Genomic DNA, 115,343 nt, shown 5'->3' with positions numbered 1-115,343 from the left:
ACAAAGCATTGATATATCCAGGGTCAATCGCCAACGCCTTTTTGTATGCTGCCCTTGCATCCTCCAAGTTACCCTGTTCCATGTTAATTACACCAATGTTATACAACAAATCAGCATTGTCTGGAGCCATATCAGAAGCTTGGGCCATCAAAGTCTTGAATTTCTCTTTGTCCCCCATTGCGTAATATAGATTAGCCTCGCCCAAAACTAGGTTCACATCATCCGGATCTACAGACCTTGCGTCAGTGTAGGCTGCCAAAGCCTTATCATTATCCCCTAATTGCTGATAAATCAAAGCAATGTTCTTAACAATTTCCGGCAACTTTGATGGTGTTCTTTCTTCTTTTGGATCCTTGTGTGTAGTTGCCTTAACATAAAGATCCCTAGTGGTTTTGTCCATAGTCTCAACTTCACCCGTTTCAACATTGACTGCGGTATAGGTTACTTGACCACCATCGTATCCAAGATCCTTAAGTTCATTATAGTGTTTTAGAGCCTTTTCATAATTTTGACCGTTAACCGCGCTACTTGCAGCATAGTACAAATAAATTGTATCATTTGGGCTCAATTTGTAGCTCATGTACAATTTATCAGCAGCTTTATCAAACTCCTTATTGTTGTTGTCCTCAACTGCAGAATTAACCAAATCTGCAGTCATTTGTGTTAGGCTCTGCTTAGCAACAGTGGTGTATTTTACTTTTCCACTTGCTTCTTCTACAGAAACAACTTTATTATAAGCATCAATCGCTGTTTGAAATGCACTTTCATCTCCTTTTTTGGCTAAATCATAGTATACATTTCCTTTTACTGCATAATATTGTGCCTGCAGTCTGGCATCGGCTCCATCAATTAGTGAAGCAGCACTTTCAAGTGAGGTTTTTGCGCTTGCGGCATCCCCACTTTTAAAGGCTTTTTCTGCAGCTTTGATTTCATTTTTTTGCGAAAACCCCATTGTTGAAATCCCAAATGCAAGTAGTATTAAAACTTTTGTTTTCATTTTAAATGTAAATTATATTAGTGTTTATTGATTATTCTTTGTTATCGTTATTTTCGGTTTTATCCCCACTGTCTTTATCAAGAGCTGTGCCATCTTCTCCATTAACCTCAATATCAAGGATATCGGCTTCATCTACATCGGCATCATCTTTCATCACTTTGGCTACCGCTGCTATGGAATCAGTATCCTTAAGATTGATGAGTCGTACTCCTTGTGTGGCCCTACCCATAACTCTCAAATCCTCAACACTCATACGAATTGCAATTCCAGATTTATTGATGATCATTAAATCATCTGTATCCGAAACATTTTTGATAGCTACAAGACCACCAGTTTTATCGGTAATGGAAATGGTCTTCACACCTTTTCCTCCTCTATTGGTAACCCTATAGTCATCAATGTTTGAGCGTTTACCATATCCATTTTCCGAAACGACCAAGATATCATCTTCAAAATTATGAACGGAAACCATACCAATTACCTCATCTTGGTCGCTAGCTAGAGTAATACCTCTAACACCAGCGGCATTTCTTCCCATCGGTCTTGTCTTACCTTCTTCAAACCGAATGGCCTTCCCAGATTTCAAACCTAGGAAAATTTGGCTAGTCCCTGTGGTAAGCTTTGCTTCAAGCAATTCATCACCATCTTTTATGGTAATGGCATTGATCCCATTTTGACGGGGTCTGGAATATTGCTCCAACGAAGTCTTCTTGACCGTTCCCTTTTTAGTGGCCATGATAACACAGTGACTGTTCACATAATCTTCATCTTTGAGATCTTGTGTACAGATAAATGCTTTCACCTTATCATCCTTCTCAATATTGATCAGGTTCTGAATGGCTCTACCCTTGGATGTTTTACTTCCTTCAGGAATTTCGTAAACACGCATCCAGAAACATTTTCCTTTTTGGGTAAAGAACAACATGTATTGATGGTTGGTTCCAACAAACAAGTGTTCCAAGAAATCTTCACTACGTGTTGAAGATGCCTTTTGTCCTACTCCTCCTCTATTTTGGGTTTTATATTCTGTTAGAGGTGTTCTCTTGATATAGCCCGCATGGGAAATGGTAATGACAACTTGTTCATTTGGAATCATATCTTCAATGCTCAAGTCACCACCTGCAAAGTTGATTTCGGACCTACGTTCATCCCCATATTTTTCCTTGACCTCCATCAATTCGTCTTTGATGATTTGCATTCTTCGCTCTTTTTTGTCAAGAATGTCTTTAAGGTCTTCAATGGTCTTCAACAACTCGTCATATTCTTCACGCAACTTATCCTGCTCAAGACCTGTAAGTTGACGCAAGCGCATTTCCACTATGGCCTTAGCTTGAATCTCTGTAAGCTTAAAGCGCTCCATCAAATTGTTTCTGGCCTCCTCAACATTAGAAGACCCTCTTATGATGGCGATAACCTCATCGATATTGTCGGAAGCTATAATGAGTCCCTCAAGAATATGGGCTCTATCTTCTGCTTTTTTCAGCTCAAACTTCGTCCTACGGACCACAACATCATGCCTGTGGTCCACAAAGTGATGGATAATCTCTTTGAGGTTCAATAATTTTGGTCTTCCGTTGACCAGTGCAATATTATTGACACTAAAAGAGGATTGAAGTGCTGTATACTTGTACAGCATATTCAATACGATATTAGGAATGGCATCACGCTTAAGGATATATACAATGCGCATCCCTTTACGGTCAGATTCATCCCTTATGGTGGAAATACCTTCAATTTTTTTATCATTGACCAGGTCCGCGGTCTTTTTGATCATATCTGCCTTATTGACCTGGTATGGAATTTCAGTAACAATAATACATTCCCTTCCCTGTACTTCCTCAAAAGTTGCCTTGGCTCGCATTACCACACGCCCTCGGCCCGTATGGAAGGCATCCTTGACTCCATCATACCCATAAATGATACCTCCCGTTGGAAAATCGGGGGCTTTGATATGGGTAATCAATTCATCAATTTCTATTTCATTGTTGTCGATATAGGCAATGGTGCCGTCTACAACTTCGGATAAATTGTGTGGGGGCATATTGGTGGCCATACCCACGGCAATACCAGAGGCACCGTTTACCAATAAATTGGGAATACGGGTTGGAAGCACTGTGGGCTCTTGCAACGAATCATCAAAATTTAATTGATGATCTACAGTATCCTTATCTATATCCGCCAACATTTCATCGGCAATTTTTCGCATGCGCGCTTCTGTGTAACGCATTGCTGCCGGACTGTCACCATCAACAGACCCAAAGTTTCCCTGTCCATCTATGAGCATGTAGCGCAAACTCCATTCTTGGGCCATACGCACCATGGTATCATAAACCGATGTATCTCCATGTGGATGGTACTTTCCCAGAACCTCCCCCACAATACGTGCGGATTTTTTATGTGAACTGGTAGATCTAACACCCAACTCGTGCATTCCAAAAAGCACTCTTCTGTGAACAGGTTTAAGACCGTCACGAACATCTGGCAGGGCACGTGACACAATGACCGACATTGAATAATCAATGTAGGCAGATTTCATCTCATCCTCAATGTTGATAGGAATTAACTTTTCTCCTTCCGCCATACTAAAATCTTATTGTTTTTAGTGGTTAAAATATCATGGCAATATACAGAAAATAGTACCTTTTAAAACGATTGACGGCTACTTTATTAAAAAAATTATCAACAGTAAATGGATGACTCAGATAAGGATATAAAATACATGCCAAACACCGATAAAAGTGCTCTTTATTTCGACATTTACCACTAGTTTATCGAATATGGGTACGGTATTTGACTACTGTAACAATAGTTTTATTAATTTTAATTGCTGAAAAAGGTACGTATGGACGATAATTTTTCCCCCAGAGTAAAAGACGTAATAGCATATAGCAAAGAGGAAGCCCTTAGATTAGGGCATGATTTTATTGGAACTGAACACTTGATGCTGGGTCTTTTAAGGGACGGTAATGGAAAAGCCATCAACATTTTAGATGCACTGGATGTGGATTTAGATCACCTAAGAAGAAAGGTGGAAATCCTTAGTCCGGCCAACCCAAATACTGGAACTATTCAGAAGGACAAAAAGAACCTTCATCTGACCCGACAAGCAGAACGAGCACTAAAGACCACTTTTTTGGAAGCAAAGCTTTTTCAAAGTTCTTCCATAAACACTGCTCATTTGTTGCTATGCATTCTAAGAAATGAAAATGACCCCACGACCAAATTGCTGCACAAGCTAAAGGTAGATTATGATAATGTAAAGGAACAATTCAAATCTATGATCACCAGTGACGATGATTATATTGATTCTCCACAAGCCGAATCTTTCCCAAGTGACCCAGATGAAACTGGAGATTCAAAAGAAAGTTCATTCGGCTCCGGTTCCTCACAAAAAGGAAATAAGAAATCAAAAACCCCTGTTCTAGATAATTTTGGCCGCGATTTGACAAGATTAGCGGAAGAAAATAAATTAGATCCAGTTGTTGGAAGAGAAAAGGAAATAGAAAGAGTATCGCAAATACTCAGTCGTAGAAAAAAGAACAATCCACTGCTTATTGGTGAACCTGGTGTTGGTAAAAGTGCCATTGCAGAAGGGCTGGCATTACGAATCATCAACAAAAAAGTTTCAAGAATACTCTACAATAAAAGAGTTGTGACCTTGGATTTGGCTTCTTTAGTGGCTGGCACCAAATATCGCGGACAGTTTGAAGAGCGCATGAAAGCTGTGATGAACGAATTGGAAAAAAACGATGACATCATCCTCTTCATAGATGAGATTCACACTATCGTAGGAGCAGGTGGTGCCACAGGTAGTCTTGATGCATCAAATATGTTCAAACCAGCTTTGGCAAGAGGAGAAATTCAATGTATTGGTGCCACTACCTTGGACGAATACAGACAATATATCGAAAAAGATGGTGCTCTAGAGCGTCGTTTCCAAAAAGTTATGGTTGAACCTACAACTGTTGAGGAAACCATTGAAATCCTTATGAACATTAAAGGTAAGTATGAAGATCATCATAATGTAAACTATACTGATGATGCTATTTTAGCGTGCGTGAAGCTTACCAATAGATACATGACCGATAGATTTTTGCCAGACAAAGCTATTGATGCTTTGGACGAAGCTGGTTCTCGTGTACACATCGTCAACATGGATGTTCCACAACAAATCCTAGAACTGGAAGGACAGTTGGAAGATGTACGAGAGCTTAAGAACAGCGTGGTCAAAAAACAAAAATATGAGGAGGCTGCCAAACTTCGGGATGATGAAAAACGTCTTGAAAAAGAATTGGCTTCGGCGCAAGAGCGCTGGGAAGAAGAAAGCAAACTGCACAGAGAAACGGTGGATGAGGAAAATGTTGCAGACGTAGTTTCCATGATGAGCGGTATTCCTGTAAATAGAATTGCCCAGACCGAAAGTAACAAACTAGCAGAATTACCAGAACTAATTAAAGGTTTTGTTATTGGACAAGATGATGCTGTTGCCAAAGTTGCCAAGGCAATCCAAAGGAATCGTGCTGGCTTAAAAGACCCTAACAAACCCATTGGTTCGTTTATATTCTTGGGGCAGACTGGTGTTGGAAAAACCCAATTGGCCAAAATATTGGCCAAGGAACTTTTTGATTCTGAAGACGCCTTGATAAGAATTGACATGAGCGAATACATGGAAAAATTCGCCATTTCAAGATTGGTGGGAGCACCTCCAGGATATGTAGGCTATGAAGAAGGTGGGCAATTAACCGAAAAAGTTCGTCGCAAGCCTTATTCCGTTATTTTATTGGACGAGGTAGAAAAAGCCCATCCAGATGTGTTCAACATGTTGTTACAGGTATTGGATGATGGTTATCTAACAGATAGCTTAGGCAGGAAAATCGACTTTAGGAACACCATTATCATTATGACCTCCAATATTGGAGCACGTCAATTAAAAGATTTTGGTCAAGGAGTTGGTTTTGGTACTGCTGCCAAAAAGGCACAAGCAGACAGCCATCAAAAAAGTGTTATAGAAAATGCTTTGAAAAAGGCCTTTGCGCCTGAATTCTTGAACAGAATTGATGATGTAATTGTATTCAATGCTCTCGAACGTGAGGACATCCATAAAATTATAGACATTGAACTTGACAAATTGTTCAAGCGAATCAAGGACATAGGTTATGATTTAAGCCTTTCGGAAAAAGCAAAGGATTACATTGCTGAAAAAGGCTTCGATAAGCAATATGGTGCAAGACCTCTAAAAAGAGCCATTCAAAAATATATAGAAGACACCCTCGCGGAGGAAATCGTAAATTCCAAGTTGGAAGAAGGGGACAGTATCTTTATGGATTTGGATGAGAAAACAGAGGAGCTTACCATTAAAATTGAAAAAAAGGAAAAGTCTCCAAAAGCAGATTAATCAATTAATTTATTATAAAAAAAGCCGGTACAAGCGCCGGCTTTTTTTATGCCCGTAATTTACCATACAAACGATATTTGCGCTGTTAATCTATTATTTTTCCACTCCCCTAGCTTTCCCTATACTTTCGTCTACGAGACACTATAATTATTTGGGGAATGAGAATTGCTTCTACAAAGAAGGCTATTGTTGTTCGTGAATACCGATTGGACATTGGAACTGTCCAAGTTTTTGACAACTACATGGTATCCACGTTTGATGAAGGTGCCACGGTAACGCTGGAACGCGCATACCAACTTATCGGAATTTCAGAAATACATTTTAGAGATAAAAACTTTGGTTATATCAGCCTTCGCAAAAACTCGTATGCTGTTGATCCCACTATCTATAATTACGTAAGAGGATTGGAAAACCTCAAAGCCTTTGCCATCGTCTCCAAAAAGGAGATAGACATGCACAATTTCAAAATTGAAAAACTTTTCTACAAGAAGAACATGCAGTTTTTCATTGAGTTTGATAATGCCTTGGCCTGGGTAAAAAAAAGATTGAAAACCCGTAAAGGAAAAAGCAAAGTTTAAGACTTTTCAGAATTTTCCTGTGACGGCGGATTAAGCAACTCTATATAGGCTTTTCCAATATTTTTCACAATTTCTGACGCTGACAATGCCTCATATCCTTGTTGATGAACACCAATGTCACCAGTCAATCCATGAAGGAAAACTGCAAAAAGAGCAGCATGTAATGATGGATATCCTTGAGCCAACATCCCTGTGACCATTCCTGTTAGTACATCTCCACTACCAGCAGTGGCCATTCCAGGATTTCCTGTTGAATTCACATAACCTTTCTCTTTGTAAATGGTAATTGTATGTGCACCCTTTACAACAAGTATGCAGTCGTTTTGTGTAGAGAACATTTTTGCCTTTTTCAACTTTTCAAAATCGTTGTCCCACGATCCAATTAAACGTTCCAACTCTTTTGGATGTGGAGTTAGAATAGATAGCGGAGGAACATTCTTTAATAATTCTGGATGCTTGGCCAATATATTGAGTCCATCTGCATCAATGACCAAAGGACTTTTCACTTGTTTTAAAAATGCGTCAAAAGCTTTGACCGATTCATCTTTTGTTCCCATTCCCATCCCAATTCCGATGGCACTAGGAACAAATGGAATGTCAATTTCAGATAAATAAGCTTCTTCTTTATCAGTGATTACCATGGTTTCTGGAAGAGCGGTCTGTAAGGAATTATACCCACATTCAGGTACAAATGCAGTCACCAATCCACTACCTGTAGACAGACAGGCTTTACTCGCCAATTGTACAGCACCAATCTTTCCATAGCTTCCTCCTACGATAAGAGCATGTCCATAGGTTCCCTTATGGGAAAATTTTTGTCGAGGTCGATACAAAGGCAAAATCTCTGGTCTCCCAATCAAATCAAACTCAGTTTCAACCTGATACAAAAACTCAGCATCAAGACCTATATCCAAGATTTCCCATTGGTTGCTGTATATGCCGGTGGTTGGAAGAAAAAACACCAATTTAGGTGCCTGAAAACTCAACACATAATTGGCATGAATAACCTGAGAGCTCGGTGGCGCATCAACAGGTAAACCCGATGGGATGTCCACAGACAATACAAATGCAGACGATTTATTGATATGTGCCATCAAATTGGCTACCCATACATCAGGCGGTCTGTTCAACCCTATGCCAAAAATGGCATCAACAACAATGTCTTCAGGGGATATATTAGGAAAATTCGAACCATAATTAATAAAATCTGGCCAAATTTTTCTGTCCTTAAGTCGTTCCAAGTTCAGTAAAAAATCTTTGGACCGTTTTTCACTATAATTGACCACATGAACCTGAATATTATAACCATGTTCTTGAAGGTGCCTTGCCAATACAAGACCATCCCCCCCATTGTTACCTATTCCGCAAAACAATTGAATATTCACTTGAGCACCTTGTAAACGAGCATGAATCCATTCAAAAATTTTAATGGCTGCTCTTTCCATAAGAACATCGCTTGTTATGCCCTCTTTTTCTATTGTGGATTTATCAGCTTTATAGATCTGATCAGCAGAAAATATTTTCATTCAACACAAAAAATTGATTATTTGTACGGATTTCATAAAAAATTTAAGAATCATTTGAAGAAGTACCCAAAAGTACTACTTTTATCCCCGTATTAAGAACGCACAATTTAAACAATTGGACAGCAATCAATTTATGATGAAAAACAATTCATCTTTCTTCACTTTGACTACCACCACCCCTTTGGGGTAGTCTGCTATTTATTTCCGTCCGTTTCCGTATTGTTCATTATTCAAAATTTCACTTTATTATTTCATCATGAAAGTCTTAAAATTTGGTGGCACTTCTGTTGCCAATCCTGAAAACATAAATCGAGTTAAAGCCATTGTCCAAAATTTAGGACAAGAAAAAGCAGCAGTAGTAGTTTCTGCCTTAGGCGGAATTACCGATGTGCTACTCAACGCATCACAACTGGCATCACAACAAAATTCTTCCTATAAAGATTCTTTAAAAGAGATTGAAGAACGTCATATCAAAACTGTAAAAGAACTCATTCCTGTTCAGAATCAAAGTAGCATTCTAAGCAAAGTAAAAAGCGATTTGAACGTTTTGGAAACTTTACTGGAAGGGGCTTACCTCATCGGTGAACTCACTCCAAAACTGTCAGACAAAATTGTAAGCTACGGCGAGCTGCTATCTTCCTTCATCATCAGTGAGTTTTTTAAAGCCGAAAGGCTTGATGCCACTTTTAAAGATAGTAGAGAACTCATTATTACGGATAATAACTTTGGCAAAGCCAATGTTGATTTTCAACAAACCATTAAGAATTGTAACTCTTTTTTCAAGGAAAACCTACATCAAATTACAGTTTTGCCCGGTTTTGTATCTTCCAGCATAGCTGGTGAATCCACAACTTTAGGAAGAGGTGGTTCCGACTATACTGCAGCAATTATCGCAGGAGCCCAAAATGTAGCACTTCTTGAAATCTGGACTGATGTAAATGGCATGTACACAGCAAATCCAAAATTGGTGAAGCAAGCCAAAAATGTATCCCATATTAGCTATGAGGAAGCTATGGAGCTTTCACACTTTGGCGCCAAAGTATTGTACCCACCAACTATTCAACCGGTTTTGGGCAAACAAATTCCAATTGCCATTAAAAATACCTTTGAACCTGAAAACCCTGGAACTCTTATTGCAAAAAATGACAACGGAAATGGTAAAACAGTCCGTGGTATAAGTCATGTTGGAAATATCAGTCTACTCTCATTGGAAGGGCCAGGCATGATAGGCATCCCAGGTATTTCCAAACGGTTTTTTGAAACGCTTTCATTAAAGGATATCAGCATTGTGCTTATTACTCAAGCTTCTTCTGAACATTCCATTTGCGTTGCAATTGCAGACAAAGATGTGGATTTGGCAGCAGAATCCCTGAATGAAACCTTCGCCTATGAAATTGCCAGTACCAAAGTAAAACCAGCAATTGTGGAAAGGGACCTTACCATTATAGCTTTGGTCGGGGACAATATGAAAAGTCACCAAGGCTTAAGCGGTAAAATGTTCAGCACTTTAGGAAAAAACAATGTCAACATCAGAGCTATTGCACAAGGTGCCTCAGAGCGGAATATTTCAGCAGTAATCAAAAAGGAAGATGTAAAAAAAGCACTCAATTCCCTTCATGAAGCCTTCTTTGAAGAAAATATCAAACAGCTCAACCTATATGTTATGGGCGTGGGTAATGTTGGTGCTAAATTCCTAAAGCAAATCAATCAACAAAGAGCATATCTTAAAAACGAGCTTAAACTCAATATTCGTGTCATTGGTATAGGAAATTCAAGAACCATGGCCTTTGATGAAAATGGGATTGACCTTGATCATTGGGAAGCTATTTTGGCCCAAGGACAACAAGCTGATAAAGAAGCTTTCTTTGACCAAATAAAAAAATTCAATTTAAGGAACAGCATTTTCGTCGACAATACTGCCAGTGAAGAAGTAGCCCAAAGCTACCCTGATTATCTACGTAACAGCGTTTCAGTGGTTACTTGTAATAAAATTGCCTGTTCTTCCGATTTTGCATACTACAAAGAACTCAAACAATTGGCCAAGCAATTCAATTCACCCTTTTTGTTCGAAACCAATGTTGGAGCAGGACTGCCCATAATCGATACCTTAAAACATTTGATTGCCTCTGGTGACAAGGTGCAAAAAATTCAAGCTGTACTTTCTGGAAGTTTGAATTTTGTTTTCAACACTTTTGACGATTCCACAACTTTTCACGATGTGGTAAAGCAAGCTCAAGAACAGGGCTACACAGAACCAGACCCTACCATTGACCTTAGTGGAATTGATGTAATGCGAAAAATATTGATTCTTGCCCGGGAAAGTGGATATCAATTGGATATTGAAAACATTGAAAATGAAGCTTTCTTACCCAAGGAAAGTCTAGAAACCAATTCCAACGAAGCTTTCTTCGAATCCTTGAAAAAATATGAAGCTGATTTTCAAAAGCTGTACAAAGAAGCTACAGATGCAAACAGCAAACTCAAGTATGTGGCCCAATTTGAAGATGGAAAGGCCAAAGTAGGGCTACAAAAAATACCTAAAGGTCATGATTTCTATAACCTTGAGGGGAGTGACAACATCGTTTTGTTTTTTACTGAAAGATATTCAAACCAGCCTTTGATCATTAAAGGTGCCGGTGCCGGTGCGGATGTGACTGCTTCAGGTATCTTTGCAGATATCATTAGAATTGGAAACTTTTAATTATGGAAGAAGTAAAAGTTTTTTGTCCGGCCACCATTGCCAATGTTTCCTGCGGATTTGATGTCCTTGGATTGGCATTGGATTCTGTAGGAGATGAAATGATTGTTCGCAAGACCTCAGAAAAAGGAATAAGAATCACCAAGATTACCGGACAGGACCTTCCATTGGAAACCGAAAAGAATGTTGCCGGCGTGGCAGGACTTGCGTTATTGGAACAAAGCGGTTTTGATGGAGGTTTCGAAATTGAGATTGACAAGCGTATAAAACCAGGAAGTGGCATTGGAAGCAGTGCGGCAAGTTCCGCTGGTGCTGTTTGGGCCATGAACGAACTCTTGGGCAATAGATTCAGCAAATTGGAACTTGTACAATTTGCCATGCAAGGTGAAAAATTGGCCAGTGATGTGGCGCATGCCGATAATGTGGCTCCAGTCATATACGGCGGTTTCACACTGGTAAGAAGTTATGTCCCTTTGGATATCATATCCATACCAACTCCAGAACAACTTTGGGCAACCGTCATACATCCACAAATTGAGATTAAAACTTCGGATTCCAGAAAGATTTTAAAAACCAATATTTCTTTGGCAACTGGGATTAAACAATGGGGCAACATAGGTGGACTTATTGCTGGACTGTTCCAAAATGATTACGACCTCATTGGCCGTTCGTTACAAGATTATATTGTGGAGCCCATTAGATCCATTTTGATTCCAGGTTTCGATACCATCAAATCCAATGCCATGCATGCAGGCGCACTCGGTAGTGGCATATCTGGTTCTGGGCCTTCAATTTTTGCATTGAGCAAAGGTGAGAACATCGCTAAAAAAGTTGCCAACTCCATGCAGGAAACCTACGGTAACATTGGCATTCCATTTGACATCCATATATCAAAAATCAACATACAAGGAGTAAAAATACTATCCTAAATCTATGAAATTTTATAGTTTGAACAACCCTAATTTGGAAGCTACCTTCAAAGAAGCTGTAATTGCAGGTATTGCACCAGACAAAGGACTTTATTTTCCTGAAAGCATTACTCCCCTGCCCCAAAGTTTTTTTGAGGTCATTGAAACTTTGTCCAATCATGAAATTGCATTTAAGGCCATTCGCCAATTTGTTAGTGAAGATATCCCAGATGAAGAGCTGAAACGAATTATTGCCAACACTTTGGATTTTGATTTTCCAGTAGTTGCCATTGAGGATAATGTAGCAACCTTGGAGCTTTTTCATGGGCCAACCATGGCATTTAAAGATGTTGGTGCACGATTTATGGCCAATTGCTTAGGCTATTTTTCAACAGATGGGCAAGAAGTAACCGTTCTCGTAGCCACCTCAGGAGATACCGGTGGCGCTGTTGCCAATGGTTTTTTGGGAGTTGAGGGTGTTCAAGTTGTTATTCTGTACCCTAGCGGTAAAGTGAGTGAAATCCAAGAAAAGCAATTAACGACCTTGGGACAAAATATTGTAGCCATGGAAGTGGAGGGTACATTTGATGACTGCCAACGCATGGTAAAAACTGCTTTTCTGGATACTGAAATCACTGACCATAAAAAATTGACTTCGGCCAATAGCATTAACGTTGCCCGATGGTTGCCGCAATTGTTCTATTTCCTTTTTGCATACAAACAAGCCAAATCCAAAGGCAAAGAAATTGTTTTTTCCGTGCCTTCTGGGAACTTCGGTAATATCTGTGCCGGAATGGTAGCCCAAAAATTGGGGATGCCCGTACAGCATTTTGTGGCTTCTACCAATGTCAATGACGTAGTTCCAAATTTTATGAAGAATGGAGTCTACGAACCCATGGCCTCCATTGCAACTATTTCCAATGCAATGGACGTAGGTGACCCAAGTAATTTTATCAGAATTAGGCACCTGTACCAAGATAATTTTGCTGCGCTTCAAGCGAATCTTTCTTCTTATTCGTTTACTGATGAAGCCACTCAGGAAGCTATGGAAAACATTCATTCAAAAACTGGTTATGTTATGGATCCTCATGGCGCGGTAGGCTATTTAGGTTTAAAAGCATTTCAAGAATCCAATCCAAATACCTATGGTATTTTCTTGGAAACCGCACATCCAGTAAAATTTTTGGACGTGGTTGAAGAAACATTGGACGTTAGTCCAGAAATACCACCTCAAATTCAAAAAGTGATGTGGAAAGAAAAAAAATCGAACAAAATTTCTTCTTATGAAGAGCTAAAATCCTATTTATTGGGCAGTTAGCCAACCAGCTTTTTCAATTAACAGCAGTTTGTTCAAAACATTGCCAAAAATGGTATTCCATCTTGGGTGAAATCGATAAATTTACCTTATAAACCTAGTGGAATGAAAACTACCGCTTTACATGAAACCCATGTAGCTTTGGGCGCCAAAATGGTTCCCTTTGCAGGCTTTGATATGCCAGTATCCTATGAAGGTGTAAAGATTGAACATGAAACCGTGAGGAGTGCCGTAGGTGTTTTTGATGTGTCTCACATGGGCGAATTTTTGATTGAAGGCCCAAATGCCTTGGAACTGATCCAAAAAGTAACCTCCAACGATGCTTCAAAATTAACGATTGGCAAAGCACAATATAGTTGTTTGCCCAATGAAACCGGTGGTATTGTAGATGACCTCATCGTATATCAAATCAAAGAGGAAACTTATTTGTTAGTGGTCAATGCTTCCAATATTGAAAAGGATTGGGAACATATTTCTAAATACAACGAGGCCATTGGCGCGGCAATGCGAAACATTTCTGACGACTATTCACTTTTGGCCATTCAAGGACCAAAAGCGGTTGAAGCTATGCAATCACTTTCTTCCATAGATCTTTCTTCCATTAAGTTCTACAATTTTATAGTAGGTGATTTTGCCGGAATTGAACATGTTATCATTTCTGCTACGGGATATACTGGATCAGGAGGTTTTGAAATCTATTGTAAAAATTCTGAAGTCCAGCAGATTTGGGACAAAGTACTGGAGGCTGGCGCAGATTTTGGCATTAAACCCATAGGGTTGGCTGCAAGGGACACCCTTCGCCTGGAAATGGGCTATTGTCTCTACGGCAATGATATTGATGATACCACATCTCCTCTTGAAGCTGGTTTGGGGTGGATTACTAAATTTTCCAAAGACTTTGTGAATAGCGAAGCTCTTGCAAAAGAAAAAGAAGAAGGTCCCAAAAGAAAATTGGTGGCTTTTCAAATTGAAGAAAGGGGCATCCCAAGAAAGGATTACCCTATTTTAGATGAGGATGGCAATGAAATTGGCATAGTTACCTCCGGAACCATGTCTCCTTCCCTTTCCAAAGGTATCGGATTGGGATACGTACCGGTTGAACACTCCAAAATCGATAGCACAATTTACATACAAATACGTATCAATAAGGTTGCTGCAACCATTATAAAGCTACCGTTCTATAAAACATCGAAATAGCGATTGGATAAGAAGAGGATACTAATTTTAGGGGCGAGCGGATTTATTGGAAATGCCATATATAAGGAACTCTGCTCTTATTTTGACACCTACGGCACCTACTGTTCAAATGCCACTTTTTCCAACAACAAGCAGTTTTATAAGTATGACCTTGAAGAGGATGATATTTTTCGTGTCCTTGAAAAAGTAAAGCCACAGGTCATCATTTCTTCGTTACGAGGAAATTTTGGAGCGCAGATTCAAGCCCATCAACATTTGATGGAATATTTGGCAAAACATGATTGTACCCTATACTTTATTTCCTCTGCCAATGTGTTTGATGCCTACAGTAAGTTCCCTTCTTATGAATCTGATAAAACCCTCTCTGAAAGTGTTTATGGGAGGTTGAAAATCAAGATTGAAAACATGATGATGCGTTTGCCAGAGAAGAAATATGGTATTCTAAGAGTTCCTATGGTCTTTGGAAATACTTCTCCCAGAGTTAAAGAGATAAAAACCAATCTGGACAGCAACGAATCCATTGAGGTCTTTCCCAACCTCATCATCAATGTGACCAATGATGACAGGCTAACGCAACAAATCCACTATCTCATCAACAGAAATAAAACCGGTATTTTTCACTTAGGAAGCATTGACCTTATTCAACATGAAGAATTCATCAAGGAAATCATCAAAAAAATGGGTAACTACCACCCCATTCTCAAAAGGGTTTTCACGACCAACGAAGATAGATATTTGGCAGCCTTGCCCAAAGACAACAAACTCCCCAAGAATCTAAGAATTAAATCACAGGAAATTATTGATCATCATATTCCTGTTTAAATTACCCGATAAAATACATATTAACCTTTCTCAGAACAAATACCCCAGAGCTTGACAAGGCCTCTTTTTTTGCTAAATTTGCCCCTATTCACAAGCATAAAATTATATGGGAAGAGCGTTTGAATTTAGGAAAGCACGAAAAATGAAGCGTTGGGCAGCCATGTCCAAAGCATTTACCAGAATTGGAAAAGATATTGTCATAGCCGTTAAAGAAGGTGGGGCCGACCCAGATTCCAATTCCAAACTTCGTGCTGTAATTCAAAACGCGAAGTCTGTTAATATGCCCAAGGAAAATATTGAACGGGCCATCAAGAGAGCTTCAGACAAAAGTCAAGGGGATTATAAAGAAGTTTTATTTGAAGGTTATGCGCCCCATGGCATCGCTATTTTGATTGAAACCGCTACCGATAACAACACACGTACAGTAGCCAATATTAGAAGTTATTTTAACAAGTGTAATGGAAGTTTAGGGACTTCAGGATCGGTAGAGTTTATGTTTGACCATACCTGTAACTTTACCATTAAACCTGAAGGGCTAGATCCTGAAGAACTGGAATTGGAAATGATAGACTTTGGTGCAGAGGAGGTTTTTGTGGACGAGGACGGAATCCATATTTATGCTTCTTTTGAAAGTTTTGGAGCTATTCAAAAAGAATTGGAATCCAAGGAAATAGAAATTTTGTCATCAGGTTTTGAACGTATTCCACAAGTGACCAAAGAGCTTAATGAAGAGCAAGTTGCCGATGTAGAAAAACTTCTGGAAAAGATTGAGGAAGATGATGACGTTCAGAACGTGTACCATACCATGAAGGAATAAAACTGCTATTGATACAGCTTTCAAATGCTCCTTGATGAAACAGTTTCACCTAGATCTCATGTAAAGTGCCCTTTGATTTGGCGACTAAGATTTAAACTTCGTCACCAATGCGCCATTTTATACTCTTTATAGCAGTTTTTTTAATAAGAGCTTTGTCCTATTGTCAGGAAATGAATCCTACAAAGCTTTATGAGATAATCGAACAAGAGGCCGATACCGTCCAAACCAATGGTAATTCCTATCAATTTTTGTTCAATGATGTAATGCTCATTTGTGTTTTTGATGAAAATGCGAATAGAATGCGAATTATTACGCCTATTGTAGAACGCGAAAAATTGGGAGAAGAAGAATTATTGAATGCATTAGTAGCCAATTTTCATTCTGTTCTGGATGTAAAATATGCTTTGAGTGATGAAATCGTATGGTCGGTTTACACTCACCCCTTAAAGGAACTTTCAGAAGCCCAGGTAATTGATGCTATCCAACAAGTCTATGCGGCAGCCATTACTTTTGGAGGTTCTTATTCAAGTACAGACATGGTTTTTCCGGGCAACACAAGAAAAGTTGAGATGCCCAAACCTAAAATCCTGAAGAAAATCTAAAAACTATAGGCCGAAACTTTTCCCTCCACTCCTTTATAGAAATCATGAATATTTCTAAAATCATTTTCCATATTTTTTGAAGGATGAAAAGGTTCTGAGATTTTCACCTCTTTTTTACCAAAGTCAAAGGCGACCATAACAATGGGAACATGGGCCATCTTAGCGATGTGATAAAAACCTGTTTTTAGTTTATCTACTTTTTTTCTAGTTCCTTCGGGTGCCAAAGCAAATCGGAATACTTCCCTTTCTTCAAAAATTTTGGCTATACTCTCTACAGTATTGGCACTTTTTGAACGATCCACAGGAGCTCCACCTGTCCAACGAAAAAACCATCCAAAGGGTGGTTTAAACAAACTCTTCTTACCAATGTAATTGATTTCTTGGTTGACCACTTTTCTAACCAAAAGACCTAGAAAAAAATCCAACCAGTGGGTATGGGGCACCACAATGACCACACATTTGTTTACCTGCGGAAACTTTCCGTTTAATTTCCATCCCAAAATTTTGAAATAAATAAACTTGGAAAGCCTATACATAGCCTAATAATTGATACCCTATTTTGTGGTATTATATTTTCTCATATAACGATTGAAGTCTATCTGCTGTCATTATGGTTTTCCAATCTTTGCCTAATGCATTTTCCCATAAAGCTTCCATTCCAAGTGACACATAGAGAAGTGTATCAAAATCATTTTGGGTCAAATCTGCACATATGCCTTTGGGTAATGTAATCTGATGCTTTTCCATCATTTGATGAAAAAGACCAACACCTTCAGGATAAAACTCTTCTAAATGTTGGAACACCAAACAGTTCCCAATACCGTGCTTGATGCCCAATAAATAGGAAAGTCCGTAGCTCATGGCATGTGCCACCCCGACTTGGGAATATGCTATGCTCATTCCTCCATGCCAAGAGGCCATCATCAACTTTTCCCTTGATTCAGATATGGGAATATCTCCCAAAAAAACCTCTTTACAGAGCTCATAGGCCTTTTCGCCATAGCTCTGGCTAAAAGCGTTCAAATAGGTGCCATTCAGGGATTCCACACAATGGATAAAGCAATCCATTCCCGTATAGAACCATTGCTCCGTGGGTACGGTTTTGGTCAAATCTGGGTCCAAGACTACTTGATCATAAGTGGTAAAGTCTGAATTTATGCCCAGTTTTTTCTCAGGTCCCAACAAAACAGTGGTCCGGGATACTTCTGCACCTGTCCCACTTATGGTAGGGATTCCTACATGATACAGTGCCGGTCTACTTACCAAATCCCATCCTTGATAGTCCTTGGCCATTCCGCTGTTGTTTAACAATATGGACACCGCTTTGGCCAAATCCAAAAGTGTTCCGCCGCCTATACCAATAATTCCCGATGGTTTTTCCCCATATTTTTCCTTGATCCTGACAACGAGGGTATCCACCTGCTCTGTTTTGGGCTCTTCGTCCGCCGAGACAAAGATTACCTCATCATTGAACATCAATGGTATTCGGGAAACAAAATCCCTGTTTTCAAAAAAATCATCTACCAAAAAAATAAAGGGGGCATCTGAGCTTTTTCGTTTGGGCAACAAAATATCTCCTAATTGCGAAAAACTTCCCGAGCCAAAAACCACCCTCGGCACCATAGGAAAATTGCGGTATGCGGTCTTCCCGCATGATGTCATTTCTTTCTTTTTCAAATTATTCTCCGTCTTCATCAGTTATCCAAATACTTCAAAATATCCTTGAGGCCGTTCAACTTCAAATGGTTGTTGACCATTTCGTCCTCTGCAACCATTTCATGTACCCATGTGGTATGAAAGGGTACATGTACGGCCTTGGCCCCAATATTTAAAATGGGCAATACATCGGACTTTAGGGAATTCCCTATCATTAGAAATTCATCGACATTGATATTTAGATGCTCCAATAGATTACTATAATTATCTTCTTTCTTATCGCTCAAGACCTCCACGTGGTGAAAATATTTTGAGAGCCCTGATTTTTCAAGCTTTCGTTCCTGATCTAGCAGATCACCTTTGGTGAGCACGATCAACCTGTATTTATCCACCAATTTTTCTAGCACTTCCTCAACGCCATCCAACAATTCCACAGGGTGGGAAATCATTTGTTTGCCAAGTTCCAAGATCTTGGAAATAGTTTCTTGGGAAATCTTGTTGTTGGACAAATCCAAAGCGGATTCTATCATGGAGAGCATGAATCCCTTTATTCCATAGCCGTATATTTCCAAATTTCTCATCTCTGTTTTGAAGAGTTCTTGGTCCACTTTGTTCTTGGTCTCATAAGCTTCCAACAAATCTGCAAAATGCTCCTCTGTTTCCCTAAAGTAAGTTTCGTTCACCCAAAGGGTGTCATCGGCATCAAAACCTATGACCTTGATATTGCTAAAATCTACTTCCATGTTTTTCTTGCTCGTTCCAAATCTTCGGGCGTGTCAATCTCGATACCGGAAACATGGGTCTCCACCATCTTGATTTTCTTGCCATATTCCAGAAACCGAATTGCCTCTATCTTTTCCTTCGCTTCCAATGGCAACATGGGCAACTTTTCAAAATCCAGGAGGGCTTTCTTCCTGAATGCATAAACTCCCTTATGCTTGTAGTAGGTTGCGTCTACTTTTTCATCTCTAGGGTAAGGTATTGGCGAGCGTGAAAAATAGAGTGCAAAGTCTTGATTGTCCACAATGACCTTGACCGTATTGGGGTTGGAAATTTCTTCCCAATCAGTGATCGGGGTCATCAAAGAGGCCAAATCTATTTCTTTTTTTTCATCTTTTTTGAAGATCTCAATGATCTTGCCCAAACTTTCCCTGTCAATAAGGGGTTCGTCCCCCTGCACATTAATGACAATATCCGCTTCCATATCCGCCACTGCTTCCGCTATTCTATCGCTACCACTTTCATGAGTCTTTTTGCTCCTGATAACGCTTCCTCCAACTTTAGAAACGGTTTTTGAGATAACATCACTATCGGTAACGACATATACTTCGTCGAACAAACCGGTACGTACCGCTGCTTCATAGGTTCTGACAATAACAGGTTTTCCGTTTAAATCCTGCATAAGCTTTGCGGGAAAACGGGATGCTTGGTACCTGGCTGGAATCATTGAAATTATTCTCACTTGTAGAGTCTCTTCTATTTGATGGGGTTATTTTTTGGGACGCAACTTACGATATATCATAAAAATGAAAATCAAAATTATGATCACCAATATTGCCGCTATGGGCGGAACCAAAATTGAAGCCGTTGAAACTGCCACTGCGGTCCCGGTCTCTACTGTGGACACCAGTGGATTGGCCACTCCGCCTGTAGTTGCAGATGATGTTAGCCTACCTGCAGCATTGGCCCCCTTGATCGCTGTTGCCGTTCCCCCTCCGGCGATTATTGCCAAGGACCACGTAATAACTGGATCTAAATCTGTTACGGTAGATACCATAACGGCTGTACCGGCAATGGCCGCCAAAGGTACGGCCAAGGCATCCAAAGCGTTATCAACCCAGGGAATGAAATAGGCAAAAATCTCAACGATGGTCGCCACTCCCAAAGTAATGACGGCTGCGAGGCTACCTATCCACTGCCAACTTTCGTTAAGTTCCCATATACCTAAATATGCCGCAAGACTCAATGCAAAAAGGGGCAAGAATACCCTAAATCCGACAGAGGCTGCAAGACCAACGCCCAAAAATATACTTATTATGGTATCTGGTGACATGTTCATGGTAGCGACTAAAATAGGGTATTCCTAGTCAAGAAAAAAATCGTCTTTAAAACCAATGAGGTATAATTGCCGCTTAGCCCTTGTTACCGCAGTGTACAACCATCTCAAATAATCCCTGTCCACACCATTGGGCAAATAGGGCTGTTCCACAAATACGGTATCCCACTGTCCCCCTTGGGATTTATGACAGGTAACGGCATAGGAGAACTTTACTTGCAATGCATTGAAAAACCTATTGTTCTTTACCCCTAAAAATTTTTTATATTTTGATTTTTCATGGGCATAATCCTTCAAGACTTCTTGGTACAACCTATTGCCCTCCTCATAAGACAATGATGGCGTCTCTGCATTTATGGTATCCATTAAAAGTACTGTCTCAAAAGGTTTTTGATTGGGGTAATCCACCATTTTTATCTTAACCTCTGCAAAAGTGAATCCATATAGCTCCTTAACAGAAAAAATTTCCAAGATTTCAATGATATCCCCATTGGCAATAAATCCAGCTTCTGAATTGGGGCGTAGCCAGAAATAGTTATTCTTCACTACCATCATATAATCGCCTACGGCCAAATCATTGTCCAAAAACAGAATGCGGTCACGAATATTTTGATTGTAGAGATTCGCTCGTTTATTGGAGCGTACAATTATGGCAGTCTCTTCTTTTCCATTCTGATTGTAGGATGAATCAATGGCTTCCTGAATCTCACCACCATCAATCAACCTTACAATATCCTTGAATGTGCCAATTTCAAACTGAAAAACATCAAAAAAACTGGATTGCAATTGTTCTCTAAGGCTCGTAGCATTGTGAAGGATTCCAGAGTTTTCCCGTTGTCGCATCACTTCATCCAATTCCAAACAAATTACCTCTTTGTCGTAATTCAAAGCAAGTCGTTGCTCTTCCAAGGCGGGACTTAACTCTAACTTAACAGGAGGTAATTGAGCAGTATCCCCTATCAAAATCAATTTACAATTATGACCGGAATGCACATAATATATAAGGTCGTCCAAAAGGGAGCCATTTTCAAAAAGTTTTGAATCGGCGGGAGTATCAGGAATCATAGAAGCCTCATCAACTATAAATATGGTATTCCTATGTTTATTTGGGGCCAATACAAACTGAATACCACCTCCCGACTGTTTTTTGGGGAAATATATTTTCTTATGGATGGTAAACGCCTTATCCCCAGAGTAAACGGACATCACTTTTGCAGCCCTTCCCGTGGGAGCCATGAGCACAGCACTTTTTTTTACTTTCCAAAGGCTGCTGACCAACGTAGCTACAATAGTGGTCTTTCCTGTACCGGCAAATCCTTTCAGGAGAAAAACCTCATCCTTTGTTCTACTCAACACAAAACCAGCTAATTTCTCCATGGCCACACTTTGTTTAAGAGTTGGTTCATGAGGGAATTTTGCGGTTAAAACCTTTATAAAATCAGATACTGTGGGATGGTCCATATGGGTCTAAATATAGTGTGGTTTTTTAAAGCAAAAAGTTTCGTGATTAAAAAAAAATTGTAGATTTGTCTGTAACCACTAAAATAACTCAGAAAGACAAAACCAGTTATGTTAAACTTAATTCTTATCGTTGTACTGATATGCCTATTGACTGTAGGCCTTGTATTCTTGATTGATAGATTCTTACCTCAAAAAATCAAGCCATTTCTTATTTTGGCCTTTGGTTTGCTAAGTATTTTCTTGGGCTACAAAATTTATCAATCCATCAACGCCCCCATTGAATTTAAAAAAATAAGACAAGAAAGGTTTACTCAGGTTATCAACAAATTGAAGGATATCAGGGATTCCCAAGAAGCCTACAAAGTTGTAAATGGAAAGTATGCGAATGACTTCAATAGCTTAGTCAAATTTATAGATACAGGAAGTTATACCATCACTCAGCAAAGAGATTCTTCCTTCATGAAATTTGATAAAGTTTATCAAATTGAACTACAGAAAGATACTGTTGTAATTGATACTCTTGGATTTATCAAGGTAAAAGATTCCCTTTTCAAAAACAGTGACAGATACAAATCAATGATGGACGTGCCTTACGGACAAAACAATGAAAAATTTGACCTTAAAGCTGACATTATAGACAAAAGCGGATACAAAGCACCAGTTTTTGAAGCCAAAGTAAAAAAGGATGTTGTTCTATATGATCAACCCAAAGACCTTCTAGCACGTGAAAATGCACATCAAAGTGTTGAAGAGGTGAATGGAACAGAAATTAAAGTAGGCTCCCTTACCGATGTAAGTACCAACGGAAACTGGCCTCCTATCTATGACAGAAAAAGCAACTAATATAGAAGAGTCTAAAACAGATAACACTTTTAGAAAATTGTCCATTCAAGTTAACTTGAATGGACTTTCTTTTTGTGTTATGGACACCATTTCCAATAAAATTCTGGCTTTTGAAAAAATCAACTTCAAAACCCGATCCACTCCCTATTTGATTCTAAAAGAATTAAAAAGTGTACTAAACCAAGGTACAAACATCGGAAAGGATTTTTCTGAAGTTGTCGTCATTCATAAAAATGCATTGTTCAGTTTGGTACCCAAACCTCTTTTTAGTGAGGAAGAATTGCCCAACTACCTTAAGTTCAATGCCAAAATCATGGCCAATGACCAAATCGCCCATGATGAAATTTCCAATCAAGATATTGTTAATGTTTATGTGCCCTTCACTAATGTGAACAACTACATTTTTGATCTCTTTGGTGAGTTTGAATTCAAGCATAGTGGAACAGTTCTAATTTCCATGTTACTCAATCAAAATAGAACTTCTACGCAACCTGTATGTTACGTACAAGTATCAGAAAAGGAAATGGAATTGGCCATTATTTCAGAAAAGAAACTACTTTTTTACAATCAATTTGAATATAAAACCAAAGAAGACTTTTTGTACTATCTCCTATTTACGCTGGAACAACTTCAAATTGACCAAAAAAACATCCAGCTTAAACTCTTTGGACTTATAGAAGAAGGGGATGAAATATATGACCTCTGCTACCAATATATCAACAAGGTAGCTGTTTTTGTTCCAGACAATTCTATTTTCCCTGCTGGTGAAATGGAAAATCAAACTATTGACTTTACAGTACTTAGTTCCCTGTAATGCGTATTATTTCTGGAAAATATAAAGGAAAAAGACTTCTTGCTCCAAAAAAGTTACCGGTTAGGCCCACTACCGATATGGCAAAGGAAGGCTTGTTCAATATATTGAACAACAGATTTTACATGGATGAACTCAGCGTTTTAGATCTTTTTGCTGGAACTGGTAACCTTAGTTTCGAATTTGGTTCCAGAGGAGCAAAACAAATTGTTGCTGTAGACCTGCATTCAAGTTGTGTGCAGTTTATCTCTAAAATTGCCAAAGAACTTGATTTGCCCATAAGCGCCATTAAATCTGATGCTTTTAAATATTTAGAGCGTAGTCCAGAAAAATTCAACATCATTTTTGCCGATCCTCCATATAATTTTGAACAAAAGCAATTTTTAAATATTGTGGATTTGGTCTTTGAAAAAGAATTGTTGGAAAATGATGGTCTTTTAATTGTAGAACATTCCAGTCAGACTGACCTTTCAAACAATCCATATTTCAACGAACAAAGAAAATATGGAGGGAATATTTTTAGTTTTTTTGAAAAAAAGTAAATTTCTTACATTCTTTTCATACTTGCTGCAATACCATAGCAATCACTGCGTTTGGCATATATAACCTCTTAATCAAAAAACATGAATTCAATCAAAGCTATCCTACTGTCAACAGCAGTTACATTATTATTTATCTCTTGTAATAAAGATGAAGACACCACTCCAGTCGATAATGAATCACTAATAGGTAGTTGGTCATTAATATCCTTAGAGGCAGATATTGACTTAGAGACTAATTTTTCTGGGTTACCAATTGAAAGTTCAACCAAAAGTGTAGGTGAAAATTTCGATTATACCTTAACATTTACAGAAACCACGTACGCTGTAGAAGGAGGATATGACCTGGTTACTACGGGTACAGTGAATGGTGTGCCAATTGATTCTGATACTCAATCTATCAGTGGAATTTCTGAAACTGGCACTTATGAATTTTCTAATAGTTCCATTACAATTGATGGACAATTATATGAATTTGAATTGAATGAAATAGATACAAGTGGAATATCTTTGGATCAAAGTATGGATGTAGCTTTCAATGGAGATGGAAATCTAGTAATTACTCAAAACCAAGAAGCCACAATAACTGAAGATGGTATTGATTTCACCTATAATGTGGATGCCGTTATGATTTTGACAAAAATATAGATAGGTTTCTTAAAAATAAGTTTCCAATAGAAATTCAAAAGACCGAGCTAAAACTCGGTCTTTTTTATATTCTAACAGACCATAAGCCGGATTCTGTCGAGCCTTATCATTTATCTAGTTTTTTGGTTGCCCAAAAACTCTAACCGCCTACCCTCCAACTTGGGCGTGCAGCCCTCAAACGTTGGTTTACATGGCGTTTCACCGCATAGAGTTTACCTGATTTCACTACAGCCGAACTGTACTTGCTTTCTGTTGCACTGGTCCTCGCCTTTCAGCGGACGGGCGTTACCCGCTATGCCGCACTACGGTGTCCGGACTTTCCTCCCTGATTCAAACTTGCTTCAAAATCCTTCAAAATAGAATAATACCGAAACAAGTTGGTCTCACAGCGATAAGGTGGTCTGCCAAGAGACAAAGATACTGTCAATTGTTAATAAAAAAAAGGTTACTGCCAACTCCTATTGTGGCTTTGCCCGTTCCTATTTTTATATTTGTAGTAATGCATAATTTTTCCTGATTTTGGAACCTTTTGTAGTATCGGCGCGTAAATACCGTCCCCAAACATTTAAAGATGTGGTGGGTCAGGAAGCTATAACCAATACCTTGCTCAACGCCATTGAAAATGACCATCTGGCGCAAGCGCTCCTATTTTGTGGGCCCAGAGGAGTTGGCAAGACTACCTGCGCGCGAATTTTGGCCAAAAAAATAAATCAAGACGGTACCGAACAAGAAGATGAAGATTTCGCCTTCAATATTTTTGAGTTGGATGCAGCTTCCAACAATTCGGTGGATGATATACGAAGCCTTATAGACCAAGTACGCATACCTCCCCAGGTAGGAAAGTATAAAGTATACATCATTGACGAGGTTCATATGCTCTCCCAATCAGCTTTCAATGCTTTCTTAAAAACCTTGGAAGAGCCTCCAAAACATGCCATTTTTATTTTGGCAACAACGGAAAAGCACAAAATAATACCTACTATTCTTTCTAGGTGCCAGATTTTTGATTTTAAGCGCATTACAGTCAAAGATGCTGCTGAGTATTTAAAATATATTGCTGAACAACAAGGTATAGAAGCCGAAGAAAGCGCACTGCACATTATTGCCCAAAAAGCAGATGGTGCCATGAGGGATGCACTTTCCATTTTTGACCGTGTCGTTAGCTTTGCCGGACAACAATTAACACGTAAAGCGGTAACCGAAAATCTGAATGTACTGGATTATGATACTTATTTCAGTACTACTGATTTAATTTTGGAAAACAACATTCCTGACCTTTTAATACTTTTTAACAAAACCTTGTCTTTGGGTTTTGATGGACATCATTTTATTACCGGACTTGCAACACATTTTAGGGATTTAATGGTCTGTCAACATCCAGATACGCTAGCTATTTTGGAAGTGGGCGAAGATGTTAAGCAACAATATCGGGAACAGGCTCAAAAAACAGACAAGGCATTTCTATTGAAGGCTATAGATTTAGCCAACGACTGCGACTTAAAATATAAGACCAGTAAAAATCAGCGCTTACTCGTAGAGCTCACTTTAATGAAATTGGCCTCCATCTCTTTTGATGGTGAAAAAAAAAACTCTGATTTCATAATTCCTGCTTCTCATTTTTCTGCAATAGACAAAGTAGAGAAAAATAATGTTGTTCAAAAAAGTGAAGAAATTCCTCCAGTTGCAAAAGAAAAGAAGGAAGCAATAGCACAACCAAGTATTCCCGAAGTAGTTGAGGAAATCAGAGAACCCAAAGAGCCATATCAACCTAAAAAGAAGATAGACATAAATAATCCCTCAAAAAAGATTTCCGGATTATCACTATCTAGTATCAAGGCCAAAAAGGTCCACGAAAACAATAAAGCACCTAGTTTACCTCAAGAAGAACTCCCCAAAACACCATTTACAGAAGAAGACATGCAACAGCATTGGAACGATTTTGTAAACCAGTTGGATAAAAGAGGCCGAAAAATATTGGCCAGTAATCTTCAAACTGACGTTCCAAAACTAAAAAATGAAAATACTATCTGGATAGAGCTTCCCAATACCTCCATGAAAAAAGAAGTGGAACGCGAGCAGAGTTTAATCTTGAATTACGTAAAGGAAAAACTGAATAACTACTCCATTACTTTACATATTACCGTGAATGAGGAAACAGCCAAAAAATTTGCATTCACCCCAGAAGAGAAATATCAAAAATTAAAGGAAAAAAATCCGGCAATAGAGCTTCTACGAAAAGAATTTGACCTCGACTTTTAAATTGCCAAATCTTTAATAGCACTATCTTTGTGCCTCTCGATTGCAAAAATTATAGCAAATGTTAGGCTTAAAATTACCGACCGACCCTAGATGGGTAAATATTGTAGAAAAAAATATTGAGGAAATTCTAACGGATCATGCCTATTGTGAACAAAAAGCAGCAAGTACCGCCATTTCTCTTATTATTGGTTTTCCTGAAAAATCTGAGCTAGTCAAGGAAATGACCGCTTTGGCCAGAGAGGAAATGGGGCATTTTAATATGGTTCATGATAAAATATTGAAACGTGGTTGGGTATTGGGTCGCGAAAGAAAGGATGAATATGTCATCGAGTTGATGAAATTTTTCCCGAAAGGAGGCAGTAGGGAAACCCACTTGGTACACAAACTTTTATATGCTGCCTTGATAGAAGCTAGAAGCTGTGAACGATTCAGGTTACTTTCCGAAGAAATACAAGACAAGGAGTTGGCCGAATTTTATAAAAACTTAATGGTAAGTGAGGCCAACCATTATACCATGTTCCTCAAATTTGCACGCGAATATGGAAATCGGGAGGAAGTGGATAAAAAATGGCAAGATTTGTTGGATCATGAGGCAGAGCTCATGAAAAATTTAGGGAAGAAGGAAACCATGCACGGGTAAACTATTGGTAGTAGAGGGTTTTTATCATCCCATCCGTCAATCCAATTTTAGGCACATGTATTTTTTTTGCCCCGCTCCATTGGGCCGCTTTTAAGAATATTTTAGCGGCTGGAATAATCACATCTGCCCGGTCTTGGTTCAGTCCCAGTTCTGAAATGCGGTCTTCATATTCCATACTGTCCAAAAAATGATATTGGGCGTTCAACCAAATGTAGGACAGGGGTTGGCTCGCCTTCCTACCGGACATTTTGTGGAGTTTGTTGATGTTTCCACCTGACCCGATGATCTCCACCTTACTTTCCAAATCGATATGGGCGATGATCCAATCCATGATCTCATCCCAAACGGAATCATCCACCAATTCGTTCAAAATTCGAACTGTACCGACCCGAAATGACCGGGAAACCAACAATTTCCCATTATCAAAAATTGTAAACTCGGTACTTCCACCCCCTACATCAACATACAGGTAGCACCTATCATTTTTAATCAGATTTTTTAGGTCGGTGGAAGCAATAATCGAGGCTTCTTGTTTTCCGTCAATGACTTCAATGTTGATTCCGGACTCTTTCTGGACCTTTTCGACCACTTCCAATCCATTTTTTGCCTCTCTCAAAGCTGAAGTGGCACAGGCCATATATTTTTCTACACCGTAGACCTGCATCAAGAGTTCAAAGGATTTCATGGTCTTTATAAGTCGCTCCACATTTTTCCTTGAAATTTCCTGCCTTAAAAAAGAATCTTCCCCCAAACGCACCGGTACCCTTACAAATTCACTTTTTTTGAAGACAGTGGGCTTCTCCTTCTGTTCAATGACATTGTTGATGAGCAACCTTACGGCATTGGATCCTATATCAATGGCTGCAAACTTTCGTATTACCAAGTTTTGAATTTTAGGATTCCAGCTTTTTTTGATAATAATCGTACAATTCAAATTGAGATCGCAATTCTGGTACGTTTTCGTCCCTTACGCGATAGGCATTGTCCTGTTTTTCCGAAAATATCCTAGCTTTTAGATTATCACGCCAAGAAATATCAAAAGTATCCAACAACTCTTGTTTGATGTCGCCATCGTATACAGGGCAACCTACTTCTACCCTAAAATCTAGATTACGGGTCATCCAATCTGCAGATGAAATATAAACCAATGGGTCTCCTTGATTTCCGAAGATGAACAAACGAGGGTGTTCTAAAAATTTATCCACTACGCTTATGGCCTCAATATTTTCACTCATACCTGGAACACCTGGTATCAAACAACAGATTCCACGTATAATGAGTTGTACCTTAACCCCTGCTCTACTGGCCTCGTAAAGCTTATCTACCATTTTATAGGAAGTAAAGCTGTTCATCTTAATCCTAACATAGGCTTCCTTACCTACTAATGCATTGGCAATCTCATTATCAATAAGCTTAATAAAAGTTGATTTGGTATAGTGTGGGGAGACAACCAAATGCTTGTATTTGTTGATTTTATAATTGGTTTCAAAAAAATCGAAGACTTTGCTCATGTCCTTTAAAATTCCTTCATGAGCTGTAAAAAGTGTATAATCTGTATAAATTTTGGCAGTGGATTCATTAAAGTTTCCGGTGCTTATAAAACCATACCTTCTCATTCCAGTAGCTTCTTCCCGTTCTACCAAGCATATTTTGCTATGTACCTTAAGTCCTGGTACTCCAAAAATCAAGTTGATGCCCTCTGCTTGTAATTGGTTGGCATATTTTATATTAGCCTGTTCATCAAAACGTGCTTGTAACTCAATTTGTACCGTTACTTGCTTACCATTTTTTGCTGCATTAATCAAGGCAGAAGCAATTTGACTATCACCGGCCAATCGATATACCGTAATTTTAATTGCCCTCACTTTAGGATCCAAAGCAGCTTCCCGCAAAAATTTAGTTACATAACTGAATGTATGGTAAGGCGTGTAGATCATGTAGTCCTTATGGGCAATCAACTCCAAAAGACTTCCTTTCATACTAAAACCTTTTACGGGTAACGGCTCTATTTTTTCATACATCAAATCTTGTCTTCCTAAACTTGGGAAACCCATATAATCCCTTCTGTTGTGGTATCTCCCACCTGGAATGACACTATCCGTGTCCACAATGTTCATTTTTTCCTTCAAAAATTGAAGTGTGTCCTTATCAATACTCTTGTCGTAAACAAAACGTACAGGATCACTTATTTTTCTGTGTTCAACACTGGAGGAAATCTTTTCAATAAAGCTTTTAGTCAGATCATTGTCAATATCCAGCTCTGCATCTCTGGTAATCTTAATCATATGGGCAGAAATGGATTCAAACTCGAACATGGTAAAGACACTATCCAAACAAAACCGAATAAGGTCGTCAAGGATAATGATATAATTTTTATCCCCTTCCTTTGGCAAAACCACAAACCGATCAATGCCCTTCGGAATTTCAATTAAAGCATATCTGTTGCCGACATTGACTTCATCATTGTTTTTCATTACCATTTTTACAGCTAAATAGGCCGCGGTATCCTTTAGTAATGGAAATTCTGTGAGATCATTCAAGATTATGGTCATCAACTCTTGGTTCACTTTCTTAAAAAAGTAATCCGTAATGAATTCTGCTTGAGTTTCATTGACCTCATGCTCATTGATGATGAAAATATTTTCTGTCTTCAACTCATTTTCAATGGTCCTAAGAATTTCTGTGCTTCTAGTTTGCTGAGCAATGACAATCTTGGTGATCTCTTCCAACAAATCTTTTGCCTTTTCACCTCCCAATACACTTTTCCCTGTTTTTCCAGCATCAACAATGCGTTTTACGGTAGCGTATCGTACTTTGAAAAATTCATCCAGATTGTTACTGAAAATCCCTAAAAATCGAAGTCTGTCAATCAAGGGAACTTTGGTATCGGCACTTTCTTGAAGTACTCTGGCATTAAAGTGTAACCAGCTAATTTCTCGATTTACATATTCGTTTTTGACTTTGACCATCTATTGCTTTAGTTGTTTAGGAAAGATTAGGTGTTCCGTAACTCCTTTTGAGATTTCAGACCAATCTTTCACATTGAATTTTATTTGGACCAAACCGGCAGTTGGAACGTTTTCAATATACTGATCTCCCCAGCTATTTGCAAGTGAAGTGAAGGCATAATTATGTCCAAAAATCAGTATGGTATCCAAGCTATTGTCCAATTGCTGTACAAAAGCTTGAACGCTACTCCCTGAAAAGTCATATAATTCCTCTGTTACCCTAACAAAGTCCAAATCAAAGTTCAGCAACCTTGAGAAAATCATACAGGTATGCAATGCCCTATTCGCCGGACTTGAGTAGATAAAATCAATTTTCTGATTATTTTTTTTGAAAGCCTCCGCGACCAAATGTGCATCATTGATTCCTCTCTCTTTCAAAGGTCTATCTTTATCTGAAACTTCATAGTCCCATGAAGATTTTCCATGCCTCATCAAAATAATTTTCTTCATAGCAATTGTATTAGGGAGCTAATCTTTCAATGTTCCAATCCAAATTTTCTTCTAGGGTATATCGTATACGATCGTGCAGCCTGTTAGGGCGACCTTGCCAAAACTCAATAGAAACTGGCCTTACCAAATAACCTCCCCAATGTTCAGGACGCTCTACTTCTTTACCTTCATATTCTTGTTCCAAAGCTTTCAGTTTGTCTTCTAGCATTTCACGGGACGGGACTACTTCACTCTGCTCAGAAACCACTGCACCCAACTGACTTCCTCTAGGTCGGGATTCGAAATAACCATCCGATAAGTTCTCCGCTACTTTTTCCGCTTTCCCTTTTATAATGATCTGCCGTTCCATATTGGCCCAAAAAAAAGAAAGACATACTTGAGGGTTCTTCTCTATGGCCTTTCCTTTTTCGCTGAAGTAGTTGGTATAAAAAATAAAGCCTTCATGGGTATACTTTTTCATCAAAACAACCCTATTCTTCGGGAAACCATCCAAACCTACTGTGGCAATGGTCATGGCATTCGGTTCATCCAAACCATCGGTGGCCTCAACTTCATAAAACCATTTTTGAAATTGCTGCATCGGATTTTTATCAATGGTATCTTCAAGCAATGAACTTTTCTGATACGTTTTCCGATAATTACTAAGGTCTTTTTGCATGATGTGAATTTCTCCCTAACAAAGTTCAGCAAAAGAATGGAAATTGGAAAGATGGAAGTCTTTGTTTTTTTATCCTTTTTAAATCTCAAAGATTTTCCCGTCATCGGCCAATAGTACTTGGGGAAATACCCGTTCTGCCTCTTTTTGAAACAACTCTATGGATTTGTACCTAGTGGAATAATGCCCTAATATGAGCTTGCCCGCATTAGCTTGTTGGGCTATTTCCCCAGCTTGTTTTGCCGTTGAATGTTTTGTTTTATCGCAAAGATGCCCCTCAGTTTCCAAAAAAGTTGACTCGTGATATAAGGTGTCCACATTTTTTATGAGCGGCACAATGGATTCGTTATACGCTGTATCACTACAAAATGCGTAGCTTTTTGGTTTTGGGGGATCAATGGTTAAATCTTTATTGGGCACTATAGTGCCATCCTCAGAAAATCCATCCATTCCATTTTTTATATTATTGAACTGACTTTTATCAATCTTATATTTGGTAGCAGCCTCAACATTCAGCGTTCTCTGAGCTGTTTTTTCTTTGAATAGAAATCCATTGGTATAAACCCTATGATTCAAAGGAATGGTATACACGCTCACTTTTTCATCTTCAAAAAGGAGTTCAGAGTCCTTAGAGTTCAACTCATGAAAAATCAAAGGGTAATTAGTCCAAGAGTCCCCAAGTTTCAAAAAAAGTGTAATTGCTTCTTTTATTCCCTTTGGCCCATAGATATGTAATTCCGAATCTCTTCCCAACAACCTAAAGGTTGAAATCAGACCTGGCAATCCAAAAAAATGATCTCCGTGCAAATGGGAAATGAAAATGTGTTTGATCCTGGTAAATTTGACTTTGTATTTACGAAGCTGCACTTGGGTTCCTTCACCACAGTCTATTAAAAAAAGATGGTTTCGTATCTCTAGTACTTGGGAGGTAGGATTGGTAAAAGTTCGGGGGGTTGCCGAATAACATCCTAGAATCGTCAACCTCATATGCCCAAATCTCGTTCTATTTCTTCCATTTCGATGATATCCTTAGCTTCTTGAATGGAAGGCACCACAACGATTTCCTCTGGAATTTCATCGTAAGAAACTTTATTGGATACCAAAACAAATGATTTATTGGAAGCCCTATGGGTATTTGATAGGCTTAAAAACTCCAATACATCATCCGTGGTCAATTTTTCAAAGGAAAAAAGATTGACTATAATATTGTCATGCACAAGTTGCGGATAAGCTTGATTTAAATTTTCCAAGAAAGTGGCAAGGGAAGTTTTTTCTTGAAAAACAATGGTAGTTGTACCTTCTTTATCGAAAATCATCTTATTTAATTTTTGCTGCCAGCAGATATAATACGGCCATACGAACAGCCACACCATTTTCTACCTGATCTAAGATAATGGATTGGTTTGAATCTGCAACATCACTGGTAATTTCAACCCCTCTATTGATCGGACCTGGGTGCATGATGACAATTTCTTTATCCAAGCTGTTCAATAGTTGCTTGTTGATTCCAAACTGCTGGGCATATTCCCGGGTTGACGGAAAATAGCTGATATCCATTCGCTCATGCTGCACGCGAAGCATATTGGCCACATCACACCATTGCAACGCTTTGCGCAAATCTGTTTCCACTTCTACCCCAAGTGATTCTATATGCTTTGGAATCAATGTTTTTGGACCACAAACTTTTACATTGGCCCCTTGCAGTTTTAGGGCAAAAATGTTGGACAAAGCCACTCTTGAATGGAGTATATCCCCAACAATGACCACATTTTTACCGCCTACATCACCTAACTTTTCCCGTATGGAATAGGAATCCAACAAAGCTTGTGTAGGGTGTTCGTGGGCCCCATCTCCTGCATTGACAATGGAGGCTTTTACATGTTTTGATAGAAAAATCCCTGCACCTGGGTTAGGGTGGCGCATCACCACCATATCCACCTTCATGGAAAGGATATTATTCACGGTATCTATAAGCGTTTCACCTTTTTTAACTGAAGATTGTGAAGCAGAAAAGTTGATGACATCCGCTGACAATCTTTTTTCAGCCAATTCAAAAGAGAGTTTCGTCCGGGTACTGTTCTCAAAAAAGATATTGGCAATGGTAATATCTCGCAATGTCGGCACCTTTTTAATCGATCTATTGATAACCTCCTTAAAATGGTCCGCAGTTTCAAAAATGAGTGCTATATCCTTTTTGTTCAGATACTTTATTCCCAAAAGATGGTTCACACTCAATTCACTCATACTATTCTATTTGCTTACTAGATATACCATGTCCTTACCATCATTCTCTTCCCACATCACCTTTACCTTTTCATTATTGATGGCATCCACTTGTCTTCCCCTATAATTGGGTTGGATAGGTAAGTGTCTACTAAATCTTCTATCAATCAAGGTTAAAAGCTCAATACTTGAAGGTCTCCCGAAGGATTGTATGGCTGTTAAGGCCGCTCGTATACTTCTTCCCGTATAGAGCACATCATCTATAAAGACCACTTTTTTGTCCTCTACTAAAAAGTCGACTTTTGTGGCATTAGCCTTTAATGTTTTATCACCACGCCCAAAATCATCCCTAAAAAAGGTAATATCCAATGATCCTAGGGCTATGTTCTTTATTTTGTATTCTTCTTTTAAGATTTTCGTCAGTCGTTCCGCCAAAAAAATCCCTCTTGGTTGAATGCCAATTAAAACAGTATTACTGAAATCCAAGTGGTTTTCCAAAAGTTGACAGGAAAGCCGGTGCAGTATAATATTAATTTCCTTTGAAGTAAGCAGTACCCTTTGGCTCATATGTGTTGCGACCAACTCAATTGTATGCAAAAGTAAACAATTCTTTAAAATGCCATTACATAAAAAAACCCCGCTGTTATCAGCGGGGTTTTACCCTAATTAAATGAAAACCTGATTACTTTTTCTTGGAATCAGCTTCCATTTTGTCTTTCAATGCCTGTAATTGAGCATTGGCGTCACCAAGAGTTGGGGCAGCTTCATCAGATGAGGCCCTTTTCTTAGCAGCTTTGACATTTTTCTGTTCTTGCTCTCTAAAGATTGCGGTATGGCTAGCCACCACACGCTTGAAATCTTTATTGAACTCAATGATCTTGAATTCGGCCTCTTCACCTTTAACAAGTTTTTTACCGTCTTCTTTTTCCATGTGTCTTGATGGAACAAATCCAACGATATCCTCATTAAAGTTGATGGTGGCTCCTTTATCGACCACTTCAGCAATAGAAGCTTTGTGAAGCGTACCTTCGCCAAATTCTTCAGCATATTTATCCCATGGATTCTCTGTAGTCTGTTTGTGACCTAAGCTCAACTTACGTCCTTCAACATCCAATTCAAGAACCTCTACCTCCAAGTTGTCACCTACGGTAACAAATTCAGATGGGTGTTTGATTTTCTTCGTCCAAGATAGATCAGAGATATAGATCAATCCATCAATACCTTCTTCCATCTCTACAAAGACACCAAAGTTGGTAAAGTTTCTAACAATTCCTTTGTGTCTTGATCCAACAGGATATTTAGAAGTGATATCAGTCCATGGGTCTGGAGTCAATTGCTTGATACCCAAAGACATTTTGCGGTCTTCTCTATCCAAGGTCAATACAACTGCTTCAACCTCATCGCCAACATTTACGAAATCTTGGGCAGAACGCAAGTGCGTAGACCAAGACATTTCAGAAACGTGGATCAATCCTTCAACACCTTCAGCCACTTCAATAAAGGCACCGTAATCTGCAATTACAACTACTTTACCTTTTACTTTGTCACCTACTTTGATCTCATCACCAAGAGCATCCCATGGATGTTTCTCCAACTGCTTAAGACCCAATTGGATTCTTGATTTGTTATCATCGAAGTCCAAGATAACCACATTCAATTTCTGATCCAATTCAACCACTTCATTTGGATGGTTGATACGGCTCCAAGAAAGGTCGGTAATGTGAATCAATCCATCTACGCCTCCAAGGTCGATAAATACCCCGTAGGATGTGATGTTCTTGACAACACCTTCCAATACCTGGCCTTTTTCCAATTGACCAATGATCTCTTTTTTCTGCTCTTCAATATCAGCTTCAATAAGCGCTTTGTGGGATACAACCACGTTCTTGAACTCATGGTTGATTTTCACCACCTTGAATTCCATGGTCTTACCTACGTACTGATCATAATCGCGAATTGGTTTTACATCAATCTGAGAACCTGGCAAGAACGCCTCAATTCCAAAGACATCCACAATCATACCTCCTTTAGTTCTGCACTTTACAAAACCAGTCACAATCTCTTCTTTGTCATGAGCTGCATTTACGCGATCCCAAGCTTTGATTGTTCTAGCTTTTCTGTGGGATAGTACCAATTGCCCTGTTTTATCCTCACGAATGTCAATCAACACCTCTACTTTATCGCCAACTTTTAGGTCAGGATTGTATCGGAACTCATTCAATGAGATAACCCCTTCAGATTTTGCATTGATGTCGATGATAGCTTCACGGTCTGTCATGTGTACCACAGTACCTTCCACTACTTCTTCATCCGCAGTATCCACAAAGTTTTCTTCAACAAGCTTTTCAAATTCGCTCAACTTGCTGTCCTCAACTTTTTCAATACCTTCTTCGTACTTGATCCAGTCAAAGTTTTCTAAAAATTCTTGTGGGTCTTGTTTTGGGGTTTCGCTAACTTGTGTAGTAGTTTCGTTAGCTTCTTGTGTTGCTTCGGCAACCTCGGTTACCTCTGCTGCTTTTTCTTCTTCAGCCATCTGCTGATGTTTACTTGTATTCCACAACATTACAGGAGCAAACGATTGTTGTAGAAGTGGTTATTATTGCTTCTTTTTCTAAAATTCCTTTTCTCTCCTGTGGTTTCGCTGAAAAGGAGTGCAAAAATACAATTAATTCCTTGTTTTACAAAGTCTTGCTTCTCACAAACTTTTCCACCAGAATAATTAATGAAAATTTAAGCTAGAATGTGACTTTTATCCATATCTTGTTTCTTACTATTAACCATAAAAAATTAAAGTCTATTATGAGTGTAAAAACAAAATACCAAGCAGTTTTGGATTTAGGTGAAGAACTGCAAATCAAGAACGGGGACGTAAGTGAAGAAGGTGGAATCCTTAAAATAAAAGGCGAAGCCGGCACCCAATATGAGAAAAATGTGATTTGGGACAAAATCAAGGAAATTGGCGGTAGTAGCCCTGCTGACATCAAAGCCAACATTTCTGTAGCTGATGATTCCGTTTACCACAGACATACTGTAAAAAGTGGCGAGTCTTTAAGCAAGATTGCCAAGCACTACTACGGTGACCCTATGAAATACAAAGAAATATTTTCTGCCAACACCAATATTTTGGACAATCCAGATTTGATCCATCCTGATCAAGTATTGGTGATTCCCAATTTATAAGCAGCAGACTAAAAATGTAAAAAGAGCCATCCTTTAGGATGGCTCTTTTCTTATCAAATAAATATAAGCTTTAGCATTTTTTCGCGAACTTCACTTTTAAGTACAGCTTGGTTCATTACAACAAACCACTATATTTTATCCATGTGCAGTATTTTTCTCTTTGTACATATTGATAATGCACTAAACTAAATGAAGACAATTACACTTCCTGACGAACTAGATTTAGACCATCCCCAACCGGTTCAGGTTTTTGAGTACCATAGTTCTCAGGAAATAGACAGGCAACAAGTAATTCTGACCAAGAATACATTCAGCTTTCTGATTGAAGGAACCAAAGAAGTTGTTTTTGATAACTCTACCTTATCTATTGAAAACTCCAAGTTTCTCTTGATGAAGTCAGGACATTGTTTAATGACTGAAAAACTTTCTGAGGTCAAAAATTACAGCAGTATACTTTTATTTTTTTCAAATGAGATTTTATTGAATTTCATCCGAAAAAACGAGTTCAAAACAACAAAAGCAACTGAATATAAATCCGTTCACTCATTCGGTTTTGATGAATTCATTCAAAGGTTTGTAAGCAGTTTATCGGATATCAATAGGCTATCAAAAAATGTAAAGGAGAAATTACTGGAGCTGAAATTTGAAGAAATAATGCTCTATCTAACCGAACTCTATGGAACTGAGTTTTTGCATTCCCTAACAACCAACAGTAACGATGCGACACAAAAATTCACTCGAATCGTAGAAAGCAATCAACTGAGTAAATTAACCTTGAAAGAGCTGGCCTTTTTATGTGATATGAGTGTATCCACATTTAAAAGAACATTTGAAAAACATTATTTCGAATCCCCCATCAAATGGTTTCAAAATAAAAGATTGGAACACGCCCACTATTTATTGAAGCAAAAACAAAAAAGCTCATCTGAAATTTATCATGAAATCGGTTATGAGAACTTGTCCAGTTTTGTACAGGCTTATAAATTGAAATATGGCATCACACCAAAACAACACCATAAAAATTGAACTTTTAGCAATAGATTTTGAGCATTGTCCTAAATTTATTCAGAAGTATACAACTTAATTTTACTTAAAATTTTAAATCAACATAAAAATGAATAAAGCAAACTTGGTTTTAGTGTTGTCCTTGATCATATCAACAACACTTTTTGGACAGAAGACATTTACATTGTCAAGTGAAGATTTAGGTGGGGAAGCCACCAAAATACAGGAATTTAATGGTTTTGGCTGCTCAGGAGACAACCAATCACCGCAATTGTCTTGGAAAAACGCACCGGAAGGAACAAAGAGTTTTGCAGTAACCATGTATGACCCAGATGCACCTACCGGAAGTGGATTTTGGCATTGGGTCGTATTTGATATTCCCAGTAATATAACCGAATTGGCAACAAATGCAGGGAGTGTAGCACTCAACCTAGCGCCTAAAGGAGCTATTCAGAGCACTACAGATTATGGTATAAAAGGTTTTGGTGGTCCCTGCCCTCCCGAAGGACACGGATTTCACCAATACATTATAACAGTTTATGCGTTAAAAACGGACAAATTAGGGCTTGATGAAAATATCAACCCAGCAGTAGTTGGTTTTAATCTTTGGAATCAGACTTTGGCCAAAGCAAGTATCGTTGCCTATTACAAACGATAAAAACACTCCTACTTGTAAAAAAAGTTCAAAAAAGAGAAAATGACTTGAAGAAATATACTGGAAAGATGGAAAATTCATCAAGCTTGAGATTACCGACAACAAAGCAAACATCCTGATCACAAAAACGGACGACGGCAAAATATTTGATTACTAAAAAATATGAGTTATGGGGCAGACTACCTAAAAACACTGCATAACTTTCACTCCTACTCTTCCTTGTTGATGATCCGCGATGCAAAATCGTGGATGCGCTCAAATTGTTCTTCCAAGCCCATATCGCTATTATCAAAAGCTATGGCATCATTTGCTTTTTTTAAGGGAGATACCGCACGGGTCGAGTCTATACGGTCGCGTTCCTGTACATTTTTAAGCACCTCGTCAAAGGTCACGGTTTCCCCCCTATCCAATAGTTCCTTATAGCGCCGTGTTGCGCGGGCATCTGGTGAGGCCGTCATAAAGATTTTCAGTTCTGCATCTGGGAAAACAACAGTTCCAATGTCTCTACCATCCATGACCAGTCCTTTGTCCTCTCCCATTTTTTGCTGCATTTCCACCAGTTTTTCCCTCACCTCGGCAATAGCAGCTACTTTGCTCACCTGTCCAGAAACCCGCATGGTCCGAATTTCCTTTTCCACATTCACACCATTCAAGTGCATATCTGCCCTACCTGTTTCTTCATTAAGTACAAACTTCAGTTGAATCTGGGGCAAATCTGCAATCAATGCTTTAACATTTTCAGTATCGCCCGCATACCCTTTTTCCAAAGCAAAAAGGGTAACCGCTCGGTACATGGCACCGGTATCTACATAAATGTAGCCCAAAGCTTGGGCCAAACGTTTTGCAATGGTACTTTTTCCGGTTGAGGAAAAGCCGTCAATGGCAATGGTAATTTTTTTCATTCCAATAAAAATAGGGATATCCCCCTAAAGTGTCTTGGCATTTTTCACCTTTCTATCGGTGATGGCTATGTCAATCACTTCACTCATATCAGAAACATAATGGAAAGTCAGTCCTTTAAGATACTCTTCCTTAATTTCCCCAATATCTTTTCTGTTGTCCTCGCAAAGAATGATTTCTTTGATTTTGGCTCTTTTGGCAGCTAAAATCTTCTCTTTGATCCCTCCAACTGGCAGAACTTTTCCCCGCAAGGTTATTTCACCGGTCATCGCCAAGCTTTTCTTCACCTTTTTCTGGGTGAACAAAGACACCAAAGACGTTAACATGGTCACCCCGGCACTAGGTCCATCTTTAGGGGTTGCCCCTTCAGGTACGTGGATATGCACGTTGTATTTTTCAAACACATTGGGGTCAATTCCGAAGGAATCTGCATTGGATTTAATGTATTCCATAGCGATAGTGGCAGATTCTTTCATCACCTTGCCCAGATTACCTGTAATATTGAGTGCACCCTTTCCTTTGGAAAGAATGGACTCGATAAAGAGAATATCACCGCCTACACTTGTCCAAGCCAAGCCTGTAACCACCCCGGCCACATCATTGTTTTCGTATTTATCACGTTCCAAACGGGCAGGACCAAGAATCTTTTCTACATCCTCATTGGTGACTTTAATATTGTATTCTTCTTCAATGGCGATGGATTTAGCCGCATGACGTACCATTTTGGCCAATTTCTTTTCCAATCCCCGAACACCAGACTCACGGGTATAACCTTCCACTATTTTTTCCAATTGGCGTTTACCAATTTTCAAATCTTTGGTGGACAGTCCATGTTCTTTTAATTGCTTTGGAAGTAAATGTCGTTTGGCTATCTCCACTTTCTCTTCGATGGTATATCCAGTAACATTAATGATTTCCATACGATCACGAAGTGCTGGCTGAATGCTTGCCAAACTATTGGCTGTGGCAATGAACATTACTTTGGATAGGTCATACCCCATTTCCAAGAAGTTGTCATGAAACTCGCTGTTCTGCTCGGGATCCAAAACTTCCAACAAAGCGGAAGAGGGATCTCCTTGATGACTATTGGAAAGTTTATCTATTTCATCCAAGATGAAAACCGGATTGGATGTTCCTGCTTTCTTTATACTTTGTATAATTCTACCGGGCATGGCGCCGATATAGGTTTTCCGATGTCCCCTAATCTCAGCCTCATCACGCAACCCTCCTAAGGACATACGAACATACTCCCTGCCCAAAGCTTCCGCCACCGATTTACCCAAAGAAGTTTTACCCACACCGGGAGGTCCATAAAGACAAAGAATGGGCGACTTCATATCGTTACGAAGCTTCAAGACCGCCAAATACTCAATGATTCTTCGTTTTACATCCTCAAGACCATAGTGGTCCCTATCTAAAATTTCTTGGGCTCTTTTTAAATCAAACTTATCCTTGGAGTATTCGTTCCATGGTAAATCCAAAATCAAATCCAAGTAATTGCGCTGAATGGAATATTCGGCCACTTGGGGATTCATGCGTTGCATTTTGCCCAATTCCCTATTGAAATGCTCTTTGACCTTTTTACCCCATTTTTTCTTCTTGGCCTTTTCCTGCATTTCATCTACCTCTTCCTCATAAGAGATGCCACCAAGCTCTTCTTGAATGGTCTTCATTTGCTGATGGAGAAAATACTCGCGCTGCTGTTGGTCCATATCGCTGCGCACCTTGGACTGGATATCGTTCCGCAGTTCCAATTTTTGAAGTTCCATATTCATGTACTTCAAGGTAGTAAGAGCACGCTCCTGTAAATTCGGTATTTCCAACAATTCTTGCTTTTCTGCAACACCTAAATTCAAGTTGGATGACACAAAATTGATCAGGAAGGAATTACTCTGGATATTTTTAATGGCAAAAGTTGCCTCCGTTGGAATATTCGGGTTGTCTTTGATGATTTTAAAAGCCAACTCTTTGATGGATTCTATTATGGCTTCAAATTCCTTGCTGTTTTCATCAGGCCTCTCCTCTTTCGCTTCTTTAACAGTAGCTGTCAAATAGGGCTTTTCAGAAATCACATCAGCAATTTCGAATCGTTTTTTACCCTGAATGATAACCGTAGTGTTTCCATCTGGCATTTGCAGCACCCTTAGTATACGGGCCACAGTTCCCAATGTATTGATATCATTTACACCTGGGTTTTCGGTTTCCTCATCTTTTTGAGAAACCACCCCAATGGTCTTGGAACCATTATTGGCATCCTTGATCAAGTTTATGGATTTGTCCCTTCCCGCAGTAATTGGAATTACCACCCCAGGAAAGAGTACTGTATTTCTTAGAGGTAAAACCGGTAAAACCTCTGGTAGACTTTCATTGTTCATTTGCTCTTCATCCTCAGGAGTGAGCAAGGGAATCAATTCTGCATCTTCTTCCAGTCCTTGAAGGGACATATTGTCAAAATTTGAAATTTTTATTTCTCCCATATCATCTGTTTCAGTCATTTTGTCATAACCGACAAAATTTTTCAGCTTCCTTAAAAACCATCATTCCATGTAACACCTTTAAAATCAGTAGTTACAAAATTAATATGGTTTATTCACATCCTATTTAGGGCAATTCCCATGCCATTAAAATCCAAATTTTCTCAAAAAAGTGTAACAATTGATAAATTGAACCCTCTATAAGACAAACCATACATTTTTTGAGCCACCAAAAAGAACATATTGATGCACTGCTCAATTTGTGCCTCCAAGGAAAGCAAAGTGCCCAATTGGAGATTTACAATCGCTATTACAAAGCTATGTACAACACAGCGCTTAGGATTGTAAAAGACTCGGCTGAAGCCGAAGATGTAATGCAAGAATCATTCTTGAACGCATTCACCAAACTTAGCTCATTTAAAGGTGAAGTAGCCTTTGGAGCATGGTTAAAGAGAATTGTGATCAACAACAGCATTCACCATTACAAAAAGCAACAAAAAACAAGAGCAGTGGATATAGATGAAGTAATGTACAAGGTCGAAGATAATGATGGAGTTGCTTCTGATGACCATGGTTATACAGAACTGAAGGCTCAAAAAGTGATGGAAACCATGAAAAGTTTGAAAGACAATTACAGAGTTTCTTTGACCTTACATTTAATTGATGGGTACGATTACGAGGAAATTAGCGAGATTATGAACATTAGTTATGCCAATTGCAGAACCACAATTTCGCGCGCCAAAGAAAGTCTTAGAAAAAGGTTGATGATAAATACTTGATTATGAGTAAAGATAATTTAGATGAACTGTTTGGCAGGCTTCAAGGTGAATTTGACCTTGAAGAACCAACAAGTGGACACCAACAACGGTTTTTGGACAAATTGAACCAAAATCAGGGAACAGTTGCCATTCATAGCAAAAAAACAAATTGGTGGAAACCTTTGTCCATTGCAGCATCCATTGCCGTGATAGCGCTATTGGGGATTCAGGTTTTCAATTCCAGACCAAATATTAAAGAACAGGTGGTAGAAATTGCCCCGGAAGTTTCCCAGACCGAGTTTTACTTTGCCGGCCTTATTGAAGAGCAAGTACAACTATTAAAAGATGAGAAATCGCCGGAAACGGCCAAACTGGTTGATGACACGCTCATGCAATTGGAAAAATTGGAAAACAACTATAACAAGCTAGAACAGGAACTGGTAAATGGTGGTGACAGTAAAATTATTTTGAACGCCATGATCATCAACTTCCAAACCAGAATAGATTTATTGAAAGAAGTTCTGACCAATATTGAAAACATTAAAAATCTAAATGCATATAATGATGAAAACATTACGATATAAAAATATTCTTTGGGCCATTCTTCTGGCACCCTTAATGCTCTGTGCAAACACAGACCTGGGCAACTGGGGAGGAAAGTATACCAAGGAAAAGACGATTAAAAAAGAATTCAATGTTAATTCAGATGCGCTTTTTAAAGTAAAGAACAGTTATGGCAATCTCAATATAACTTCATGGAATGAAAATAGGGTTGTTATAGAGGTACATATCAAGGCCAACGGAAATAGCGAGGAAAGAGTACAAGAAAGATTGAATGAAATTGATGTAGCCTTTGAAAACAATTCCAGTTTGGTCTCGGCAAGAACTCTTTTTGGTGATCGAAACAACAGCTGGGGTTGGAGTTGGAGAAAAAGCAAAAAGGTAAGTATACAAGTAAACTATACCATAAAACTTCCCGTGAAAAATAGTGTGAGCCTTAACAACGACTACGGAAGTATTTATTTGGATCGTATTGATGGACATGCCAAAATCAATTGTGACTATGGAAAAATTGATATTGGCGAATTACGAGGAAGAAACAATGAGCTTCGGTTCGATTACACATCTCGATCTAATTTCGACTACATCAACAGTGCAGAAATTGTAGCGGATTATTCTGGATTTACCATAGAAAAGGCCGGGAACCTCAGAATCAACGCCGATTATACCAACGCCGTTATTAACCAAATGGAGAATTTGGACTACACCTGTGACTATGGCTCTATTGAAGTAAAGGATGTCAAGAATGTCACAGGAAATGGAGACTATATAGGTGTAAAATTGGGAAGAGTACATGGCAATGTGAATGTCACGGCAGATTATGGATCTATAAAACTTTCCGAAATGGCCCCAGATGCAGGTGATGTCAATATCAAATCCGATTATACCGGTATTAAAATTGGGTACAATCCTGATTATCATTTTGATTTTGAAATCTCTACTGAATATGCCGGAGTAAGCGGCAAAGAAGCCTTTGAAATCAATATCAGCAAAGAAAAATCAACTGAAAAGTACTATAAAGGGTTTTACGGAAGTGAAAATTCCGGAAACCTAGTGTCCATTATTTCAGATTATGGGGGCATCACTTTTTATCAAAACTAATACCATCATCAAAAAACGAACACAGTCATGAAAAAATTTATCCTATTTATTTTATTGGGGGGCCTTACCTCCCCCCTTATTGGTCAAACTATTGAGAAAAGAACTATAGGTGACTACGATGCAATCTACATATCTGGTTGGTTTGATGTGGACCTCGTTCCAGGTGAAGAAGGCACCATTGAACTCAATGGAAAAGAAAAATACCTCAAATACATCAGCACAGAAGTGAACAATGGGAAACTTACCGTGAAATGGGACAAAAGATACAATGCCACCCCATTTTATTCTTGGTCCAAAATACAGATTACCATTCCGGTAGAGGATATAGAAGAGGTTGCTCTATCTGGTTCTGGTTCCATTATTGGAAAAACCACATTAAAAGCCTCAAAGTTTGCAACTTATCTTTCTGGCTCGGGTAAAATTGACTTAGCTGTTGAAGCAACTGATTTAAAATCCGTTCTATCGGGTTCAGGCGATGCCATTCTTAACGGAACTGCCAAAGATTTCGTAGCTGAAGTATCCGGTTCAGGTGACATTGAGGCCTTTGATTTGGAAGCCGATAAGGTTACTGCAATCATCAGTGGTTCTGCGGATGTTAAAGTACATGCCAATGAATCCATCACAGCACGAATTTCTGGTTCTGGAGATGTTAGGTATATCGGAAGAGCCCGTAAAATAAACAGCAAAGTCTCTGGTTCAGGTTCTGTATCCAAAGAAAATTCACTCTAATCCAAACACTACAACAACAATGAAAAAACTTATCACATTAGGAATTGCACTATCCATGATGGTAGTGGCAAATGCACAGTGGGGCAAAAGAATTAAAGGCAATGGCAATACTGTTACCATAGAACGCTCGGTTGGGGAATATGATGCCGTAGCTTTGGCCGGATGGTTCGATGTAGAGCTCGTAAGCGGTCAAGAAGGCGAACTTACCCTAAAAGGAGAATCCAATCTACTTGAACATATTAAAACCGAAGTAAAAGACGGAAAATTGGTCATCAAGACTGAAAGAGGCGTTAATTTACGTCCTTCAAACTGGTCTAAGGGAATTTATATCACTGTGCCTGTTGAAGATATCAAAACGGTTTCTTTGTCAGGTTCCGGGGACATAGTTGGTAAAACTACTTTGAAAGCAGATAGTTTTAAAACTAGTATGGCAGGTTCTGGAGATGTTTCCTTAACCATTGAAGCACAAAGCGTGAGTGCATCACTTTCTGGTTCTGGAGACATTAACCTTTCTGGGAAAACTACTGACCTTGATGTTCATGTAGCAGGTTCTGGAGATATTAAGGCTTACGATTTGGAAGCTGAATTTGTGACTGCTGCAGTTTCAGGTTCAGCAGACATTAAAGTAACTGCAAATCAATCTATCGATGCCCGTGTTTCTGGATCAGGAGATATCAGTTATCGCGGTAATCCAACAAAAATCAAAAGCAAAGCATCAGGTTCTGGAGATATATCCAGAGGATAAACAGGAGTTTATCAACAATCAAAAAACATTTAAGCCCTGTCCATTGGATAGGGTTTATTTTTTTATCCAATCATTAGAATCAACTCTAGTGTTGTAATCGATTAAGTTGGATGGGTAATTGATCCAATCCTCATGATGAATAATCTTGCCATTTCGGTTAAAGGTCAATATGGTAACAAACTGCATGGGCCCAAACTCATATTCACCCCATTGAAATTTTGAAAAATAACCTTTTGTGACCACTTTGTTTCCATCAATCAACTGGTCAGAGATTTCCAAAGCAAAAGGCTCTATCATTTTAAAATTAGGGTTGTCCCAATCCAAAAAATCCTGCAACGCTTTCTTCCCTTCAATTCTATCACCATTGATATAATCCTCTAGTATGATCTCATCATCATAAAAGGAAAGTAACTGCTCAAAATCTTTGCGATACCGGTAGGTTTCATAATACGCATCCACTGTAGATTTAATGTTTTTTGGGTTCGAACATCCAAAAACGAATGTGAACAGAACAATGGAAAAAAATAGTTTTGAATTCATTTTAAAGAATCAGAACTAAGTTTAAGCTTTTTTCTTGTTAACCCTAAACAAAAGAAAAATTCCAATTAAGAAGAATAGTCCTAAAAATATAGTACTGTTTCTCATGCTTCCAGTAAGTTGGGCAACAGCGCCGTACAAAAATGTTCCTATGATGATGCCTATTTTTTCCGCAACATCATAAAAGCTAAAAAAGGAGGTTGTATCTGTAGTTTCTGGTAAAAACTTGGAATATGTGGAACGGGATAACGCTTGGATACCTCCCATGACGATTCCAACTAGTCCTGCGGCAATGTAAAAATCAATGGGTGTATACAGAAAGAAGGCGTAAACGCATAGCAGTGCCCATATGATATTCACCACAATCAATGTTTTGATATTTCCAAAGACTTTTGAAGCTTTTGCTGTCATCGTAGCTCCAAAAATGGCAACAATCTGAATCACCAAAATACTTACGATGAGTCCAGTTGTTCGTTCACTATCAGTACCCCAGTTGATTTCTTCCTCACCAAAGTACGTGGCAATCAGCATGATGGTCTGCACTGCCATACTATATACAAAAAAGGCCCCTAAGTATCGTTTTAACCGCGTTTCAGTCCCTAATTGCTTCCAAACGCTTTGTAATTCCCTAAAACCATTAAGAACAATATTTTTTCGCTCACCCTCGCGTTTATTTCCTTTAGGCAAATATGCAAAAGTGTATTGACTGAAAAGAATCCACCATATACCCACAGAAATAAAGGAATATTTCATTGCTTTGATTTCAGCAGCTTCTCCTCCGCTATCTGTTATTCCAAAAACTGCAGGCTGCATGACCATCGCCAAGTTAAAAATCAATAGAATTACACTGCCCACATAACCTAATGAAAAACCTTTGGCACTGATGCCATCTTGTTGTTCTGGAAATGCAATATCTGGCAAATAAGAATTATTAATGGCAAAACTCACCCAAAATCCAACCAATCCAAAGAAATAACACACCAGCCCGAAATAAATATTTTCTAAAGAAAACCAATACAAACCGATACAGGACAAAGCTCCCAAGTAACAAAAAAACTTCAGGAAAACTCTTTTGTTTCCCATATAGTCGGCAATCCCTGAAACCAATGGAGTGATAATAGCGATAAAGACAAAAGCCAAAGAAGTAACATAGCTAATCAATGGTGCCCTAGCAATCTCGCCTCCAAAGACGGTCACCTTCTCAATTCCGGCCACTCGGAACAACGCTCCATAAAAAATTGGGAAAACAGCAGAGGAAATCACCAAACTGTATACTGAGTTGGCCCAATCATAGAAGGCCCATGCATTCAACAATTTTTTACTTCCTTTTATGGCCAGAACTTTTGTCATGATATAAGGTTAAAAAAAATGTCATTTCGATTCCCAAGGGAGCAATCCTCAACTCAGAAAAAAGATGCTCCTCAGGTTCGAAATGACATTGTACATTAAAAGTTTTTGCTCTTATTTAAATGTGGTCACCCCAAATTTTGCCGCTTCTTGCTTAGCGTCAGGTGCCCAGTTTGTTAAATTAGCGATTCTAGTATCGTTAGAGGGATGCGTGCTCAAGAACTCTGGCGGTGCTTGTCCTCCTGCGTTGGCTTTCATCCTTTTCCAAAGATTGGCTGCTTCATCTGGATTATACCCAGCAATGGCCATTATCTGTAGTCCTATACGGTCTGCTTCAGTCTCATGGCTTCTACTAAAAGGAAGCATAACTCCTACTGTTGACCCCAAGCCATAGGCTTGGTTGAACATGTTTCTTTTTTCTGGATCCTTTATGGCAACATTACCAGCTACAGCACCAATCTGTTGTACCATTCCAGCACTCATACGTTGGGCACCATGGTCTGCCAATGCGTGGGCAACTTCATGACCCATTACTACGGCAATTCCAGTTTCACTTTCAGCTATAGGAAGAATACCTGTATAAAAAACTATTTTACCGCCTGGCATACACCAAGCATTTACGGTTTCATCATTCACTAGATTATACTCCCATTGATAATCCTTCAAATAACCTGGATAACCATTGGCATCCAACCAACGTTCAGCTGCAGTGGAAATACGTTGCCCAACTCTTGTTATCATTTCGGCCTCTGAAGTTCCTGTGATTACCTTGTTTTCAGTCAAAAACTGATCATATTGGGCAAAGGCCATGGGGAAAATCTGACTGTTGGGGTAAAAGTTCAACGTACTTTTCCCAGTAAATGGATTCGTTTTACATGCAGCAACAGCAAGAAAGACCGCTACCGTCAAAATCAATCGTCTCATTGTATAATGTTAATAGTGTTTAGTAAAGGGAAAATACAAAAAAATTACTTTCCGAAAATGTGTAGTTCCGTAAAATCCTTACTAACCTCTAAAGTATTATTACCGTTGGGTTTCACATCATTCAAGTTTACTTCTTCATTATCCAATTCCACTTTTCCAATAGTAAATGGCAACCCGTGAAAGATTAGTTTGAATTTCTTATATGGAGTAATAAAATCCCCATCTTTAAACTGCTGGATAATGACCTCGTTCTCCTTGCCCCGCAATCTAAAATTCCTTAGACTATATCTACCCTTTTTATAATCATATCCGTCTTGTTGGTCTTCATAAATGGTGGAATTTTCAATACCTTCTTTATAATAAATATCAATTCCCAACTCTTTAATTTCCAATTCACCAACATATTGTTGCACTGGGTATTTTGGAATCATGGCCCCCTCTTTTACATACATGGGAATTACATGAATAGGTGCGGCAACCCATTTTTCAACTCCCCCTGTCACTACCTCATCTGTCCAATAGCTATACCATTTTCCTTTAGGAAAATACATGCGTCGTCCCTGTGCATTGGGTTCTTGCACAGGGCATATCAACATTTGCTCTCCAAAAAGAAACTCATCCGTTCTAAAGTGAGTCTGCGCATCTTCTTGATCATAAAAAACCAAGGATTGAAGCATCGGTAATCCGTTTTTGATGTATTTGTAAAATAGGGTGTACAAATACGGTAATAATTGATATCTGAGTTCAATATACTTTCTAACAATATCTGTGATTTCATCACCAAATGACCATGGTTCTTGATCTCCATGGTCTCCACTGGAGTGAACCCTACAAAATGGGTGGAAAATAGCCAGTTGAATCCATCTGGCAAATAGCTCTCCGTTGGGTTGTTCCGCAAAGCCTCCAATATCCGACCCAACAAAGGAATAACCACTCATACACATGCGTTGCATTTGTACATTGGCTATCCATAAATGTTCCCATGTGGCCACATTATCACCTGTCCATGTTGCACAGTAGCGCTGCGTACCTGAGTAAGCTGCTCTGGTCAACACAAATGGTCTTTTAGGAAAACTGAATTTTTTAACTCCTTCGTAAGTAGCCCTAACCATCTGCATACCATAAACATTATGGGCCTTTCTATGACTACACGGATTTCCGTCATAATCATGGCGAACATCAAGATTTGCAGTTTTGGTGGGAACTTCCATAATAGCGGGTTCGTTCATGTCGTTCCAAACACCATGAACTCCCATATCTGCAATCATTTGTTTATAAAGACCGGCCCACCATTCACGAACTTCTGGGTTGGTGAAATCTGGAAACTTACACTCTCCTGGCCAAACTTTTCCCTTAAAATGTGGCCCGTCTGCCCTTCTGCAGAAAAAACCATGATCCATGGCCTGTTGGTACACCCAATAATCACGATCTATTTTGATTCCCGGATCAATCATGGTAATGGTCTTGAAACCATCTTCCTCCAACTCATCAATCATTTTTTTAGGATTGGGGAAATATCGGTTGTTCCAGGTAAAACATCTGAAACCTTCCATATAATCAATATCCAAATAGATGGCATCGCAAGGAATCTTCAATTTTCTAAAGGTTGAAGCAATTTTTTTCACCTTCTTCTCTGGAAAATAACTCCATTTGGATTGATGGAAACCTAGAGCCCATAGAGGTGGGAGTTCTGGAACACCGGTCAAATCGGTATATGCTTCAACCACTTGACTGATTTTGGGACCATAAAAGAAATAATAGTTCATTTCTCCTCCATCAGCCCAAAAACTGGTCACATTTCTTTTCTCATTGGCAAAATCAAAATAAGTACTGAAAGAGTTATCAAAAAAGATTCCGTAAGCAATGTTTTCCTTGAGCCCCACATAGAAAGGAATGGCCTTATAGAGTGGTTCTTGATCTTTTCCATACGCATAAGAATCCGTCACCCAATTATTTACTCTTTTTCCTTTAAGGTTGGTGTGCGATGCTTTATCCCCCATCCCGTAATAGCTTTCACCAGAATGGGACACTTTACTCATTTTTACCACGTTACCTCCGTAGTCATAATTTTCTTCCCAATGAAAACCTCCTTCATCATCAGATAAAATTACCCCGTCCAAATCCTCAATTTGTACCTTGAGATTGGTTTTATTGATATAAATCTTAACTTTTGAAGTGGTTATGACATATTCTGGAATTTCATCCTTTACCAAGAGCTCATTGTATCCTAGGCTTACGTCATCACTTATGGCATAGGAAAAATCTGGTTCAAAAACATGTTCGGTAGCATACCTAAATCTAATGGCGCTATCCCGTAGTATGGTCAATTCTAGAATGACTCCATTTTGGGTTGTAAAATAGAATCTGTCCTTCTCCTGATTAAAATCAACAATATGATTAGGGTATTGGTTCCCTCTTTTGGCTATCTCTGTGTTGGTTATCATTTGCTACTCCATTGAGACTAACAAAAGAAACACATTAGGGTGAGAAATTAAAGAGATGTTCAAAACATCTTAACTAAAACGTTTTAGTGTTGATTTTATCGGTAAACAACAACACCCAAAGGTGGAAGGTTTAGTGCCACAGATTGTTCAAACCCATTCCAAGGCTCTGAGGAAGGTGTAACTGTTTTTTTTCCGATACCACTTCCTGAATATTTTTCAGCATCACTATTGAAAACTAATTTGAGTTTTTCTGTCTTTGGAACGCCAACTCGATAGTTCTCTCTAGGTACTGGTGTAAAATTACAAGCAATGATCAAGTCGTCCTTGGAATCATACCCTTTTCTAATATAGGTTAAAACCGTGTTTTCCTTATCGTTGTACTCTATCCATTGAAAACCTTCCGGACTGAACTGTTTTTCGTACAAAGCAGGATTGTTTTTATAGAGTTTGTTCAAATCTTTGATCAATTCCTGAATTCCAGAATGAAAATCATACTGAGTTAAGTGCCAATCCAAACTTTGTTGAAAATTCCATTCGGAAGATTGTCCAAATTCCCCACCCATGAACAGTAGATTACCGCCAGGGTGCGTGAACATATATCCAAAAAGCAACCTTAGGTTGGCAAAGCGTTGCCACTCGTCACCCGGCATACGATACAACAGCGATTTTTTTCCATATACCACTTCATCATGAGAAAAAGGAAGCATAAAATTCTCTGTAAACGCATAGGTCATACTAAAAGTGATGTCGTTTAAATCATATGATCTATAAATAGGTTCCTTTTTGAAGAACTCCAAAGTGTCATGCATCCAACCCATCATCCATTTCATGCCAAACCCAAGTCCTCCATGGTGCACCGGACTGGTAACCCCAGTAAATGCCGTTGATTCCTCTGCAATGGTCTGCACCCCTTTAAAACTAGCATAAACTTCGGTATTCATTTCCCGAATAAAGGACATAGCTTCCAAATTCTCGTTGTTGCCATACATATTGGGCTCCCATTCGCCATCTTCGCGGGAATAATCCAAATATAACATGGAAGCCACAGCATCAACCCTTAATCCATCAACATGAAATTGATCCAACCAAAAAATGGCATTACTAATAAGAAAAGCCCGAACTTCATTTCTTCCATAATTGAAAATCAAGCTTTTCCAATCTGGATGGTACCCTTTTCTTCTATCTGGGTGTTCATAGAGATGCGTACCATCAAAAAAACCAAGACCATGGGCGTCTTCAGGAAAATGGGATGGTACCCAATCCAGTATAACCCCTATTCCTTTTTGATGGAATTTATCCACTAGTGTTTTAAAATCCTCAGGTTTTCCAAATCGCGAGGTAGGTGCAAAATAACCCGTTAATTGATATCCCCAGGAAGGATCAAAGGGATATTCCATAACGGGCATAAATTCCACATGGGTAAAGCCCATTTTATGTACGTAATTCACCAATTCATCCGCAAGTTCCAAATAGGACATGTTTTGCCATCCATCTTTCTTTTTCCAAGAACCCAAATGCACTTCGTAAACGGAATAAGGCTTATCCAAGGCATTGTGTTGTTCACGGGTGTCCATCCATTTCTTGTCCTTCCAAGTATAGGGGGCATCCCATACCAACGAGGCAGTATTTGGAGGATGTTCACAGCATCTGGCAAACGGATCGGATTTTTCTGTCCATATGTCGTTATGATGCGAGTTTATCTTGTATTTATATTTGGCACCCTTGTCAACACCTGGAATAAAACCTTCCCATATGCCACTTGCATCCCATCTAACCTGCAACTCGTGTTCACCTGCGTTCCAAGAATTGAAATCACCAACTACCGAAACTGATTTTGCTGAAGGTGCCCAAACAGCAAAATAAGTTCCTTTTATTCCGTTTACTTCTGTGGGATGTGAGCCTAACTTATCATACAATCGAAAATGTTTTCCGGCTTTAAAAAGATTGATATCAAACTCTGTAAAAAAACTATGGGAGATTACTTTGGACATGACAGTTGGTTTAGCCAATACAATAATACACATCTTTAATCAAGAATCCGATTTTACGCTTCAAAGCTGAAAAGAATCATGGTTTTAAAAAAGTGGTACGCTTTTTGGAAAGGTATGGGAAACAAGCATAAATTAAGACAAATCAAAAATCAATTATCATGAATAAATTCAACGCTATTATCGGAGCATTTTTAGTACTTTTTATTGTATCCTGTGAAGGACCTGCTGGCCCTCCCGGTTTTGATGGACTAGACGGATTGGATGGAGCGGACGGTCAGGACGGAATTCAAGGACAGGTAGTTGAAGTGGATGGTGTTAACTTTGATTACGATGTAGATGGCAATATCTATAGCACCATAATAAACTTTAGCGATATCACAGATTTTGAAGTTTTTGAAGCTGATGCTGTTCTAGTATACCGTTTTGATGGAACCATCGATTTGGATGATAACAGCACTGCGGATGCTTGGAGTCAAATTCCACAAAGTTTCTTCCTACCTGAAGGAACCATTCAATATGTATCTGCTCATACTTTTGTGGATGTAGAACTTTTTATTGATGGAAATTTTGACCTTTCAGCATTGGATACCGGTTTTACTGACAATCAAAGTTTTAGAATAGTTTTTGTGCCCAGTGTATTTGCAAGTTCCTCAAAAATGGACACTTCCAACATTAGTAATGTAATGTCCTCATTAGGTCTTGAAGAAGATGATGTCCAAAAATTGGTGCTGCAATAAACTCATTCAACATAAATTACAAGTCTCATTGGTTGCAATCGGACTTTTTTGTTTTATATTTTTGAAAGGATAGTGACAAAAAAGCGTCTATTTATAAAAAAGCGCATATGGGAAAAAAATTGCTATGGATTACCTTAGTGTTCTTGGCGGGATGCAAGGGTATTTCACAAGAGGAAAAGAAAGTTACTGAAAAAGAGGAAATGGTGTACCCAATCACCAAAACCGATGCAGAATGGCGTGCCGAACTAACAGATATGGAATATTATGTGCTGAGAAAAGCTGCCACAGAAAGTGCATTTAGCAGCGAATTGCTCAATAATAAGCAAAAAGGCACTTATGTTTGTGCTGCATGCGAAACCCCACTATTCCGTAGCGAGCACAAGTTCAAATCTGGTACAGGATGGCCAAGTTTCGATAGGGAAATTGAAGGAAATGTGGCCTACAGTGTGGATTACAAAATTGGTGTTGCCCGAACAGAGGAACATTGTGCAACTTGTGGTGGACATTTAGGACACGTTTTTAACGATGGCCCAAGAAACACCACTGGCAAAAGACACTGTATCAATGGGGTTTCACTTGATTTCATTCCAGATGCCAATTAATTTATTTTGACAAAAAATATGACCCAGAAATACAGTATAGATAAATCAGAGGAAGATTGGAGAAAAGAACTCTCTCCAGAAGAGTATTATGTCTTAAGACAAAAAGGGACTGAACGACCTTATACAGGACAATACAATCTTCACTTTGAAAATGGTGATTACCATTGCAAGGCCTGTAACGCCAAACTTTTTAAGAGTGGAAACAAATTTGAAAGTGGCTGCGGATGGCCCTCTTTTGATCAAGCCATAGAAGGTGCCATTGAGTATATACGGGATACTTCGCATGGAATGATTCGCACGGAAACTGTATGCGCCAACTGTGGTAGTCATTTAGGGCATGTTTTTAACGATGGCCCCAAAGAAACAACCGGTCAGCGCTATTGCATCAATTCTGTGAGCATCAATTTTGACCCAGCTCAGGAAAAATGAATTTTGAGGAAAATTATCTCTCCAATGTCAAATTTGAATTTCATCGCTACAAGACGATGGGAGATAAAACCTTTGCCCAACTTTCCGAAGAAGATATATATTGGAAATATCAAGAAACAGATAATTCCATTGCCATCATTGTAAAACACATGGTAGGCAATATGTTGAGTCGTTGGACCAATTTTCTAACCGAAGACGGTGAAAAGAGCTGGCGCAACCGAGAAAATGAATTTCTAGGTCCATTTGCTTCAAAAACTGAAATGCTTTCCGCTTGGGAAAAAGGTTGGACATGTTTGTTCAATGCTTTAGAAAACGTCAAATCCTCCAATTTTGAAACAAAAATCAAAATAAGGAACGAAGAACACACAATTATTGAGGCGGTAAATCGTCAGTTGGCCCATTATTCAAGTCATGTTGGACAAATTGTTCTCCTTGGAAAGATGATCAAGGGTTCGGGTTGGAAATCTCTATCCATTCCAAAAGGGGGCTCGGAAGCCTTCAATAAAAAGATGTTCTCAAAAGACAAGTCTTGATTTCACAAACCAAGCTAATTTTGACTTTTCCCGGCTTGGGATTTGGGTATTGAATTCCGTACTTTTGCACCTGCCTATTTAGGGCAATTTCAACCATAACAACAAAAATCAAAATCTAATGAGCAAATACGATGTTATTGTTTTGGGCAGTGGTCCCGGTGGATATGTAACTGCAATACGGGCTTCACAGCTTGGTTTTAAAACGGCCGTTGTTGAAAAAGAAAGTTTGGGAGGTGTTTGTCTCAATTGGGGCTGTATCCCCACCAAAGCCCTTTTAAAGTCCGCTCAAGTTTTTGAGTACCTGAAACATGCTGAAGATTATGGTTTAAGTGCCAAAAAAGTAGAGCATGATTTTGGTGCCGTTGTCAAAAGAAGCCGTGGAGTTGCAGAAGGAATGAGCAAAGGTGTTCAATTTTTGATGAAAAAGAACAAAATTGATGTACTCAACGGTTTTGGAAAAATTCTACCTGGCAAAAAAATATTGGTGAGTGGTGAAGATGGCAGTTCAACTGAATATTCTGCCGACCATATCGTCATCGCAACCGGAGCGAGAAGTCGTGAGCTTCCTAGTCTTCCACAAGATGGCAAAAAAGTAATTGGTTACCGTGAGGCCATGTCCTTGGACAAACAACCCCAAAAAATGATTGTGGTAGGAAGCGGTGCCATCGGAATAGAATTTGCCTATTTCTACAATGCTATGGGAACCGAAGTGACCGTGGTGGAATACATGCCGAACATAGTTCCAGTTGAAGACGAGGATATCTCCAAACAATTGGAAAGAAGCTTTAAGAAAGCCGGTGTAAAAATAAAGACCAATGCTGAAGTTACACACGTGGACACCTCTGGTGATGGTGTAAAAGCTACCGTTAAAACTTCAAAAGGTGAAGAAATTTTAGAAGCAGATATTGTGTTATCTGCCGTAGGCATCAAAACCAATATAGAAAATATTGGACTGGAAGATGTAGGTATTGCCGTTGATCGAGATAAAATCTTGGTAAACGATTACTATCAAACCAACATACCAGGATATTATGCCATTGGTGATGTAACTCAAGGCCAAGCATTGGCCCATGTTGCCTCTGCCGAAGGTATTTTATGTGTTGAAAAAATTGCTGGGATGCATGTAGAACCGTTGGATTATGGAAACATTCCCGGTTGTACCTATTGTATTCCTGAAGTTGCTTCTGTGGGACTCACAGAAAAACAGGCCAAGGAGCAAGGGTATGATATTAAAGTGGGCAAATTTCCATTTTCAGCCAGTGGAAAAGCAAAAGCTTCTGGTAGCCCTGAAGGGTTTGTGAAAGTAATTTTTGATGCCAAATACGGCGAATGGTTGGGATGCCATATGATCGGGGTTGGCGTAACGGATATGATCGCGGAAGCTGTAGTAGCCAGAAAACTGGAAACTACCGGTCATGAGGTACTCAAAGCTGTTCACCCTCACCCTACAATGAGCGAAGCCGTAATGGAAGCTGTAGCTGATGCCTATGATGAAGTAATCCACCTATAAAAATGCTAAAACTTTTTAGGGCAACCGCTATTCTTGAAGGAATTTCCTATTTATTGTTATTTGGGATGACCATGCCGCTAAAACATTGGGCGGGAATCTTGGAACCCAATAAATTTGTAGGTTATGCCCATGGTGGCCTTTTTATACTATATGGCATATTGGCCATTGTTTTTTGTTGGGAACACAAATGGAGCATCAAAAAATTTTTGGTGCTCTTCATAGCTTCCTTACTGCCTTTTGGGACATTCTATGCGGATAAAAAATACTTGAAAGATTTAGCCTAAAAAACTCTGAATGGCCAAGTCGTAGCTTTGCAATCCAAAGCCTAGAATAACACCTTTTGCCCCTGAAGAAATATAGGAAACGTGCCTAAATTCCTCGCGTTTGTGGGTATTGGAAATATGTACTTCCACTACGGGGGCATTTACCGCTTTTACGGCATCACCGATACCTACAGAGGTGTGGGTATAGGATGCTGCGTTTAAAACAATGCCATCATAATCAAAACCCACTTCTTGGATTTTACCAATAAGCTCTCCTTCAATATTGGATTGAAAATACTCCAGTTCCACCTGTGGGAACTTTTGCTGTAGTTGAGCAAAATAATCTTCAAAAGTAGTACTGCCATATACCTCTGGCTCCCGTTTCCCCAACAAGTTTAAATTGGGACCGTTAATGATCATCAGTTTCATACGGCTAAAAATACAACAAAAAGAAAAGGGCGGGAACATCCCGCCACAAGTCTTTATTATTTAGTCTTTGTTTCAATTTATAGCAAACTGCAGACCAAAACCGAAGGCTAATATTTCATGACTCCCTACATGACTAAGTACAACCGAAGGTCTCCAATCAACATTAAACACAATGGGGATTTTATGAATCTTATAATTCAACCCTATATGAGGTCTCAGCGCAAAAATATTATCAGATTCTTCAAGAAGAATTATACTGGGTCCAATACCGCAATACCATTGTAGACCTTCTGGCCTAAAAAATTGTTTATGATACGAATACAAAGCGGTCAGTATAGTGGCATTATATCCAAAACCTATATTGGCTTGTCCTGCATGATGGTCAGCAAAAAAGTATTTTCCTGCAGCCTCAAAAAAAATATCCTCTCCGTAGAGTTCCAAACCAGCTCCTATAGCTCCTTTATAGTTTTGTGCCCTTAGAGACAATGTGCACAATAATATAATCCCCAAGGCAAAAAGTGTTTTTTTCATTTTTAAGCATTAAATGATTAATATTCAATAAATACACTGTAATACTTGGGGTTATGTACAGTTATTTTTATGGTGCTTATCAACTTAACCATTACTTTTTGCCCAATAGCAAAAATCTGTTTATGATGTTTTTTTAAAACAAAAACAGAATCCCGACGGTAGCTATTGAAAATGTAATATTGTCCTCACTCACCATATAGGAAACATTGAGTTCGGTATTTCCAGTTATGTTGTAACCCACCAAGGGCCTATAATACAACCCACCCTCCATAGCATCACTTATGCCTATCGCATAACCCACGTCCGCACCAAACTTAAAATGATACGTTGGATAGATACGGACTGATCCAGCAGCTGGAATAAATTGAAAGTCTTCAAACCCGGTATCGGATTCTCCAAAAGCATTTATAAAACCTGTAGCGAAACCAAGGTCCAATAGTTCAGAAATACCCCAGTGATAATTCACATCCAATCCTACACTAAAGCTTGAGACATTGCTAGCATCTCCTACGGGAAGCCCTGCATTGAAACCAGCTTTAAAACTACTTCTATCTTGAGCACTAATAGTTAGACAAATAATGAATAGCGTAATGGTTGTTACAATGGTTTTTTTCATGGTTGGAAAAGTTTTTTAGACTGTTAAAACGTAATGTCATTCAAAAAATTATGAAATAAACAATAAGGTTTTAGCCCAATTGGAAGTCTAAACACTCCCCATACCATGAAATCATATCATACTAAAATCCTAGACCAATGGAAGCTCCAAGTCTTAGTCCAAGTCCATCAAATCCAAAATTGAATGAATCGTCATCCGAATCAACACTAAAGAAGGCCGGTCCTCCATAGATATCTAGAGTTATAGGATCCCAATTCCATTGATAACCTCCTACGCCACCAGCAATCAAAACTGAAGTTTTAAAACTTCCGGACTTAGAAGAATAGTAGCTAGCCACTGGTGCCAAAAACCACCCTTCAGGAGCATACTTTCCATTTTGGACATAAAATCTATACTGCACTCCCAAACCAAAACCATTATAGTTTTGACTTCCAGAAGTAAAAGATTGATAACCTAAATCAATTTGAAACGACTGATTTTCGTTTAAAACTCGCTCATAACCAATTTCCAAAGAACCAAAAAGTAATGCCAGTGGGTTTACCTTAATCACATTTTCTTGAGCATTAACCTTCATTCCAATAAAAATAAAGGCAATTGCCACTAAATAAATTTTTCTCATAATTTAGGTTTAAAGATTTGGTGTAAAAATATTTGGGTATGCAGAATAATTACTTACCATTTGATCAACACCCATTATCAGTTGACAAAAACCATATTTTGAACAAAAAATTAATTTGTATTTATCTTTAAACCATGAATTGGAAGCAATCCATGCAGGATTACAAAAATTATCTAAGGATAGAAAGGGGTCTCGCGGACAATACTATTGTAAACTATGCCATGGATATTCAAAAACTATCAGATTATCTCCAAAATCATACTTCTAATGTTTCACCCGTTCAAATTGAAAAAGAACTGGTTCAACAATTTATCTATGATATGGCAAAGGTGGTAAATCCACGAACTCAGGCTCGTATAATATCTGGACTGAAAGGTTTTTTCAGCTACCTAGTTTTTGAAGATTATAGGGAAGATAATCCAATGGATTTAATTGAAACCCCTAAAATTGGAAGAAAACTTCCAGATACTCTGTCCGTGGAGGAAATCAATAAACTGATCAAAGCTATTGATCTTTCCAAACCTGAAGGGGAACGCAATAGGGCCATTTTGGAAACCTTATACGGTTGTGGACTTCGGGTATCAGAATTGGTGAATCTAAAGCTTTCTGACCTTTATTTTGATGAAGACTTTATTAAAGTGACCGGCAAAGGCAACAAGCAACGCTTCGTCCCCATTAGCACCATAAACAAAAAGTACATCAATATTTACTGTAAAGAGATAAGGGTACATGTACCTATTCAAAAAGAACACGAAGATTATTTGTTCTTAAACCGTAGGGGAAAGCAACTCACCAGAGCCATGATATTTACCATTATCAAACGACTGGCAGAAAAAATTGGACTGCAAAAAAATATAAGCCCACACACATTTAGGCATTCTTTTGCGACCCATTTGTTGGAAAATGGTGCCGATTTAAGGGCTATTCAGCAAATGTTGGGACACGAGAGCATAACCACCACAGAAATTTACATGCATGTAAACAGAACACAACTGGCTAGAGTACTACAAGAATTCCACCCTAGAAAGTAATATTTAAACTGTGGATTTTTGCTTCTTGCCTACCTGATACTGTTTCTTAAAAGGTCGAATAATCAATCGTGCCTCACGATCAAATCGAATATAATTATACACCCAATTGATAAAGACAACCAACCTATTTCTGAAGCCGATTAAAAAATAAAGGTGTACAAACATCCAGACAAACCAAGCAAACACTCCTTGGAACTTGAATTTTGGCAAATCCACCACAGCTTTGTTCCTGCCAACAGTGGCCATACTGCCCTTATCTTTATATACAAAGGGTTTCATTGGTTTTTCCTCCAACAGTTTCACCAAATTTTCTCCAAGATTAGCTCCTTGTTGGATGGCGGGTTGTGCCATCATGGGGTGTCCATGAGGAAATGCTTCGGTTTCCATCTGTGCCACATCCCCTATGGCAAAAATCTCTTCAAAACCTTCTACTTGATGATAGCGGTTTACCTTTAAGCGATTGCCTCTACATAAAAAATCCTTGGCATCCAATCCTTGAATACAAACTGCCTTTACCCCAGCAGCCCAAATTAATGTGGCCGTTTCAAAAGAGGTCTCGGTGTTGGTGGAAACATGTTTTCCATCATAATCTGACACTCTAATGTCTTTCCAAACATTCACCCCAAGGTTTTCCAAAAAACGTTCCGCTTTATGGGAGGCCACCTCACTCATGGCAGGTAAAATTCGGTCACTTCCTTGCACCAAATTTATTTGGGCCCTTCGGGTATCCAAATCTGGGTAATCCTTTGGCAAAATTCCTTTTTTGATTTCGGCCAAAGCACCTGCCAGCTCCACTCCAGTGGGTCCACCTCCTACTATTACAAAGTTCATTAAGGCATCCCGTTCATGAAGGTCGTCTGTTAAAAGTGCCTGTTCAAAATTCTCAAGGATCAAACTTCTCAAGTTCAAGGACTGCGGAATGGTCTTCATGGCCATGCTTTTAGCCTGTAGGTTTTCATTTCCGAAGAAATTAGTTTGAGATCCTGTAGCAACAACCAAATAATCGTAACCAATTTCACCAATATTGGTATCCACAGTTCTTTTGTCCGTATCTATTTTCTCAACATTTGCCAATCGAAAATAAAAGTTGGGATACCCTTGAAGTACTTTTCGAATGGGGTAAGCAATGGAATCCGGCTCAAGTCCACCTGTAGAAACCTGATATAAAAGCGGTTGAAATGTATGATAGTTATGCTTGTCCAACAAAACTACCTGAACTTCTTTTTTACTTAGTTTTCTAGCTAATGAAATACCTCCAAAACCACCACCAATTATGATGATTCGCGGAAGACTGGATTGTGGAATATTCATCTCTGACATGGGGGCAAATTTACGGAATCCCCAGTAGGGAAAATCAACCTGACCTATGTTTTTTAGTATCTTTAAGTGCTAATTCAAAAAAACCTCCAACATGAAAAAAATTCTCCCATTAAGTATTATTGCCTTACTATCCGCAACTTTTGTTTTTGCACAAGAAAACAAAGATGTGGTTTTAAAAGAATTAAATGCCAAAACAGATACATACGGTGCAATTGCCCATGAGATTTGGGAACTTGCTGAAATGGGGTATTTAGAGGAGAAAAGCTCTGCGCTTTTGCAAAAAACACTATCCGATGCTGGATTTTCCATTAAATCAGGAATTGCTGGAATCCCAACTGCATTCGAAGCAGAATATGGCTCTGGCTATCCCGTAATTGCTATTTTGGGAGAATACGATGCCTTGCCAGGTCTTTCTCAACAAGCAGTACCCGAAAAAAAATCAGCCAACAAAGCTGCAGGACATGCCTGCGGACATCACCTTTTCGGAACTGCCTCCACTGCTGCTGCCATTTCTGTTAAAGATTGGCTAAAATCCAACAAAATTCAAGGAACCATCCGTTTTTATGGATGCCCCGCAGAAGAAGGTGGTTCCGGAAAAGTATATATGGTCAGAGAGGGTGTTTTTAACGATGTTGATATCGTGTTACATTGGCACCCAGGTGCTCAAAATGCAGCAAACGCTGGAGCAGCACTGGCCAACAAATCTGCCAAATTCAGATTTTACGGCACTTCTGCACATGCAGCAGGTGCACCAGAACGTGGACGTTCCGCTTTGGATGGTGTTGAAGCTATGAACATGATGATCAACATGATGCGTGAGCACATTCCACAAGAGGCTAGAATCCATTATGTAATCACTGATGGAGGTAAAGCACCAAATGTTGTTCCCAACTTTGCTGAAGTTTATTACTATGCCCGTCACAATAGTAGAGATGTTGTTATTGATATTTTTGATAGAATGGTTAAAGCAGCAGAAGGTGCAGCTTTGGGAACAGGCACAACCATGGATTATGAAATGATTGGAGGAACCCATGAATTGCTGCCAAATCTTACCCTACAAAAAATTATGTACGACAATTTGAAAGAAGTCGGGGGCATATCCTATACTCAGGATGAAAAAGTTTTTGCTGAAAAAATATCTAAAAGTTTGGGCTATGAAACATTGGATATGAACAAAATTCAAAATATACAACCATATAAAGAAACAGCCAGAGCTTATGGTTCAACCGATGTTGGTGACGTTAGTTTTACAGTGCCAACAGCTGGGTTATCTACTGCAACATGGGTGCCTGGAACTCCAGCACATAGCTGGCAGGCTGTGGCTGCCGGTGGAATGTCTATCGGAACCAAAGGAATGATGGTAGCCGCCAAGACCTTGGCACTTACTGCAATGCATCTATTTGAAAAACCAGAAATAGTTTCCAAAGCCAAAGCTGAATTAATAGAAAGAAGAGGGAAAGACTTTAAATATATTCCCCTTTTGGGTGATAGACCACCAGCACTGGACTATAGAAAATAAATTATTTATTTTTTAGAAGTATGTAACAAAATTGTTACTTCCGGTACATATAAGGTAAACTTACCAACCAATTAGTGAATAAAGAACTGGAACATCGTTTTGTTACGGAGCTTGAGAACAATCAAAATATTGTTCACAAAGTGTGTAGTCTATATACAAATGACAGGGATTCCCATAACGATTTGTTCCAAGAAATTACGATTCAATTGTGGAAGGCCTATCCAAAATTCAGAGGAGACTCAAAATTCAGTACTTGGATGTATCGAGTAGCTCTGAACACGGCCATAACACTATACCGAAAATCCAAAAAAAGGGTAAAAACGCAAGACTATGATTCGTTGATCTTTAAAATAAAAGCCGACGAATATGATGATACCCAGGAAAGACAATTAAAATTGATGTACGATGCGGTTAAACAACTTGGTGATATTGACAAAGCCTTGGTATTTCTTTACCTAGAGGATAAAGATTATTCAGAAATATCCGAAACATTGGGTATATCCGAAGTCAATGCGAGGGTAAAAATGAACCGTGTAAAAAATAAATTAAGGACCATACTAAATCCGTAGAAAATGGTGGATGAACTGGAACTCCTAAAGAAAGACTGGCAGAAGAAAGAAGCACATCTTCCCAAACTGTCCTATGATGAAATTTATAAGATGATTTGGAAAAAATCGTCTTCTATAGTGAAGTGGATATTTTATATCAGTATAATTGAATTTATACTCCCTCATTTGCTGTATCTCGTACCCTCTATGCGGAACAATTTGGATATCTATTCCAATTTAGGGTTGACCAATGTAATTTTGGTAGTTAGCATCCTTCAATACGTAGTGATTTTCTACTTCATTTACCAATTCTACAATAGGTATCGGGAAATTTCTGTATTGGACAATGCAAAGCAACTCACTTCCAATATCCTTAGAACTCGAAAAACGGTAAAGTACTATGTCTTCTTTTCCCTATCCATGGTAATGTTGACATTCATAATGTTGATAGTAGGTATCTACTTTAGCGATAATGTGCTTGAAACCTTGAACCTAACTGATAAGTTGGATACAGTACCTATGGAAAATATCAAACTGATAGTTATGGGTAGTTTTGCGATATTTGGCATCCTGTTTACCTTGGCCTTGGGAGGAGTATATTTTCTGCTCTACGGTCTATTGACCAGAAAATTGAGGAATAATTACAGAGAATTGCAAAAATTAGAAGTTTAATCCCCTTTATAACTGTAGCGTCTTTTTTGATGTTCCTTTTCGTAAGCGGCCAATTCTTCCTGAGAAATCACCTTCAAAAATGAAGGATGCTGTTCAATGGCATATTCCAATTTCTCTATAATAGAATCTATGGATTCGTTATCGTAATCAATCTCCAAAGGAGCCTTAATTTGCATGGATTGTAGTATTCCCTTCTTTTTTACCCGAAGTCCTTTCTTATCAAATGAACGTCTAAATCCATCAATGACCACGGGAACCACAACAGGTTTATATCTTTTAATAATATGGGCCGTACCTTTACGCAAAGGCTTCCAAGGAGTGGTTGTCCCTTGCGGGAAAGTGATTACCCAACCATCGTTCAAAGCTTTGGCGATATTGCTGATATCGCTCATCTTTACCTGTCTGTTCACATCCTGTCCTGCTGACCGCCATGTCCGTTCAATACTTATGGAACCTGCATAGGCCAAAACTTTGGTCAGCAAACTTTTTTTCATGGTTTCTTTAGCAGCAACGTAATAGATATTGAGCTTGGGGTTCCAGAGATAGGTCAGGTTCTTAATATTATCCTCCCTACCGCTTAAACTTGCATTAAAAACGTGGAACATAGCCACAACATCCGCAAAATAGGTTTGGTGGTTACTTACAAAAAGTACATTCGTATCAGGAAGGTCTCTAATAATTTGAGACCCTTCAATTTCTAAAGTATTGAACCCTTTATAGCGTTGATGGGTTATCATTCCTGCTATACGAATCAACCAACGTTTTAGAAATAAGATATGACCGAAAGGATTTTCCTTGAACAAGCCCATAAGGTACCGTTGAGCGGCAAATTTACAAAATAGCCGCTAAAGCACCTGTTTTAAAAGCTCTTGGATTTCACTCATCATCATGGCGGTAGCGCCCCAAACGGTATAACCATTTAGTTTATAAGCTGGTACATTAATGTTTTTAGCATAAGAAGTACTCAAGATTTCTTCAATATAATTGGAATCATCTAAAAAATCCCTTAAATACACCTCTACTAAGCTTTCTACCTCGCTTTCCTGAATGACAAATGGCCTTGGATTTGAATAGATTCCTATAAAGGGCTGTACCATGAAGTTACTTGGGGGAATGTACACCTCACTCAATGTTTTGATTACTTCCACTTCGGAAGGCGGCACACCTACCTCTTCATGAGTCTCACGAAGAGCCGTATCCATAAGATCACGGTCATATTCCTCTACCTTTCCCCCCGGAAATCCAATTTGATTGGAATGAACTCCTTGATAGGCCTTTCTAAGAATTAATAAAAGTTTAGTTTTTCGGGATGTATCAGGATAAAAAAGGGCCATTACCCCTGCCCTCTTAGGGTTCATTTTTTCAATTGCATTGGATTTAAGCCATTCAACCCGCATGGCAGGAGACATTTTATAATGGGAATCTGCACCGGGAAGTGGTAGATTTTTTATTTTTAGAGCTATTTGACAAAATTCACTAAAATCCATGTTGTTGAGACAATCGACTGTAATTGCAAGTATACTACTATTTTTTCTGGCCTCCTGTGGAGAAAATCCCAAAAAAGACATTACCAAAAATGAAGAAACTTCGATAAAGAAAGATTCTATCCCTGAACAAAAAAATGATATTCAACAGGAAGATTCCAAAGAAGTTGAAGAAGCCTTTGCGTTAAATGAAGAAAATGTTATTGATTTCTTCTTCAATTATGCAAAAGACCTAAAAGCCAACAAAGTAAAATTAACCACATCCATGGGTAGTTTTACTGTAGAACTATATGATAATGTACCTTATCACAAGGCCAACTTCATGTATCTGGCTCGACAAAAGTACTTTGATAGCACCCAGTTTCATCGGGTTGTAAAAGATTTTATCATTCAAGGTGGAAATTCGGATGACAAAAGAACAGCACGAAAACGTAAGGAAATCGGTCGCTACTTGCTGCCCCCTGATGCAAAAAAAGGGTACAAACATCACAGAGGTACTATTTCAATGCCCAGCAGCGAAAGAGATAACCCGCATAAATTAGCCTCTCCCTACGAATTTTTCATTGTGGTGACCAAACCCGGTTCTTATCACTTGGATGGATCCTACACACCATTCGGAAGAGTCATTGAAGGCATGGATGTAGTTGATGCCATCAATAAAGTAGCTGTTGGGGATGGGGATTGGCCTTGGCAAAATATATATATTTTAAAAGCTGAAGTATTGTAACTAAAGCCAATCAAAAGCACCATGATCAGGACCGAAGAATTTATTTATTCCGATGCACAACAAAACTATCAAGGTATAGTTGCGTTTGACGACTCTTTCGAAGACAAACGACCTGTTGTTTTAATTTCCCATAGTTATGGAGGGCAAGGGAAATTTGATGAAGACAAGGCTGTGGCTCTAGCAAATTTAGGTTATTTAGCTTTCGCCATTGATGTTTACGGTCAGGGAAGAAGAGCTTCCAATACTTCAGAGGCAGAAGCTTTAATGAACGAAATGCTTGCTGACCGCCAAGAGTTGTTAAACAGATTATTACTTGCTCTGGATAAAATCAAAAAACACGAACTAGCCAATACTGATAAAATTGGAGCTATTGGTTTTTGTTTTGGAGGTAAATGTGTGTTGGATTTAGCCCGTTCTGGTATAGAAATTGGCGGAGTGGTAAGCTTTCACGGTATTTTTGACCCGCCAGGCCTTAACCACAAAGGAGATATCAAAGCAAAGGTTTTGGTGTTACATGGATGGGAAGACCCTTTGGCATTGCCCAAAGACATTAATCTGTTGGGACAGGAGCTTACGCAACGTAATGCCGTTTGGGAGATGGATATTTACGGGCATACCGGGCACGCATTTACAAACCCCAAGGCCAAAGCTCCTAATCAGGGGATGATGTTCAATGCTTTAGCAAATGATAGGTCATGGCGGCGTATGGTCAACTTCTTTGAAGAAGTTTTTGCCAACTAAACTTTACTGGTTCTGAAGAGTTTCCATATGCTTTGGAAGCACTATGGATTTTTTTCTTTTGAGGTTCCAATAGGATCAATAAAGCGGCAATAATTATTAAGTTTTTCATGATGTATTGCCCTAACAAGGTTAATTGTAATAGACCGCTGTTAAACGTTTCTTCTGGAAAGAAGACCAATGGAGTAAAGGTGAAAACCATATGCAACAAAGCCAACAGTATGGTAGTTCTGCGGAAAAGGTTAACTATCAACAACACCCCTATTCCAACTTCCCAAATGGCCAAAAGAATTATGGCAATATCATCTGCAATAAGTCCAAAGGTCAATTCGTGAATGGTATTTTTTGCAAGACTTTCTGCCGGACTCAAATTTGGGAAAAATTTGAGCATACCAAACCACAGATACACTAATCCTACTGATATTGCTAAAATGCTATTCTTGGTCTTTGCCTTCATTGTTTGTGGGTTTGGTTGTTATAGGATAAAAGAATCTCTTTCAAAAACCAAAATACGATGTTCACAGCCCTACCAAAACTAATGAATAGGTAAAAAAACTTAAAGAACGATTAATTCTATTAATCAAAAATTAACGAAGCTTAAAGAATGGATATATTTGGTTTACTTAGCAAGTGTCTTGAAGAAACAAATAATTTATATCACAATTTTTGTCGTTTCCATTCTGGGGCTTGCATTTATACAATATAGATATTTACAAATAGGTCTTAGTCTTGCCAAAGTACAGTTTAACAAAAAAGTACAGGGTACGGTCACCGACATTAAAACCGACCTAAGCACAGAAAACCAACTAACATTTTTGGTGGGCAAAGCACTCCAAAAAGATGACACGTATTTTACATTAAGCTTGGACAGTGTTCAAGATGCCTCAAGTTTTTATTTAAAAGACTTTATCGCAGAAAAATTGGTGATCCATGGATTGGAAACCAAATTTTCCTATACACTGCACACCAAAGACAGTTTGTACTATCTAAAATCCCCAATCAATTTTGAAAATGAGGATAATTTAGTTTCATATCCAATAGAACTGTATGGGTACTTGCCTGATCTTATTGACCAAAGATTGGTATTGGACCTACAGTTTAAAAATCTCAATACTTATTTCTTAGGTCAGCTAAATGGTTTGACTCTACCCAGTTTACTTTTCATTTTGGGGATAATCATAGCCATTATTTGGGCACTGAAAACTTACTATTGGCAGCAAAATGTAATTACCACGACCAATGAATTCATCAACAACCTTACTCACGAGCTCAAAACTCCGGTATTTTCCATAAGCTTGGCCACTAAGTTGTTGGATGAAGAAGCCACGCCCAAGCAAAAAAATGTGGTTTCATTGATTCGGCAACAAACCAATCGATTATCGGCACACATTGACAAGGTATTGGAATTGGGCAATCTAGAGCACAAGAAAAATGTTATTTCTCTGGAACTATTGGATTTTCATCCCTTTTTGAAAAAACTGTGTCAAGAATTTGAAACACTTTCCACTATTCAAAACATAGATTTTAAATACAATTTGGAAGAAGGACCTTATTGGTTAAAAGCAGAACCGTTCCATTTGGGAAATGCAGTAAATAATCTTTTGGATAATGCGAACAAATATTCGGAAGAGCCAAAAATCACTCTCAGTGCATTTAAACAAAATGATGATCTCATCATTTCGGTGGAAGATAACGGTCATGGCATTGACCCTAAAGATCATGAACGTATCTTTAAAAAATATTACAGGGTTCCCAATAAAGACATCCATAATGTAAAAGGATATGGCTTGGGCTTAAGCTACGCAAAAAGAGTAATCAACCGATTTAAGGGTAAAATTCTCTTGGAAAGCGAACCCAGAAAAGGAACAAAAATTTCTATCGTATTACGATTGAACAAAAATGGAATACAAGCATAACATATTACTGGTTGAAGATGATGAATCATTAGGATATTTGCTTTCGGAATATCTTAAAATGAAGGGATTGGATGTAAACTGGGTTCAGGACGGCACCAAGGTGATGGACGCCCTGTCCCAAAACCTGTTTGATTTAATCGTACTGGATATTATGATGCCCAAGGTAGACGGATTTACTCTGGCCACAGAAATCAAAAAACAATATCCAGATATCCCTTTTATTTTCTTAACGGCAAAATCTCTTAAAGTTGATGTCCTCAAAGGATTCTCCGTTGGCGCTTTGGATTACTTGAAAAAACCAATAGATGAGGAAGAATTGGTCACCCGAATTATGGCCCACTTATCTAGGTTGGGTAAAAACACCTTCCAAACTGTTGAAGAAGACATCATGCAAATTGGGTTGTATACTTTTGACAGCCGCAACAATGAGCTTCAATATGATGACGAAAGCATCCGGTTAACTGCCCGTGAAAATGAACTTCTAAAGTTTTTAGTGGCCAATAAAAACAATCTGTGCTCCCACAAGGATATTCTAGTAAGAATCTGGGGTAATAATGATTATTTCAATAGGAAAAGTTTGAATGTCTTCATAACCCACCTTAGAAAACATCTAGAAAAAGATCCTTCCCTAAAAATTGAAAATGTTCACGGTAGAGGTTTTGTTCTAAAAACACAGGAATAACCCGTTGTCTTTTTTACTATTTCACTCTTAATTATTTGAACATGAAATATTAAAACAGCATACGCTCCCGTCACCCTGAATTTATTTCAGGGTCATACTTCATAATTACTTAATGAAAAAATGTAATGTGATACTGAAACGAGTTCAGCATGACGTAATTCTGAAAAACTCTATTTCTAAATGCACAAGTAATAAACTTAAGTTTTACGGTTATAGGGATTTTCCATAAATATTGGGCAAACGTATCCCAAATTTCACGGCCAAAATGCGCAAAATAATCACTATAATTATGGCACTTACATAGGCATAACCTTCAGGAATGTAAAATAACAGCAAAATAAAATAGCTGCCCCCTCCCAAAATACAGGCAGTTGCATAAATCTCTTTTCTGAAAATAACCGGAATTTCATTGCAAAGAATATCTCGGATAACGCCGCCAAAACAAGCGGTCATGGTACCCAAAGCAATGCACATTATCGGAAGAAGCTCAGCCTGTAGCCCTTTTTCAACTCCAACCATAGTATAAAGTCCAATTCCAATCGTATCAAACAAAAACAAGGATTTCCTAAGGTATTTTAATTGATTCACAAAAATGATGGCAAAAACCACGGTAACCAAAATTGTGGTCATATAGGTCAAATCTCTCATCCAAACCACAGGAGTATTCCCAATCAACAAATCCCTTAAAGTTCCACCTCCTATTGCCGTTACAAAAGCAATAATGAGCACACCAAAAAGGTCCAACCGTTTTTCCATGGCTACCAAAACCCCAGAAATGGCAAAGGCCACTGTACCCAAAATATCTATGGCTTGATAGAACATTTTACATTTTTTGGGTAAAGTAATTATAATCTTTGAGCACGGTGTCCAAATAAGGCACATCGTACAAATTGGAGTTGGTCTGAAGAATGCTTTCCACCTTAACCCTTAGTGCTGTGAGGGTTTTAAAATCTCCACTTTTTCTAGCAATATAAAAAGTCTCTTTGATCAGTCGCACATCTTTATCCGTAAGCAAAGTGACATTGGTAAACTGCGGTTCATATTCCTCGTTCACTTCTTCCAAAATGGTATGGGAAACCTTCGTTTTTTTCTTGGTGCTTATAACAACCGTTCCGGCGGCGGCATCACCAACTCGCTGACGCTTTTCTGAAAAAAGTATGCTCAAAATACCTATGGAGCCCAAAAAAATCCAAATATCCACCAACCGAAGCATCCATCGAACCAAAAGATTGCTCCAATGTACAGGAGTACCATCAACACGGACAACGCGCATTTTTAATAACATTTTACCAACAGTCTGACCATTAAAAATGCTGTGCATCAACAAAGAATAGAACATGGCCGGTAAAAAAATAAGCGATGCCAAACCACGTTGGGTCCAAGTATCCTCATAAATAAAACCAATGGCATTACTGATCAAACTTACCAAGTAAGCATACATGTACAGGATAAGACCATCGATAAGGAAAGCAACAATTCGCTCCCCAATACTTACAATCTTATAATCTAAATTGACATTTTGCGTTGTATTGATTTGGAGGTTACTCATATAACCGTAATTTTAGCTTTAGGAATTTCTACGTATGCGCGAAGCTGCCTTTGTGAAGCAAAATAAGGAAAAATGGATCGCTTTTGAAAAAGCGGTCGCATTAGGTTCCAATACTGATCCCGATGTCCTTGTGGATGGATATATCCAACTTACAAATGACTTGGCCTACGCGCAAACCTATTACGCCGAAAGCAAGACTTTATTGTATTTAAATTCTTTGGCCTCTCAAGCCCATCAAAAAATATATAAGAACAAAAAAGAGTCGGGAAACCGAATAATTGATTTCTGGAAGGTAGAATTCCCATTGTTTTTCATACAATATCATAAAACACTTTTAGTGGCTTTTCTTATTTTTTTGGTAGCCACGGCCATCGGTAGTATTTCTGCCCTAAATGATTCTTCTTTTGTGAGACTTATTTTAGGTGATGGCTATGTGAATGAGACCTTGAACAATATTGCAAAAGGGGAACCAACCGCCATTTATAAAAGCGGAAGCGAAATAGGAACTTTTTTAGGAATTACCATCAATAACATTAGAGTTGCATTTTTGGCTTTTGCCTTTGGGGTTATCACCAGTATTGGTACAGGCTACATATTGTTCAATAACGGTGTTATGTTGGGAGCTTTCATCACCTTCTTTTACACCAAGGGTGTATTTTTTGAGGCCAACCGACAAATTTGGCTGCATGGTACCATTGAAATATCCGTGATTATTATAGCCGGCTGTGCAGGGTTGATCATGGGCAACAGTATTTTGTTTCCAAAGACATTTTCCAGACGGGTTTCTTTTATGAAAGGTGCCAAAGATGGTTTAAAAGTGGTCGTGAGCACCATTCCTTTTTTCATTATCGCCGGATTTATTGAAGGCTTTATCACCCGCTATGCCAACATGCCCGACTGGCTGGCATTTTCAATCATTGGAGGATCATTGTTCCTCATCGTTTTCTATTATATCATTTATCCAATCCAACTGAATAGATCATATGCAAGACAAATACATTGAACTTAGGATCAACCGCGATTTTGGGGACATCCTTACTACCTACTTTGACTTTCTTAAACAGAATATTAAAAAATTTACTAATATCTTTCTAAGTTACAATGGGGTTTTTCTTGTTGGACTTTTGATTACCAGCTATTTGTTGGTTTCTGGGTTTGTTGGTTTGATTTCTGTAAATTCTGGTTTCTATGGAATTGAGGCAACTACTAGTTCTGAAGACACATATTGGATCTACATTATTGCCGGTGGTATTTTGTTCTTTGTAATATTCCTAATGGTTGCGGGCCTGAACTTTAGTCTCAGTTCGACTTACTTAATCAAATACGAGGAAAATAAGGGCTTGAATTTTGACAAAACACAAGTTTGGAATCTCACCAAGAATAATTTCGGGAGTACCATCCTGTTCATTCTCTTGCTGATTCCCATTTACCTACTTTTTATGATTGTATCGGTAATTTTTGCATTCATCCCATTGCTTGGCATGTTTGCCCAATATATTATACAATTTTTCCTTACTGCATGGATCGGGGTTTCCTTTTTTAATATGTTGGCAGAAAAAAAAGGAGTAACCGACGCATTTGGGGAGGGTTGGAATTTGGTGAGCAAAAACTTTTGGAGATCCGTTGGAATCAATTTTATACTTGGTTTGCTCAATGGTCTTTTAATGTTCATTGTTTTATTGATTCCAAGTATAATTATTGGGATTTACACTTTTCATGTGGTCGAAAACAATGTTGAAGTAGGGACTTCCATTGTTCCAACCATAATTTATACATTAGGGCTTTGCCTATTTTTGATTTTAATGGTCTATGCGCAATGCTTGGGTCAATTTGTGAATGGAATTCTGTACTATGCGCTACACGAAAAGACTTATAACGTTAACACAAGAAGTAAAATTGAACAAATAGGACAATCCAATTAGTGGCTAAAAGATTTACTTCCATATTTTTCGTTTTGTGGACATTCACATTGTTTGCCCAAAACGATACTATTGTCTTGCCTCTTGATGAAGCATCCATACTTTATGAGCGAAGTATTCCTGATGATTTAAGCAAAAAATATACTGGGGATGACTTCAACTATAATGTAAAGACTGGTGAATCACAAAACTTATTGGCCCGTTTTCTACGTTGGTTGATGAACAGCATTGGAGAGACTTTTGGTTTTGATATTTCACCAAAAACCTTGTTGATTTTAGAGTACATCATCTATGCCCTGATTGGGCTTTTGGTAATTTATGTATTGGTAAGGGTCTTCATCAACGAAAAATTCAATGCCATATTTTCCAAAAAGGCAAAGTCCATTGTGGACATCGACCTTGCCGAGCAACATATTGAAAATGTGGATTTGGATGCACTTATGACAGCTGCCCTCAAAGCAAAAAATTATCGGCTTGCGGTGCGCTACCAATTTCTCAAAATTCTCAAGTTATTGTCCCAAAAAGATATTATCGATTGGCATTTTGACAAGACCAATGTGGATTACGAACGGGAAATTAGTGAAGTCCAACTTCAAAAGGAATTTAAAAAAGCTTCATACCTGTATGAAAATATTTGGTATGGTGAACAACCTATTGACGAATCTGGCTATAACAAAACTAGTGCGCGTTTTGCCAACCTTAGCAATCTAATACCACAATAGCCATGGACCGGAAATCTAAAATTGTCATTGCCATATTTGTCCTAACGGTTGTTGGAATCATTGTTACCGAAATTGTCCGTCCCAAACCTATTAATTGGCGTCCTTCTTATACCTCAACAGATAAAATCCCTTTTGGTTGCTATGTGTTGTACAATGAATTAGCATCATTATTCCCTGAAGGTTCCATTGAAACAGTTGAAAAGAGCGTTTACGATGTACTGGCTGATCAAGATACTACTTTGTCCACTAATTATATGTTCATCAATGAATATGTTGATTTAGATCGACAAGAAACTCATCAACTTCTGGATTATGTGGACCAAGGAAATACCGTTTTTATTGCTGCCACTGGGTTTGGATGGCCACTGGCCGACACATTGAATATCAGTATCGCTTCTGAATACAATTTAAAAGAAGATACTGCCACTTTAACCATGACCCATAAAAATTTCAACCAAGAGGAGTTTAAACTATCCCGTGGTGTTTATAGTTCGCACTTTACCAGCGTTGATTCAACCAACACAACCATATTGGGGCATATTACCTACACCAAGGAAAATTTTCTGGAAGATCAACCCAATGAGGTGCTGACCAAACCCAACTTTATAAAAACCAAGTTCGGCAAAGGACACTTTTTGATTAACACAACACCACAAGCATACTCCAATTTTTATATGCTCAAAGGCAACCAAGATTATGTCTCCCATACTTTTTCTTATTTATCTGATGAGAAAATGCTCTACTGGGACAATTACAAAAAGGCAGGCAGAGTGGTCATTGACTCACCTATGCGTTTTGTACTTACCCAAAATGCACTAAAATGGGCGTATTATTTAACAGTTTTGGGGCTTTTACTCTTTGTTTTTTTTCGAGGGAAACGTGAACAGCGCATTATTCCAATTATTGAACCCTTGAAAAATTCATCAGTTGGGTTTGCCCAAGCAGTAGGCTCGCTCTATCATCAAAATAAAGATTATACAGACCTCATCCATAAAAAATTGAATTATTTTCTGGCCTATCTTAGAAGCCGGTATTATATCGATACCGCCCAACTCAATGAAAAAACCATACAAATTTTGGCTTCCAAGGCAGGTAAAAGTATTCAAGAGACCAAAGATTTAATAGAATTCATCCTTAGATTGAAAAATAAAAGCTCCCATACTGAGCATGACAGTATTCAACTCAATAAAAAAATAACCGCTTTTAAGCAATAAGCATATGGAAGAAAAAGAACCACAAGACGATTCATTGCAGTTTAGTTCACGGGTAGACCTTACAAAATTACAAGAGGCCGTTGCTCAAATTAAATCGGAATTGGGCAAAGTCATCATAGGACAACAAGATATGATAGAGTTGCTCATCATTTCTATTTTGGCCAATGGGCATTCCTTGATTGAAGGAGTTCCTGGTGTTGCCAAAACAGTCACCGCTAAGTTATTGGCCAAGACCATGAATGTAGACTTCAGTCGTATTCAGTTCACACCGGATCTTATGCCAAGTGATATTTTGGGCACCTCAATTTTCAATATAAAGACTTCAGAGTTTGAGTTTAAAAAAGGACCGTTGTTTTCCAATATTATTTTGATTGATGAAATCAACAGAGCCCCTGCCAAGACCCAAGCCGCTCTTTTTGAATCCATGGCAGAAAGACAGATTACCATGGACGGTCTGGAGTATGCCATGGAACCCCCATTTTTGGTCTTTGCCACTCAAAATCCTATTGAACAGGAAGGAACCTACAGATTGCCAGAAGCCCAATTGGATCGTTTCCTGTTTAAAATCAATGTAAACTACCCTTCCTTGGAAGAGGAAATCCAGATTTTGGAAAGCAAGCATGAACAAAAGGATCAAGTGGAAGAAGATTTGGTCAATACCTTGCTTTCGGCCAAACAAATAGCAGAATACCAAAGCACCATTAAAGAGATTATAGTGGAGAAAAATCTCCTCAAATATATCGCTTCCATTGTGGACAATACACGTACCAATGCCAACCTGTACCTTGGTGCATCTCCAAGAGCTTCCATTGCCATTATGGATGCATCCAAATCACTAGCAGCAATCAACGGCAGGGATTTTATAACCCCAGATGATATTAAAAAAGTAGCTGCACCTGTTTTGGCCCATAGAATTATGTTGACCCCTGAACGCGAAATGGAGGGATTGACAGCCGAGCAAGTGGTAAAACAAATTGTGGATAGTATAGAAATCCCTAGATAATACGTTCGTGAAGAAATTTTTTAGGCCCATATTTTTGCAAAAGCGTTTTTTTATCGCTTTGACCATCATCATCATAGGTTTTTTGGTTTCCTATATGGTTCCGAATATTTATGGCGCTTTTAAAATATTATTTTACGTATTCGTCCTATTATTGGTTGTGGATGCACTAATGTTGTTTGCTTCCAAAGGAAAGATTCAAGCGCAACGCATACTTCCGGACAAACTTTCCAATGGTGATGATAATCCTATCCAACTCAAACTTACCAACACTTATCTTTTTCCTATCAGTGTAAAAATTATAGATGAGATTCCATTTCAATTTCAAAAAAGGGATTTTGGTGTAACAAGTAAAATAGTTAGTGGAGGAAACAAACAATATGCCTACCAATTGAGACCTACTGAACGTGGTGTGTACGCATTTGGAAGTCTAAATGTTTTTGCAAGCTCCACTATTGGTTTTTTGGCAAGAAAATATGCTTTTGACACTTCTCAAGAAGTTCCGGTATACCCTTCTTTTTTACAATTGCAAAAATATGATCTACTGGCTTTTACAAGTCGCCTACATGAGTTTGGCTTAAAGAAAATAAGGCGTATTGGCCATACCATGGAGTTTGAACAAATCAAGGAATATGTTTTGGGAGATGACATCCGCAACATCAACTGGAAAGCAACTGCCAAACGCAACCAATTGATGGTCAATCAATACCAAGATGAAAAATCCCAACCTGTGTATTCTGTCATTGATAAGGGAAGGGTCATGAAAATGCCCTTTAATGAATTGAGCTTGTTGGACTATGCTATCAATGCTACTTTGGTCATCAGTAATATCGCCTTAAAAAAACAGGATAAGGCAGGAATGTTCTCTTTTAGTGATAAAATTGAAAATCGGGTTGTAGCCGAACGAAGAAGTTCACAAATGAATTTGATTTTAGAGACACTTTACAATTTAAATACCAATTTTATTGAAAGTGACTTCAGTAGATTGTACATTGATGTCAAGCGAAATCTGAATCAGCGTAGTTTGTTATTGTTGTATACCAATTTCGAAACTATGGATGCGCTTCACAGACAACTTCCCTATTTGACGGCAATAGCCAAACAGCATTTATTGGTGGTCATCTTTTTTGAAAATACCGAACTCAATGAATTTGCAAACAACAAAGCGCAAAATGTACGACAGATTTTTGAGCAGACCATTGCTGAAAAGTTCATTTACGAAAAGAAATTGATTGTAAATGAGCTAAGAAAACACGGTATCCAGACCATTTTGACCAAACCTGAAAATTTGACCGTCAATACCATCAATAAATATCTGGAAATTAAAGCTAGAGGCCTTATTTAGTCTGAAGAATCGCTTGCGGGATTCCAAAAGAGTTTAAGGAAGGAAGTTTACCATCGTACACAACAAATTCAGTATTTATTGGTAACGATTCAAATTTTTGCTCTTTAAAATCTACATGCGAATATTGTCCACGTAGTCTTTTTTCTTTGTCTTTCTTAGAAAAAAGTTCGATAGTCACACCAACTGTTACACCACCAAGAACTGTTGCGGCTAAATCGTCGTTGTCCCAACCGTTATCTTGTTGGCCAGAATCCACAGCTTCTTTAGCGACACCTATTATGGCACTTCCCGCAACAGAGCCTATAAAAGTCCATACGCGATTTCCATCAGACATTTGTTTAGCAATACCAGCTCCTGCCAAACCAAAAAGGTTTCCTCCCAGAAAATGAAGTGCTTTGTCTCGCTCTACTTGACCATGGCAATACGAAGCGAGCATTAAAAAGACCAGTGTGGGGATTAGTGTTCTCATGCGCAGCGTAAATGTATAAAAAGTTTAGGTTTTGTGTACTTAAAGCCTATAAATCTTCTGCTTGCTGCTTGGCTTCATTAAATTCATCCATTAATTTTTGAACGATTTGCGCTGCGGGTTTTATTTCATGAATCAAACCAGAAACTTGTCCAATTTCCAATTCCCCTTCCTCCAAGTCACCTTCAAACATGCCTTTTTTTGCTCTTGCCCTACCTAACAAAGCTTTCAATTGCTCTACAGAAGCTCCATTTTTATAGGCATCTTGCACATCTTGATAGAATTTGTTCTTCAGTAGTCTAACTGGTGCCAGTTCTTTAAGAGTTAAATGAGTATCCCCTTCTTTAGCTTTAACCACCATTTCTTTGAACAAATCATGGGAAGAAGCCTCTGGACTGGCCACAAACCTGCTACCAACCTGTACTCCATCTGCACCCAATACCATAGCTGCCAACATGGCCCTTCCTGTGGCTATACCTCCTGCAGCTATCAAAGGAATTTGTATTTTTTCTTTTACTGAAGGAATGAGTACCATGGTTGTGGTTTCATCCCTTCCATTATGCCCCCCAGCCTCAAAACCCTCAGCTACTATGGCATCCACACCTGCTTCTTGGGCTTTCAGGGCAAATTTTACACTGCTCACCACATGTACCACAGTAATTCCGTTTTCTTTTAGAAAGGTTGTCCAAGTCTTTGGGTTTCCTGCTGAAGTAAACACAATTTTCACCCCAGAATTGACAATGATTTTCATCAACTCATCAATATCAGGATATAGCATCGGAACATTAACCCCAAAAGGTTTAGTGGTTGCCTTTTGGCATTTTTCAATATGTGCTTTGAGTACATCGGGATACATACTTCCCGCCCCCAATAATCCCAGTCCCCCAGCATTGGAAACCGCGGAAGCCAATTTCCATCCACTGGTCCAAATCATTCCTGCTTGAACAATGGGGTATTGAATATGAAAAAGGTTAGTGATTTTGTTTTGGGCCATATCATGAAATTACTCCTGAACCTACCAATTCATCTTCAATATACCAGGCAACAAATTGTCCTTCAGTAATGGCGGATTGTTTTTCTTTGAAATCCACGTAGAGTCCATTTTCAATCCTATATAAAGTAGCTTTCTGCAAAGGCTGCCTGTATCTAATTCGTGCCATTACCTCCATTGTTTCATCTACTTTCAAGGATAAATCAGGACGTACCCAATGCAATTCGTCTTCCTTAACAAAAAGTGTATGACGGTAGAGTCCAGGATGTTGTTTCCCTTGCCCCGTGTAGATAATATTCTTATCAACATCGGTATCAATAACAAATAATGGTTCTTTGGTACCTCCTACATTAAGTCCTTTACGTTGACCTATAGTAAAATAATGAGCTCCTTGATGTTCACCCACTACTTTTCCATCTGTTTCCGTATAAACAGGTTTTTCAGAATGAAATGCCAATTCTTCTCTCTTATTGGAAAAGCTGGGCTCCACAACATCGTATTGGTTTGCGTTGTTCGGCACTTCTACGATAACACCTTTCTTAGGTTTCAATTTTTGTTGAAGAAACTCTGGCAAATGCACTTTTCCTATAAAACACAATCCCTGTGAATCTTTCTTGTCAGCTGTGATCAAATCATTTTCTGCAGCTATTTGACGTACTTGCGGTTTGGTAAGTTCCCCAATTGGAAACAAGGTTTTGGACAATTGTTCTTGCGAAAGTTGGCATAAAAAATAAGATTGATCCTTATTATTGTCTTTTCCGGCTAAAAGCTGATAGGTTTCAGAACCATCTTCATTTTGTATAGTCCCTTTTCTACAATAATGTCCTGTAGCCACATAATCAGCCCCTAGTTGCAAAGCGATTTTTAAAAAGACATCAAACTTAATTTCCCTATTACACAGCACATCAGGATTAGGTGTTCTCCCCTTCTCATATTCACTAAACATGTAATCTACAATACGCTCCTTGTATTCTACACTTAAATCTACTGTCTGAAAGGGAATGCCCAATTTTTCTGCAACAATTAAAGCATCATTACTATCCTCTACCCATGGACATTCTTCTGAAATGATTACTGAATCATCATGCCAGTTTTTCATAAAAAGTCCGATAACGTCATACCCCTGCTCTTTAAGCAGGTAGGCCGTAACGCTCGAATCCACACCTCCAGAAAGTCCAACTACAACCTTTTTCATTTCAAAGTTTTATGGGTACAAAAATACAAAATGGTACTCATTGACTAACAATAGTCTATTCTATGGATACCTACCTTACAGTTAGAAAAATAAAAACCACATAGGTAGGCCAGTATTTCTATATAAGGCTTAATCAAATGTTTAAACCTAATACATCTTTATACTATTAATGAGATACAAATGATTAAATTAATTTATAATTAATTAAACAAAAGTGATTATATGTTTTTTACTTCTATCTAAATGAATAAGATTAAATTATTGATTTACAACATGCTTATAATAAGTAAAAAAACAAGAATAGCCTTACTTTTATACTTAATAATCAATACTTTATTAAAAATTTTATAAAATTTTCAAGTTAAACAGTTGACCTATACATCAATTTTGTTAAACTTTTTATAAAAAAACATAAACATAACGCAACCTTTTTTGTTCAAATATATCTTTAAAGCATTAAACAATTAATAATCTAAAGATATTCTCATGAAAGCACTAAAAAGATTGTCATTCTTATTATTCTTAACAATTATTGCGTCATGTTCCAATGACGACAACGAAAATCCTAATCCAACACCAGAAGAACAAAACAATGTTGTTGAAGCTGCACAGGCAACATCAGACCTCAGCAGCTTGGTAGCTGCACTACAAAAAGCGGACGAAAGTGCCGATAACGATTTGATTAGTGCTTTAAGTGGAGACGGCCCTTTCACCGTTTTTGCACCTACCAATGCTGCTTTTTCAGATTTATTGGCTCAACTAGATGGATTTGATTCCTTAGATGATTTCAACACTCAGGAATTGCAAAACCTTTTAGCCACCATTTTAACGTATCATGTAATTTCCGGAGCAGCAGCTTTAAGTACTGATTTGACCGATGGTCAAACTCTTACTACTCTTCAAGGAAGTACACTAACAGTTTCAACAGATGGTGGCGTATTTATCGGAGATGCCACCGATGTTGATGCTCAAGTAACTACTGCCAATGTTGAAACATCCAATGGGGTGGTACATATTATCAATAAAGTTTTGTTGCCACAAGCTATTCTTGATGAACTAGCAGATATCATTCTTGTTCCCATTACAGATTTAGCCATCGCCAATGAGAACTTACAAAGTCTAGTTGCTGCACTTACCGCAGCCAATGGTGATTTGCCAACGGTTTTACGTGGTGATGGTCCCTTTACCGTTTTAGCACCAACAGACGAGGCTTTTACCGCTTTCTTGGATGGAGCGGCGCTTGGTGACATTCCTGTTGATGTTCTTACCAATGTATTATTGAATCATGTTATTAGTGGCGAAATCATGTCCACAGACTTGACAACACTTGGTTCTGGATACGAAAACACCTTGGCTACTGGCGCAGGGGAGCAAAATATGAGTATTTTCTTCGATACATCAGACGGAGTAGTTTTCAACGGTGTTGCTACTGTGGATACTCCAAATGTAAAAGCATTGAATGGAGTTGTCCATGTAGTGGATGCTGTAATAGATTTGCCCAACATTGTTGACCATGCAGTTGCAAATCCCAATCTAACATCTCTGGTGGATGCCTTAACAGATGGAGGAAATACAACTTTCACTGACCTTCTTTCAAATGAAGAAGAAGAATTTACCGTTTTTGCACCTGTAAACGATGCTTTTGCTGCGTTTACCAATCAAAATTCAAATGCATTGGATGCCATTTTGTCTAACCATGTGGTAGTTGGGGCTTCCGCTTTCTCTTCAGGTTTGACCAATTCTTACGTAAACACAGCTGCTGAATTTGATACTGATGAAAATTTGAGCCTATACATTAATACAGATGATGGAGTAACGCTTAATGGAGTGAGCAACGTGGCTTTGGCAGATATTGTTGCCACAAATGGAGTTATACATGCTGTTGATGCTGTTATTGACCTACCAACAGTTGTAACATTCGCAACAGCAGACCCTAACTTCTCTACTTTGGTTCAAGCACTTACAGAATTAACCCCAGCAACAGATTTTGTTGCTGTACTTTCAGCACAAGATGGAGCAGGTTCTGACCCATTCACGGTTTTTGCACCTACTAACGATGCTTTTGCAGCACTTGCAGCAATACCTGCTGAAGATGATTTAACTCCTATTCTACAGCATCACGTTATTGGTGGAGCCAACATACGCTCTGGAGATTTAACTCCTGATGGAAATACAGTAACCCCAGCTACTTTGGAAGGAGATACCTTTACCATCACATTACCAGGCACAAATGGCAATATTGCCGATGTTACAGACGGGGCTGGTAATACAGGCATTGGGATTGATGCAGTTGACGTACAGGCCATCAATGGTGTAATTCATGTATTGGATGCCGTACTGATTCCTGACACTACCAATTAAAGCAGGTCAAATCCTATAAAAGTAGTCCTTATACTACAAAAAAAGCTCTCAAAACTAAACCTTTGAGAGCTTTTAATCTATTGCAATATACCGTTCATCGATGACACATCAAAAGGGGTCTCTTTACCATACAAAACCCTCCCATTGACAACTATTAATTTTCAACCTCAATTTTAGGCCCCATATTTGTAGTCCCAAATCTTTCCAAACTTCACCAATAATTGGAAAACTCCCCCAAAGTTTTGAGGGAGTTTTTTTGTGCAATTCTTTCAAATTTTATGGTAGATCAGTTCTCCTCTTCTTCCTGTTCCAACACATCGATAATCTCATAACCATCTTCTACAGCTTTATATATGGCCTCATTAAGTTCATAAGCTGACACACCACCAAAATCAATTTCTTCTGCATCATCTGGAAGGGACTCTACAACTGCTCCAACGGGTGGACTAGCCACTTCAAACTCATCTCCATCAACATTCTGGTAGAACAAACCATCTGCATAACGGTAAGCAGTTCCTCTAACAGTTAAAGCAACTGCTGTTGCGGGCAACACTCTCAAACGAAAACCTCTTGGCGGAAATGCTCTTACGTAAGCACCCCTGCGTTTTACATAGTACATACCTCCTACTGGATAATAGGTAGCCCTTCTGTAAATTACGGGCCGGGTATTGGCTGGTAAACGTCTTATGGTTCTTTGGACAACCCTACGGTTATGTCGGCGTACTTTTCTACGTATCATACGCCTTTCCTGCGAAGCTCTGTAGACTTGAGCCTCAACATATTGAAGTGAGCCAATAGATAAGCATGCAAAAAGAAACATAGCTAAACGTAAGTTCTTCATCGTGTGAAAATTATGGCTAGACCTTCTTTGGACTCAAAATAAACCTAAAGGTTTAATTTAAGCTTTCATAAATTTCACAATTAGAACAACCTTAACGTCTACCGGTCTTTTTTTGTTCCTCGGCCTGCTCCATCATCTCACGCATTTTACGCTGGAACTTGTTTTCCTTTTTTGGTTTTTTCTTGTTTTCCTGAATTTGAGCATGAATCTTATCCTCATCCAAGATGTAGTTCTTGATGGCCAACATGATAAAAATGGTAATCAAGTTTGAAATAAAATAGTACAAACTTAATCCACTGGCATAGTTATTAAAGAAAACCAACATCATCAAGGGTGATAAGTACATGATAAACTTCATATTAGGCATACCAGGTTGTTGTTGCATCTGCATGCTTTGCCCAGTGGTCATCATCATGTAGAAAAAGATAGCAATAGAGGCAAGTATCGGAAACAAACTAACATGGTTACCGTAAAAACTTGATATTAAAGGAATATTAGTAGTCCATTCAAAGATTGAGTCATAAGAAGATAAATCATCAGCCCACAAAAAGGATTTTTGTCTTAATGCAAAAGATGTTGGAAAAAACATGAACAAGGCATAGAAAATAGGCAACTGCAATAATGCGGGAATACATCCACTCATAGGACTAACTCCTGCCTTGTTGTAGAGCTTCATGGTTTCTTGCTGCTTCTTCATGGCATTGTCCTTATACTTCTCATTGATTTCCGTGATTTCGGGTTTCAACACTTTCATCTTAGCCTGAGAAAGGTAGGACTTGTAAGTTACGGGCGATAAGGCCAAACGTACCAAAATGGTCATAATAATGATAGCAATTCCGTAAGGCAGAAAAGAACTTAAAAATCCGTAAAAAGGCGTAAACACAAAGCGGTTGATCCAACCAAAAATACCCCATCCGAAGGGAATAGAATCAACCAAGCCTAAATCTTTATAGTCATCCAAAACTTTTACATCGGTAGGGCCATAATACCAATGCATGTTTTGTGAAAGCTCCCCTCCTTGCAACTGCAACGGCAATTTAGAGCTGTATTCTTTGGTGAACAAAATATCCTTTCTTTCTTCTTCTACAAGATTTTTGGAAGTTAACTCGGCTGTTTTAAAATGCTCATCCGACGCTAATATGGAACTGAAAAAGTGCTGACGATACGACAACCATTTGATGTCCTCTTCCGTTTCTTCATCCAAATCACTGCTTTCAGAAAGTTTACTGACTTTACCTTCATCATGATTATAGGTCAATCTAGTATATCGATTTTCATATCGAACACTCTTATTGTGGCGAATACCTTTAAAATCCCAATTCAAAGTTATAGGTCGTCCGCTATTGATAACTCCGTTCAATCCCTGAGAACGAATAGTAAAATCAACCAAATATTCATTGGGTCTCATTTCGTAGCGATATTCCAAAAATTGATTGTTGGAAACTTTGGCCTTCATTGAAAGCACTTGATTTTCTCCATTTTTAGAAAACGAAGGCTCAAAAAACAAATCGGTACTTGTAAGCGCTCTATTATCTGAAGTTGAAAAATTAAGGGCAAAATTGGCGTTTCCATCTTTGACCAAATAAACAGGAACTGAATCATAGGTCACAAAATTTTTCATTCTGGCCTCAACTATCTGTCCGCCTTTATTTGCTATCTCCAAATAAAGTACTTCGTTTTCAAGTTTTGTGGTTCCTTCAGAAACAGCGGTGAATCCAAACGCTCCCACGGAACTCTTATAATCGGCAACTGCCGTAGAATCTTTGGTATTAATGGTCGGTGTCTCAACGATGGGTTGTTTTTCAGTTTCCTCTGCTTGCTTAGCTTCGGCCTCAGCTTGTTCTTGTTGTGCTTTTTGGGCCTCCAATTCCTCTGGTGTGGGCTGATTTTGGTAAAACATAAAAATTAATATCCCAAAAATCAGTACAAAGCCAATTATGGAATTGATATCCAGCTTCTTCTCTTCCATGAAAATTATTTAGTAGAAAATCTTTATTGGTAATTTCGGTGGCAAATATATGTCCAAAACCGCAGTTTATGCCAAACTGGCATTCTTTTGTTGTTGTTTTTGCACCAGTACCGCTTTTACAAAGCCTACAAACAACGGATGTGGATTAGCTACAGTACTTTTGTACTCTGGATGATACTGCACTCCAACAAACCAAGGATGCGAAGGAATTTCAATGACCTCTACCAAACCAGTTTTCGGATTTAAGCCTGTAGCTACCAAGCCAGCATCTTCCATTTGTTCTTTATACTCATTATTGAACTCAAAGCGATGCCTGTGTCTTTCAGCAATGTCTGTTGCACCGTAAACTTCATGTACAAGGCTACCTTCCACTAATTGACAATCCCAAGCACCCAATCGCATGGTACCTCCCATATCTGTAACGGATTTTTGCTCTTCCATTAAGTTGATGACCGGATAGGCCGTTTTTTCATCCATTTCTGTTGAATTGGCCTTATCCATCCCTAGGACATTACGGGCAAACTCGATAACCGCCATTTGCATACCAAGACATATACCCAAAAATGGCACATCGTTTTCACGAGCATAGCGTACCGCCATTACTTTACCTTCTATACCACGTTCGCCAAAACCTGGAGCTACCAGGATTCCGTCCAGTCCCATCATTTTTTTGTCGATGTTATTGGCAGACAAATGTTCGGAATGTATGGAACGTACCTCGACTTTGACCTCATTGGCAGCACCTGCGTGAATAAACGACTCCAAAATAGATTTGTAAGAATCTTGAAGCTCAACATATTTACCGATCAGTCCGATAGTAACTTTATGCTTAGGATTCTTATGTCGCTTCAAAAACTCATGCCATCTATCAAGATTGGGGTTTGTATTTTTGGGCAACGCCAGTTTTTCCAAGGTTACAGTATCCAGACCTTCTTCCTGCATCAAAATAGGCACATCGTAGATAGTAGAAGCGTCTATGGATTGGATAACTGCCTCTTTTTTCACATTACAGAAGAGTGCCAATTTCTTCTTGATATCATCAGAAATTTGATGTTCCGTGCGACATACCAAGACATCAGCCTTAATCCCACTTTCCATCAACGTTTTTACGGAATGTTGTGTAGGTTTGGTTTTTAACTCACCAGCTGCTGATAAGAATGGAATCAAAGTAAGGTGCACTACAATACCATTGTTCTCTCCCAATTCCCACAGCAATTGTCGTACGGCTTCAATATACGGTAAGGACTCTATATCCCCTACGGTACCCCCAATTTCTGTTATGATGATGTCATATTCACCACTATTGCCCAAAATTTGGATGCGCTCCTTAATTTCATTGGTAATATGTGGCACAACTTGGACTGTTTTTCCTAAAAACTCTCCCCTTCGTTCTTTTTCAATAACGCTCTGGTAAATTCTTCCCGTGGTAACATTGTTGGCCTGTGAAGTCTTTACATTCAAAAAACGTTCGTAATGTCCAAGGTCCAAATCGGTTTCAGCTCCATCATCTGTGACATAGCACTCGCCATGTTCGTATGGATTTAATGTTCCGGGATCAACGTTGATATAAGGGTCTAATTTCTGAATGGTGGTTCGGTAACCTCTGGCCTGCAGTAATTTGGCCAAAGATGCAGCAATAATACCCTTCCCCAAAGAAGAGGTAACGCCTCCCGTAACGAAAATGTACTTGGTCTGTGACATATTAAACTTTCTATTACGGGGTGTAAAGTTACAAATTGCAGTCCAGAAAATTGGCCTATTCCTTTGGAAATTCTTTTTGAAGTTTTCTTATGATGTGTTCCAGGCCATTATCTTTAATGGTGAGCATGGTATTTAAATAATTGCCCAACTTTCCTTTAGGAAAACCTTTTTGCTTGAACCACACCAAATAAGGCAAGGGTAAATCAACCAAGTATCGCCCCTTGTATTTCCCATATGGCATTTTATAATGGGCCATCTCCAATAACTGTTTCTGGTCGGGTTGCGTTTCCATTTGTGGATCCAATGTACTATCTTTCTTGCTACAATCACCATAAACAATGAAAAGACGCAATTTTATTACCGCAGCTGCCTTAGGTTCTACAGGCTTAGCCGCAAGTTCAGCATTGGGACAACAACTTTCTACCCAAAAAGATTTTAAGCTTAAAAACAATATCAACCATAGTGTTTGCCAATGGTGTTTTGGCGATATTCCTTTAGAGGATTTCCTTAAAACATTGAATGAACTTGGCATTAAAGCAATTGATCTCATAGGCCCCAAGGATTGGCCATTGTTGAAGAAATATGATATCCATTGTTCTATGTGCAATGGAGCAGAAATTAGTTTGACAGAAGGTTGGAACGACCCCAAATACCATGAGCAGCTTATCAAAAATTATACAGAAATCATTCCTCAAGTAGCCGAAGCTGGTTACACCAACCTCATTTGTTTTAGCGGGAACCGAAGAGGAATGAACGATTATGTGGGATTGCAGAATTGTGTAGACGGGCTTTCACAAATAATGCCTTTGGCAGAAAAACACGGCGTGGTGATTCAAATGGAGCTATTTAATCAAGTGAACCATCCAGACTATATGTGCGATAGTAGCATCTGGGGAGTTGAACTCTGCAAACATTTGGGCAGCGACAACTTCAAATTGTTATATGACATTTACCATATGCAAATCCAAGAAGGAGATATCATCCGAAGTATACAAAACTACCATCCCTATTTTGGACATTACCATACGGCTGGGGTTCCTGGACGTCATGAAATTGATGAAACCCAAGAATTGTACTACCCTGCCATCATCAAAGCGATATTGGACACTGGTTTTAAGGGATATGTGGCCCAAGAGTTCATCGTTACCTGGGAAGACAAGATTGCTGCATTAAAGGATGCTTTTTTAAGGTGTGATGTGTAAGTAACTATTGCAAGGGCTAATAATAGGTCAATTGTTCAGAAGACTGTCGACTTTCTGGTTCCATTCCAACTGTTTTGCACGCTTGCGTGAAAAGTCGGTTTCCCAATCGTACAACTCCTGATAATCTTGCAACTCTTTCAATATTTCTTGATAGATCTTGCGTATTTCCGCTTTTACATTATCTGAAAATGAGGTACGCTTCAGTTTATCCCGCATTTTACGGGCGAAGAGTTCTGCAATGTCAAAATGGAGTTGTTCATGGCTCAAGGTCAAGTCATCACAAATATCAGGTTTGTACCAAGATTCATTGGGATAGAAATAGGCATTTACTTCAAAATCCAAATGCACTTCATGATGAATTAAATTGGCTGTGTAGGAATAACTGATTCCACTGGCAGTAGTAGCAGCGGGAACTGCCGCTGGGGGCACTTTACCTTTAAAATCAGACCACGTAAGTCTTTTCTCCATACTCCATGGCACGCCTTCCTCAATTTCTTGTCCAAAACCCAAAAAACCAAGGAAAAATATACTTAGTATGGCAACTACTTTACCCAATTAAATTCTATTATCCTCTCTATGTCCGGATGAAGACTGTGGTGCACTGGACATGTATTGGCCGTATGTTCCAGAATCTTTCTGTTTTTTTCTGAAACATTCGCCGGCAAGTCCAATTTCACTTCAATTTTGGCAATCCGTCTAGGGTTGGCTTCCATATGTTTGGTGACTTCCGCAGTGGAATCTACTAAATCCACTTCCAAATCCCTTGCCTTAATGCCCATCATGGTCAGCATGCAATTGGCCAAACCCGTAGCAACGGAATCTGTTGGCGAAAAAGCCTCACCTTTTCCATTGTTATCTACCGGAGCATCAGTTATGTACTCACTCCCTGAACGTAAATGCACACAAATGGTACGCAAATTTCCTTTATAAGTTACTTTCGATGTCATCCAGCTGTACCTCTTTTATTTGTAAACTATCGTATTCCATTAAATAACAGGCTCTGTTGTAATATCCAGAGGTCCAGTCATTAAAGTAATTAAAGCTATTCCCTGTGTATTCGGTAAGACCAATGATCTTTGAGGTCTCAAAAAGATTGTTCTTATGTGCCAATTTCAACAGCACATCATATGTTACATCAAATCCTCTGATCGCATACCTATCTGGCTTAATTCCTTTAAAACGTTTGCTATATGCCTTGGAAAAGGCATCATTGCCCGCTTCCCTGTAAAAAGATGGATATGTAAACCTAAGGTTTGATAAGTGTGTACTTGAAATTGCATCATCTTCAAAAGCGCTCCCATAACTGGTCGTAAACATGCGGACAGATACTTCTTCGGTATTTGCTGAATTTAGTATAGAACTCACACTGGATACCATATTGGACTGGTCTGTCTCCAAAAACACCCAATTCTCTTTTTGTTCTGATAATTGAATCAAAAACTCATCCAGATGCAAAGATTTGTTGCTTATCACCTTAGCTATTTGAGCAGACGGAAACTTACTCAAAATAGAATCTAGTGCCACCTGATGCTCAGCATCTGCAATAATGACGACATTTTCATCCTTATGGATTTTTCCTAAGTAAGCAAGCATCTTTTGCCGGAGTATCTCCTCCTTGGGAACGGAGAAAAACACATTGCCATGACTTAATTGGCTGTCAGCTCCCGTTGGGGAAATGACGGGAATATTTCTGGATGCCGCCTGAACCGCTACCTCATCCAATGCCCCAGAAGCAATGGGACCAATAATAGCATTGACACCCATAAGATTTTCTTTCAGTAAAATCTCCTTGACCTTATCCTGACTTAATTGAGTATCGTATGTATGGACATCTACAGAAACTCCTAATCTTTTTATCGAGTCCAGTGCAACCAAAGCTCCTGAATAGAACCCTAAGCTTAATGCCAAATCCCTTCTACTTGCAATTTGGTTACGGGTTTTTTTACCATCATTAAAATTGATGCGATCCAACCTAAAAGGAAGCATGAACACCAATTTTGGCCTATTTTCAACATTGATGCTGTCCAAAAGATTGATTTTATCCAGCACCAAAGCATTTTTTACGTCAAGTACTTCAGCTTTTTCCTTGGGAAGTTTCAAAACCATTCCGGCTTTGAGACCATTTTCAAGATCCGGGTTAAGTTGAAAAAGTTCATCTCGTGTCATTTTTAGGTTCTGGGTAAGCCTAAAAATGTTCTGCTTGGGTTTTACCTCATAAAAAATGAAATTTTCTGTATTGACCACTCCTTTTTCATCCACCTTTTTAGGTAAACGCAAAACCATTCCTTCTTTGAGCCCCCCTTGTTTCATGATTTCAGGGTTCAACTTGACAATGGAATCCGAAGGAATTCCATATTCCCTACCGAGACTGTACAAGGTCATTTTTACTGGAACAGTATAGGATGTAAACAACTCCACTTGCTGGTCCTCCAAGCTATCCCCTTTAGGTCTGGGAAGTTGCAATTCCTGACCGGCAGCTAAGTAATCGGAGTTTTTGGTCAGTTCTGGATTTAAAATAATAAGACTATCTACAGTGATACCGTATTTATGGGCAATACTCCATCTGGTTTCTTTGGGTTGAACGATGTACGTTTCAAAATCCAATTCACGCTCATCTTCGGGGTCTGGCTCTGGGAACTTGGGTATCTGAAGCACCATACCTTTCTGAAGAGGCTCAGAATAGAGTTGTCTGTTGTATCGTTTTAATTGTTCTTCGGTAATTTGGTAACGTTGGGTAAGTCCAAACAAAGTTTCGCGTTTTCTTACTCTATGCCTTGTATATCCAATCGGTTTTTGTTCCTCTTGTACCTCATCTTTCTTTGAGTCGTCTGTTGTAGCAACCACAGAACCATTTAGAGGAATAATCAAAATGGTATTGGGTTTAACATCTGCCGCAGTTTTTATCTCCTTATTGGATTGTAAAATAGTATATGGAGTAACTCGATATTGTTGGGAAATGCTCTTTAGCGTCTCCCCTTTCTTCACGGCATGCGTAGTATATTTTTGCTGGGCTGTTAGATGCGCTGAAGTTAAAAAAAGAACTACCGCACACAGCTTGATTATTAATTTTTTCATTCCCATTCTATAGTTGCAGGTGGCTTCGAACTAATGTCGTACACTACTCTATTAACGCCTTTGACCCTATTTATTATATCATTGGAGGTCTTTTGAAGGAACTCATAGGGTAAATTTACCCAATCCGCAGTCATTCCATCCGTACTTTCCACCGCCCTCAAGGCTACACATTTTTCGTAAGTTCTTTCATCTCCCATGACCCCTACACTATTTACGGGCAAAAGCATGGCTCCGGCCTGCCAGACCTTATCATAAAGTCCCCAGTCCTTCAATCCCTTAATAAAAATATGGTCAACCTCTTGCAGCATGGCCACTTTTTCTGCTGTGATATCCCCCAAAATACGTATTCCAAGACCAGGTCCGGGGAAAGGATGTCTTCCCAAAATATTGGGGTCCATATGCATACTGGCACCAACCCTTCGCACTTCGTCTTTGAACAGCAATTTTAGCGGTTCCACAACTTTTAGTTTCATAAAATCTGGCAAACCACCAACATTATGGTGACTTTTAATGGTCGCCGAAGGCCCCCCTGTTACAGACACAGATTCAATTACATCTGGATATATAGTGCCTTGGGCCAACCATTTTGCGTTTTCAACTTTATGGGCCTCATCATCAAAAACCTCAACAAAAACACGCCCAATGATTTTTCTTTTCTTCTCGGGGTCACTTTCTCCAGCCAAAGCTTCCAAAAAGCGTGCCGAAGCATCCACCCCTTTTACATTAAGTCCCATACCTTCATACTGTTCCAAGACATCATGGAATTCATTTTTACGTAAAAGACCGTTGTTCACAAAAATACAATGCAGGTTTTTCCCAATGGCCTTGTGCAACAACAAAGCAGCAACACTGGAATCAACCCCTCCAGAAAGACCAAGTATTACCTTGTCATCGCCTAATTTCTTTTTAAGCTCGTGGACAGTAGTATCCACAAAAGCATCTGGCGTCCAATCTTGTTCCAATCCGGCAATATCCACCAAAAAGTTTTTGAGCAACTGCTTCCCATCAGTGGTATGGTACACCTCTGGGTGAAACTGAATGGCATAACTGTCCTCACCTTCAATCCGAAATGCAGCATTGGTTACATCGTGGGTGCTGGCCAAACGAACAGCATTATCAGGAAGTTCCTTAATGGTATCACTATGGCTCATCCATACTTGACTACCTTCATTGATGATATGGAAAAAAGGCTCATTTTCCTTGATGAAAGACAACTTGGCCCGGCCGTATTCCCTTGTATCCGAAGGCGCTACATTCCCTCCATTAAAATGGGCCAGATATTGGGCTCCGTAGCAAATGGCCAATAATGGCTTTTTCCCTTTGATTTCAGAAAGATTGGGATGGGGAGCGTCGTCTCCTCTCACTGATAGTGGAGATCCCGATAGAATTACTGCCTTGTAGTCCGATAAATCTTCCGGAAGCTTGTTATAAGGTTTAATTTCTGAGTAAATATTGAGTTCCCGAACGCGTCTCGCAATCAACTGTGTGTACTGGGAACCAAAGTCTAGGATAAGTACGTTGTTATGCATGGGCAAAAATAGTAATTTGATGGAGTTCAAAAAGTATCTTTTAGGGATATTTATTTCAAACTCATAAATAGTCTTTCAATCCAAGATAAATGCCATAAAATTCTTTACAAGAAAGAATATCCTTGAAACTGAATATAACGTTATGTAGTTTTTTTCTTAACATAATTCATCATTTCTTTGCTGTTCCTAAACAAAGTTGCATTATGATCAAGGGATTTATCTTCGATTTGGACGGAGTTATTACCGACACCGCAGAACTGCACTACGAGGCATGGAAAAACTTAGCCGATGAAATGGGTTGGGATTTCGACCGTAACCTCAATGAAGAACTACGTGGCATATCCCGAATGGATTCCATAAAAGTGATTATGGAGCACAATAAAGTAACCTTAGATCAGGAAAAAATCATTGAATTGGCGACCAAAAAAAATGACTTGTACGTAGCAAGTTTAGACAATATGACTCCTGAAGATTATTTACCAGGAGCCATGGAACTGTTAACACATTTAAGAACCGAAGGTTTTCGTGTGGCATTGGGCAGTGCCAGTAAAAATGCCCCCAAGGTATTGGAACAGTTAAATGCGAATAGATTTTTTGATGTGATAGGTGATGGCAATAGCGTTAAAAAAAGTAAACCTGAACCAGACATCTTCCTTTATGGTGCAAACAAAATGAAACTTCAGCCTGAAGAATGCATTGTATTTGAAGATGCAGAAAAAGGAATCGATGCCGCTAAAGCTGGAGGATTTTATAGCGTAGGTATTGGCCCCAAGGAACGAGTTGGACATGCTGACCTAAGATTTGATTCCATGGAAGAAGCCACTTTTTTTGAAGTCAAGACGCACTTCATCGAATTGTTCAGTTAACCTGTTCTTTTTCAAAAAGTTGGTCTTAAATTCCCTATTTTTAGAGGGTAAACCAACCTCCATGAAAAATAGATTGCCCAAGTATTTTATTATCTTTTTTCTTTTTTCTATTGCTTATGGTCAAAATAGCGTTAGGGTAGACAGTTTACTTGTAGCATATGACCAACTTCCCTTCAATGAGGAAAAAGTAAGTACGCTCCGTAAGCTTTACCATGCAACGAAGCATTTTGAACCAAAACTTGCTTATGGATATGCACATGAATCAATCGATATTTCAAGAAAAATAAATTTTGCCGAAGGTGAAGGACTGGGCTATCTGTGCCTGGCCGATTACTATAGTATTATTGCCCATATTGATTCAGCAAAATTCTATTATGGGAAAACCATTAGGACCTTTGAGAAAACTGATGACAACAAAAATTTGTGGCTCGCTTTAAATGAGCTTGCCAAATTTAAAACTCTTCAAGGAGATTTTGAACATGCCTTGGATTTAGCGAATCAAGGAATCATAACCGCTACAAAGTTAAAAAGTGGAATCAAGTTAATTGATAACTATCAGCGTAAATCTACAATTTACATGGATAAAGGGGATTTTCAATCAGCAATGACCGAAGCCCTGAATGCTTCAAAGGTAGTCGACACTTTAAAAGTCCATGACGCTACTAAGGAAGCAATAGTATTATCAGATATTGGCAGAATAGAAATGCTTCGGGGAAATCATTCAGAATCTCTTGGACCTCTTGAAAAATCGCTTGACTTGTTTAAATCCATGAAAGAGGAAATCTGGCAAGCAATAATTTACATCGAAATTGGCAATGTATACTATTTTCTTAAAGATTATGATAAAGCTATAGAGAATTACGAAGAGAGCTTGGCTATTGCTGTGGCAAAAAGCAGGGAAGATTTTATGGCAGCCAATTATGGGAATATAGGGGCATGTTATATGGAAAAGGGAAATTTTCAAACGGCTTTGGATTATTTGCAAAAAGGCAATGATATCACATCCAGAGTTGGTTCTATAAATAATCTCATCATAAGTCATAATGATCTTGGTGATATTCACTACAAACTCAAAAATTATCAACTGGCCAAGAAAAATCATAGTAGAGCTATAGTTCTGGCCGATTCCATCAGTGCTTTGGATGTACTGGAAGATGGGTATCTAGCTCGTTCAAAAGATTTTGAGGCCCTTGGAAATTTACGTAGTGCCCTAGAAGATCAAAGACAATATCAAAAAGTACATGACAGTGTTTTCAACATTGAAAAAAGCAAGCAAGTAGACGAACTGAAAACAAAGTATGAAACCGAAAAAAAAGAACAACAAATCGCGCTTCAAGAAAAGGAGATTACAGTTTTAGAGCAAAAAGCTGAAATAAGCACCCTACAAAAAATACTTTTGGCTGGATTGCTGGTGCTTTCGCTTATTGGATCTTACGGTATTCGTCAAAAATTGAAACGTAACAAGCTTGAAAAAGAAAAAGTGGATATTGAACTGGCGTTCAAACAGAGAGAGCTCACAACCCACGCACTACATTTGGCCAAAAAAAATGAGCTACTAGAGGCCCTTAAACTAAAGGCCCAAGAGCTTAAGAAAAAAGAGAGCTCCAAAAATGGTTATCAACAATTGATCCGCACCATCAATTTTGATTTGCAGGACGATAACAACTGGGAGAATTTTTCCAGATATTTTGAAGAGGTTCATAAAGATTTCAATAGTAATGTAAAGTCCAAATATCCTCAGGTAACCTCCAATGAACTCCGTTTATTGGCCCTTTTAAAAATGAACCTGTCCTCTAAAGAGATAGCCAATATCCTTAATATTTCTTCCGAAGGCATAAAAAAAGCGCGTTATCGACTTCGAAAAAAACTGGATATTACCACAGAAGATTCTTTACAGGACATCGTGCTAAACCTTTAAAAAAGCGGCTTACTTTGCCTGTCCACCTATTGTCCCAACTTTAATTTAAGGGTGTCCACCTATTGTCCACCCCCATTTTTTCATTACTCAACAGCAGCAACTTAGGTTTGTTTTGTCATCAATTTGACACGACAGTTTTGTGGTCTTGCTCGGCTAAGGGCTGCAGACCGTTACCGGGCAGGTCACACAAAGCAACCAACAAAGTTTAACCACAAAACAATAGAGCGATGAAAACAACAAAAAAATCAATTGTAAAAATTCTGGCGATTCTGTTCACGTTTATACTAGTGGGCTGTAGTTCGGATTCAGATGAAATGGAAGTCAATCCAGACCCAACTTCAAATCCGGGCCCAGACCCAGACCCAGATTCTGGAGCTGACCTAACATTTGACCAAGTAGTGGCCAAAGGAGGAGATTTTGAAACTTTCCCAGAAAGTAGGACCACGACAGAACTCTCAGAGTCAGAACCCCAGAACGAAGATTATGTAACAAAGGATGAAGAAGGTGAAGAAATAGAGCAGCGATTTGTCTGCGTAACGAAACGAGTCAGTGTTACCGATGGCAATGGAACATTCCCCTTGTTCAATACCAGTGCGGATGTTATTTATCCCGGCAGTCTGCTCCAAGGAAAAACATTGAAAAATGCCACTCCCTCCCCCATTGTGGTTGAAAGGGCCGGTGGAACCGTTTCCTATGACTTAAACAACGGCAATCTTCAATCAAGTTTTACTGTGGATCAAGTATCCAAAAGCAGTATTCAAAATGCGATGAACAATATCATCGCGGGAGCTGGGGATGTAGTACCCGCCAACTTCACCTTGGATATTTTGCAAATCGAATCGGAAAGTCAATTGGCCCTTGAAATGGGATTGGATGTTCAAACCTTCACCACAAAGGTTTCTTCCGACCTATCTTTCAGTACAGAAAAAACATTTAATCGCACCCTGGTTAAGTTGACTCAACGCTATTATACCATGAGCTTTGACCTCCCCACAAGCCTTAATGCTGTCTTCTCTGAAAACGCCACCCCAGAACAGTTGGATGTCTATATTCAAGCGGATAATCCTGCAACCTTTATTTCATCGGTAACCTATGGAAGAATATTTTATATGTTGGTCGAGTCTACTTCAAGTCGTCAAGAAATGGAGGCCAAATTAGATGTTGCCTATGGTGCATTCAGAAATAAGGTGGAAGGTGAATTAGGAGTCAATGCTATGGAAGAACTCAATGACCTCAAAATCAAAGTTGTGGCCTATGGCGGAGATGCTGCCGGTACATTTGAACTGACTGGCGAGACCAATATTTCCGACATCGCCAACAAATTGGCGGAAAGCACGGATATTAGGGCCGGTTTGCCCTTGTCCTATGTGGTACGAAGTGTTGAGCGACCAGATACCATTGTAGGTACTTCCTTGGCAACGGAATACGATGTTGTGAATTGCGAATTAAAAGGTGTATTACCCCCAGGTGCATACTCCGATTTTGTGGCACTTTTTGAAGATGGCATAGGGGCCATGGGGCATGTAGGCAATAGCGATGTGGTCATCTTTAACAAAGCAGGCACACAATACGCTTGGTACAACGGAAACACACCTGGAATTTTAGCAGATGGCGATACAAAAATATTTGATATTACTGACGAGAATGGCCCCTTAGGCGGGCTGACACTAGACAATGTTGGAGCCATGGTAAAATTTGCCGATAACCTTGCGGATCGACTCTACATTTTTAGCGGGGATGGCTTTAGCCTGCAAATCTACATTTTGAACAATTATACCGAAACCAACCAAATACCAGAAAGCCCTGTTGGTGCTGCTGGAGAAATTCTTTTGGTAAATTCCATTTTTGGAGATAGTGGTAATTTCTTTTTGGGAAGTGAAGGTATAGGTGCCGCAGTTCGATTGGGCGCCGTTAAAATGGCCTTTTTCGGAACCAGCGGAGACAATTATCAGATATATGATTCCAGTGGTTCAGGTTCTTGGTCGCCATTAACCCCGTCCAATGAGTGGTTTGGAGATGCCGAGAGTTTTGAAAATGGTAGATTGTTTGATAAAGTAGGAGCTGCTACAGCCTTCGCATTAGGAGGAAGTAGTGGTCGATATCTGTTCATAGACGATAACGGCAGCGAACTCAATGAATGGTTCTCCTCCGCCACTATTGGCGAAGATAGGTTCGAAGGGCCCTGGGTGATTGATTAAGGTTAATTTGAATTAGTTAAAAACAAAAGCCCCGGGAACCACTCCGGGGCTTTTAATAAAATCAAAACCAACCTAAACATATGAGTTTACCAACTCAAATTATTAAAAAATTCATAGCAATTTTTCAATAGTGAAACAACTAGGTTAGAAAATACCCTACCTAATATTTTAATTTTTTTGAGAAAAATAAACCTAAGGTGACTTGTGGAAAGTTAACGACTAATATTTCAGCACCAAAAAACCGCCACAGAATGGATCCAACTCCTTAATTAAAAATGGAATAAGCCCACTACCCAATTCCAAGTATAGCTCTGAGAAATTAACTTGTCTTTCTTGAAGGGACTGTACTGGAAAAACCTCATTTTGAATTTGGGTAATTCGGACAACATGATCTTTAAGTTTCTTTTTTTGTGCTTTCAAGAGTCTTTTTTCCAGAGCATCCAACCCTTTTTTCTGTTTGATTTCTTGAGCCTTTACCGCTCCCAAAAAACTCTTGTCAGTTTGTTCGGCCAGTTCATACAAATTTTTAAACTGCTCTTCCAACAGTTTTTTCTGTGGTGAAAAATCAATGTCAATATTGGAAATCTTCCTGATTTTCTTGTTGATCAAACTAGGTTGCTTCATAAAAAGATCAGAAACATTCAATTCTAATTTTTCAATCTTTTTCAACTGTTTTTCTGAAATGGCCACGACCGAATTCCGTAATAATAAGGTTGGAAAAGTAATGCCAAGAGCTTCAAAATAGGATTTCAATTCTAACCAATAGGCCAATTCCCCTCCCCCTCCTATGTAACACAGATTGGGCAAAATAATTTCTTGGTACAATGGACGGGCGATTACATTGGGCGAAAACCTTTCTGGGTATTCCTCAAGTTCTTTTTCCAATTCAGAGGGAGTAAACTCAATTTGGGTATTGACCACATGGTATTTTCCGTTCTTTTGTTCAATACGTTCCCTTAGATTTTCTTTGAGATAGAAATAATTGATTTGGCGAGGGTTGACTTGAATAGTATAATCTTTGGAAACCTTGGACAAGCTTTTGATGGTTTCCTGGACTTTTTGATGGGGAAGGTTTTCAAAAATATCCCTTTTGGCAAAAGGAACCAGTAATCTTTTAAGTTGAGCGTCATTACCATCAAGAATTACCAAACCATATTCTCCAAATAATTCATTCGCCAAATAGCGGGTTGCATCGGCCAAATTTGAATGCTCTAAATAGGCCTTTCGGAATATTGCCTTTAATTTTTCCGCATTGTCATTATTGCTCAAATGGGCTGAAAAGGTATTTAAAACAGCATCAATACCTTCGGTGTCAAGCTCACCCACTGCTCCTGATGCTTGCCTGTTCCATAAAAATCGTTTCCCCTGAAAATTGAAAAAGTTGATCTCATCAAAATCATGGTCTTCCGTAGCCATCCAATAAATGGGTACAAAATGCTGCTTGGGATACTGTTCCTTAAGCTTTTTTGCCAAATTGATGGTAGAAACAATCTTGTACAAAAAATAAAGAGGTCCCGTAAAAAGATTGAGCTGATGTCCCGTTACAATGGTGAAAGTGTTTTCATCATGTAAAGATTCAATATTTTCTTGTGTGGCTTTAGAGGTGGAATGATTGTTATATTGACCTGTAAGGGCGTCTACCAATACTTTTCTATGCGAAGTGGGATAATTGGCCTTCTTCTCTTCTATTTGATCCTTAAAACCATCAATAGTTGGAAATCTGTTGAAAAAAGGCTCCAATTCGCTTTGTTGCTCCAGATAGTCGCAAATAAGCTTGGAGAAATACCCTGTTTCCTTAAACGGTATACAATCTACTTCCATTAAAACGGTAATGAAGGGCTAAAGATAATCCTCTTCTTTTTTTCTCATCCTAAAAATTCGTTAATTACATCATAGGTCATCTGTTCCGTTCTTGTAAGAAAAAATTGTGTTTATGGTATAATTTATTGTTAGTTTTGACTCCAACTAATTGACTTTTACATGACAAGATCATTACTCTTCCTAGCCTCATTTATTTCTTTTTCTCTATCAGCACAACTAAAATCCCCTTCAGAATTCCTTGGGTACGAATTGGGTTCAGAATTTAGTCGGCATCATGAGGTAGTGGATTATTATAAATATTTGGCCCAACAAGCCCCAGATCGTGTAAAACTTGTCGAATATGGCCAAACCAATGAACGTAGACCTTTATTATTGGCTTTTGTTTCCTCTTCTGCTAATATGGCCAATCTAGAAAACATCAGAAAAGAACATTTGAAAGATACTGATGGTTCTGGCAATGGTTCAAAAGCAATCGTATGGCTGAGTTACAATGTGCATGGCAACGAGAGTGTGAGTACAGAAGCCTCCATGAAAACTATATATACATTACTTACTACAAAAAGTTCTTATTTAGAGGATGCTGTAGTGATTATTGACCCATGTATCAATCCGGATGGAAGAGATCGTTACAGTAATTGGTACAATCAATATAAAAACTCACCGTACCAAGTGGATCCCAATAGTAAGGAACACCATGAAGGTTGGTGGAGCGGAAGAAGCAATCATTATATGTTCGATCTCAACAGGGATTGGGCTTGGTTAACTCAAATTGAAAGTCAACAGCGCATTAAAGTGTACAACGAGTGGTTGCCCCATGTACATGTGGATTTTCACGAGCAAGGTGTGGACAATCCCTACTATTTTGCCCCTGCAGCAGAACCTTATCACGAAGTGATCACAGATTTTCAACGTGATTTTCAAGTGACCCTTGGTAAAAACCATGCAAAATATTTTGATGCCAACGGATGGTTTTATTTTACCAAAGAAATTTTTGATTTGTTCTATCCTAGCTATGGCGATACCTATCCCACTTACAATGGATCTATTGGTATGACTTATGAGCAAGGCGGAAGTGGTCGTGCCGGACTTGGAATAATCACTAGAATTGGGGATACGCTTACTCTAAAAGACAGATTGGCACACCATTATACCACTGGGCTTTCAACCATTGAAGTTTCATCACAAAATGCTGAAAAATTAAACACCGAGTTCAGAAAATTCTATGCAAACAAAAATTTTAAATACAAAAGTTACGTACTAAAAGGAGATAGTGATAAGCTGGAATCCCTGAAATCCTTGTTGGAAAAGCATCAGATTGAATATGGCAAACCTTCTGTTAATTCTGTAAAAGGCTTCAATTACAGCACAGGTGCAAGTGGAAGCATGTCGGTTTCAGAAAATAACAGCATTTCCATTTCCACAAATCAAACTAAAGGTACGTTGGTAAAGGTTTTGTTTGAACCCAATGCTAAATTAAGTGATTCTTTGACTTATGACATTACTGCTTGGTCTTTGCCTTATGCCTATGGTTTGGAAGCAATTGCATCCAGCTCTTCAGTTGCTTCAAATAAGACAACTGGGAGTGATACTACAACTTCAACTGAAGAAATCAGTACCAAAAATTATGCACACATTACCGATTGGAACAGCCTGAAAGACGCTCGCTTTTTAGCAGAACTGTTGAGGGAAGACATTCGTGTGAGAACCACGCACCATCCTTTTTCCATAAATGGAAAATCATTTAAAAGAGGAAGTTTAATCATTACCAAAGGAGACAATCAGAATAAAACTGACTTTATTGAAGTCTTAAAAAAGATAGCTGATAAGTATCAAAAGAACATTATAGGCTCTTCTACTGGTTTTGTCGATTCCGGCAAAGATTTTGGTTCAGGTTATGTACAAATGATCAACAAGCCAAAAGTGGCAGTATTGTCTGGCAAACCTACTTCTACCCTTCGCTTTGGTGAAATTTGGCACTTTTTTGAGCAGCAGCTGAACTACCCACTTACAGTTATTGACACTGATTATGCCAATAGGGTTGATTTAAAAGATTACCAGATTCTTATCTTGCCCGAAGGTAATTACACTTCATATTTCAATGAAAAACAATTGAAAAAAATTCAGGATTGGGTAAAAGCAGGAGGTAAAATTATTGCCATGGGAGGAGCAATTGCCGGTATTAGCGGTGAAAATGGATTTAGCATCAAAAAGAAAAAAACGGCCAAAGACTCTGTCAACAAACCTAAACCTCATCATGGCACACAACGGGAACGCATTAAAAATGCAATTACTGGCGCTATTTTTAAGACAAAAGTTGATAATACACATCCATTGGCTTATGGTTATGGTTCTGAATACTTTACTCTAAAATTGGGCAACGCTAGTTATGATTATTTGAAATCAGGAAACGCCGTGTATTTGGAAAATACGACCAAACCCATTTCTGGATTTGCTGGAAGTGAAGCACAAAAACAAATCAAGAACTCCTTGGTTTTTGGTGTAGAACAGTTTGGTCGTGGTCAAGTTATTTATATGGTGGACAACCCACTTTTTAGAGGTTTCTGGGAAAATGGAAAATTGTTCATGGCCAATGCCCTCTTTATGGTTGATTGATTTCTTTTTCATTGGTTTTAAATCGATTAGACCATGCTTCGTTTTTGAATTGCAGTAGTATCTGACCAAAATTTTGTATCTTTAATAGTCATTTTTTGGTATATATACTTCGAGATATGGAACAATCATCAACAACTTTTTTAAGAAAAGGAAATACCTTCGTACTCTTCCTTTTCACATTGGCTTCATTGCTTTCGTCCACCTACATGGTGGCATTTCAGCAAGAACAGGAAACCGAAATTGATTTTAAGCAGTACAAAGGTGAGGTCACAGATGAATCTTCGGGAAAACCTTTGGTCTTTGCAACACTTTCTGTAGAGGGCACCAATATCAGTACAATCACAAATACTGAGGGTGATTTTCTTTTAAAAGTCCCAAAGGACATGTCAGATGGAACAGTTGTAGTATCCTTCTTGGGTTATCAAAGTAAAAACATTGCTCTTTCTTCATTAAAGTCTTCCAAAAACAAAATTTCACTTTTGGTTTCGGTAACACAATTGTCCGAAGTAAACATCAATGCTCCAAAAGATGCAGCAGCTCTGGTACGTGAGACGTTGGCAAAAAAAGGAGACAATTATTTTGACAACCCTACTTTGATGACAGCTTTTTACAGGGAAACCATTAAAAAGAGAAGAAAAAATGTTTCTCTTTCTGAGGCCGTTGTCAATATTTATAAATCCCCTTACGCTTCGCTACGTAAAGATGCGGTAGAACTGTACAAAGCTCGCAAGAGTACCGATTACAGTAAACTGGATACAGTTGCATTAAAATTACAAGGAGGTCCTTTCAATACGTTATACGTGGATATTATGAAGTATCCCGAATACATCTTCTCCAATAATTCTATAAATGATTACAGGTTTACCTTTAGTCGTTCCACCAGAATTAATGACAGGTTGATTTATGTCATCAAGTTTGACCAATTGGAATCAATAATTGATCCACTATATAAAGGTGAACTATTTATTGACGTGGATAACAAGACGCTTACCAGTGCCATATACACACTAAACATTACCGATCGTGAAAAAGCTGCAAGGCTTTTTGTGCGTAAAAAACCTGCAAGGGTAGATGTATGGCCAACCGAAGTGGCCTATCGCGTTGATTACCGTGAAAAAAATGGCAAGTGGTATTACGGTTATAGTAATGTTTTGCTGGAATTTAAAGTGGATTGGGAAGATAAACTATTCAATTCTGTGTACAGTATGACTGCTGAAATGGCCGTTACCGATTGGGAAAAGAACATTACTGGAGAAGTACCCAAAAACAAGGAAAGACTGAAAAAGACCATAATTCTTAGTGATGAAGCCATTGGTTTCTCAGATCCAGATTTCTGGGGACAATACAATATCATTGAGCCAGAGAAATCTATTGAATCTGCCATTAAAAAAATACAACGCCAATTAAGAAGGTCAAAATCTAAAGGAGGCTCAGCTTCTGCTCCGTAGTTTTAAATTTCAAAAATCAGTAAAAAACATCCTAAAATAGTCGCCATATAATTGGCGACTATTTTAATTTAATGGCAAAATTCATGTTGAAATGATTAAACGAAGAAGATTTATTGGCCTAACTGCTCTGTTATCTGCGGCCACAGTATTTCCAAATGTATCTATTAAAAACAACCGCAAGGGAAAACAACATATTCGATTAATACCAAAGCGACTTAAAAAAGGTGATACCATAGGCCTCATAGCCCCAGGCTATGCCGTTAAACCAGAAACCCTTGAAGAAATTAAATCTACTCTCAAAGAAATGGGGTTTGTACCTGTCCATACGGATAGAATTCATGGAAACCATGGATACTTTAGCAATACGGATAAGGAAAGGGCCACCGATTTGAACGAAATGTTCAAAAACCCAAAAATTGACGCCATTCTTTGCGCACGTGGTGGGTATGGCTGTACTAGGATTATGCAAATGATAGATTATGAAAACATTAAAACCAATCCTAAAATATTGGTCGGATTCAGCGATATCACTGCATTATTGAATGGCATCTATGAAGAAACCGGTTTAATTACCTTTCATGGCCCCGTGGGAAGCACCCTAAAAGACGATTACAGCCAAGAATGGTTTTCAAAAATCTTGGTAAATCCTCAAAACTCCCAGAGTATTTCAAATGTAGTCTTGAAAGATGAGGAAATGATTTCTGATATTGAATACGACAGATACACAATCACTCCCGGCAAAACAACAGGGAAATTGGTAGGTGGTAGCCTTACCTTGATCAATGCGTTGGTTGGCACTCCGCATGAAATTGATTTTACAGATAAAATAGTTTGTATAGAAGATGTGGAAGAAGCTCCTTATAGAATTGATCGTATGTTGACGCAATTGATTGAAGGAGCAACTTTTAAAAAGGCAAAGGGTATTATTTTTGGAGTTTGCGCTGGTTGCAATGCTAGTAGTAATCCAATTTCATTCAACTTAAAAGAAGTAATTATGGATAGAATTGCCCCTCTTAATATCCCTGCTGCTTATGGTATGAGCTTCGGACATGTTCCCAACAACTTTACATTTCCCATAGGAATCAATGCAAAATGGGATGCGGACGAAATGAGTCTAAAACTAATGGAGCCTGCTGTTTCCTAAAGGAACTGTTATTTCATTTATTGTATGAAAATAAAAAAGGCCTGGTATTCCCAAGCCTTTCTTTTGATTATTGATTTCTTATTTTTCAAACTCTTGTATCGTCTTTATAATTATGGATACGCAGTCCATTAATTGCTCATGATTCATGACCAAAGGTGGAGCAAATCGTATAATATTGCCATGGGTAGGTTTGGCCAAAAGTCCATTTTCTTTCAAAGCCATGCAAATATCCCATGCCGTGGAGCTGTCTTCAGTATCATTAATGACAATGGCATTCAACAAACCTTTTCCTCTAACTTTTACAACCAAATTGCTGGTTGGGATAAACTTATTCAGTTCAGCTCTGAAAATTTCCCCTAATTCCTGTGCATTTTGTGCCAATCCCTCTTCTTTGATTACCTCAAGAGCTGCAATACCAACCGCTGCAGCAATAGGATTACCGCCATAGGTACTGCCATGGCTTCCCGGAGTAATAACCTCCATAATGGCGTCGTTGGCCAAAACGGCCGAGACAGGATAGGCTCCTCCAGACAAAGCTTTACCTAAAACCAACACATCTGGTTTTACCTCTTCATGGTCAACAGCCAACATTTTTCCAGTTCTTGCAATACCGGTCTGAACCTCATCAGCAATAAAAAGGACATTGTGCTTTTCACATAAAACCTTGGCTTCTTTTAAATAACCTTCTGAAGGAACATAAACCCCAGCTTCACCCTGAATAGGTTCCACCAAAAATCCTGCTACATTTTTATTATTTGTCAAGGCATTTTCCAATGCAGAGGTATCATCATACGGTATTTGGATAAATCCTTGGGTATACGGGCCATAATGTTCTCTGGCCACTGGGTCATTGGAAAAGGAAACTATCGTTGTCGTTCTACCATGAAAATTGTTCTCGCAAACGATAATTTGGGCCTGATTTTCTGGAATTCCTTTTTTACGATAAGCCCATCTTCTACAAATTTTCAATGCAGTTTCCACAGCTTCTGCACCTGTATTCATAGGTAAAAGCTTATCAAATCCAAATGTTGAAGTGGCATACTCTTCAAATCTCCCCAACATATCGTTGTAAAATGCCCGAGAGGTCAACGTAAGTGTTTTTGCCTGATCCAACATCGCACCAACAATCTTAGGATGACAATGTCCTTGGTTTACAGCGGAGTAAGCGGAAAGGAAATCGTAATATCTTTTACCTTCAACATCCCAAACATATACCCCCTCCCCTTTGCTCAAAACCACGGGAAGTGGATGATAATTATGGGCTCCGAATTTGTTTTCTAAATCTATCGCTTGCTGCGACGTCAAATGCTCTAAAACAGCCATTTTAAAAGTGTTTAAATTATAAAATAACCATTCCTTCTGTACCTTTATTCTTTCGAGGACTCGAAAAAGCAGCGTGGGAGAGAAATCATCCCTGTAGAAATCGCAAATTACAAATTATTGTTGAAAACTTAAGACAAAAACCACTCATCTGAAAGCCTTACAATCCAAAAGATTAGATTCAATTTAAGAGTATTGAGCTCCACAAATTCCAAAAAGGGATTATTTTTGCCGCATGCGAAAAAAGAACAGGCGGCGTACGTTTGAACATGTAGAAGTAATAGATGCAGGAGCCAAAGGAAAATCGGTGGGCAAGGCTCCGGATGGCCGAGTCATTTTCCTGACCAACGCGGTTCCAGGCGATGTGGTGGATGTGATGACCACTAAGAAAAGAAAAGCTTATTTTGAAGGTATTGCCATCAATTTCCATACGCTTTCAGATAAAAGAACAGAACCCAAATGTGACCATTTTGGAGTTTGCGGTGGTTGCAAATGGCAACATATGGCCTATGAGCACCAGCTTTATTTTAAACAGAAAGAGGTAGAGAATAACCTAAAACGAATAGGTAATCTGGATTTGCCTGACATCAATCCCATTTTAGGATCTAAAAAACAGTATTTCTATCGTAATAAGATGGAATATTCCTTTTCCAGCAGTAGGTGGTTGACCCAAGAAGAAATAAATTCAGAAGAGGAGATTGCTGATAGAAATGCATTGGGTTTTCATATTCCCGGTATGTGGGACAAGATTTTGGACATAAAAAAGTGTCATTTGCAGGAAGACCCCTCCAATGCCATTCGATTATCCATAAAGGGTTTCGCCATCAATAATGGACTGTCTTTTTTCAACCCCAGAAAACAAGAAGGCCTTTTACGAACATTGATGATCAGAACCACATCAACAGGTGAGATCATGGTACTGTTTCAATTTTTTGAAGATGACCAAGAAAAACGTGAATTGTTGTTGAACCATATACAACAAGAATTTCCAGAAATAACTTCTCTGCAATATGCCATCAACCAAAAACAGAATGATACCATTTATGATCAAGAGGTAGTATGTTTTGCGGGTAGAGATCACATTTTTGAAGAAATGGAAGGTCTTCAATTCAAAATCAATGCAAAATCGTTTTACCAGACCAATTCAGAACAGGCCCATGAGCTCTATCAAGTTGCTCGTGACTTTGCAGGTTTATCCGGAAATGAACTGGTTTATGATTTGTACACAGGAACAGGAACAATAGCACAATTCATCGCTAAAAAAGCTGGAAAAGTTGTTGGGGTTGAGTCTGTCCCTGAAGCCATTGAAGATGCCAAGGCCAATGCTTTGCACAACAATATATCCAACGTTGATTTTTTTGTCGGTGATATGAAAAATGTATTCAATGCTGCATTTATAGAAGAACATGGGCAACCCGATGTAATTATTACAGACCCCCCAAGAGATGGTATGCATAAAACAGTAGTTGAACAACTTTTACAGGTGGGCCCAAAAAAAATAGTCTATGTAAGCTGTAACAGTGCGACCCAAGCAAGGGATTTGGCATTGATGAAGGAAGAATATCAAGTTGTTAAAGTTCAGCCAGTAGATATGTTTCCGCAAACCCACCACGTAGAAAATGTTGTACTTTTGGAAAAACGGGTATAATTTTTGCAATCTAATCTGTTTTTGAACCTAATGAAAAAATTGCTCCCCATTCTACTTATTGCCGTGTTTTTAACCTGCATATCATCATGTGAAAAAGATGATATATGCGTTGATGGTGATACTCCCCTACTAGTCATCGGTTTTTTTGATGTTGATGATACCACAGAGGCCAAAGAAGTGGATTTACTGCGAATTCGGTCTTTGGACAATGAAACCGTTCTGGAAAATGATACGTTCAGTGACCGAACGGATTCTCCAGACTCATTATCAATTCCATTAAGAATAGACAATACCATTACCACATATCAATTCATTTCTGATTCTGCTGATGACGAAGACACCGAAGAAGAAACTGGCAATATTGACGTGTTGACCATTTCCTATGACACTCGGGAGGCATTTATTTCAAGAGCTTGTGGTTTTGTCATTAATTATGACAATATCAATGTAACCTTGCCAGATAGTGCCGAAAACTGGATTCAGGATATAAGCATTGTGCAACAAACCATTGAAAACTCCAATAATATTCATGTCAAAATATTTCATTAGTCTTTTTATTGCCCTGCTTCCAACTTTGTGCATTGCCCAGAGCAAACCTATAGACCTTCAGCAAAAGGACACTGTGGAATACAAACAAGAGTATGGGCTTCGTGTTGGTGCAGATCTAAACCGTTTGGTTTTTTCGTTTATTGATGAAGATTATACAGGCTTTGAGCTCGTTGGAGATTTTAGGCTCTCACAAAAGCTTTATGTAGCTGCTGAACTCGGAAACGAAGAAAAAACACAGACTGAAGGTCTTGGATCTACCCTTTTATATAATTACACTACTTCTGGAAGCTATATAAAAGCAGGTGTGGATTTGAACACTTATGAAAATTGGTTCGGTATGAACAATGCCATTACAATTGGTGGTCGATATGCTGTAGCCAGTTTTAGCCAGACTATAAACGAGTACAACATTTATAATGGTGATCGTTTTTTTGATTCTGGGTTTCTTCCTGGACTTTCTCCTGGTGAAGAACTTAGTGGTTTGAGTGCATCGTGGTTGGAATTTGTTCTAGGCATTAAAGCAGAACTTTTTGCAAACATTTATTTGGGAATGAGTGCCCGCCTTGGTTTTTTGATTACCAATAAAGAAGAAGAGCGTTTCTATAATCTTTGGATTCCCGGATTCAATAAAGTTACCGATGGAAGTAATTTTGGGGTGAGCTACAACTACACCATTTCATATTTGATTCCCTTTTACAAAAAATCAAACAAGAAAAAACCGGTAGAACCAGAAGAACCCGAAGCCATAGAGCAGAATTAAAACCAATCAACAAAATTTACCCAAGGTATCGTTATGAAGAATACCCATATCAACTATGTAGAGTTTAAAGCCACAGACCTTACAAAAATCAAAGATTTTTATAGTACGGCTTTTGGTTGGGTTTTTACAGATTATGGCCCCAACTATACGGCTTTTTCTGAAAGTGGTCTTGAAGGTGGTTTTGAACTAACAGAAAGTGTTGTGAACAACGGCGCACTAGTTGTGCTTTATCATGAAGATTTGGTCGCCATAAAAGAACGTATCCAAAACATTGGTGGAGAAATTGTTCAAGACATTTTTTCATTTCCTGGTGGAAGAAGGTTTCACTTTACCGACCCTTCAGGGAACGAATTGGCCATATGGTCAGATAAATAAAAAGGGCCTTTAGTCAAGACCCTTTTATCAATAGTTGAGTTAGTTGAGAAATCCTAGCCTATTTTGAGCGATTTAGCTCATTTCATTAGCATAAATCAACACTTAATCTTAGAACAAAGTTAATTAAATTTTAATTTAATGTAAAATATCTTTGTCTTGATGTTTTGCCTTCTTGCTTCCTTCGTACATTTCATAATGCACCAATCTAGACTCCAATTTACCATTAAAAACCTTTATTCTTCGAGAAGGTCGGAGACCTACGCGTTTTAAAGCATCCAAATTAGAAGTAATCAACCAAGCATTGGTATTGGCATACTGTTGTTTCAACGTATCACCAATTTTTTCGTAAAACTCGTCTGCGGCAATAGGCAAACGTTCCCCATAAGGTGGGTTAAAAACCATATGTAATTTAGAATCTACAGGTTTCTCTGTCCTAAAAAAGTCCTTTCTTTCTATTTGAATATACTCAGATAAATTGGCTTGCTCCACATTCTCTTGGGCCTTTCTAACGGCAGAGGGAGCTTTGTCGTAACCAATAATTTGATGATTGAACTCCCGCGTGCGATTTAAACAAGCATCCACTATTTTTTCATGTAGTTCTCTATCGTAGTCCTCCCAATTCATAAAAGCAAAGGATTCTCTATTAATATTGGCCGGAATGTTACAAGCAATCAATGCGGCTTCAATCAAAAATGTACCACTACCACACATGGGATCCAAAAAATCTGTTTGGCCGTCCCAACCACTCATCAATAAAAGGCCTGCGGCCAGTACTTCATTAATGGGTGCAATATTAGTTGCTATACGATATCCTCTTTGGTGCAATGAATTGCCAGAAGCATCTAAGGAAACCGTACATGTGTTTTTAAAAATATGGATGTTAATACGTATATCTGGATTGTGCGAATTAATATTGGGACGTTCCCTAGCCACTTCCCTAAATTTGTCCACAACAGCATCTTTTGCTTTTTGCGAAACGTACATGGAATTATTGAACACTTCCGTACTCATAGTGGTATCAATAGCGAAAGTCTTGTCCACATCAAAATAATCTGTCCAATCTATGGTATGGACTTTCCTGTAAAGGTCTCCTTCATTAAAAACCTTGAATTTGGCAACAGGCCTAAATATTTTAAGGGCAGTTCTTAAACAAAGATTCGCTTTGTACAAAAAGCCTAAATCACCTTCAAAAGTGACATTTCTAATGCCCTCCTCCACATTCCCAGCACCCAAATTCCTTAATTCCTTGGCCAAGATAGGTTCAAAGCCGTATAAGGTTTTTGCCAACATTTTAAAATTACCCACCATTTTTACGTAATCCTTTTCGGCAAAAATAGGCTATTTTTGCGCCCTCAACCCAACATATGGATTTTTCGCTTTTAGCTTCTCTTATCATTCCTGTATTGGCAGTTTTAATCAGTTTTGCCATTGTTTGGATTTTTAAGCCCAATCATAGTAAAAACTTAAAACTATTGCTGGCATTCAGCGGAGCCTTTTTATTGGCATTGACCTTTTTTGAGCTATTGCCAGAAGTGTATGAAAACCAGAATCCAAAAGTTATAGCGTTATTGATTTTGGCTGGGATATTGCTTCAAGTATTTTTGGAGTTTTTCTCCAAGGGGGCGGAACATGGTCATGTACATTTAAACCTTCAAAGAGATGAATTTCCATTCTTACTTTTTCTGAGTCTTTCGCTACATGCCTTGGTGGAAGGAGTTCCTATTGATGGTGACAATCCCATCATTTATGGAATTATCATTCACAAAATACCTGTTGCCATAATTTTGAGCATCTTTTTATTGAACTCAAAATTGAGTAAAAGTTCCATTTTTTTGTTCATCATCTTATTTTCATTGATGACACCCTTGGGAAGCTATCTATCCAAACATTCAAGCTTAGTTAAAGAAAACGGGCAATTATTGACGGCCTTGACCATTGGGGTTTTTCTACATATTTCCACCATAATTTTGTTTGAAAGCTCACAGGGACATTCCTTTAATATTAGAAAACTGTTTGTGATTCTTCTTGGAATAGGGATTGCTTATTTTATGTAAACCCTGGTAGTGTGATTTTCAAAAAGCGCCTTTTGTTCCAAGACAAGTTGGTATTTTTCCAACTTTTTCAAATCTTCTTTACTACGTGTATTGGTGATAATATATGTTTCTGGTTTGGACTGTAAAAAAGCATCTAAACTTTCAATGGTACCATAAATTTGAAAGGTTTTTTCAAAATTAATTGGAAAGGCACTATCAAAGCGTTTAAAGGCAATGATATCTGCTTCTTTTGGAATCTTTTGTAATGCCAAGGATACTGGACTTTGCTCTGTAAGCACTGGATAAATAATCCCAAAGAGAGTCAGTCCCGTCAAAATCCACCCAAAAGCTATACTCAGGAATGCTTTTTTCAAATGTTTCTTTTGAAAAAAATACAATCCTAAAAAACCAGCTATAGTCGTAATTGAAAGAAAAAACGAAACCATTCTCACTTCCAAAAATTGTTTTTCAAAACTTAAAGCAATATATCCCCCAATAGGCAGAACAGTAGAAACGACCAGTAAAACAATCAAACTCCATAGCGCTGTTTTGGATTTCATCTGACCTTCAGCTACTTTATTGAAATAAAAAGCTATTAAAATTGCCACAAATGGATAACAAGGCATGGGATAATTGGGCAGTTTGGTGCTAGAAATGCTAAAGAAAAGTATTGTTATTGCTGCAACTAAAAACGAAAAAAGAACAAAGTCATTTTCTTTTCTTGCCTTCCAAGCACTACCAAAACCTTGAAAAACGAAAAAGGAAAAAGGTAGCAATCCCAATATGACATATAGAGAGGTAATCAAAAATAAACCACCGTGTCCTTCTTTTTCAGAACCAAATCTGGAAATATTATGATCTAAAAAGAAACCTTCGGTCCATTCCCCCAAAGTTTCTACATGTACCAAATAATACCATGGTGTAGCCAGTAACAATACTAAAATCAAACCTAAAAAAGGTCTTAATCCTAGAATGGTCTTCAACTTAAAATCTTTCTTAAAAACTAAAAATAGTGGGATTATCATGCCTGGTAAAGCAATGGCAATGGGGCCTTTGGTCAACATTCCCAAAGCCATGGCGCCGTAAAGAGCCACAAACCATGTCCAACTATTTGTTTTATAATAGTTATAAAATGCAAACAAAGACAATGAAACAAAAAATATAAGATAGGGGTCCGGCACGGCCAAATGAAACTCTTGCACAAAAAACAAAGATGACATAAGAATGATGGCAGTAATCCAGCCCATAGTTTGGTTATGCCATTTTTTGACATTCCAATAGGTAACATAAATGGTCAATGCCCCAAAAAAGCCTGAAAAAAAACGAGCTCCAAAAGAGTTAACTCCGAAGAGTTTATATCCCAAAATCATAAAAAAATAGTGTAACGGAGGCTTATCGGTACGTAACTGCCCATTAAAAGTAGGGACAATATAATTTCCAGAAACCAACATTTCTCTAGCAGCTTCAGCATTACGGGCCTCATCTAAAATGTAAATGGGATACAAACCAATGAAAGATGTACACACCAGTAAGGCCAGCACAAAAATGGTTATACCATCGTATTTTTTTAAGATATTCATTAAGAGGTTGCTAAGCGAATCGCAAATTAACCATTAAAAAACTGCCTAAGAACGTTTTGCGTGTTTTGTTGAATTTGTTGCAGGTCGATTTTAATTTGTTTAGCATGCCACCTTTTTGGAAATCTTCTTACGATTAGATACGCCATGATAGAAGATAAAGTGCCAAATAATATTCCAAAATAAACATCAATATAAAAGTGTTGCACCAAATAAATTCTTGAAAGTCCTACCAGAGCACCAACAATCATTAGAACCCAACTGGCAGTTCTATTACGGGATAATAGTGCAAAAAAGGAAACCAAATAAAATATAGTAGCGGTATGGCCCGAAGGAAATGTATTTACATATCTTATCTTAACACCTTCCACCAAGTTGATTATATGCCCCAAGCCTGACCGATAGAAATAAAGGTAGGGTCTCAATTCTCCACTGTAAAAACCTTTTTTAAAAAGGAGTACCAATACAATTTGAAATGCAAAAGCCAACAGAAATATGGCTAACCACTTAAACCTAAATCGGAGGACCAGCAAAACTGCAAATGCTACAGTCAAGGCATTGCCCAAAGAGCTTGCTTTGGTAAAAAAAGAGTCCATGAACGGATTTCTTAAGCCATTTACAATCAATAGAATTTCACCTTTAGGAATAAAAACAAGTGGAAAAAGAAGAGCTAAAATAAGGAAAAACGGAAAAAGTCTCCTAAGAACAATTTGCATACGATGAGGTTTGCACACAAAATTATTTCAATAAGAAACTAGTTACGTTAAGGACCGATTATGTGTTTTTTACCAATTGTTTTAGAGATTGTAAAGAAATATTTACAATAACCTTACCGAAAAGTTGATTTAACTTTCTGTTGAAATTTAATTTCCTAGTAGTTCAAAAATCATCAACCAATGGCTAATGGCCCCTCCCAACACAAAAAAATGCCAAATCAAATGATTATAGGGTATGCGTTTGATGGCATAAAATAGAATTCCTATAGTATAAAAAGCACCGCCTAGAGATAGGTAAAACAATCCTTTGGATGACATGTGACCAATTAAGTAAGGTAAATCTATTACTATGATCCAACCCATCACTCCATAGAGTACCAAAGAGAACACCTCAAATTTTCCTGTAAAAAAAAGTTTGAGCACTGTTCCAAATAGAGCTATGCCCCAAACCAAGTAAAAGAGTAACCATCCTTTCGAATCACTAAGAACGGTGAGACAAACAGGTGTGTATGTACCAGCAATCAGGTAATAAATACTGATGTGGTCCAGAATGCGGAGTTTCTTTTTGAGTTTAGGGTTTCCCACGGCATGGTATACCGTTGAAGCAGAAAACAACAAGATTAATGATATACTGTAGACAATAATACTGCCCAACAAAAAAGGTGTTGCTGAAAGTTCTTTCTGTAATAAAAATATGGAACCTATAAGAGCAAGTACAATACCTATAGCATGGGAATATGCATTCCATCGTTCCTCCCGTAAAACAGAATCCAATTTAGCCGTCAAGAAAACCTATTTATAGATTACCGTCTTTGTTTTATTTGCTAAAGATAGTCTATTAAACAAAAAAGCCCCTTCACTGTTTGTGAGGGGGCTTCGAGGAAGGCGGCGACCTACTCTCCCACCTGGTGTGGCAG

108 protein-coding genes and 1 other RNA gene (1 of these 109 running past the window's edge) are annotated in these 115,343 nt (G+C 38.5%); 56 read left to right on the top strand and 53 right to left on the bottom strand.

Translation table 11 applies throughout. The features are described from left to right. Nucleotides 1-997 carry the 5' portion of a tetratricopeptide repeat protein gene (locus HJC33_RS09020; protein WP_171658493.1) on the bottom strand. The gene continues 266 nt to the left of window position 1, outside the view, so the window shows 997 of its 1,263 coding nt (coding positions 1-997); the start codon lies at nucleotides 995-997; its stop codon lies beyond the left edge, outside the window. 31 nt (nucleotides 998-1,028) lie between these two features. Then, nucleotides 1,029-3,578 carry a DNA gyrase subunit A gene (gyrA, locus tag HJC33_RS09015; RefSeq protein WP_171658492.1) on the bottom strand — a complete coding sequence of 850 codons (2,550 nt, stop codon included), beginning with the start codon at nucleotides 3,576-3,578 and terminating at the stop codon, nucleotides 1,029-1,031. A gap of 261 nt (nucleotides 3,579-3,839) precedes the next feature. Between gyrA and HJC33_RS09010 the strand changes: the two genes are divergently transcribed. Beyond that, nucleotides 3,840-6,392, top strand: a complete 2,553-nt coding sequence (locus tag HJC33_RS09010) for an ATP-dependent Clp protease ATP-binding subunit (protein ID WP_171658490.1) — start codon at nucleotides 3,840-3,842, stop codon at nucleotides 6,390-6,392. A gap of 158 nt (nucleotides 6,393-6,550) precedes the next feature. Then, nucleotides 6,551-6,970 (top strand): STAS/SEC14 domain-containing protein, encoded by a 420-nt coding sequence (locus HJC33_RS09005; RefSeq protein WP_171658488.1) that lies wholly within the window; start codon nucleotides 6,551-6,553, stop codon nucleotides 6,968-6,970. Here HJC33_RS09005 and HJC33_RS09000 read toward each other — a convergent pair. Continuing rightward, nucleotides 6,967-8,496, bottom strand: coding sequence for an NAD(P)H-hydrate dehydratase (locus tag HJC33_RS09000; RefSeq protein WP_171658487.1), 1,530 nt, complete (start codon nucleotides 8,494-8,496; stop codon nucleotides 6,967-6,969). The two genes, HJC33_RS09005 and HJC33_RS09000, sit on opposite strands and share 4 nt — an antisense overlap. Before the next feature lie 256 nt (nucleotides 8,497-8,752). Between HJC33_RS09000 and thrA the strand changes: the two genes are divergently transcribed. The 7 genes from thrA to HJC33_RS08965 all read left to right on the top strand — a co-directional run bounded on the left by thrA (nucleotide 8,753) and on the right by HJC33_RS08965 (nucleotide 16,855). After that, the gene (gene thrA / locus HJC33_RS08995; RefSeq protein ID WP_171658486.1) at nucleotides 8,753-11,197 is read left to right on the top strand and encodes a bifunctional aspartate kinase/homoserine dehydrogenase I; all 2,445 of its coding nucleotides are present in this window, start codon (nucleotides 8,753-8,755) and stop codon (nucleotides 11,195-11,197) included. Between the two features lie 2 nt (nucleotides 11,198-11,199). After that, nucleotides 11,200-12,123, top strand: a complete 924-nt coding sequence (locus HJC33_RS08990) for a homoserine kinase (RefSeq protein ID WP_171658485.1) — start codon at nucleotides 11,200-11,202, stop codon at nucleotides 12,121-12,123. Nucleotides 12,124-12,127: 4 nt separating this feature from the next. Further along, nucleotides 12,128-13,420: a threonine synthase gene (gene thrC / locus HJC33_RS08985; RefSeq protein ID WP_171658484.1), complete on the top strand. Its 1,293-nt coding sequence runs from the start codon at nucleotides 12,128-12,130 to the stop codon at nucleotides 13,418-13,420. Between the two features lie 102 nt (nucleotides 13,421-13,522). Continuing rightward, complete coding sequence (gcvT, locus tag HJC33_RS08980; protein WP_171658483.1) at nucleotides 13,523-14,614, top strand: glycine cleavage system aminomethyltransferase GcvT; 1,092 nt, start codon at nucleotides 13,523-13,525, stop codon at nucleotides 14,612-14,614. 3 nt (nucleotides 14,615-14,617) lie between these two features. Next, entirely contained in the window at nucleotides 14,618-15,436 is an 819-nt protein-coding gene (locus tag HJC33_RS08975; protein ID WP_171658482.1) for a sugar nucleotide-binding protein, read from the top strand. A gap of 106 nt (nucleotides 15,437-15,542) precedes the next feature. Continuing rightward, complete coding sequence (locus tag HJC33_RS08970) at nucleotides 15,543-16,253, top strand: YebC/PmpR family DNA-binding transcriptional regulator (RefSeq protein WP_171658481.1); 711 nt, start codon at nucleotides 15,543-15,545, stop codon at nucleotides 16,251-16,253. 107 nt (nucleotides 16,254-16,360) lie between these two features. Beyond that, a complete protein-coding gene (locus HJC33_RS08965; protein ID WP_171658480.1) occupies nucleotides 16,361-16,855 on the top strand; it encodes a hypothetical protein in 495 nt (164 codons plus the stop codon). Here the strand turns inward: HJC33_RS08965 and HJC33_RS08960 are convergent. Genes HJC33_RS08960 through HJC33_RS08935 form a run of 6 tightly spaced genes read right to left on the bottom strand, consistent with a single transcriptional unit; the run spans nucleotide 16,852 to nucleotide 22,028 of the window. Beyond that, a complete protein-coding gene (locus tag HJC33_RS08960; protein WP_171658479.1) occupies nucleotides 16,852-17,391 on the bottom strand; it encodes a 1-acyl-sn-glycerol-3-phosphate acyltransferase in 540 nt (179 codons plus the stop codon). The two genes, HJC33_RS08965 and HJC33_RS08960, sit on opposite strands and share 4 nt — an antisense overlap. Nucleotides 17,392-17,422: 31 nt before the next feature. Next, entirely contained in the window at nucleotides 17,423-18,517 is a 1,095-nt protein-coding gene (locus HJC33_RS08955; protein ID WP_246245514.1) for an iron-containing alcohol dehydrogenase family protein, read from the bottom strand. A 32-nt stretch (nucleotides 18,518-18,549) separates the two neighbouring features. Then, the gene (locus tag HJC33_RS08950) at nucleotides 18,550-19,254 is read right to left on the bottom strand and encodes an HAD family hydrolase (RefSeq protein WP_171658477.1); all 705 of its coding nucleotides are present in this window, start codon (nucleotides 19,252-19,254) and stop codon (nucleotides 18,550-18,552) included. Beyond that, a complete protein-coding gene (kdsB, locus tag HJC33_RS08945; protein WP_171658476.1) occupies nucleotides 19,245-19,958 on the bottom strand; it encodes a 3-deoxy-manno-octulosonate cytidylyltransferase in 714 nt (237 codons plus the stop codon). Before kdsB ends, HJC33_RS08950 begins: the two co-directional genes overlap by 10 nt. 42 nt (nucleotides 19,959-20,000) lie before the next feature. Continuing rightward, complete coding sequence (locus HJC33_RS08940; RefSeq protein WP_171658630.1) at nucleotides 20,001-20,564, bottom strand: DUF4126 domain-containing protein; 564 nt, start codon at nucleotides 20,562-20,564, stop codon at nucleotides 20,001-20,003. 30 nt (nucleotides 20,565-20,594) lie between these two features. Beyond that, entirely contained in the window at nucleotides 20,595-22,028 is a 1,434-nt protein-coding gene (locus tag HJC33_RS08935) for an ATP-dependent DNA helicase (protein ID WP_171658475.1), read from the bottom strand. 108 nt (nucleotides 22,029-22,136) lie between these two features. Here HJC33_RS08935 and HJC33_RS08930 point away from each other — a divergent pair, with 108 nt between their 5' ends. From HJC33_RS08930 to HJC33_RS08915, 4 genes are all read left to right on the top strand, one after another. Further along, nucleotides 22,137-22,871 (top strand): hypothetical protein, encoded by a 735-nt coding sequence (locus HJC33_RS08930; RefSeq protein WP_246245513.1) that lies wholly within the window; start codon nucleotides 22,137-22,139, stop codon nucleotides 22,869-22,871. Next, on the top strand, nucleotides 22,852-23,685 hold the full coding sequence (locus tag HJC33_RS08925; RefSeq protein ID WP_171658474.1) for a DUF3822 family protein: 834 nt from the start codon (nucleotides 22,852-22,854) through the stop codon (nucleotides 23,683-23,685). The genes HJC33_RS08930 and HJC33_RS08925 overlap by 20 nt, the downstream gene beginning before the upstream one ends. Continuing rightward, entirely contained in the window at nucleotides 23,685-24,224 is a 540-nt protein-coding gene (gene rsmD, locus HJC33_RS08920) for a 16S rRNA (guanine(966)-N(2))-methyltransferase RsmD (RefSeq protein ID WP_171658473.1), read from the top strand. The genes HJC33_RS08925 and rsmD overlap by 1 nt, the downstream gene beginning before the upstream one ends. An 81-nt stretch (nucleotides 24,225-24,305) precedes the next feature. Next, nucleotides 24,306-24,869, top strand: a complete 564-nt coding sequence (locus HJC33_RS08915; RefSeq protein ID WP_171658472.1) for a hypothetical protein — start codon at nucleotides 24,306-24,308, stop codon at nucleotides 24,867-24,869. A 68-nt stretch (nucleotides 24,870-24,937) separates the two neighbouring features. On the opposite strand, the gene rnpB is transcribed toward HJC33_RS08915, so the two are convergent. Further along, nucleotides 24,938-25,276, bottom strand: an RNA gene (gene rnpB, locus HJC33_RS08910) — RNase P RNA component class A. Between the two features lie 112 nt (nucleotides 25,277-25,388). Here rnpB and HJC33_RS08905 point away from each other — a divergent pair. Together HJC33_RS08905 and HJC33_RS08900 are read left to right on the top strand one after the other, a co-directional pair. Then, a complete protein-coding gene (locus HJC33_RS08905) occupies nucleotides 25,389-27,128 on the top strand; it encodes a DNA polymerase III subunit gamma/tau (RefSeq protein ID WP_171658471.1) in 1,740 nt (579 codons plus the stop codon). 58 nt (nucleotides 27,129-27,186) lie between these two features. Next, the gene (locus tag HJC33_RS08900; protein ID WP_171658470.1) at nucleotides 27,187-27,768 is read left to right on the top strand and encodes a MiaE family protein; all 582 of its coding nucleotides are present in this window, start codon (nucleotides 27,187-27,189) and stop codon (nucleotides 27,766-27,768) included. Nucleotide 27,769: 1 nt separating this feature from the next. Here HJC33_RS08900 and HJC33_RS08895 read toward each other — a convergent pair whose 3' ends face one another. The 9 genes from HJC33_RS08895 to rpsA form a co-directional block, all read right to left on the bottom strand. Further along, entirely contained in the window at nucleotides 27,770-28,651 is an 882-nt protein-coding gene (locus HJC33_RS08895; protein WP_171658469.1) for a Ppx/GppA phosphatase family protein, read from the bottom strand. A 10-nt stretch (nucleotides 28,652-28,661) separates the two neighbouring features. After that, complete coding sequence (gene ppk1 / locus HJC33_RS08890; RefSeq protein ID WP_171658468.1) at nucleotides 28,662-30,737, bottom strand: polyphosphate kinase 1; 2,076 nt, start codon at nucleotides 30,735-30,737, stop codon at nucleotides 28,662-28,664. Continuing rightward, nucleotides 30,738-31,226, bottom strand: coding sequence for a SixA phosphatase family protein (locus HJC33_RS08885; protein WP_171658467.1), 489 nt, complete (start codon nucleotides 31,224-31,226; stop codon nucleotides 30,738-30,740). It lies immediately after the preceding gene. A 10-nt stretch (nucleotides 31,227-31,236) separates the two neighbouring features. Further along, a complete protein-coding gene (pdxH, locus tag HJC33_RS08880) occupies nucleotides 31,237-31,884 on the bottom strand; it encodes a pyridoxamine 5'-phosphate oxidase (protein ID WP_171658466.1) in 648 nt (215 codons plus the stop codon). Nucleotides 31,885-31,962: 78 nt separating this feature from the next. After that, nucleotides 31,963-32,868, bottom strand: coding sequence for a ribonuclease Z (locus tag HJC33_RS08875; RefSeq protein WP_171658465.1), 906 nt, complete (start codon nucleotides 32,866-32,868; stop codon nucleotides 31,963-31,965). Continuing rightward, on the bottom strand, nucleotides 32,865-33,197 hold the full coding sequence (locus tag HJC33_RS08870) for a ribonuclease Z (protein ID WP_171658464.1): 333 nt from the start codon (nucleotides 33,195-33,197) through the stop codon (nucleotides 32,865-32,867). Before HJC33_RS08870 ends, HJC33_RS08875 begins: the two co-directional genes overlap by 4 nt. Before the next feature lies 1 nt (nucleotide 33,198). Continuing rightward, entirely contained in the window at nucleotides 33,199-34,125 is a 927-nt protein-coding gene (locus tag HJC33_RS08865; protein ID WP_171658463.1) for an aspartate carbamoyltransferase catalytic subunit, read from the bottom strand. A 6-nt stretch (nucleotides 34,126-34,131) separates the two neighbouring features. Next, complete coding sequence (pyrR, locus tag HJC33_RS08860; RefSeq protein WP_171658462.1) at nucleotides 34,132-34,671, bottom strand: bifunctional pyr operon transcriptional regulator/uracil phosphoribosyltransferase PyrR; 540 nt, start codon at nucleotides 34,669-34,671, stop codon at nucleotides 34,132-34,134. A 115-nt stretch (nucleotides 34,672-34,786) separates the two neighbouring features. Then, nucleotides 34,787-36,637: a 30S ribosomal protein S1 gene (gene rpsA, locus HJC33_RS08855; protein WP_171658461.1), complete on the bottom strand. Its 1,851-nt coding sequence runs from the start codon at nucleotides 36,635-36,637 to the stop codon at nucleotides 34,787-34,789. 266 nt (nucleotides 36,638-36,903) lie between these two features. Here rpsA and HJC33_RS08850 point away from each other — a divergent pair, with 266 nt between their 5' ends. The 3 genes from HJC33_RS08850 (at nucleotide 36,904) to HJC33_RS08840 (ending at nucleotide 38,947) form a co-directional block, all read left to right on the top strand. Further along, on the top strand, nucleotides 36,904-37,284 hold the full coding sequence (locus HJC33_RS08850) for a LysM peptidoglycan-binding domain-containing protein (protein WP_171658460.1): 381 nt from the start codon (nucleotides 36,904-36,906) through the stop codon (nucleotides 37,282-37,284). Between the two features lie 189 nt (nucleotides 37,285-37,473). After that, nucleotides 37,474-38,310, top strand: a complete 837-nt coding sequence (locus tag HJC33_RS08845) for a helix-turn-helix domain-containing protein (protein WP_171658459.1) — start codon at nucleotides 37,474-37,476, stop codon at nucleotides 38,308-38,310. Between the two features lie 88 nt (nucleotides 38,311-38,398). Further along, nucleotides 38,399-38,947 (top strand): YbhB/YbcL family Raf kinase inhibitor-like protein, encoded by a 549-nt coding sequence (locus HJC33_RS08840; RefSeq protein ID WP_171658458.1) that lies wholly within the window; start codon nucleotides 38,399-38,401, stop codon nucleotides 38,945-38,947. Nucleotides 38,948-39,153: 206 nt separating this feature from the next. Here the strand turns inward: HJC33_RS08840 and cmk are convergent, their stop codons facing one another. Next, nucleotides 39,154-39,846 carry a (d)CMP kinase gene (cmk, locus tag HJC33_RS08835; RefSeq protein WP_171658457.1) on the bottom strand — a complete coding sequence of 231 codons (693 nt, stop codon included), beginning with the start codon at nucleotides 39,844-39,846 and terminating at the stop codon, nucleotides 39,154-39,156. A gap of 24 nt (nucleotides 39,847-39,870) precedes the next feature. Beyond that, the gene (lon, locus tag HJC33_RS08830; protein WP_171658456.1) at nucleotides 39,871-42,321 is read right to left on the bottom strand and encodes an endopeptidase La; all 2,451 of its coding nucleotides are present in this window, start codon (nucleotides 42,319-42,321) and stop codon (nucleotides 39,871-39,873) included. A gap of 218 nt (nucleotides 42,322-42,539) precedes the next feature. Between lon and HJC33_RS08825 the strand changes: the two genes are divergently transcribed. Genes HJC33_RS08825 through HJC33_RS08805 form a run of 5 tightly spaced genes read left to right on the top strand, consistent with a single transcriptional unit; the run spans nucleotide 42,540 to nucleotide 46,212 of the window. After that, nucleotides 42,540-43,097 carry an RNA polymerase sigma factor gene (locus tag HJC33_RS08825; protein ID WP_171658455.1) on the top strand — a complete coding sequence of 186 codons (558 nt, stop codon included), beginning with the start codon at nucleotides 42,540-42,542 and terminating at the stop codon, nucleotides 43,095-43,097. 2 nt (nucleotides 43,098-43,099) lie between these two features. Next, nucleotides 43,100-43,660, top strand: coding sequence for a hypothetical protein (locus tag HJC33_RS08820; RefSeq protein WP_171658454.1), 561 nt, complete (start codon nucleotides 43,100-43,102; stop codon nucleotides 43,658-43,660). Next, nucleotides 43,641-44,738 carry a DUF4097 family beta strand repeat-containing protein gene (locus HJC33_RS08815; RefSeq protein ID WP_171658628.1) on the top strand — a complete coding sequence of 366 codons (1,098 nt, stop codon included), beginning with the start codon at nucleotides 43,641-43,643 and terminating at the stop codon, nucleotides 44,736-44,738. Before HJC33_RS08820 ends, HJC33_RS08815 begins: the two co-directional genes overlap by 20 nt. 27 nt (nucleotides 44,739-44,765) lie before the next feature. Beyond that, nucleotides 44,766-45,467: a head GIN domain-containing protein gene (locus tag HJC33_RS08810; RefSeq protein ID WP_171658453.1), complete on the top strand. Its 702-nt coding sequence runs from the start codon at nucleotides 44,766-44,768 to the stop codon at nucleotides 45,465-45,467. Nucleotides 45,468-45,486: 19 nt separating this feature from the next. Next, the gene (locus HJC33_RS08805; protein ID WP_171658452.1) at nucleotides 45,487-46,212 is read left to right on the top strand and encodes a head GIN domain-containing protein; all 726 of its coding nucleotides are present in this window, start codon (nucleotides 45,487-45,489) and stop codon (nucleotides 46,210-46,212) included. Nucleotides 46,213-46,266: 54 nt separating this feature from the next. Here HJC33_RS08805 and HJC33_RS08800 read toward each other — a convergent pair whose 3' ends face one another. The 5 genes from HJC33_RS08800 to glgB form a co-directional block, all read right to left on the bottom strand. Then, the gene (locus HJC33_RS08800; RefSeq protein ID WP_171658451.1) at nucleotides 46,267-46,752 is read right to left on the bottom strand and encodes a nuclear transport factor 2 family protein; all 486 of its coding nucleotides are present in this window, start codon (nucleotides 46,750-46,752) and stop codon (nucleotides 46,267-46,269) included. Nucleotides 46,753-46,773: 21 nt separating this feature from the next. Beyond that, nucleotides 46,774-48,099 carry an MFS transporter gene (locus HJC33_RS08795; RefSeq protein WP_171658450.1) on the bottom strand — a complete coding sequence of 442 codons (1,326 nt, stop codon included), beginning with the start codon at nucleotides 48,097-48,099 and terminating at the stop codon, nucleotides 46,774-46,776. Between the two features lie 111 nt (nucleotides 48,100-48,210). Further along, nucleotides 48,211-49,020, bottom strand: coding sequence for a M48 family metallopeptidase (locus HJC33_RS08790; protein ID WP_171658449.1), 810 nt, complete (start codon nucleotides 49,018-49,020; stop codon nucleotides 48,211-48,213). A 44-nt stretch (nucleotides 49,021-49,064) separates the two neighbouring features. Continuing rightward, complete coding sequence (locus tag HJC33_RS08785; RefSeq protein WP_171658448.1) at nucleotides 49,065-51,464, bottom strand: glycoside hydrolase family 31 protein; 2,400 nt, start codon at nucleotides 51,462-51,464, stop codon at nucleotides 49,065-49,067. A gap of 95 nt (nucleotides 51,465-51,559) precedes the next feature. Further along, nucleotides 51,560-53,455 carry a 1,4-alpha-glucan branching protein GlgB gene (gene glgB, locus HJC33_RS08780; protein ID WP_171658447.1) on the bottom strand — a complete coding sequence of 632 codons (1,896 nt, stop codon included), beginning with the start codon at nucleotides 53,453-53,455 and terminating at the stop codon, nucleotides 51,560-51,562. Nucleotides 53,456-53,613: 158 nt separating this feature from the next. On the opposite strand from glgB, the gene HJC33_RS08775 reads away from it, so the two are divergent. The 6 genes from HJC33_RS08775 (at nucleotide 53,614) to HJC33_RS08750 (ending at nucleotide 57,550) form a co-directional block, all read left to right on the top strand. Beyond that, a complete protein-coding gene (locus HJC33_RS08775; RefSeq protein ID WP_171658446.1) occupies nucleotides 53,614-54,192 on the top strand; it encodes a collagen-like triple helix repeat-containing protein in 579 nt (192 codons plus the stop codon). Nucleotides 54,193-54,299: 107 nt separating this feature from the next. Beyond that, a complete protein-coding gene (msrB, locus tag HJC33_RS08770) occupies nucleotides 54,300-54,794 on the top strand; it encodes a peptide-methionine (R)-S-oxide reductase MsrB (protein WP_171658445.1) in 495 nt (164 codons plus the stop codon). Nucleotides 54,795-54,812: 18 nt separating this feature from the next. Beyond that, nucleotides 54,813-55,223, top strand: a complete 411-nt coding sequence (gene msrB, locus HJC33_RS08765) for a peptide-methionine (R)-S-oxide reductase MsrB (protein ID WP_171658444.1) — start codon at nucleotides 54,813-54,815, stop codon at nucleotides 55,221-55,223. After that, on the top strand, nucleotides 55,220-55,756 hold the full coding sequence (locus HJC33_RS08760) for a DUF1572 family protein (protein WP_171658443.1): 537 nt from the start codon (nucleotides 55,220-55,222) through the stop codon (nucleotides 55,754-55,756). The genes msrB (HJC33_RS08765) and HJC33_RS08760 overlap by 4 nt, the downstream gene beginning before the upstream one ends. Before the next feature lie 118 nt (nucleotides 55,757-55,874). Then, on the top strand, nucleotides 55,875-57,266 hold the full coding sequence (lpdA, locus tag HJC33_RS08755) for a dihydrolipoyl dehydrogenase (RefSeq protein ID WP_171658442.1): 1,392 nt from the start codon (nucleotides 55,875-55,877) through the stop codon (nucleotides 57,264-57,266). Nucleotides 57,267-57,268: 2 nt separating this feature from the next. After that, on the top strand, nucleotides 57,269-57,550 hold the full coding sequence (locus HJC33_RS08750) for a DUF3817 domain-containing protein (RefSeq protein WP_171658441.1): 282 nt from the start codon (nucleotides 57,269-57,271) through the stop codon (nucleotides 57,548-57,550). Here HJC33_RS08750 and aroQ read toward each other — a convergent pair. The 4 genes from aroQ to HJC33_RS08730 all read right to left on the bottom strand — a co-directional run bounded on the left by aroQ (nucleotide 57,542) and on the right by HJC33_RS08730 (nucleotide 59,724). Continuing rightward, on the bottom strand, nucleotides 57,542-57,958 hold the full coding sequence (gene aroQ, locus HJC33_RS08745; RefSeq protein ID WP_171658440.1) for a type II 3-dehydroquinate dehydratase: 417 nt from the start codon (nucleotides 57,956-57,958) through the stop codon (nucleotides 57,542-57,544). The genes HJC33_RS08750 and aroQ overlap by 9 nt on opposite strands. Before the next feature lie 72 nt (nucleotides 57,959-58,030). Continuing rightward, nucleotides 58,031-58,489 carry a hypothetical protein gene (locus tag HJC33_RS08740; RefSeq protein ID WP_171658439.1) on the bottom strand — a complete coding sequence of 153 codons (459 nt, stop codon included), beginning with the start codon at nucleotides 58,487-58,489 and terminating at the stop codon, nucleotides 58,031-58,033. Between the two features lie 133 nt (nucleotides 58,490-58,622). Further along, nucleotides 58,623-59,105: a hypothetical protein gene (locus tag HJC33_RS08735; RefSeq protein WP_171658438.1), complete on the bottom strand. Its 483-nt coding sequence runs from the start codon at nucleotides 59,103-59,105 to the stop codon at nucleotides 58,623-58,625. A gap of 121 nt (nucleotides 59,106-59,226) precedes the next feature. Further along, nucleotides 59,227-59,724 carry a DUF3575 domain-containing protein gene (locus HJC33_RS08730; protein WP_171658437.1) on the bottom strand — a complete coding sequence of 166 codons (498 nt, stop codon included), beginning with the start codon at nucleotides 59,722-59,724 and terminating at the stop codon, nucleotides 59,227-59,229. Nucleotides 59,725-59,858: 134 nt separating this feature from the next. Here HJC33_RS08730 and xerD point away from each other — a divergent pair, with 134 nt between their 5' ends. Continuing rightward, nucleotides 59,859-60,755 (top strand): site-specific tyrosine recombinase XerD, encoded by an 897-nt coding sequence (gene xerD, locus HJC33_RS08725; protein ID WP_171658436.1) that lies wholly within the window; start codon nucleotides 59,859-59,861, stop codon nucleotides 60,753-60,755. Between the two features lie 3 nt (nucleotides 60,756-60,758). Here xerD and HJC33_RS08720 read toward each other — a convergent pair whose 3' ends face one another. Then, nucleotides 60,759-62,066: an NAD(P)/FAD-dependent oxidoreductase gene (locus tag HJC33_RS08720; protein WP_171658627.1), complete on the bottom strand. Its 1,308-nt coding sequence runs from the start codon at nucleotides 62,064-62,066 to the stop codon at nucleotides 60,759-60,761. 100 nt (nucleotides 62,067-62,166) lie between these two features. On the opposite strand from HJC33_RS08720, the gene HJC33_RS08715 reads away from it, so the two are divergent. From HJC33_RS08715 to HJC33_RS08705, 3 genes are all read left to right on the top strand, one after another. Then, nucleotides 62,167-63,594 (top strand): amidohydrolase, encoded by a 1,428-nt coding sequence (locus HJC33_RS08715; protein ID WP_171658435.1) that lies wholly within the window; start codon nucleotides 62,167-62,169, stop codon nucleotides 63,592-63,594. Nucleotides 63,595-63,668: 74 nt separating this feature from the next. After that, entirely contained in the window at nucleotides 63,669-64,163 is a 495-nt protein-coding gene (locus HJC33_RS08710) for an RNA polymerase sigma factor (RefSeq protein WP_171658434.1), read from the top strand. 6 nt (nucleotides 64,164-64,169) lie between these two features. Continuing rightward, nucleotides 64,170-64,814: a hypothetical protein gene (locus HJC33_RS08705; protein ID WP_409557877.1), complete on the top strand. Its 645-nt coding sequence runs from the start codon at nucleotides 64,170-64,172 to the stop codon at nucleotides 64,812-64,814. Here HJC33_RS08705 and HJC33_RS08700 read toward each other — a convergent pair. Together HJC33_RS08700 and HJC33_RS08695 are read right to left on the bottom strand one after the other, a co-directional pair. Continuing rightward, nucleotides 64,811-65,623, bottom strand: coding sequence for a lysophospholipid acyltransferase family protein (locus HJC33_RS08700; protein WP_171658432.1), 813 nt, complete (start codon nucleotides 65,621-65,623; stop codon nucleotides 64,811-64,813). The two genes, HJC33_RS08705 and HJC33_RS08700, sit on opposite strands and share 4 nt — an antisense overlap. A gap of 36 nt (nucleotides 65,624-65,659) precedes the next feature. Further along, complete coding sequence (locus tag HJC33_RS08695) at nucleotides 65,660-66,301, bottom strand: NUDIX hydrolase (protein ID WP_171658431.1); 642 nt, start codon at nucleotides 66,299-66,301, stop codon at nucleotides 65,660-65,662. Here HJC33_RS08695 and HJC33_RS08690 point away from each other — a divergent pair. Further along, entirely contained in the window at nucleotides 66,300-67,025 is a 726-nt protein-coding gene (locus HJC33_RS08690; protein ID WP_171658430.1) for a peptidylprolyl isomerase, read from the top strand. The two genes, HJC33_RS08695 and HJC33_RS08690, sit on opposite strands and share 2 nt — an antisense overlap. A 21-nt stretch (nucleotides 67,026-67,046) precedes the next feature. Next, a complete protein-coding gene (locus HJC33_RS08685; protein ID WP_171658429.1) occupies nucleotides 67,047-67,766 on the top strand; it encodes a dienelactone hydrolase family protein in 720 nt (239 codons plus the stop codon). Here the strand turns inward: HJC33_RS08685 and HJC33_RS08680 are convergent. Continuing rightward, a complete protein-coding gene (locus HJC33_RS08680) occupies nucleotides 67,735-68,220 on the bottom strand; it encodes a DoxX family protein (RefSeq protein WP_216366679.1) in 486 nt (161 codons plus the stop codon). The genes HJC33_RS08685 and HJC33_RS08680 overlap by 32 nt on opposite strands. Before the next feature lie 178 nt (nucleotides 68,221-68,398). On the opposite strand from HJC33_RS08680, the gene HJC33_RS08675 reads away from it, so the two are divergent. After that, nucleotides 68,399-69,679 carry a sensor histidine kinase gene (locus HJC33_RS08675; protein ID WP_171658428.1) on the top strand — a complete coding sequence of 427 codons (1,281 nt, stop codon included), beginning with the start codon at nucleotides 68,399-68,401 and terminating at the stop codon, nucleotides 69,677-69,679. Next, nucleotides 69,663-70,361: a response regulator transcription factor gene (locus tag HJC33_RS08670; RefSeq protein ID WP_171658427.1), complete on the top strand. Its 699-nt coding sequence runs from the start codon at nucleotides 69,663-69,665 to the stop codon at nucleotides 70,359-70,361. Before HJC33_RS08675 ends, HJC33_RS08670 begins: the two co-directional genes overlap by 17 nt. A 210-nt stretch (nucleotides 70,362-70,571) precedes the next feature. Here HJC33_RS08670 and HJC33_RS08665 read toward each other — a convergent pair whose 3' ends face one another. Both HJC33_RS08665 and HJC33_RS08660 read right to left on the bottom strand, forming a co-directional pair. Next, nucleotides 70,572-71,183 carry a trimeric intracellular cation channel family protein gene (locus HJC33_RS08665; RefSeq protein WP_171658426.1) on the bottom strand — a complete coding sequence of 204 codons (612 nt, stop codon included), beginning with the start codon at nucleotides 71,181-71,183 and terminating at the stop codon, nucleotides 70,572-70,574. Between the two features lies 1 nt (nucleotide 71,184). After that, nucleotides 71,185-71,910 (bottom strand): RDD family protein, encoded by a 726-nt coding sequence (locus tag HJC33_RS08660; protein ID WP_171658425.1) that lies wholly within the window; start codon nucleotides 71,908-71,910, stop codon nucleotides 71,185-71,187. 34 nt (nucleotides 71,911-71,944) lie between these two features. On the opposite strand from HJC33_RS08660, the gene HJC33_RS08655 reads away from it, so the two are divergent. The 6 genes from HJC33_RS08655 to HJC33_RS08630 are packed head-to-tail and all read left to right on the top strand — an operon-like array spanning nucleotide 71,945 to nucleotide 78,110. Next, entirely contained in the window at nucleotides 71,945-72,913 is a 969-nt protein-coding gene (locus HJC33_RS08655; RefSeq protein ID WP_171658424.1) for a stage II sporulation protein M, read from the top strand. Next, a complete protein-coding gene (locus HJC33_RS08650) occupies nucleotides 72,894-73,832 on the top strand; it encodes a hypothetical protein (RefSeq protein ID WP_171658423.1) in 939 nt (312 codons plus the stop codon). The genes HJC33_RS08655 and HJC33_RS08650 overlap by 20 nt, the downstream gene beginning before the upstream one ends. Next, nucleotides 73,832-74,551 (top strand): DUF4129 domain-containing protein, encoded by a 720-nt coding sequence (locus HJC33_RS08645; RefSeq protein WP_171658422.1) that lies wholly within the window; start codon nucleotides 73,832-73,834, stop codon nucleotides 74,549-74,551. Before HJC33_RS08650 ends, HJC33_RS08645 begins: the two co-directional genes overlap by 1 nt. 2 nt (nucleotides 74,552-74,553) lie before the next feature. Beyond that, nucleotides 74,554-75,765, top strand: a complete 1,212-nt coding sequence (locus HJC33_RS08640; RefSeq protein ID WP_171658421.1) for a DUF4350 domain-containing protein — start codon at nucleotides 74,554-74,556, stop codon at nucleotides 75,763-75,765. A gap of 4 nt (nucleotides 75,766-75,769) precedes the next feature. After that, on the top strand, nucleotides 75,770-76,768 hold the full coding sequence (locus HJC33_RS08635; protein WP_171658420.1) for an AAA family ATPase: 999 nt from the start codon (nucleotides 75,770-75,772) through the stop codon (nucleotides 76,766-76,768). Between the two features lie 7 nt (nucleotides 76,769-76,775). Further along, entirely contained in the window at nucleotides 76,776-78,110 is a 1,335-nt protein-coding gene (locus tag HJC33_RS08630; protein ID WP_272621393.1) for a DUF58 domain-containing protein, read from the top strand. Here HJC33_RS08630 and HJC33_RS08625 read toward each other — a convergent pair. The 3 genes from HJC33_RS08625 to mnmA are packed head-to-tail and all read right to left on the bottom strand — an operon-like array spanning nucleotide 78,103 to nucleotide 80,762. Next, entirely contained in the window at nucleotides 78,103-78,579 is a 477-nt protein-coding gene (locus HJC33_RS08625) for a YfiM family lipoprotein (protein ID WP_216366678.1), read from the bottom strand. The two genes, HJC33_RS08630 and HJC33_RS08625, sit on opposite strands and share 8 nt — an antisense overlap. Before the next feature lie 46 nt (nucleotides 78,580-78,625). After that, nucleotides 78,626-79,570 carry an NAD(P)H-dependent flavin oxidoreductase gene (locus HJC33_RS08620; protein WP_171658419.1) on the bottom strand — a complete coding sequence of 315 codons (945 nt, stop codon included), beginning with the start codon at nucleotides 79,568-79,570 and terminating at the stop codon, nucleotides 78,626-78,628. Nucleotide 79,571: 1 nt separating this feature from the next. Then, on the bottom strand, nucleotides 79,572-80,762 hold the full coding sequence (mnmA, locus tag HJC33_RS08615) for a tRNA 2-thiouridine(34) synthase MnmA (protein WP_171658418.1): 1,191 nt from the start codon (nucleotides 80,760-80,762) through the stop codon (nucleotides 79,572-79,574). A 486-nt stretch (nucleotides 80,763-81,248) separates the two neighbouring features. On the opposite strand from mnmA, the gene HJC33_RS08610 reads away from it, so the two are divergent. Beyond that, a complete protein-coding gene (locus tag HJC33_RS08610; RefSeq protein ID WP_171658417.1) occupies nucleotides 81,249-83,123 on the top strand; it encodes a fasciclin domain-containing protein in 1,875 nt (624 codons plus the stop codon). A 286-nt stretch (nucleotides 83,124-83,409) separates the two neighbouring features. Here the strand turns inward: HJC33_RS08610 and HJC33_RS08605 are convergent, their stop codons facing one another. From HJC33_RS08605 to HJC33_RS08590, 4 genes are all read right to left on the bottom strand, one after another. After that, nucleotides 83,410-83,964: a DUF6515 family protein gene (locus HJC33_RS08605; RefSeq protein WP_171658416.1), complete on the bottom strand. Its 555-nt coding sequence runs from the start codon at nucleotides 83,962-83,964 to the stop codon at nucleotides 83,410-83,412. Between the two features lie 91 nt (nucleotides 83,965-84,055). After that, entirely contained in the window at nucleotides 84,056-85,933 is a 1,878-nt protein-coding gene (yidC, locus tag HJC33_RS08600; RefSeq protein ID WP_171658415.1) for a membrane protein insertase YidC, read from the bottom strand. Between the two features lie 66 nt (nucleotides 85,934-85,999). Further along, nucleotides 86,000-87,634, bottom strand: coding sequence for a CTP synthase (locus HJC33_RS08595; RefSeq protein ID WP_171658414.1), 1,635 nt, complete (start codon nucleotides 87,632-87,634; stop codon nucleotides 86,000-86,002). A 55-nt stretch (nucleotides 87,635-87,689) separates the two neighbouring features. Further along, nucleotides 87,690-87,926, bottom strand: coding sequence for a DUF3820 family protein (locus tag HJC33_RS08590; protein WP_171658413.1), 237 nt, complete (start codon nucleotides 87,924-87,926; stop codon nucleotides 87,690-87,692). A 46-nt stretch (nucleotides 87,927-87,972) separates the two neighbouring features. Here HJC33_RS08590 and HJC33_RS08585 point away from each other — a divergent pair, with 46 nt between their 5' ends. Then, complete coding sequence (locus HJC33_RS08585; RefSeq protein ID WP_171658412.1) at nucleotides 87,973-88,836, top strand: hydroxypyruvate isomerase family protein; 864 nt, start codon at nucleotides 87,973-87,975, stop codon at nucleotides 88,834-88,836. A gap of 27 nt (nucleotides 88,837-88,863) precedes the next feature. On the opposite strand, the gene HJC33_RS08580 is transcribed toward HJC33_RS08585, so the two are convergent. From HJC33_RS08580 to guaA, 4 genes are read right to left on the bottom strand one after another with little or no spacing between them, the layout of a single operon-like run. Next, a complete protein-coding gene (locus HJC33_RS08580) occupies nucleotides 88,864-89,391 on the bottom strand; it encodes a DUF922 domain-containing protein (protein WP_171658411.1) in 528 nt (175 codons plus the stop codon). After that, a complete protein-coding gene (locus tag HJC33_RS08575) occupies nucleotides 89,379-89,783 on the bottom strand; it encodes an OsmC family protein (protein ID WP_171658410.1) in 405 nt (134 codons plus the stop codon). The genes HJC33_RS08580 and HJC33_RS08575 overlap by 13 nt, the downstream gene beginning before the upstream one ends. Further along, complete coding sequence (locus HJC33_RS08570) at nucleotides 89,761-91,911, bottom strand: PBP1 and LysM peptidoglycan-binding domain-containing protein (RefSeq protein ID WP_171658409.1); 2,151 nt, start codon at nucleotides 91,909-91,911, stop codon at nucleotides 89,761-89,763. The genes HJC33_RS08575 and HJC33_RS08570 overlap by 23 nt, the downstream gene beginning before the upstream one ends. Further along, nucleotides 91,908-93,440, bottom strand: a complete 1,533-nt coding sequence (gene guaA, locus HJC33_RS08565) for a glutamine-hydrolyzing GMP synthase (RefSeq protein WP_171658408.1) — start codon at nucleotides 93,438-93,440, stop codon at nucleotides 91,908-91,910. Before guaA ends, HJC33_RS08570 begins: the two co-directional genes overlap by 4 nt. A 203-nt stretch (nucleotides 93,441-93,643) precedes the next feature. Here guaA and pgmB point away from each other — a divergent pair, with 203 nt between their 5' ends. The 3 genes from pgmB (at nucleotide 93,644) to HJC33_RS08550 (ending at nucleotide 98,422) form a co-directional block, all read left to right on the top strand. After that, entirely contained in the window at nucleotides 93,644-94,306 is a 663-nt protein-coding gene (gene pgmB, locus HJC33_RS08560) for a beta-phosphoglucomutase (RefSeq protein ID WP_171658407.1), read from the top strand. A gap of 61 nt (nucleotides 94,307-94,367) precedes the next feature. Beyond that, nucleotides 94,368-96,224, top strand: a complete 1,857-nt coding sequence (locus HJC33_RS08555) for a tetratricopeptide repeat protein (protein ID WP_171658406.1) — start codon at nucleotides 94,368-94,370, stop codon at nucleotides 96,222-96,224. A gap of 227 nt (nucleotides 96,225-96,451) precedes the next feature. After that, nucleotides 96,452-98,422: a thiol-activated cytolysin family protein gene (locus HJC33_RS08550; protein ID WP_171658405.1), complete on the top strand. Its 1,971-nt coding sequence runs from the start codon at nucleotides 96,452-96,454 to the stop codon at nucleotides 98,420-98,422. A 219-nt stretch (nucleotides 98,423-98,641) separates the two neighbouring features. Here the strand turns inward: HJC33_RS08550 and bshC are convergent, their stop codons facing one another. Further along, nucleotides 98,642-100,243 carry a bacillithiol biosynthesis cysteine-adding enzyme BshC gene (gene bshC / locus HJC33_RS08545; protein ID WP_171658404.1) on the bottom strand — a complete coding sequence of 534 codons (1,602 nt, stop codon included), beginning with the start codon at nucleotides 100,241-100,243 and terminating at the stop codon, nucleotides 98,642-98,644. A gap of 159 nt (nucleotides 100,244-100,402) precedes the next feature. On the opposite strand from bshC, the gene HJC33_RS08540 reads away from it, so the two are divergent. The 3 genes from HJC33_RS08540 to HJC33_RS08530 all read left to right on the top strand — a co-directional run bounded on the left by HJC33_RS08540 (nucleotide 100,403) and on the right by HJC33_RS08530 (nucleotide 105,448). Beyond that, entirely contained in the window at nucleotides 100,403-102,856 is a 2,454-nt protein-coding gene (locus tag HJC33_RS08540; protein ID WP_171658403.1) for a M14 family metallopeptidase, read from the top strand. 116 nt (nucleotides 102,857-102,972) lie between these two features. Then, nucleotides 102,973-104,304, top strand: coding sequence for a carboxypeptidase-like regulatory domain-containing protein (locus HJC33_RS08535; protein WP_171658402.1), 1,332 nt, complete (start codon nucleotides 102,973-102,975; stop codon nucleotides 104,302-104,304). Between the two features lie 91 nt (nucleotides 104,305-104,395). Beyond that, nucleotides 104,396-105,448, top strand: coding sequence for a S66 peptidase family protein (locus HJC33_RS08530; RefSeq protein WP_171658401.1), 1,053 nt, complete (start codon nucleotides 104,396-104,398; stop codon nucleotides 105,446-105,448). Nucleotides 105,449-105,526: 78 nt separating this feature from the next. On the opposite strand, the gene rocD is transcribed toward HJC33_RS08530, so the two are convergent. After that, nucleotides 105,527-106,771 carry an ornithine--oxo-acid transaminase gene (rocD, locus tag HJC33_RS08525; RefSeq protein ID WP_171658400.1) on the bottom strand — a complete coding sequence of 415 codons (1,245 nt, stop codon included), beginning with the start codon at nucleotides 106,769-106,771 and terminating at the stop codon, nucleotides 105,527-105,529. 232 nt (nucleotides 106,772-107,003) lie between these two features. Here rocD and rlmD point away from each other — a divergent pair, with 232 nt between their 5' ends. The 4 genes from rlmD to HJC33_RS08505 are packed head-to-tail and all read left to right on the top strand — an operon-like array spanning nucleotide 107,004 to nucleotide 110,100. Then, complete coding sequence (rlmD, locus tag HJC33_RS08520; RefSeq protein WP_171658399.1) at nucleotides 107,004-108,416, top strand: 23S rRNA (uracil(1939)-C(5))-methyltransferase RlmD; 1,413 nt, start codon at nucleotides 107,004-107,006, stop codon at nucleotides 108,414-108,416. Between the two features lie 30 nt (nucleotides 108,417-108,446). Then, on the top strand, nucleotides 108,447-108,965 hold the full coding sequence (locus HJC33_RS08515; RefSeq protein WP_171658398.1) for a DUF6452 family protein: 519 nt from the start codon (nucleotides 108,447-108,449) through the stop codon (nucleotides 108,963-108,965). Continuing rightward, complete coding sequence (locus HJC33_RS08510) at nucleotides 108,946-109,725, top strand: DUF6048 family protein (RefSeq protein WP_171658397.1); 780 nt, start codon at nucleotides 108,946-108,948, stop codon at nucleotides 109,723-109,725. Before HJC33_RS08515 ends, HJC33_RS08510 begins: the two co-directional genes overlap by 20 nt. A 33-nt stretch (nucleotides 109,726-109,758) precedes the next feature. Continuing rightward, nucleotides 109,759-110,100, top strand: a complete 342-nt coding sequence (locus HJC33_RS08505; RefSeq protein WP_171658396.1) for a VOC family protein — start codon at nucleotides 109,759-109,761, stop codon at nucleotides 110,098-110,100. A gap of 135 nt (nucleotides 110,101-110,235) precedes the next feature. Here the strand turns inward: HJC33_RS08505 and HJC33_RS08500 are convergent, their stop codons facing one another. Next, entirely contained in the window at nucleotides 110,236-111,408 is a 1,173-nt protein-coding gene (locus HJC33_RS08500) for a THUMP domain-containing class I SAM-dependent RNA methyltransferase (protein WP_171658395.1), read from the bottom strand. A 56-nt stretch (nucleotides 111,409-111,464) separates the two neighbouring features. Between HJC33_RS08500 and HJC33_RS08495 the strand changes: the two genes are divergently transcribed. Next, nucleotides 111,465-112,154: a ZIP family metal transporter gene (locus tag HJC33_RS08495; protein WP_171658394.1), complete on the top strand. Its 690-nt coding sequence runs from the start codon at nucleotides 111,465-111,467 to the stop codon at nucleotides 112,152-112,154. On the opposite strand, the gene HJC33_RS08490 is transcribed toward HJC33_RS08495, so the two are convergent. The 3 genes from HJC33_RS08490 to trhA form a co-directional block, all read right to left on the bottom strand. Next, nucleotides 112,142-113,713, bottom strand: a complete 1,572-nt coding sequence (locus tag HJC33_RS08490; protein WP_171658393.1) for an ArnT family glycosyltransferase — start codon at nucleotides 113,711-113,713, stop codon at nucleotides 112,142-112,144. The genes HJC33_RS08495 and HJC33_RS08490 overlap by 13 nt on opposite strands. Nucleotides 113,714-113,739: 26 nt before the next feature. Next, complete coding sequence (locus tag HJC33_RS08485; protein WP_171658392.1) at nucleotides 113,740-114,426, bottom strand: phosphatase PAP2 family protein; 687 nt, start codon at nucleotides 114,424-114,426, stop codon at nucleotides 113,740-113,742. Nucleotides 114,427-114,573: 147 nt separating this feature from the next. Continuing rightward, nucleotides 114,574-115,212 (bottom strand): PAQR family membrane homeostasis protein TrhA, encoded by a 639-nt coding sequence (gene trhA, locus HJC33_RS08480; protein ID WP_171658391.1) that lies wholly within the window; start codon nucleotides 115,210-115,212, stop codon nucleotides 114,574-114,576. Nucleotides 115,213-115,343: the final 131 nt, after the last annotated feature.

It is taken from the genome of Flagellimonas amphidinii (assembly GCF_013090115.1).
Classification (GTDB): domain Bacteria; phylum Bacteroidota; class Bacteroidia; order Flavobacteriales; family Flavobacteriaceae; genus Flagellimonas; species Flagellimonas amphidinii.
This window is presented reverse-complemented; position numbering and strand designations above follow the sequence as displayed.

Excerpts from the sequence above, each read along its gene's own strand:
- HJC33_RS08915 (WP_171658472.1), top strand. The coding sequence starts at position 24,306 with ATGAATTCAATCAAAGCTATCCTACTGTCAACAGCAGTTACATTATTA.
- kdsB (WP_171658476.1), bottom strand. The coding sequence starts at position 19,958 with ATGATTCCAGCCAGGTACCAAGCATCCCGTTTTCCCGCAAAGCTTATG.
- HJC33_RS08590 (WP_171658413.1), bottom strand. The coding sequence starts at position 87,926 with ATGGAAACGCAACCCGACCAGAAACAGTTATTGGAGATGGCCCATTAT.
- HJC33_RS08495 (WP_171658394.1), top strand. The coding sequence starts at position 111,465 with ATGGATTTTTCGCTTTTAGCTTCTCTTATCATTCCTGTATTGGCAGTT.
- gcvT (WP_171658483.1), top strand. The coding sequence starts at position 13,523 with ATGAAAACTACCGCTTTACATGAAACCCATGTAGCTTTGGGCGCCAAA.
- HJC33_RS08785 (WP_171658448.1), bottom strand. The coding sequence starts at position 51,464 with ATGATAACCAACACAGAGATAGCCAAAAGAGGGAACCAATACCCTAAT.
- HJC33_RS08935 (WP_171658475.1), bottom strand. The coding sequence starts at position 22,028 with ATGGACCATCCCACAGTATCTGATTTTATAAAGGTTTTAACCGCAAAA.
- HJC33_RS08885 (WP_171658467.1), bottom strand. The coding sequence starts at position 31,226 with ATGAAGAAAATTATTTTGATGAGGCATGGAAAATCTTCATGGGACTAT.
- HJC33_RS08720 (WP_171658627.1), bottom strand. The coding sequence starts at position 62,066 with ATGAATATTCCACAATCCAGTCTTCCGCGAATCATCATAATTGGTGGT.
- HJC33_RS08775 (WP_171658446.1), top strand. The coding sequence starts at position 53,614 with ATGAATAAATTCAACGCTATTATCGGAGCATTTTTAGTACTTTTTATT.
- xerD (WP_171658436.1), top strand. The coding sequence starts at position 59,859 with ATGAATTGGAAGCAATCCATGCAGGATTACAAAAATTATCTAAGGATA.
- HJC33_RS08680 (WP_216366679.1), bottom strand. The coding sequence starts at position 68,220 with ATGAAGGCAAAGACCAAGAATAGCATTTTAGCAATATCAGTAGGATTA.
- HJC33_RS08875 (WP_171658465.1), bottom strand. The coding sequence starts at position 32,868 with ATGAGGTTGACGATTCTAGGATGTTATTCGGCAACCCCCCGAACTTTT.
- HJC33_RS08805 (WP_171658452.1), top strand. The coding sequence starts at position 45,487 with ATGAAAAAACTTATCACATTAGGAATTGCACTATCCATGATGGTAGTG.
- msrB (WP_171658444.1), top strand. The coding sequence starts at position 54,813 with ATGACCCAGAAATACAGTATAGATAAATCAGAGGAAGATTGGAGAAAA.
- HJC33_RS09005 (WP_171658488.1), top strand. The coding sequence starts at position 6,551 with ATGAGAATTGCTTCTACAAAGAAGGCTATTGTTGTTCGTGAATACCGA.
- HJC33_RS08870 (WP_171658464.1), bottom strand. The coding sequence starts at position 33,197 with ATGATTTTCGATAAAGAAGGTACAACTACCATTGTTTTTCAAGAAAAA.
- HJC33_RS08795 (WP_171658450.1), bottom strand. The coding sequence starts at position 48,099 with ATGACAAAAGTTCTGGCCATAAAAGGAAGTAAAAAATTGTTGAATGCA.
- HJC33_RS08900 (WP_171658470.1), top strand. The coding sequence starts at position 27,187 with ATGTTAGGCTTAAAATTACCGACCGACCCTAGATGGGTAAATATTGTA.
- HJC33_RS08950 (WP_171658477.1), bottom strand. The coding sequence starts at position 19,254 with ATGGAAGTAGATTTTAGCAATATCAAGGTCATAGGTTTTGATGCCGAT.
- HJC33_RS08610 (WP_171658417.1), top strand. The coding sequence starts at position 81,249 with ATGAAAGCACTAAAAAGATTGTCATTCTTATTATTCTTAACAATTATT.
- thrC (WP_171658484.1), top strand. The coding sequence starts at position 12,128 with ATGAAATTTTATAGTTTGAACAACCCTAATTTGGAAGCTACCTTCAAA.
- HJC33_RS08730 (WP_171658437.1), bottom strand. The coding sequence starts at position 59,724 with ATGAGAAAAATTTATTTAGTGGCAATTGCCTTTATTTTTATTGGAATG.
- msrB (WP_171658445.1), top strand. The coding sequence starts at position 54,300 with ATGGGAAAAAAATTGCTATGGATTACCTTAGTGTTCTTGGCGGGATGC.
- cmk (WP_171658457.1), bottom strand. The coding sequence starts at position 39,846 with ATGAAAAAAATTACCATTGCCATTGACGGCTTTTCCTCAACCGGAAAA.
- HJC33_RS08635 (WP_171658420.1), top strand. The coding sequence starts at position 75,770 with ATGGAAGAAAAAGAACCACAAGACGATTCATTGCAGTTTAGTTCACGG.
- HJC33_RS08735 (WP_171658438.1), bottom strand. The coding sequence starts at position 59,105 with ATGAAAAAAACCATTGTAACAACCATTACGCTATTCATTATTTGTCTA.
- rsmD (WP_171658473.1), top strand. The coding sequence starts at position 23,685 with ATGCGTATTATTTCTGGAAAATATAAAGGAAAAAGACTTCTTGCTCCA.
- HJC33_RS08940 (WP_171658630.1), bottom strand. The coding sequence starts at position 20,564 with ATGTCACCAGATACCATAATAAGTATATTTTTGGGCGTTGGTCTTGCA.
- HJC33_RS08655 (WP_171658424.1), top strand. The coding sequence starts at position 71,945 with ATGCGCGAAGCTGCCTTTGTGAAGCAAAATAAGGAAAAATGGATCGCT.
- HJC33_RS08965 (WP_171658480.1), top strand. The coding sequence starts at position 16,361 with ATGCGCCATTTTATACTCTTTATAGCAGTTTTTTTAATAAGAGCTTTG.
- HJC33_RS08530 (WP_171658401.1), top strand. The coding sequence starts at position 104,396 with ATGATTAAACGAAGAAGATTTATTGGCCTAACTGCTCTGTTATCTGCG.
- lpdA (WP_171658442.1), top strand. The coding sequence starts at position 55,875 with ATGAGCAAATACGATGTTATTGTTTTGGGCAGTGGTCCCGGTGGATAT.
- HJC33_RS08585 (WP_171658412.1), top strand. The coding sequence starts at position 87,973 with ATGAAAAGACGCAATTTTATTACCGCAGCTGCCTTAGGTTCTACAGGC.
- HJC33_RS08550 (WP_171658405.1), top strand. The coding sequence starts at position 96,452 with ATGAAAACAACAAAAAAATCAATTGTAAAAATTCTGGCGATTCTGTTC.
- HJC33_RS08505 (WP_171658396.1), top strand. The coding sequence starts at position 109,759 with ATGAAGAATACCCATATCAACTATGTAGAGTTTAAAGCCACAGACCTT.
- HJC33_RS08670 (WP_171658427.1), top strand. The coding sequence starts at position 69,663 with ATGGAATACAAGCATAACATATTACTGGTTGAAGATGATGAATCATTA.
- gyrA (WP_171658492.1), bottom strand. The coding sequence starts at position 3,578 with ATGGCGGAAGGAGAAAAGTTAATTCCTATCAACATTGAGGATGAGATG.
- HJC33_RS08685 (WP_171658429.1), top strand. The coding sequence starts at position 67,047 with ATGATCAGGACCGAAGAATTTATTTATTCCGATGCACAACAAAACTAT.
- lon (WP_171658456.1), bottom strand. The coding sequence starts at position 42,321 with ATGGGAGAAATAAAAATTTCAAATTTTGACAATATGTCCCTTCAAGGA.
- HJC33_RS08955 (WP_246245514.1), bottom strand. The coding sequence starts at position 18,517 with ATGACATCATGCGGGAAGACCGCATACCGCAATTTTCCTATGGTGCCG.
- HJC33_RS08500 (WP_171658395.1), bottom strand. The coding sequence starts at position 111,408 with ATGGTGGGTAATTTTAAAATGTTGGCAAAAACCTTATACGGCTTTGAA.
- pdxH (WP_171658466.1), bottom strand. The coding sequence starts at position 31,884 with ATGCAAAAAGACCTTAGTAATTATCGGAAAACGTATCAGAAAAGTTCA.
- HJC33_RS09000 (WP_171658487.1), bottom strand. The coding sequence starts at position 8,496 with ATGAAAATATTTTCTGCTGATCAGATCTATAAAGCTGATAAATCCACA.
- HJC33_RS08620 (WP_171658419.1), bottom strand. The coding sequence starts at position 79,570 with ATGGCCCAAAACAAAATCACTAACCTTTTTCATATTCAATACCCCATT.
- HJC33_RS08665 (WP_171658426.1), bottom strand. The coding sequence starts at position 71,183 with ATGTTCTATCAAGCCATAGATATTTTGGGTACAGTGGCCTTTGCCATT.
- HJC33_RS08740 (WP_171658439.1), bottom strand. The coding sequence starts at position 58,489 with ATGAAAAAAACACTTTTTGCCTTGGGGATTATATTATTGTGCACATTG.
- HJC33_RS08640 (WP_171658421.1), top strand. The coding sequence starts at position 74,554 with ATGGACCGGAAATCTAAAATTGTCATTGCCATATTTGTCCTAACGGTT.
- HJC33_RS08800 (WP_171658451.1), bottom strand. The coding sequence starts at position 46,752 with ATGAATTCAAAACTATTTTTTTCCATTGTTCTGTTCACATTCGTTTTT.
- HJC33_RS08925 (WP_171658474.1), top strand. The coding sequence starts at position 22,852 with ATGACAGAAAAAGCAACTAATATAGAAGAGTCTAAAACAGATAACACT.
- HJC33_RS08510 (WP_171658397.1), top strand. The coding sequence starts at position 108,946 with ATGTCAAAATATTTCATTAGTCTTTTTATTGCCCTGCTTCCAACTTTG.
- guaA (WP_171658408.1), bottom strand. The coding sequence starts at position 93,440 with ATGCATAACAACGTACTTATCCTAGACTTTGGTTCCCAGTACACACAG.
- HJC33_RS08865 (WP_171658463.1), bottom strand. The coding sequence starts at position 34,125 with ATGAGTGAATTGAGTGTGAACCATCTTTTGGGAATAAAGTATCTGAAC.
- HJC33_RS08555 (WP_171658406.1), top strand. The coding sequence starts at position 94,368 with ATGAAAAATAGATTGCCCAAGTATTTTATTATCTTTTTTCTTTTTTCT.
- HJC33_RS09010 (WP_171658490.1), top strand. The coding sequence starts at position 3,840 with ATGGACGATAATTTTTCCCCCAGAGTAAAAGACGTAATAGCATATAGC.
- HJC33_RS08930 (WP_246245513.1), top strand. The coding sequence starts at position 22,137 with ATGTTAAACTTAATTCTTATCGTTGTACTGATATGCCTATTGACTGTA.
- aroQ (WP_171658440.1), bottom strand. The coding sequence starts at position 57,958 with ATGAAACTGATGATCATTAACGGTCCCAATTTAAACTTGTTGGGGAAA.
- HJC33_RS08595 (WP_171658414.1), bottom strand. The coding sequence starts at position 87,634 with ATGTCACAGACCAAGTACATTTTCGTTACGGGAGGCGTTACCTCTTCT.
- HJC33_RS08575 (WP_171658410.1), bottom strand. The coding sequence starts at position 89,783 with ATGACATCGAAAGTAACTTATAAAGGAAATTTGCGTACCATTTGTGTG.
- HJC33_RS08760 (WP_171658443.1), top strand. The coding sequence starts at position 55,220 with ATGAATTTTGAGGAAAATTATCTCTCCAATGTCAAATTTGAATTTCAT.
- HJC33_RS08990 (WP_171658485.1), top strand. The coding sequence starts at position 11,200 with ATGGAAGAAGTAAAAGTTTTTTGTCCGGCCACCATTGCCAATGTTTCC.
- HJC33_RS08790 (WP_171658449.1), bottom strand. The coding sequence starts at position 49,020 with ATGAGACGATTGATTTTGACGGTAGCGGTCTTTCTTGCTGTTGCTGCA.
- HJC33_RS08515 (WP_171658398.1), top strand. The coding sequence starts at position 108,447 with ATGAAAAAATTGCTCCCCATTCTACTTATTGCCGTGTTTTTAACCTGC.
- HJC33_RS08535 (WP_171658402.1), top strand. The coding sequence starts at position 102,973 with ATGGAACAATCATCAACAACTTTTTTAAGAAAAGGAAATACCTTCGTA.
- HJC33_RS08960 (WP_171658479.1), bottom strand. The coding sequence starts at position 17,391 with ATGTATAGGCTTTCCAAGTTTATTTATTTCAAAATTTTGGGATGGAAA.
- HJC33_RS08570 (WP_171658409.1), bottom strand. The coding sequence starts at position 91,911 with ATGAAAAAATTAATAATCAAGCTGTGTGCGGTAGTTCTTTTTTTAACT.
- HJC33_RS08605 (WP_171658416.1), bottom strand. The coding sequence starts at position 83,964 with ATGAAGAACTTACGTTTAGCTATGTTTCTTTTTGCATGCTTATCTATT.
- HJC33_RS08840 (WP_171658458.1), top strand. The coding sequence starts at position 38,399 with ATGAATAAAGCAAACTTGGTTTTAGTGTTGTCCTTGATCATATCAACA.
- HJC33_RS08970 (WP_171658481.1), top strand. The coding sequence starts at position 15,543 with ATGGGAAGAGCGTTTGAATTTAGGAAAGCACGAAAAATGAAGCGTTGG.
- HJC33_RS08700 (WP_171658432.1), bottom strand. The coding sequence starts at position 65,623 with ATGGGCTTGTTCAAGGAAAATCCTTTCGGTCATATCTTATTTCTAAAA.
- rlmD (WP_171658399.1), top strand. The coding sequence starts at position 107,004 with ATGCGAAAAAAGAACAGGCGGCGTACGTTTGAACATGTAGAAGTAATA.
- rpsA (WP_171658461.1), bottom strand. The coding sequence starts at position 36,637 with ATGGCTGAAGAAGAAAAAGCAGCAGAGGTAACCGAGGTTGCCGAAGCA.
- rocD (WP_171658400.1), bottom strand. The coding sequence starts at position 106,771 with ATGGCTGTTTTAGAGCATTTGACGTCGCAGCAAGCGATAGATTTAGAA.
- HJC33_RS08810 (WP_171658453.1), top strand. The coding sequence starts at position 44,766 with ATGAAAAAATTTATCCTATTTATTTTATTGGGGGGCCTTACCTCCCCC.
- HJC33_RS08820 (WP_171658454.1), top strand. The coding sequence starts at position 43,100 with ATGAGTAAAGATAATTTAGATGAACTGTTTGGCAGGCTTCAAGGTGAA.
- pyrR (WP_171658462.1), bottom strand. The coding sequence starts at position 34,671 with ATGAGCCAAAGGGTACTGCTTACTTCAAAGGAAATTAATATTATACTG.
- HJC33_RS08750 (WP_171658441.1), top strand. The coding sequence starts at position 57,269 with ATGCTAAAACTTTTTAGGGCAACCGCTATTCTTGAAGGAATTTCCTAT.
- HJC33_RS08650 (WP_171658423.1), top strand. The coding sequence starts at position 72,894 with ATGCAAGACAAATACATTGAACTTAGGATCAACCGCGATTTTGGGGAC.
- thrA (WP_171658486.1), top strand. The coding sequence starts at position 8,753 with ATGAAAGTCTTAAAATTTGGTGGCACTTCTGTTGCCAATCCTGAAAAC.
- HJC33_RS08540 (WP_171658403.1), top strand. The coding sequence starts at position 100,403 with ATGACAAGATCATTACTCTTCCTAGCCTCATTTATTTCTTTTTCTCTA.
- HJC33_RS08845 (WP_171658459.1), top strand. The coding sequence starts at position 37,474 with ATGAAGACAATTACACTTCCTGACGAACTAGATTTAGACCATCCCCAA.
- bshC (WP_171658404.1), bottom strand. The coding sequence starts at position 100,243 with ATGGAAGTAGATTGTATACCGTTTAAGGAAACAGGGTATTTCTCCAAG.
- HJC33_RS08625 (WP_216366678.1), bottom strand. The coding sequence starts at position 78,579 with ATGAGAACACTAATCCCCACACTGGTCTTTTTAATGCTCGCTTCGTAT.
- mnmA (WP_171658418.1), bottom strand. The coding sequence starts at position 80,762 with ATGAAAAAGGTTGTAGTTGGACTTTCTGGAGGTGTGGATTCGAGCGTT.
- pgmB (WP_171658407.1), top strand. The coding sequence starts at position 93,644 with ATGATCAAGGGATTTATCTTCGATTTGGACGGAGTTATTACCGACACC.
- HJC33_RS08850 (WP_171658460.1), top strand. The coding sequence starts at position 36,904 with ATGAGTGTAAAAACAAAATACCAAGCAGTTTTGGATTTAGGTGAAGAA.
- HJC33_RS08815 (WP_171658628.1), top strand. The coding sequence starts at position 43,641 with ATGAAAACATTACGATATAAAAATATTCTTTGGGCCATTCTTCTGGCA.
- HJC33_RS08485 (WP_171658392.1), bottom strand. The coding sequence starts at position 114,426 with ATGCAAATTGTTCTTAGGAGACTTTTTCCGTTTTTCCTTATTTTAGCT.
- glgB (WP_171658447.1), bottom strand. The coding sequence starts at position 53,455 with ATGTCCAAAGTAATCTCCCATAGTTTTTTTACAGAGTTTGATATCAAT.
- yidC (WP_171658415.1), bottom strand. The coding sequence starts at position 85,933 with ATGGAAGAGAAGAAGCTGGATATCAATTCCATAATTGGCTTTGTACTG.
- HJC33_RS08695 (WP_171658431.1), bottom strand. The coding sequence starts at position 66,301 with ATGGATTTTAGTGAATTTTGTCAAATAGCTCTAAAAATAAAAAATCTA.
- HJC33_RS08490 (WP_171658393.1), bottom strand. The coding sequence starts at position 113,713 with ATGAATATCTTAAAAAAATACGATGGTATAACCATTTTTGTGCTGGCC.
- HJC33_RS08690 (WP_171658430.1), top strand. The coding sequence starts at position 66,300 with ATGTTGTTGAGACAATCGACTGTAATTGCAAGTATACTACTATTTTTT.
- HJC33_RS08715 (WP_171658435.1), top strand. The coding sequence starts at position 62,167 with ATGAAAAAAATTCTCCCATTAAGTATTATTGCCTTACTATCCGCAACT.
- ppk1 (WP_171658468.1), bottom strand. The coding sequence starts at position 30,737 with ATGGTCAAAGTCAAAAACGAATATGTAAATCGAGAAATTAGCTGGTTA.
- HJC33_RS08660 (WP_171658425.1), bottom strand. The coding sequence starts at position 71,910 with ATGAGTAACCTCCAAATCAATACAACGCAAAATGTCAATTTAGATTAT.